Raw genomic sequence first — 115,343 nt, forward strand, 5'->3', positions numbered from 1 at the left:
ATCAGGTCGAGATTTCCCGGCTGCCCGCGCTGGTCGCCGACGTCGCCGAAGGCAAGACCGTCCTGCTGGTCACGGACGCGGGCATGCCGTCGGTCAGCGATCCCGGATATCGCCTTGTCGCCGCCTGCGTAGCCGAGAACCTCGCCGTCACGTGCTTGCCCGGTCCGTCGGCGGTGACGACGGCGCTGGCACTCTCCGGATTGCCCGTCGAGCGGTTCTGCTTCGACGGGTTCCCGCCGCGTAAGCAGGGGCAGCGCAAGACGTGGCTCTCTGCCTTGGCAACCGAGCAGCGAGCGTGTGTGTTCTTCGAAGCGCCTCATCGCCTTGCCGACTGCCTCGCAGATGCGGTGGAAGTGCTCGGGCCGAATCGCCGCGCGGCCGTGTGCCGGGAATTGACCAAGACCTACGAGGAAGTGAAGCGCGGCACTCTCGGGGAGTTAGCTGCTTGGGCCGCCGAGGGCGTTCGCGGTGAGATCACGGTGGTGCTCGAAGGCGCAGTGCTGGTGGCATCTGATCCTGCCGATCTGGTCGACGAGGTGGAAAGGCTGGTCGAGGGGGGAGCACGATTGAAGGACGCGTGTGCTCTGGTCGCAACGGCCGGAGTCTCCAAGCGTGAGTTGTACGAGACGGTCCTGGCCGCTCGAAAGGACTAGCGGGAGCGGTTCACGGCGGGTGCGCCGGGACGCAGGTTGGCGTCGTCGGCTGCAGCCTGGCCGGCGTGCCAGCCTTCGGCGTCCACGGACCGTCCGCGAGTCTTGCGGGTTGTCGGGAACAATCGATCGAATTCGGCGTCGACGGCCTCGGATGTGGTGGCGAGGATCGGCAGAAGATCCGCGACGTCCATCGATGCCGCGTCGGCCGCTTCGGCGGTGGCTTTGGTGCCGGCGTCACGCAGGCGGTGTCCGATGCGGCTGGCGAACCCGGCCAGGAATCCCTTGCGGAACGAGGTGGTGCGTGAGCCGCCACGATTGCTCGAGTCGGCGAATTGCATTGCACGGGTTGCCTGTACGAGCAGGGAAGTGAACAGCATGTCGACTTGCTGAAGGTCGACCGGAGTGCCGACGACGGTCGCGAGTGCAATGTCGCTGAACCAGACAGTCCTGACTCGATTCGATTCGCCGATCTCGGTCAGGAGGTGAACCTTTTCCTTCACGTACGGGTTCTCGATGTGAATGCGTCGGGCATTGACGGATGTGTCGGTGACCCCGGCGCGACTGTGGAGCAGTGCGGAGTCGATGGCGTACCGGGTCATCAACTCCTGGGCCTTCGCGGTGAAAATCTCGGCTTCTTCCGCGAAGTTGGTTGCTTCCGCTTTGGCGAGTAGTCCACGAATTCGCTTGAGTACCTTGGCGTCGACCTCGGTATCGCCGACGCCGGCATAGCTGGTATCGGTGCGTTGCGACGGCCAGGTGGATGGTGGCGCGAGCAACACCGTCCACTGAGGTAGGCGCATCCACGATCGCGCGACGTCGACGATCTGCGAAACGAGGAAGTAGGGATCCTGGAACAGAAGGCCGGCCGCGAGGGAGCGAAAAACGTCGTCGTCCACGGTGATTCGAGAAGCGATGTGCCGAGACTTCGGATACTGCTCGCCGATTGTCTGCAACTGCCCCACCCATTCGAGCGGAGCGCGATCGGAGGCGCGCGACGCCTTCGCGTCGAACAGGATGGTGGTGGCGGCGAGATCGGCGTCGGACGCTTCTTTGCTTCGACGCGCCAGATGAATCAGATCCGCCGGCTGCCATCCGCGGTCGTACGCCGCGGACAGTTCGGAAACGAGATCTCGCACCGCGGAAACGGATTGAGGGCTGACCTCCTGAGTGGACACCCGCGCTCCGTTCCATGGCAGTGTCTGCGCCGAAGCGCTGGTTCGAATGTATGTTCTATTCGTCGTCATGGCTGGAGTGTGCACGTGGGGTCCGACACATCCGCCTGTAACCGGATATCTCGGACCCCACGTGCGGCACTCTCGCTTAGCTCATTCCTCGACGAAGCGGGGGAAAACTGGCGCCGGAGCAGGCAGTTTCCGGTTCGCGTCGATGCGAACCGCAATGTCGGCGAACTGCCGGTTCTCTTCGCTCTGGCCAAGCAGATCGAGGATGCGTGACGCCGCGTCGGGCATCACCGGCTGAACGAGAAGCCCGACGATACGGACCACTTCGAGCGTCACGTACAGAACCGTCGCCATGCGTGCCGGATCCGTCTTGCGCAGAACCCACGGTTCCTGCTTGGAGAAGTACCGGTTGGTCTCGCCGAGAACGCCCCAGATGGCTTCCAGTGCGAGATGCAGCGCCTGCACGTCGAACTCGCTGCGGCACTTGGCAAGCAGGGCATCCGCCGACGCCAGCATCGCCAGGTCGTCCTCGGTGAACTCGCCGGGGGTCGGTACCTGGGCATCGCAGTTCTTCGCGACCATCGTCAGTGAACGCTGCGCGAGGTTGCCCAGTTCATTGGACAGGTCTGCATTCATACGCGTCACGATTGCTTCGTGGCTGTAGCTGCCGTCCTGGCCGTACGAGATCTCGCGGAGCAGGAAGAAACGGACCGCGTCGAGGCCGTACTGATCGACCATCGCGATGGGGTCGACGACGTTGCCGACCGACTTCGACATCTTCTCGCCCTTGTTGTACAAGAACCCGTGGACGAAGACCCGCTCCGGCAGTTCGATGCCGGCAGACATGAGGAACGCCGGCCAGTACACGGTATGGAAACGCGTGATGTCCTTGCCGATGATGTGCAGGCTCGCGGGCCAGAACTTCTCGAACTCCGCCGAGTCGACGTTCGGGTAACCCACGCCGGTCAGGTAGTTGGTGAGGGCGTCGACCCAGACGTACATGACGTGGTCGGGGTCTCCGGGAACCTCGACGCCCCAGTCGAACGTGGTGCGCGAGATCGACAGGTCCTTGAGGCCGCCCTTGACGAAGCTGACGATCTCGTTGCGACGAGTCGCGGGGGCAATGAACTCGGGATGCTCTTCGTACAGAGCAAGCAAACGGTCCTCGTAGGCCGAGAGACGGAAGGTGTAGTTGGACTCCTCGGTCCACTCCACCGGAGTGCCGGTCTCCGTCGACTGACGGGTGCCGTCGTCCAGAAGCGTGGTCTCGGCTTCGGTGTAGAAGGCCTCGTCACGAACCGAATACCACCCCGAGTACGTGTCGAGGTAGATGTCGCCCGATGCGGCCATCTTTTCCCAGATCGCCTTGCTGGCGACCTGATGATCGGCGTCGGTGGTGCGGATGAACCGGTCGTACGAGATGTTCAGGACCTTGTCGAGGTTCTGGAACACGTCGGAGTTCCGAGCCGCGAGTTCGCGGACGTCGATGCCCTCTTTGATCGCTGTCTGCTGCATCTTCAGACCGTGCTCGTCGGTGCCGGTCATGAAGAACACTTCATGACCGTCCAACCGCTTGAAGCGGGCGAGCGCGTCCGAGGAGATGTACTCGTACGCGTGGCCGATGTGCGGAGCGCCGTTGGGATACGCGATCGCTGTCGTGATGTAGAACGGCGATCGTTCCGCGCCTTCCGGGGCAGCGGAGTCCGGGCGCGGGGTCTGGGAGGGTGAGGCAGGCACAGTCATGGTGGGCTTACTCTATCGGGCGTGAGCAAAGACCGTCCCGCCCCCGATGCCCCTGAGCCCTTGTCGCCTCTGATCGACGCACATACGCACCTCGACGCCTGTGGTGCGCACGACGCTGCGACCGTGGCCGAAATTGTCGATCGGGCCGAGGCCGTCGGCGTCGGACGGGTCGTCACGGTGGCCGACGACCTTGATGCCGCATGCTTTGCCGTCGACGCTGCGAACTGGGATTCGAGGGTTTACGCAGCCGTCGCAATCCATCCGACCAGGGCGAACGTCCTCGATGTCGACACCAGAGCCGAGATCGAGCGTTTGGCGTCCGATCCGCGGGTCGTCGCGGTGGGGGAGACCGGGCTGGATCTCTACTGGCCAGGCAAGCTCGAAGGGTGCGCCACCATCGAGGAGCAGGTCGACGGTTTCCGGTGGCACATCGACCTCGCGAAGCGTCTCGGCAAGACGCTGATGATTCACAATCGCGAAGCCGATGAAGACCTGCTGCGGGTGCTGCACGAGGAAGGCGCGCCGGAGACTGTGGTGTTCCACTGCTTCTCCTCGGATTCGGAGATGGCCCGTGCGTGCATCGACGCGGGCTACGTGTTGAGTTTCTCGGGAACCGTGAGTTTCAAGAATGCGAAGGCGCTGCGTGAGGCCGCGCTGTTGGTGCCCTCGGATCAGCTGATCGTCGAGACGGATGCGCCGTTCTTGACGCCGCACCCGTTCCGCGGTGCGCCCAACGAGTCGTACTGCCTGCCGTACACAGTGCGCGCGCTCGCAGACATCCGCGGTGAGGATCCGCAGGCGCTGGCAGCAGCGTCCACGGCGACAGCGGAGCGCGTCTACAAGCTCTGACGCTATGGTGGTCTGACAGGTAACTCCGCGCCCGGGACCGTCGTGTCCTGGTCCGTCTACTGCGCGGAGTATTCAGATGAATGACCGCATCGATCCCTCCGACGTCTATCCCGACGACGTCGAACACATAGACGAACAGTCCTCTCGATCCGGCTCGAGCGCCGCGAATTTCTCGCATCCCGGGAGGGAATGAAGGCGCACAGCTTCACTGAGCCGACGCCGGTCGACTCTTCAGTCCAGATCGTCAGCGTTCATGTCGACGCGGTCGAAGTCGAGTGCTGCGGGCCGTTTCCGGTGGTCGGTGAACCATGCTCGTGGACATTGACACCGCGATCGCAGGACGACGATTTCGACGGTTGGGTTCACGGCGGGATGCCGGCGTCTGGAGTCGTGACCACCGGTGTGGTGCTCGGGATTCTCGTGGTCACGACGACGTACGAGGAAGTCGGAAGTCCACGCATGTGGTTGCCCGTCGAAGGTAGCGAGACCTATCGAAGGGTCGAGGCCAGTCCTCGGTGGTTCCGAAGGTTCGGCGACTTCGACTTCGAGCCGCAGAATCGGATCGAGACCGGGCTGGTCGTCGAATTGGCCACCACCCGTGCGCCTTTCCGGTAGTCCCCACTACCAAAAAGGCGCACAGGGGGCTTGCCCCTAGAGAACCTTCGCCAGGAAGTCCTGGGTGCGCTGCTGCTGGGGGTTGCCGAACAGACTCTCCGGCTTACCTTCTTCGACGATGTATCCGTCGGCCATGAAGATGACTCGGTCGGAAACCTCACGGGCGAAGCCCATCTCGTGGGTCACGACGACCATGGTCATGCCCTGCTTGGCGAGGTCGCGCAGCACCTGCAGAACCTCACCCACCATTTCGGGGTCGAGGGCGCTGGTGGCCTCGTCGAAGAGCATGATGTCCGGACTCATCGCGAGTGCGCGGGCGATGGCAACGCGCTGCTTCTGCCCACCGGACAGGCTGGCGGGCTTGGCATCTGCCTTCTCCGCGAGACCGACCTGGCCGAGCAGTTTGACGGCGATCTCGCGAGCCTGCTCCTTGGTCGATCGCCCGGTCTGCACCGGAGCGAGCATCACGTTTTCGACGACGCTCATGTGGGGGAACAGGTTGAAGTGCTGGAACACCATCCCGATGTGCTGGCGCACCTTGTCGATGTCGACATCCTTGTTCGTGAGGTCGAACTGGTCGACGCGCACGGATCCGGCGGTGATGTCTTCGAGGCGGTTGAGGCAACGCAGGAAGGTCGACTTGCCGGAACCTGAAGGCCCGATGACGCAGACCACTTCACCGCTCTTGATGTCGACGTCCAGGCCCTTGAGGACCTCGTTGTCGCCGAACGACTTCTTCAGTCCCTTGACCGAAATCTTGACCTCGGTGGCGGACTTGCCCATGTTGACGGCTGTTTCGGTCACTTGTTGATCCTCTTCTCGAGGCGGTTCGACAGCTTGGTGAGCGCCATGATGATGATGAAGTACATGACGCCGATGATCAGCCACATGTTGAACGACTGGAAGTTGCGCGCGATGATGATGCGCCCTGTCTGAGTGAGCTCGGCGAGTCCGATGACCGACAGGATCGACGTGTCCTTGAGGGTGATCACGAACTGGTTGATGTACGACGGGATCATCGTGCGAATTGCCTGCGGCATGATGACTTTTCGCATCGACTTCATGTAGCTGATGCCCAGGCTTCGTGACGCCTCCATCTGTCCCTTGTCGACGGACAGGATGCCGCCGCGGACGATTTCAGCCATGTACGCGCCGGCGTTGAGCGAGAGCGTGATGATGCCTGCGGTGAAGGCGGACATCTGGAAATGCAGGGCTGCCGGGATGCCGAAGTAGATGAAGAATGCCTGCACCAACAGCGGTGTGCCGCGGAAGATGTCGACGTAGGTTGTGCCTATACCTCGGACGAACATGTTGGTGGACACGCGGCAGAGACCGAAGATCGCGCCTAGGACCAGAGCGATCGCGATCGAGACGACGGAGAGAACGATCGTCAACCACAGGCCCTTGAGAAGCTGCGGGTAGGTGCTCTTGATCAAGCCGATGATGGAGTTGTCCGACGTCGACGCGCCCTGACCGAGGTAGGTCGAGACGATTTCGTCGTACTGGCCGTCGTCGCGCAGGTTCTGCAGTCCGGCGTTGAACATCTGGAGCAGTTCGGCGTTCTGGCCCTTGTTGACTGCGAAGCCGTAGCTCGCGCCCACCTCTTTTTCGGTGACCGTCTTGAGGCCGTTGCCCTGTGTGATGCCGTAGGCGAGGACGGGGTAGTCGTCGAAGACTGCGACGGAGTTCCCGGTGCGGACCTCGTCGTACATGCTGGCGGAGTCGGCGAAATAGACTGTGGTGAAGCCGTATTGGTCCTTGATGGACTCGGCGAAGCTGGCGCCCTCGGTGCCGTTCTTGACGGCGACGCGCTTGCCCCTCAGATCCTCGTACGACTTCACGTCGTTGTCGGTCTCGAGGACCGCCATCTGCACGCCCGACTCGAAGTACGGGTCGGAGAAGTCGAACACCTGCTTGCGGGCGTCGGTGATGGACATGCCCGCGATGACGCCGTCCGCCTGCCCGGCCTGCACGGCCTGAAGGGCCGCGTCGAAGCCGAGCTGCTTGATGTCGACCTTGAAGCCTTGGTCCTCGGCGATCGCATTGAGCAGGTCGATGTCGATGCCGACGAGTTTGCCGTCTTCGTTCTCGAATTCGAACGGGGCGAATGTCAGATCGGTGGCGATCGTGTAGGTGCGGCCGGGTTGCGCGCTCGCGATTCCGGGGGCGAACAGCGCTGCGATCAGCGCCAGCAGGATGGCCAGGATCGGCCACCTGGCATTACGTGGTCTGTCGAATCTTCTTCGCACTATCGCCCAGCTCTCTTCTGTCGCGCCCGGGATCGCCGGACTGCTTTGAACCAGACGAGAACATACTGCGCCCAGAGCTGAATCGATACACGGGTATCGGAGCCGGGAAGTGCAGAACACACGACACGCCGTTGCCGTTCCGTGACAAAAGTCGCATTTCGTTGTGATTTGGTTGCCGATACAACGCTCGGTCGTTACCGTATTGTGATCGAACGTCGTCTGCCTTGGGATTTCCTGTGTCGCCTTTTGCCAAGATCAACTCCACGAAGTCACCACTTCTCTATTCAGTGGTGGGTGCGTTGCTTCTGACGCTCATCGTCGGGGGTGCGCTCGCCGTGGTTCGGCACAAGACGATCACCCTCGATGTCGACGGCGACATGATTTCGCTGTCCACGATGTCGAGCAGCGTCGGTACCGCTCTCGAGGACGCCGGATACCCGGTCGATCCCAAGGACGCGCTCGCACCCAGTGCCGATTCCTCCCTGTCCGATGGCGATACCGTCGTACTGCGCCGTGCCCGTGAGTTGGCTCTGACCGTCGACGGTCAGCCGACCACCATCTGGACCACCGCATTGACGGTCGACGAGGCATTGAAGCAGGTAGATGTTTCCGACGACTTCGCAGTCTCGGCTTCGCGCTCGCATCGTCTGCCGCTCGAACGGACCGAGCTCGACGTCGTCAGCCCGAAGACCGTCAGCGTCAGCGACGGTGGCGCTCCCGCGGCGGAGGTCAAGCTCGCCGCCGTGACCGTCGGCGATCTTCTCGCGGCCAAGAATACGCCGCTCGAGCAGGCCGACTCGGTGGTTCCCACCGCCGACACACCCGTTACAAACGGCCTGACCATCCAGGTCACTCGCGACCGCACGGACACTCGCGTCGAGACGCAGCCGATCGCGCCGCCGGAGAACAAGGTCGAGGATCCCGAGCTAGAGAAGGACAAGACCGTCGTCGAGAACCCGGGTGTTCCGGGTGAGCGCACGGCCACCGTCGAGGTCAAGACCGTCAACGGCGTCGAGGCCGGACGAACCGAACTGTCCGCGACCGTGATCAAGGAACCGGTCGCAGCAGTGGTGAAGGTCGGTACCAAGCAGACTTCCGCTCCCGCTGTGTCCAACGCGTCGACGTGGGATGCCATTGCTCAGTGCGAGGCGACCGGAAACTGGGCCATCAACACCGGCAACGGTTTCTACGGAGGACTTCAGTTCACCCAGAGCACCTGGGAAGCATTCGGCGGCGGTCAGTACGCAGCTCGCGCCGACCTCGCATCACGTGAACAGCAGATCGCGATCGGCGAGAAAGTCCGCGCCGGTCAGGGCTGGGGTGCTTGGCCGTCCTGCACCAGCAAATTGGGCCTGCGCTGACGCGCTCACACCTCACAGAACACAGGAACCGATGTCACCGTTCGCCAAGATCAACTCGACCAGGTCGCCGTTGTTGTACTCGGCGATCGCCGCTCTTCTCCTGACGGTTCTCGTGGGTGGTGTTCTGGCGGTCGTCCGGCACAAGACCATCACCCTCGATGTCGACGGTGAGCAGATTCGCCTGAGCACCATGTCGACCAACGTCGACGGCGCTCTCGAGGACGCGGGTTACCCGATCGGTGACAAGGATGCAGTTGCTCCCGCGGCCGACGCTTCGCTGTCCGACGGCGACACCGTGGTGCTCCGTCGTGCCCGTGAGATCACGCTGACGGTCGACGGTCAGCCGCAGAAGCTCTGGACCACAGCCTTGACCGTCGACGACGCGTTGAAGCAGTTGGATGTCGCGGCGGATGTGCACGTGTCGGCTTCGCGCTCGCAGCGTCTTCCGCTGGACGGCGCCGCGCTCGACGTGCTGACACCGGTCGTCGCAAAACTGGTCGACGGCGCAAACGCGGCAGCAGACGTGCGTATCGCGGCGCCGACGGTCGGGGAGTTCCTTACCGCCAACGGCACTCCGCTCGAGCAGTCGGACACGGTGGTTCCCGCCGCCGACGCTCCACTGACCGAGGGCCTGGAGGTCACGGTGACGCGCAACCGCACCGAGAGCAAGGTCGAGACCTTGCCGCTCGATCCGCCGGATCAGCGCATCGAGGATCCGACGATGAACCAGAGCCGCACGATCGTCGAGAACCCGGGCGTGCCCGGCGTGCGTGACGTGACGTTCGCCGTGAATCTCGTCAACGGTGTCGAAGCCGGACGTACCCAGGTCGCGGAGACGATCACCACACCGGCGCAGCCGAAGGTCGTGCGTGTCGGAACGAAGCCGGGCACCGAGGTGCCGCCCGTGGAGAACGGTTCGACGTGGGATGCGCTCGCACAGTGCGAGGCCACCGGTAACTGGGCCATCAACACCGGCAACGGTTTCTACGGCGGCGTGCAGTTCGACCAGAACACCTGGGAACGACAGGGCGGGTTGAAGTATGCGCCCCGCGCCGACCTCGCCACCCGTGAAGAACAGATCGCGATTGCGACACAGACCCAGCGCACTCAGGGCTGGGGCGCATGGCCGTCGTGCTCGGGTCGCCTCGGACTGGGATAAGTTCTACTGGTGTCAGACGCCGAACAATCGAACGAACCCATCGCTACTCCGCGCGGGCAGGCAGCCCTGCTCGGTCCGGTCGAGGTGCGCGCTCTTGCCGAGGAATTCGGTGTCCGACCCACGAAACAGTTGGGGCAGAACTTCGTTCACGACGCCAATACCGTGAGGCGCATCGTCACCACGGCAGGCGTCACACGTGACGACGTCGTTCTCGAGGTAGGGCCTGGTCTCGGTTCGCTGACGATGGCGCTGATGGACGTGGTCGATCGGGTCATCGCGGTCGAGATCGATCCCAACCTCGCGGCTCGCCTGCCGAAGACGGTGGCCGAGCGAGCGCCGGAACTGGCCGATCGCCTGACCGTCGTCGAAGCCGACGCGATGCGTGTGCTGCCTTCGCAGATTCCCGGCGAGCCGACCGCGCTGGTCGCGAACCTGCCGTACAACGTCGCGGTGCCGGTGCTGTTGCACCTTTTCGCGTCGCTTCCGAGTCTGCGGACCGCACTCGTGATGGTGCAAGCCGAGGTTGCCGACCGCCTGGCGGCTGATCCGGGAAGCAAGATCTACGGCGTTCCCAGCGTCAAGGCCAACTTCTTCGGCGAGGTTCGCCGCGCCGGTGCCGTCGGACGCAACGTGTTCTGGCCGGTGCCGAAGGTCGAGTCAGGACTGGTTCGTATCGATCGGTACGCGGAGCCGCCGTGGCCGATGGACGAGAAGCACCGCAAGCAGGTTTTTGCGGCGATCGACGCCGCGTTCGCGCAGCGCCGCAAGACTTTGCGTGCCGCGCTCAGCGGTTGGGCAGGTTCGCCTGCCGAGGCCGAACGACGGCTCCTCGCTGCCGGCATCGAGCCACAGACGCGTGGTGAGATGCTCGACGCAGCAGCCTTTGTTCGGCTGGCTGGAGGCGAATAGCCCCGTGCGCGGTTAAGGAGTGCAGGGACTCCGTAACCGCGCACAGGGGCTTGCCCCCTTATTTGAACCGCCGCAACCTCAGGCTGTTGCTCACCACGAACACACTGCTGAATGCCATTGCGGCACCGGCGAGCATCGGGTTGAGCAGGCCGGCCGCAGCCAGCGGGATCGCAGCCGTGTTGTAGGCGAATGCCCAGAACAGGTTGCCCTTGATGGTCTTGAGCGTCTTGCGGGACAGTCGAATTGCATCGGCTGCCGACCGCAGGTCACCTCGCACCAGAGTGATGTCGCTGGCCTCGATCGCAACGTCGGTACCCGTGCCCATCGCCAGGCCGAGATCGGCCTGAGCCAGGGCTGCCGCGTCGTTCACGCCGTCGCCGACCATGGCCACGACGCGTCCTTCCGCTTGCAGTTTCTTGACGGCGTCGACCTTGTCCGCAGGCATGACCTCGGCGAAGACGGTGCTGATCCCGACCTGATCCGCGACAGTGCGAGCAACGGTGGCGTTGTCACCGGTCAGCAGAACCGGTTCGAGGCCGAGTGCTTTCAACTGCGCGATTGCTTCGGCGCTCGTGTCCTTGACCGCGTCGGCGATCACGAGGATGCCGTGCGCCTTGCCGTCCCAGCCCACCGCGATTGCGGTGCGCCCGGCCTTCTCTGCTGCAGCCTTCGCCTCGCGGAGATTTTCCGGCAACGGCATCGACCAGTCGGCGAGCAGCGCGTCTCGGCCCGCGACGACGGCGTGACCGTCGACCATTCCCTGCACGCCGCGCCCGGCGACGTTCACGAAATCCTCGACCGTAGGCAATTCGCCCACAGCTTCGGTCGCACCCTTCGCGATCGCTGCGGCGACGGGGTGCTCGGAGCGATGTTCGAGTGCGCCGGCCAGCCGAAGGACCTCGTCGACGGTTGTTCCTTCGCCCACCACGGTGTCCAGCAATGTCATCTGACCGGTGGTGACGGTTCCCGTCTTGTCGAGCACGACGGTGTCGACTGCGCGCGTCGATTCGAGCACCTCGGGTCCCTTGATGAGGATTCCCATCTGGGCTCCGCGGCCCGTGCCCACCAACAGAGCTGTGGGCGTTGCCAATCCGAGAGCACAGGGGCACGCGATGATCAGCACGGCGACCGCAGCGGTGAACGCCATCTCGATGGGGTTGCCGGTACCGAGCCAGTAGCCCAGTGTCGCAACGGCAATCGCGATGACGACCGGCACGAAGATACCGGCGATCCGATCGGCGAGGCGCTGAACTTCGGCCTTGCCGTTCTGTGCGTCTTCGACCAGTGCCGCCATCTGGGCGAGTTGGGTGTCGCTCCCGACCCGGGTGGCCTCGACGGTCAAGGTTCCACCGACGTTAACGGTGGCGCCGACGACAGTGTCCCCGACACCGACTTCCTCCGGCACGGATTCGCCGGTCAACATGCTCATGTCGACGGCTGAGCGGCCCTCGGTGATGATGCCGTCGGTGGCGATCTTCTCGCCGGGCCGGACGATGAAGGAGTCGCCCGCTGCCAGTTCTTCGGCGGGGATTCGTACTTCGACGCCGTTGCGCAATACCGCGACGTCTTTCGCACCGAGTTCCATGAGTGCGCGTAGTGCGGCGCCGGACGTGCGCTTGGACTTGTGCTCGAAGTAGCGTCCGGCCAGCACGAACGTGATGACGCCCGCGGCAACTTCGAGGTAGATGTTGGCGCTGCCGTCCATCCGGTCGACCGTCAGCCGGAAGGCGTGCTTCATACCGGCTTCGCCCGCAGTGCCGAAGAACAGTGCGTAGAGCGACCAGACGAAGGCCGAGATGGTGCCCAGCGAGATGAGCGTGTCCATCGTGGCCGCGCCGTGACGCAGGTTCACCCAGGCAGCCCGGTGGAAGGGGAGGGCCGCCCACACGATGACCGGTGCGGCCAGTGTGAGGGAGAGCCATTGCCAGTTGTCGAACTGCAGCGCAGGAATCATCGCCATAGCGATGACCGGCACGGAGAGAAGAGTCGAGATGATCAGGCGGGTACGGAGCTCGCGCAGATCACGATCCTGCGGGGTTTCCGCATCCGGGTCGACGGTGTCCGGCGCGCTGGGCGGCTTGGGGAGCGCGGCGGAATAACCGGCGTTCTCGACGGCAGTGACCAGATCTTCGACGGGTACCCCGTCCGGGAAGGTGACCTTGGCCTTCTCCGTCGCGTAGTTGACGGTGGCTGTGACGCCGTCGATCTTGTTGAGCTTCTTCTCGATTCGTGACGCGCAGGAGGCGCAGGTCATCCCGGTGATCGCGAGTTCGACGCTGCTCGAGTTGGCAGCATTGTCGACCGCAGTCGGTGACGTCATCAGTGCCCTCCCTCGTGATTGTCTGGAACTGAAGCTGTGGAAATGCCTGCATCAACAGTGAATTCGGCGGTCCGAACCACGCCCTCGTGCTGGAAGTCGAGGAACAGCCGGTATGTGCCTTCGCTCGGTGCCTGTGCGTGGAAGGAAATGTCCGGACCAGGAGCTGTGACGCCGTCGCCTGGCTCGCCTTCGGGGTGCACGTGCAGGTAGGCGAGGTCGCCGGTGCGCAGGGCAACGAGGTGACCGAAGGCACCGAGGTACGGATCGAGATCGGTGACCGGGGCTCCGTCGCGAGCAACGCTCAGCGTGATCGGGCCGCCGGCAGTGGTCAGATCACCGTCGAGAGTCACGGTGTATCCGTCGACGGTTGCGGTCGCGCTCTTCGCAGGTAGCGGCGCAGGAGTGAATTCGCCTGCCACGTCGAAGTTTCGGCCGAGTGTCAGTTGGGTGCCGTCGGTGGGATCGAAGTCCGCGAAGACTCGGTAGGTGCCGGCGGCGGGCCAGGCCCAGTCGATCGACCAGGTGCCGTCTGCAGCGAGGGACGGATGTACGTGGCGGAATTCGCTGGTGTCGTTTCGGACGACAATGAGGTGGAGTTTCTTCTCGTGCAGGAGGTCGAAATCGACGACGGGCGTGTTGGTGTCGTCGAGAATCCGGAAGGTCAAGGTTCCCGGCTCCCCAGCTCGACCGGGTGCGGTCACATCGGTGAGTGTGTATCCGCCGGAAGAGACTTCGAGTCCTGCAGGTGTTGCCGAATCCATGCCTGGCATCGATTCTGTGGTTGATTCGTGGGTGCTGTGCTGGGCGGTGGACATGTCTATCGGGCTTCCGATTGCGGCCCCCACGCCGAGGGCGGCGCCGAAGACGGCGACCAGCCCTACGGCGTAGGCGGCAAGTGTTGTCGAGGTGCGCACGGCTGACTCAGCTTGGTACGACTGCGTAGCCGGCTTCGTCGACTGCTGCGACGACGTCGGCTGCGGAGACGGGAGCATCGCTGGTGACGACGACACGTCCGCTCGCCAGTTCGACATCTACCGCGGTTACTCCCGCGATGTTGCCGATCTCTTCCTTGACGGATCCGACGCAGTGTCCGCAGGTCATTCCGGAAACGGTGTATTCGGCGGTGGTCATCGCAGGTCCCTTCGGTTGTGGAAAGCTTATTTTACGGATACCCGGTGTAGGTATCGCTCTGCAATCGAAGGTACCCCCAGGGGGTATGCCTGTCAACGGGCTGGGCAGTGATGAAGGCCTCAGGGAAGACAACACGGCGGATGTGTGGTCTACTTGTGGTGGTCGTAAGTGTTTGTGTTTGTGTTTCCACGCTCGCAAATGGTTAGGTTGCGAGCGTTTGGACATCCTCCACGGATTTGTCTCAGAACGGTCGTAGTAAGTGACCCGGGCGGTCGAAGCGACTGCCTGTTGACACTGTGTTAGAGGAGATTTACATGGCAGAGGGCATCGTGAAGTGGTTCAACTCCGAGAAGGGGTTCGGCTTCATCGCTCCCGAAGACGGCAGTGCTGACGTCTTCGTTCACTACTCCGAGATCCAGAGTGGCGGCTTCCGCACTCTCGAGGAGAACCAGCGCGTGGCGTTCGAGATCGGTCAGGGCAACAAGGGCCCGCAGGCCACCGGCGTTACCATCGTCTAAGACGTCCATGTGAGTCGGGCAACCGACGCATGACGTACTGACAAGACCCCAACTCTTCGGAGTTGGGGTCTTGTTGTATTTGGGTGAAAAACGCTGTCATGCATCGAGATACCGCTGAGTGGCGACTGCCGTTTCCGCCGCGATCGTGCGGCATTCCTCGCGGAGTTCAGGTGGATTCACAACGGTGAAATCGACGTCGAAAGCTCTGAGCCAGTGTGCGATCGATCGCAGAGAAGTGCCCGAAAGCACTATGACGCAACGCCCTTCGTCGGTGGACTCCACCGATCCCCACTGTTCGTTGACCATGGGTGCTATCTGCTCGATGGGTGCATGCAGTAGAACTGTTGCGCGCGTGGAGGAATAGGCCCGAGCGACACCGCGGGACACGAAGTCTGCTGCACCACCGGCGGGTAGTTCCCGCGGCACGAATCGTGGGCCGGTGGGGATCTTGGGTTCCATCCGGTCGACGCGGAACGACCGCCAGTCTTCGCGAGCGAGATCCCAGGCCACCAGATACCACCGAACACCCGACCGCACGAGCCTGTACGGTTCCACCTCGCGTCGGCTCTGGGTGCCGTCGTGAGTGCTGTAGTCGAATCTCAATCGCTCGTGGTTGTGGCATACGGATGCGATGGCGGACAGTACCGACGCATCGACTGCGCTCGCGGCGGGCTCGCGTGGCACGACATCGATCGACAGCGACTCCAGACGGTGTCGCAGCCTCGACGGCATGATCTGCCGCAGCTTCGCCAGCGCGCGCATCGAAGCCTCGCCGATGCCGACCACAGAGCCGGTCGCTCCGGACTGCAACGAGAGCGCCACCGCGAGCACTTCTTCGTCATCGAGCTGTAGCGGGGGCATCTCCGCGCCCGCTCCCAGGCGATATCCACCGCCGACGCCGACCGTCGCGTCGACCGGGTAGCCGAGATCGCGGAGGCGGTCCACGTCACGTCGAACCGTGCGCGGGGTGATCGCGAGTTTATCTGCGAGTTCGGCACCGGACCAGTCTCGACGCGTCTGGAGCAGTGACAGCAACCGCAGTAGGCGAGCCGATGTCTCCTTCATGGCCAGAAGTCTGCCAAATATTTAGGACCGTATGAGTCCTCAATTGAATTTAGGTTGGTCCGCATCCGACCAATCGAGAAGAAATTGGGGCCACGCCATGAGGCGCATCAACGACGGCAGACCGATGATCGAGACGAAGGCGCTTACCAAGCACTTCGCCCAGGGCAAGAAGCTCGTGGAAGCAGTCAAGGGAGTCACTCTCGACGTAGCGGAGGGCGAGTTGGTTGCCTTACTTGGGCCGAACGGTGCCGGAAAATCGACGACGTTGCGCATGCTGACCACCTTGCTCGAGCCCACTTCCGGTACTGCGCGGATCGCGGGATTCGACATCGCTGCGGCACGAAACGAGGTGCGCTCCAGCCTCGGATACGTCGGACAGGGGAACGGAGCCGGCCACAACCAGCGGGTTCGCGACGAGTTGGTGACGCAGGGGTTGTGCTACGGAATGCCCAAGGGCGACTCGCAGGTCCGGGCCGACGAATTGCTGCGTGATCTCGAACTCACCGAGTTGGGTACTCGAAAGGTCAGTACGCTGTCCGGCGGGCAGCGACGGCGGCTCGATATCGCTCTGGGCCTGGTCCATCGCCCACCGCTCCTGTTCCTCGACGAGCCGACCACGGGCATGGACCCGCAGAGTCGGGCCAACCTCTGGGACCACATCCTCCGGCTGCGGCGAGAGATGGGCACCACGATCGTGCTGACCACGCACTACCTCGAAGAAGCGGATTCGATGGCAGAGCGGGTCATCGTCATCGACGAGGGCACTGTTATCGCGGACAACACCGCTGCCGCACTCAAGGCTGATCTTGCCGGAGATCATTTGTTGCTCACGTTCGACAACGCCGAAGCGGCTGCCATCGCGGCGTCGGTGGCCGAGCGACTTGTCACTGTGCGTGGGGTCACCGTCGAGGCAAGTTCGGTGAGTATCCGTGCCGGCGAGGGTGATTCGACGCTACCGGTGTTGCTGCGTGAAGCCGATGCCCGCGGTGCCCTCGCACTCACTGCCGACATCACCAGGCCGACTCTCGACGACGTCTTCCTCACTCTCACCGGCCGCAGCCTGCGCGAGAGCGCCGCTGCGGTCGCTTCCTGAAACACGACAAAGAACTTCGACGAACAGGAATCCGCCATGACAATCACACTCGATACCCCACGTACCGTGCACGGCAACATCGTTCGAGACAGCGTAATCGTGATGGGCCGTGAGCTCCGACCGATGTTGCGCGACCCGGTCAGCGTCATGTTCAGCCTCATCCAGCCGCTGATCCTGTTGGCGTTGTTCGGGCCTCTGCTCAAAGGGGTTCCGGGTACCGGTGACGGCGTATGGAATTGGTTCATTCCCGGTGTGTTGGTGATGATCGCGATCTTCGGAACGACGATGACCGGGTCCAACCTCCTGATGGAGATGCAGCAGGGATCGCACGAGCGAATGTTGGTGACTCCGCTCCAACGCTCGTCCTTGTTGATCGGGCGAGCGTGCAAGGAGATGGTTCCGCTTGCCGCGCAGGCGATTCTGATCATTCTGGTCGCACTTCCGCTCGGATTGGACGTCAATGCAGCGGGAGCCGCGCTCGGGATAGTCCTGCTGGGAGTGTTCGGCGTCGGACTCGGTGCGCTCTCGTACGCTCTCGCTCTGGCTGTGCGGGAGCAGGATTGGATGTTCTGGGTCGTTCAGCAGACGCTGATGTTCCCGCTCCTGATCCTGTCGGGAACCATGCTTCCACTCGAGGACGCACCAGGTTGGATGAAGGTCCTCGTGAACATCAATCCGCTCGGCTACGTCGTAGACGCCGAGCGGGCACTCTTTGCCGGAGACTTCGCGTCGAGCAGCGTTCTGGCAGGAATCGTCGCCGCCGTGGGCGTGGCGGTGGTCGGTCTGGGCGTAGGTGTGCGCGCGGTGAAATAGCGTGGGTGTGCTGGCTGTCGGACGGGCTGCGGCGGTCGCAGGTTTTCGCCCAGGTGTTCGCAGCGCCTATTGTTGTTCCTTGTGCTCTCCGTCGTTCCACGCCCCGTAGTCGTCCGGGCCCCGTCCAAGGTGAATCTCCACCTTGCCGTCGGGGACCTGCGAGACGACGGCTATCACGAGCTGACGACGGTTTTTCAGGCATTGTCGCTGGCAGACACCCTCACGGTGGCGCCTGCGGACACCTTGACCGTGCGGGTGATCGGCGACGACGCCGCGGCCGTGCCGACCGATCGCACCAACCTCGTGTGGCGTGCCGCCGAGATGCTCGCCGTCGAGGGTGGCGTGGCCCCGAACGTCGAGATAGTCATCGAGAAAGGCATCCCCGTCGCAGGCGGAATGGCCGGCGGGAGTGCCGACGCAGCCGCCGCTTTGGTTGCGCTCAACGCTTTGTGGAAGCTCGACTTCTCGCGGCCTGATCTCGACGCTTTTGCGGCACGCCTCGGGAGTGACGTTCCGTTCTCGCTGCACGGTGGCACTGCCCTCGGAACCGGCCGCGGCGAACAACTTGTCCCCGTCTTGACCCGCCACACTTTTCACTGGGTGTTGGCGCTGGCCAAGGGCGGCTTGAGCACACCAGTCGTGTTCCGCGAGCTGGACAAGCTGCGGGCAGAAGGCTCCCCGAAACGGTTGGGGAGCGCCGATGCGTTGATCCAGGCACTGACCACGGGTGACGCTCATCTGCTTGCGTCGCTGCTCGGCAACGATCTGCAGGCTGCGGCACTCTCACTCAACCCGGATCTACGACGGACGCTTCGAGCGGGCGTCGAAGCCGGAGCTTTGGCCGGCATCGTCTCCGGCTCCGGACCGACATGCGCCTTTCTCTGCGCCGACGCACAGTCCGCGGTGGAAGTGAGCGCAGAACTTGCGGGAGCGGGGGTGTGCCGCACCGTTCGCGTGGCGAGCGGACCCGTTCCCGGAGCACGAATACTCGACAATGCGGCAAAGGGACAGCACTGATGGCGAATCTGATCAATCTGGAAAACGTGTCGAAGTCTTTCGGCGTCAAGCCGTTGCTCGACGGGGTCTCCCTGGGCGTCGAGGAGGGCGAGCGCATCGGCGTCGTCGGCCTCAACGGTGGCGGTAAGACGACCATGCTCGAAGTCCTCGCGGGTGTGGAGCAGCCGGATTCGGGACGCGTCAGCCGCGTCGGCGGATTGCGTATGGCCGTCGTGACGCAGCGCGGTGTACTGCCTCCCGGCTCCACCGTCGGTGAAGTGGTCCTGGGGCCGCTCGGAGTGGCGCAACACGAATGGGCCGGCGACGCGCGCATCCGTTCGGTGCTCTCGGGTATCGGCATCGACAACCTGGGCGCCGGCGGCGAGCGGTCCGCATTGGATGCCAAGGTCGACGGCCTGTCCGGCGGTGAGCGTCGCCGCGTGGCTCTCGCTGCGGCCCTGGTTCAGGACCTCGACCTGCTGGTGCTCGACGAGCCCACCAACCACCTCGACGTCGAAGGTGTTCAGTGGTTGGCCGAGCACCTCGTCTCGCGTCGCAGCGCGCTTGTCGTCGTGACCCACGATCGCTGGTTCCTCGACACCGTCGCCACCCGCACCTGGGAGGTTGTCGGCGGCGGCGTCGAAAGCTACGAGGGTGGCTACAACGACTGGGTGTTCGCTCGCGCCGAGCGTTCGCGTCAGGCTGACGCTTCCGAAGAGCGTCGACGCAACCTTGCACGCAAGGAACTCGCATGGCTGCGCCGCGGTGCGCCGGCCCGTACGTCCAAGCCGAAGTACCGCATCGAAGCCGCAGAGGCTCTGATCGCCGACGTTCCGGCACCTCGTGACGCGGTCGCTCTTGCGTCGTTCGCGCAGCGACGGCTCGGCAAGGTTGTCATCGAACTCGAAGACGCGCGTCTGGAGACCCCGGACGGCCGTGTACTCGTCGAGGATCTGACCTGGCGTCTCGCTCCAGGTGAGCGTGTCGGCCTGGTCGGTGTCAACGGCTCGGGCAAGACGACTCTGCTGCGGACTCTGGCCGGCGAACTCGAGCCTGCCGCCGGAAAGCGCATTCAGGGGCAGACCGTCCACATCGGTTGGCTCAAGCAGGAACTCGACGATCTACCGACCGACATGCGCGTACTCGACGCGGTCAAGGATGTAGCCGAGCGAATCACGCTGGGAGACAAGGAAGTATCGGCGGGTCAGCTGGCTGAGCGGTTGGGCTTCACGCCGGCGCGTCAGCGCACCCCAGTCGGTGATCTCTCCGGTGGTGAGCGCCGACGTCTGCAGTTGACGCGTGTCCTCATGGCCGAGCCCAACGTCCTGCTTCTCGACGAGCCGACCAACGATCTCGACATCGACACGCTTCAGCAACTCGAAGATCTGCTCGACGGCTGGGCGGGCACCATGGTGGTCATCTCGCACGACCGGTACCTGATCGAGCGCATCTGTGACACCACCTGGGCGCTCTTCGGAGACCGCAAGCTCACCAACCTGCCCGGCGGTATCGAGGACTACCTGCGTCGGCGCGCAGCAATGGGGGATGGCGACAACCCGTCGGTGGCCTCGACGGCGAGTGGTGCGTCGAAGAGCAAGCAGGTCCGCGACGGTGCCGCGGATCGCGCTGCACGCAAGGAACTTTCGAAGCTCGAGCGGTCCATTGCGAAGTTCGACGACCGAGAGAAGAAGCTGCACGCTTCCCTCGCCGACGCGGCCACCGACCCGGACAAGCTGCAGAAACTCGGCGCAGAACTCAAGCAGGTCATCGCCGACAAGGAAGCCGCCGAAGAGCAGTGGATGGAGCTCTTCGCCGAGCTGGACGGCTAGGGGAACTTCGCCCCGAACCTCTTGAAGATTCGCTCGGGATCCAGGGTTTCCGGAGCATGCCTGCGCAGCAGTGCGTCCAGAACGAGCCCGTCCAGTGCTGCGACCAACTCCGTTGCATCGGACGAGGTCATGCCGCGTTCGACCAAGATGTCGACAAACCGATCCCGACCACGCACCAGTTCCACTGCGAGGTCGGGATCGTGGAATGACGCGATGATCAGTTCGTAACGCGCCCGAGTGCGGCCGGATTCAGGCCCCAGCCACCGGGCCACCTGTTGCTTCGGCGTCTCGCCCGGGCGAGGAAGATCACCGTCCAGAAGGTGTCGCACCACCTCGACTATCAGTCCACGCTGGTTTGCGAAGTAGTGCCGTGCGCTGCCGTGTGGCACGCCCGCCTCGTCTTCGACGCCTCTCATCGACCAGGCTCGAAACCCAACCCGGCCCAGCAGGTCGAGCCCGGCGTCCAGAAGTGCTTCTCGAGTCGATTTCTCCACCCAGAGAAGATACCGTGATATCCTCTTCTCCGCTTGGAGAATTTCTCCGCACGGAGAAGTCGCCGGTGGGTCGAACTGATTGGGGTGAAGCGTGGTCATCTTTTTCGACATCCTGCTTGTGCTGTGCGTTGTTGCGATTGTGTGTTTCGCGGGATACGTCCTCTATCGCGTCGTCTTTGACGGCTAGCTGAATGGTGATGTACTTCAACAGGTCTCAAGTCTTCATGTTCCCGAAGTTGTCCGGTTTGTCTCTGGTTATCGAAAGTATGTTCGATTAAACTTTGAGCATGGACAGTCGGGAAGCGTGGCAGCTGGATGGCGAGGACCTCAAGAGTGAGGTTCTGGATCTGGTGCGCGCCCGACACGAATTGCAGTCGCGGATGGTGTTGCTGATCGTGGAGATGTTTTCCCGGGAGGTTCTCGGTGGGAAGGGTTTTCGGGCGATCGCGCAGTGGTTGCATGGTTCGACGAATCTGGAGATCGGTGAGTGCAGTCTGCTGGTCGGGTTGGCGCGGTTGTTGATGCTCGAACCTGTTGTCGCGGATGCGTTTCATCGCGGTGACGTGGATGCGTTGAAAGCCCGTCAGGTGGCGTCATTCTGTCAGCATCCGCCGAAGAACATGACGCCAGCGGATGTGGACAAGGCCCGCGGGATCCTGTTGGGGTTGGCATCGAAGAACATCGCGGATTGTGATGCGGTGCGGGCGGCGATCCGGCGGATCGAGAAGCAGTACGGCAAGCGTGAGGACGGCGTTCCGGTTGGTGAGGATTCGGAGCGTAACGAGTTCTACGCCTCGAAAGGTTTGTACGGGCGGGTCACTGTGAAGGGTGACTTGGATGCGATCAACGGGGCCCGTCTGATCACGTTGCTGTCGAGCCTGTCTGCGCCGACGCCGGAGAAGGACGGCGTGAAGGACACGCGTACGCCGGCGCTGCGGCGCGCGGACGGGTTCTGCGAACTACTGCGGCGGTACGAGCGGGCGGGGTTGGGTCCGATCGAGGGCGGGGTGAAACCGCACATCACGGTGACCGCGTCCGCGAAAGACATGACGGATCTGCAGGCTTTGAAAGACCTCCTGCCGTCGACGGAGGAACTCGGGTTTGCGTGGGCGGATTGGGTGGGCCCGATCAGTATCGATACCGCGCGGATGTTGGCGTGCGACTGCACCGTGACGCGGATCTTGTTGGATGCGAATGGTGTTCCGCTCGACTGCGGTAAGGAAGCGAGAACGGCGACGGTGCCGCAGAGGCGGGCGTTGGCGGTTCGTGATGGTGGGTGTGCGTTTCCGGGATGCGGGACACCGTCGGGGTGGTGCGATGCTCATCATATTGTTCACTGGAACGATGGTGGCCCAACGGATCTCGACAATCTGATCTTGTTGTGCGGTCATCATCATCGGACGATGCACCACACCGAATGGCGGGTGGAGATCGGGCCGGATCGCAAATCGGTGTTCTATCCGCCGATGTCTGTTGATCCGTATCAGCAGCCGATCGGCGGGAACAGCCCACCCACCGCGGCGTGAATCGCGACAACTGAAGACGTGAGCACCGGGGCACAACCATGCCCCGGTGCTGACGGCTGTCTACTGTCAGAACGCTACTGTCAGAACGTGAGCGTGAGTCGCCCGTTCTCGTCGCTGATGTGAACAGTTCGCCCGATCGACGGAGGGTTGTCACCGCGAAGCTGGGTCAGTTCGGCGGCATTCTCGGGACCGGTGTGACCGGCGACGCGGCCGCCGTCCGGCGTTGCCGCGATCACGAACCCGATCTCAGGCTCCCCGGTGCGGCCGTATTCGACAGAGGCCGTAACTATTTCCGCCGTGCCCGTGTAATCAGTGATCAGTTCCGGAACCTCCGCAGTTAGCGCGCGTGCGTCGGGATCACCGACGTACCCGCCAGCGTGAGCGGCGGACGACAGCAGTACGCAGTGCTGGTAGGTGAGGAATCCACCGTTGCCGTGGACGAGGGCAAGGTTCGCGCCGTCGCGAATTCGCCTGGTGACTTCAGCGACGGAATGCAGGGTGTAGCTGTTGAGCGGTCCGCCGAAGAACGAGTGTCCTCCGGTGACGCTTGGGATCGCGGTATCGGGAAGTCCGAGTTCGCGGATCAACAGCTTGGGCACGATCGGGAAGCAGCTGTAGGCATCGACGATGTCGAGTGCGTCGGCGCCGACTCCGGCACCGTCGAGTGTGCGATGTACGGCGTCATGCATCGCGGCCGAGCTGTCGAAGCTGTTGCGGCTGAGTATGTCCAACGGATCACTCGCACCTGCGCCGCCCCAGAGGTACACCAGCTTGTTTTCATCGATCCCGAACTCGCGGGCCGTCGACAACGAGCAGACGACAACGGCGGCAGCCTGATTGACGAAAGGCATGGCGTTGAGCATCAGCGGGTACGGCTCGGAGACCATCCGATTGCCGGGGCCGACGGTGCCGATCTCGTCTGCCGATCGGATCTCCGACGTCCAGGAGGCGGGATTCTTCGAAGCCAGTTCCGAGAACGCGGCGTACATCCGCGCGGACCAGTCGAGCGATTCACGGGCGTCGTGGCCCTCGGCAGCACTGAAACAGTTCTCGAAGAGCGGGTAGACACGAGTCGGCACGATGAAACCGGCGCGCTGCATTTCGGGGCTTCCCAGGTCGGTCGGATCGAATCCGGGAGGCCCACCGGGCGCGGCTGTCCACCCGATCGAGTCGGGGGCGACTCCGGACTTTCGCAGCGCGGTGCTGCTGGCGTGCGATTCGCCGCCCACGAGCAGAGCAGCCGAGGATTCACCGCGAGCGATGGCCGCGCCGATCCGATCGAGGAGCGCCGCGGGCCAGTGGCCACCGATCGGCGAGGTAGAGGTGACCGTGGGGGTCGCGCCTAATCGTGAGGCAAGCAGCCCGGGGAGATCGTCGTACGACCAGCTGACTGTCTTGATCGCGAACACGGAATCGATCTGTGTTCCCAGTTCAGCGTGTCCACTGTCGTTCAACGCGGCGACGGTGGTGTCGTGAATCAGATCGAGGGGTTCGCGGTTGCCCGTCGGCAGGATTCCGGCGCAGATCGCCGACGCCGACGATGACCGGGATTCGTGATGCGTCAACCATCATGTACCTCTCGTTGCCGACCCGTAGCCGGGAGTTGCAGTCACGATATCGGGGACCCTGGTATGTGTAACTCTGGGGTCACAGTCAACGATTTTCGGGTTCCTATTTAGGTATGCCTAACGAAAGTCCTATACTCGTCTTCATGACAGCTGTGGCAGAGAGAATTTCGGTGCCCGTGGGGCCGCGTTCCATCGATCACCCCTACTCGATGACAACGGTGACTCTGAAGCTCTCTCATCAGCGGCAGTGGGCCCCGCATCGTCATCCTGAACATGAGCTGATCTGGGGAAACTCCGGTGGAATGCTCACGGTTGTCGCTGACGGCATCACTTGGGAGGTGCCGCCTTCGGCCGGACTGTGGCTGCCTGCCGGGGCGTTGCATGCCGTGAAGGCCGGTCCGGGTACGGAGTTCTTCTGCACCTACTTCCGGCCCGAGGCTCACGAGGCGCCGTCGGGTGTTCCGGGCTTGTTCGGTGTCAGCGCTCTCCTGCGTGAGGTACTCCTGCACATGCATCGGCGGAACATGCCCGACGAGGCGCGCAGTCGCGCCGAGCGGGTGGCCTTCGACATGTTGCAGCCGCTCGAAGTCGCTGCGGTGGAGGTTCCGATGCCGACCGATCCGCGAGCGTTGTTCGTTGCCGAAGCGTTGGTCGCCAATCCGGCAGACCAGCGGTCGCTGTCCGAATGGGCGCTGACGGCTGGCGGTAGCGTCCGTACGCTGACGCGTGTGTTCGCGCAGGGCACGGGAATGACTTTTGCGCAGTGGCGAATTCAGGTACGTGTCCGCGCAGCATTGACGTATTTAGCTGCTGGAGTGCCGGTTTCGGTTGTCAGTAGGCGGGTCGGATACGAAACTCCGAGTGCCTTTGTCGCAGTGTTCCGCCGGGTCACCGGCCGCACACCCGGCAGCATGATGAACAAGGGGAGTGTGGCGCCCGAATCGGTGCCGTACCTTCTGCACGCATGAGTTGGGTTGCACCGGGCGGAAGTGCTCGGTGCAACCGTCGCGGTCAACTCCGCGGAGCGGACCACGCTTCCCACAGCTCCGCGTACCGACCCCCGAGGTTGACCAACTCGTCGTGAGAGCCGTGCTCGACGACGCGGCCGTCGTCCATCACCAGGATCTGATCGGCGTCGACGGCCTGTGAGAGTCGGTGTGCCACTGTGACAGCAGTGCGACCTCGGGTCAGGGCGAGCGCGGCGTCGTCGAGGACCCTGGCTCCGGCGCTGCCCGCTTCGGCGGTCGCCTCGTCGAGAATCAGCAGCGGCGGATCCAGTAATTCGATTCTTGCCAACGCAAGTTGTTGTGCCTGTGTTGCGGTCAGCCGGTGTCCACCGTCTCCGACCACGGTTTCGAGTCCGTCCGGGAGAGCCCGCAGCCAATCCGACGCGCCGACGGTATCGAGCGCCGCGGTGATGTCGTTGTCGGTTGCCGACGGGTCGGCCAGCCGCAGATCCTCGGCCAACGTGCCGGCGAAGACGTGGACCTCCTGCGTTACGACGGCCACCGCGCTCCGAGATGTCGACGGTGGCAGTTCGTTCCGGGGCACCGTCCCGATCTTCACGACGCCTTCGGTCGGTTCGTAGGTTCCCGCGATCAGCTTTGCGACTGTAGATTTTCCGGCTCCGGTAGCGCCCACCAGTGCGGTGACGGTTCCTGCCGGAATGGTGATGTCGATGTCTCGCAGAACAGGAGCGTCGCCGCTTCGGTACGAGAATGTGACGCGTTCCAAAGAAGCTGAGCTGTCGACAGGTTCCTGCGGATCGGTCGGTGCAGATGGCACGGGCGCAAGCGTGACTCCGACCAGGCGAGCCAACGCGATTGTGCCTTCCTGCAATTCGTCGAACACGCTGAGAACCGCGCCCACCGGATCGAAGAGGCGGTGGAAGAACAGGGCTGCGGCGGTGGCGGCACCGATGCTGATCTGACCGTCTTTCACCAGCCAGAAGCCGGTGATCAGCACAGCGGACAGGCCGATGAACTCCGCGATGTTGAGCCGGCCGAAGAACCTGGTGCGTAGACGCGTGGTCAACAAGCTCAGCCGGACGGCCGTCATCGATCGAGATTCGATCTGTTCGAGATGCGGCTGGGCCAGGCGAAGCGATCCGACGGTGTCGGAGTTGCTCAGCGAGTCCAGGAGCTGTTGCGCACGTGCACCTTCTGCCTCCCGCTCCTCGCGGTAGACCGGTGCCGACCTCGAGAGGTACCAGCGCAGCGCCTGGATCTGGATGGGTGCCGCGATCACCGCGGCGACGGCGAATCTCCAATCGAGGCTACCCAATCCGATCAGCGTCAACACGATGGTCAGTGCCGCGGTGGCAAAAACCGGAAGTGCTTCGGATACGGCCCGGGTCACCAACCGCACGTCGCCGGTGATGCGGGAGACGAGATCTCCGCGCCCGGCCCGTTCGACGTCGCTCTGCGGAAGGTCGAGAACCCGGACGACAACTTCTTCGCGAAGGTCGGCGACAACGCGCTCGCCGACGCCGGCGAGTAGGTAGTTGCTCATTCCGACGAGAAGTGACGAGGCAACCGCGATGCCGACCAACGCGAGAGTCAGTGTGCCGATGCGAGAGACAGCGTCGCCGTCTGCGTCGGTCACGGCGTCGACCATGGCGCCGAGGACCAGCGGTGTGAGCAGACCGATCGCGGTCGCGGCGGTCAGGGTGACGACTGCTGCGATCGCGGAAATCAGGTGGGGTCCCATCAACCGAAGTGCCGCGCGCCGCGCCTGTTTCGGTGTTGCGGTGGGGAGTAGTTCGTTCACAGCTCGATCACCCGATCGCAGATATCGAGCAGCACTGGGCTGCTGGTCAGAAGTATTGTGGCGTGCGCCCCGCGTACCTCGGCGATCCCGCGAGCAATGCGTGCTTCGGTGACGGAGTCGACGGCAGTGGTGGGATCGTGCAGGACCAGGACGGGAGCTTCGCTCGCCAGTGCCCTCGCCAACGCGATGCGCTGACGTTGACCGCCGGACAAAGAATTCCCTTGCTCGGTGACTCGGGTTGCGAGGCCGAGCGGCAGTGCCGAGATCACTTGATCTGCCGCAGCAGCGGCGATGGCCTCGTCGTTGCGGCTGCCGATCGGTGCGAGGGCGTCGATGTTGTCGCCGACTGTGCCGATGAACAGTGCCGCGTCGTGCGGTGCTGCCAGAACGTGAGTGCGAAGTTCGTCGATGTGCAGCTCGTGAATGGCGTTGTCGCCGAGATGAATTGTTCCGCTCGAAGGCTCGATTCGACGCGCCAGTGCGTCGACCAACGCATCCGCCCAGGCGGCATTCTCGGTGACGATGCCGATGATCTCGCCGCGTTTGACGTCGAGATCGACTGGTGACGCTCCAGCCAACACGACGTCGCGCAGCGTCAGGAACTCGGAGTGATTCAGGGACACAGGTTCACCCGCGGGAGTGACAGCCTCGCCGGTCCCGAGAAGTGCTGCGACGCGGTTGGCCGAGGCGCGTGCCCGTGCCAGGCCGGCGCCGAAGTAGATGATGTCGATCAACGGACCGCGAAGGAACTGTGCCAGACCAACCACGGCAACGAATTCACCGACCGAGATGCTCCCGGACGCTGCCATCCGTCCGCCCACGTACGCGATGACGGCGAGGAAAGCGCCGGCGATCGCAACGTTGGCGGCGGAGTACATCGCTTGGTATCTCTGTGCGCGAAGGGTTGCTTCCAACGAAGTCCGGCTGGCTGCCCGATACCGCTGCGCTGCAGCATCTCCGGCGCCGATTCCGGAGAGGATTCGGAGTCCGGAGAGTAGATCTGCGGCTAGCGCGCCGGCCTTGGCGCCCTGCCACTGATCGGTTTCGGCTCGGCGTTCGAGCGGCCGACTGACCACCTGCATGAGAGCCAGCACCGGGGGAGTGCCGAGGATGACGAGCAGGCCAAGTGGCACCGAGATCACCAGTAGCGAAATCGCGGCGGTCAGCACTCCGCAGGCGGCCGCAAGTTTGGTGCTCAGCGTGTGCGTGAATCCGGCCACCGAACCCGCGTCGGATGTTGCAATCGAGTAGACCTCGCCCGGCATACGCCGCGGCGACATGCCGTGCGGATCGAGGCCTCGGCGCGCGATGTCCATCCGCAAGCGATGTGCTCCGTGCTCGGTGACGGAATCGGAGATGCGCGCCGCGAAGCGCCAACTGAGCAACAAGCCGGTGAAGAGAATTCCGAGAACGAGGATCCACTTTCCGAGTGCGGCGGCATCGTTGGTCGCCACAGCACGGTCGATGACCGCACCGATCACCACCGGCACCAACGCTTCCGCGACCTGGTGGCCGGTGAAGCCGACGGACGCGGCCGCCAGCTTGGCTCCGCGACCTTCGGAAGCGATCGCGCGTGTGATTACCTGACGCGGCGTGATCGCCGGGCTGGTTGGGGGACCGTTTGTCTCGGCCGAAAGAAGTGGTGTCGAAGGCACTGGGTCCACGCTAGGGATCGTGGGCGGTAGTCAGAAGTCACACCGGTGCCAATACTTGTCGTGAACAGGCCATACGTATTGCGTTGGCCGAATTGCGATAGTAGTTGGCCCCGTTGCAGCGGAGAAGGCATCGACTCATCGACGACACTGCAATAAATTAAGGTCTACCTTACTTAGCACGGGTTAACTATGTCCGGAAGTCGGATGGATCCTCGTGTTCGGGTCCGGTTCATGTTCCATCGATGTTGGAGATTGTTGTGAGTCTTGTGTTCGGCGAGGTACTTCACAAGGAGTACGTGACCCCGGGAATGGTTCGTATCGTGTTCGGTGGGGAGGAGCTGACCGCCTTCGAAACCACCGGTACCGGTGACGAATACCTGCGCCTCCACTTCCCGGTCCCGGCTACAGGCAAGTTCGTTCTTCCGGCGGAAGATCCGGATGCACCGCGCGGTTGGCGATACCCGGAGGGAGAGGAACCGTCCCCGTGCCAGCCGTACACCGTGCGACGGTTCGATTCCGAAACCAGCCGCATGACGATCGACTTCGTCGTTCACGAGGGTGGTATCGCCAGCGACTGGGCACAGAAGGCCGAGATCGGTGACAAGTTGGCGATCGGCGAGTCTCGTGGCCTCTACGAGCCCCCGGCCGACGCACGCTGGCAGGTGTTCGTCGCCGACGCGACTGGACTCCCCGCACTCGGGCGCTTGATCGAACAGTTGCCCGCCGGGATGTCGGCCAAGGCGATCGTCGAGGTGGTGGACGAGTCTCACAAGCAGCAGATCACCTCGGACGCCGACGTCGAGTTCATCTGGCTGGTCGGCAGTGGCAACGGTGTTGCACCGTCGAAGTTGCCGGACGCGGTTCGCGCGATGAACTTGCCCACCGAACTCGGATACGTGTGGGTTGCAGGCGAGAGCACGATGCTCCGTGACATCCGCAAGTACCTTCGCCACGAACTGAAGTTGCCGGGTGAGCAGTACAAGGTCATCGGCTACTGGACGTACAAAGCCGAGGTGTGGAACGCGAAGTACGAGGCCCTCGACGAAAGTGTCCGCGCGGCACTCGATGCGGCTTGGGAATCGGACCGCGACGAGGAAGAGATCCGCGACGAGGTCGAGAAGACTCTAGAGAGCGCCGGCTTGTGACCGTTGGATTCGACAAGAGTGCTGTCGACAGCGGTGCGGCGGACAAGAGTGCAGTCGACAAACACACCGAAGAACTGATCGACGAGTCGCTGCAAGAGAAGCAGAAGCAACCGGACGGCCTGGTATCGACCAACTCTCGTCGTATGGCGGGTCTTCTGGTGTGCCTGGTGGTGCTCGCCGCCGTGCTCCTTCTGAGTATCGCGGTGGGATCGAAGACCATTCCGTTCGGGACCGTGATCGACGCGCTGGTGAACTACGACGACTCGAACGATCACGTGATCATCCGTGACCTGCGACTACCGCGTACTCTGCTCGGTCTGATAGTCGGTATGGCACTGGGTGTGGCCGGTGGCCTCATCCAGGCGATGACACGAAATCCCTTGGCTGATCCAGGAATTCTCGGTGTCAATGCCGGCGCGGGCTTCGCGATGGTCGTTGCCGTCGCGGTCTTCGGCTTGACCAGCATCTGGTCGTACATATGGTTCGCTTTCCTCGGAGCGGTGATAGCCACGGCGATCGTCTACACGCTGGGCTCGATCGGTCGAGGTGGTGCGACGCCCATTCGGCTGACGCTTGCCGGTGTTGCCATCGGCTCCGTGCTCGGCGGCATCTCGTCCGGGATCACCTTGCTCAACCCGACCGCCTTCGACCAGATGCGCCAGTGGAATGCCGGCTCACTCAGCGGGCGTTCGTTGGAAATCGTTCTCGCCGTCGCACCGTTCATTCTCATCGGGCTCTTCCTGGCGCTCGCGTTGGCGCGCCAACTCAACGCGGTGGCCCTGGGTGACGATCTGGCACGTTCGCTCGGTGCCAACATCACTCGTACTCGCATCCTCGGTGTCATCGCGGTGACATTGCTGTGCGGCGCGGCGACAGCTGCGGCCGGGCCGATCGGATTCGTCGGTTTGATGGTTCCGCACGTCGCGAGATGGTTCGTCGGACCGGATCAGCGATGGATTCTCCCGTACACGTTGGTGTGCTCGCCGATTCTTCTTCTCTTCTCCGACGTCGTCGGCCGAATCGTGCTGCGCCCGGGTGAACTTCAGGTCGGCATCGTCACGGCCTTCATCGGCGCTCCGGTGCTGATCATGCTGGTGCGTCGAAGCAAGGTGAGCGGTCTGTGAGCATCGATTTCGGGCGCGCCACCACGGTGGTGCGCTCACCCAAAGAAGGCTGGTCCGCGCGGATCGACGTCCGCACGGTCACAGTCTGCCTCGTCCTCGTTGCGCTTGCATTGGCCATCGGTGTCATCGCGCTCGGTAGTGGTGACTACCAAGTGCCGATCGGGGACGTCCTCGGTGCACTGTTCGGCGAAGCCCCCGCGCGTATCCACATGGTCGTCGTGGAATGGCGTCTGCCCCGAGTTCTGTTGGCGCTGATGCTCGGTGCGGCGCTCGGTATGAGCGGTGCGATCTTCCAATCGCTGACCAGGAACCCGTTGGGTAGCCCGGACATCATCGGCTTCAACTCCGGTGCGTACACGGGCGCTCTGGTGGTCATCCTCCTCATCGGTGGTACTTACTACGAGATCGCAGTCGGTGCTCTGGTGGGCGGAATCGCCACCGCAGCAGTTGTTTATCTCCTTGCGTACAAGCGAGGTGTGCAGGGATTCCGGTTGATCATCGTCGGTATCGCCATCAGCGCGATGTTGGGCTCGGTCAACACCTGGATGATCCTCAAGGCGAAACTTGACGACGCCATGGCTGCCGCAGTGTGGGGTGCCGGTTCGTTGAACGGCCTCGGCTGGACTCAGGTGTGGCCGGTGGTCGTCGTGCTGGCCATCCTCGTTCCGCTGATCCTGGTGTTGGGCAGGCGGATGCAGATGCTCGAGATGGGCGACGACGCCGCCAAGGCGCTCGGCGTCCGGGCCGAACCCACGCGGCTTTCCCTGGTTGTTCTCGGCGTCGCCCTGACGGCCATGGTGACAGCAGCGGCCGGTCCCATCGGGTTCGTCTCTCTTGCGGCTCCGCAGTTGGTGAGGCGATTGACCGGTAGTGCCGGAGTGACCCTGCTGCCGTCGGCAGCAATGGGTGGCGCGTTGCTGATGGTCAGCGACTGGGTGGCGCAGCGAGCTTTCGCGCCGACACAGTTGCCGGTCGGCGTCGTCACCGTCTCCATCGGTGGCATCTATTTCGTATGGCTTCTCGCGCGAGAGGCACGTAAGCAGTGATCGGTGAAGGAACGAGGAACAGCGTGAACGAGACAAGTACGGCCGCCGTCGTGGTCGAAAGGACGAATCGGCTTCGCGCCGAGGACGTCACGATCGGTTACGACAAGCGCGTCATCTCGGAACACCTCGACGTCGAAATCCCCGACGGTGGCTTCACCGTCATCGTCGGTCCCAATGCCTGCGGCAAGTCGACGCTTCTGCGTGCGCTGTCCCGGTTGCTCAAGCCGACCACCGGCAAGGTCCTTCTCGACGGTAAGGCGATCACGTCGTACCCGGCAAAGGAAGTTGCGAGGCGACTCGGGCTTCTGCCGCAGACGTCGATCGCGCCGGATGGAATCAAAGTCGCCGATCTGGTTGCGCGAGGGCGTTATCCGCACCAGAAGCTGATCCGCCAGTGGTCCCGAGAGGACGAGGCCGCCGTCATCAAGGCGATGGAAGCAACCAAGGTCACGGATCTGTCGGCCAGGCCGGTCGACGAACTGTCCGGTGGTCAGCGCCAACGTGTCTGGGTAGCTATGGTTCTCGCGCAGCAGACTCCGTTGGTGCTACTGGACGAGCCGACGACGTTCCTCGACATCGCGCACCAGATCGAGCTGCTGGAACTCTGCCGCGATCTGAACGAGAACGACGGACACACGCTGGTGGCGGTGCTTCACGATCTCAATCACGCGTGCCGCTACGGAACTCACATCATCGCGATGAAGGACGGCGCGGTGGTCGCCGAGGGCCCGCCCGCGGAGATCATCACCGAAGAACTGGTGCAGGAGGTGTTCGGCATGGCGTGCCGCATCATCGACGATCCGGTTTCCCACACACCGCTGGTCATTCCGCTGGGACGCGAGCGTCAGCGAAACATCGAAGGAGCAAAGGTATGACACTCGTCCTGGATGCGCAGGTTACCGACACGGAGTGGGCTCAGATCGTCGACCGCATTTCGCGACGCCGATTCTTCGGTGGCGCAGCTGGTGTGGCTGCAGCATTGGCGCTGAGCGCCTGCGGAAGCTCCGATGGCGAATCCGACTCTGCCAGTGACACTCTCCCGTACACGTGGGCCGAGTTCAGCGGCGACGTTCCGCGCGACCCGAAGCGTGTGGTGGTGCTCGACGGCCGCGTCGACCTCGAATTCGCGATGATGATGGACTACCCGATCGTCGGTTCGGGCAACTTCTGGTTCCCCGACGCCAAGGCAGGATTCCAGTTTCCCGGCCGCACCATCGAGGACGCGAGCTTCGTCAACGTCGCCGGCGACTTCTCCACCAACTTCGAGGCTCTGCTCGCTCTCGAGCCCGATCTGATCGTCATCACTGCGATCGGATACACCAGTGACTGGTACGGCACCGAGCGCTTGTCTTCCATCGCGCCGCTGTTGGTCGTCGGCGACGACGTCGAACCGATTGCCGGGCACCCGGTCGACTGGCGAGGTGCTCTGATGGCGCAGGCGAGCCAGCTCGACCGGGTGACGATCGCCGAGGCTTCCATTGCGGAGTACGACGACAAGCTCGCGAGACTGCGACCGATGTTGCAGGAGAAGCTGGGCGGAAAGAAGATCGTGTTCGGCGTTCAGACGCCGACGGGCTTCCTTGTGCATCAGCGGAATCTGCGAATCAGTGTTGCACTCGATGCCGGCCTGGACGTGCTTTTCCGTGACGACGACAATGCAGAGAACTCGTTCGAGTTGTCGTTCGAGCAACTCGACACCTTGGCTCCGGCGGATGTGATCATCGCCCAAGCACGCGATCAGGAAGCGCTCGACGCGATCAAGTCGCAGCCGACGTGGCAGCGGTTGCCTGCAGTTCAAGCGGGCAACGTGTTGACCAGCGACGCGCGATACAACCAAGGATTTGCGCTCACCGCGGCCATCTTCCTCGACGTTCTCGAGGAAGCGGCCGGGCGAATCACTGCTGGGCAGTAAATTCAGGCGACGTTGCGGGCCTGGTCGAGTAGTTGTGCAACCTGCTCGAACCAGGCGCCGTAATTGGCGTAGGTGTTGGGACGCTTGTCGTCGAAGTCGATCACCTGGTTCGCGGTCACCGCGGGCAGCTTGACGAACACGGGTGATGCCGCGAATGCCTCTGCCGACTTCGCGAACTGGAACACGATGTCCGCCGGATAGTCCGGTACCTGTTCCCAGCTGAGATCGGCCCAGCCCTTGTCGCCTCCCGGACCGGTGAACTTCACGCCCAGTTCCTTCAGGTAACCGAACTGAGCGAGCGCCGTTGTGCCTGCGTACAACTCGGAGCTGTCATCGTTCAGGGCGAGGACTTCGATGTCGTCGACCTTGGCCGCAGCAGTTCGGATGCGCTCTGCACCGGATTCGAATGCTTCCTTGCCCTCGCGTGCTGCGGCTGTGTCGGTGTTCCCGCCGAGTGCTTCGGCGAGTGAGGCGTACTCGTTCAACACGTCCGGTGTCGAGGCTCCGGAGAACTTGACGCCGACAAACGGTGCAACATTGTTGACGGTCTTGCCCATCGGCTCGTCCCACCAAGTCCATCGTGTCGGGTCGTCGCTGTTGCCGTACCCGATGACCAGGTCTGGGTCCAGCGCCGCAAGAGCTTCCGCGCTGAGTTCACCTTCACGGCCGACGACGGTCATCGTCGACTCGTCAGCGCGATCGGTGACGTCTGGATTGCCGACGCCGTAACCGAAGATGCCGACCGGCCGAATGCCGTAGTCCCACAGAGCCGCAGCGGAGTACGCGTCGACGACGATCCGCTCCGGGGCGTGGTCGAGGGTGATCGTGTTTCCGTATCCCGTTGTGTAACTCCAGGACTGGTCGGCAGACCTGGTCTCGGTAGAGGGCGCTGCGTCGCTACTTCCGCAACCGGCGAGTAGGAGTGTGGCGACGACGGGCAGTGCGGCAGAGCCGGCGAGCCGGCGATTGATTTTCATGAGAACCTTCCGAACATGGCGAACTAAGCTAGGTAAGCCTAACCTGACATGTCATTCGGGTGTTCTCGGGGTCAGTTGCCCTGCCACATCTGAAGCCATTCGCTCCAGGACGGGGGAGTGATCGTTGGTCGAGGTGTTCCGCCACGAAGTCCGTCGAGCATGAAGTCGAGATAGCGCGTGTGTATTTCGGTGGCTCGATCACCCTCGATCGGCAGAGTGGGCCGCAGATGCACTGTCATGAGCATGACGTCTGCAGCCGTGAAGTCGGGCGGGACTTCGCGAGCGTCGATGCAGACGTCGACCATCGATTGCAGTGCGGCCTCCAATTCTTCGGCGGCACGAGTGACTTCGGCGTGTTCAGGTAACTTGCCGCCGAGGACCGGAATGAGCGGTCCCACTGATTCGGTGAGATATCGCGAGAAGAACGTCTTCAATACGGCTTCATCGGTTTTCGCGGTGCTCATGCACTCTCGGGCGAGGGTGGCGAGGTGGTCGATCGCCCAGACGCGCAGGGATTGCGCCAGTTCCTCCTTGCCTCGGTATCGGCGATAGATGCTGCCTACTCCCACTCCGGCCCGGGTGGCAATTGCCGATACCGGTGCATTCCAACCCTGTTCGGCAAAAATCTCGCGCGCTGCTCGCAGTACGGTGACGTCGTTGTCTGCGGCTTCTCGGGCGCGTCCGGGGAGGCTCGCATTCTCTTTCGCCATTCCCACAGGCTAGCAATGCATGGTTTACTCAATCGGAACGGAGTGTTCCGTTCCGATTCGATTCATGATTGGAGGAAGGTGTCGATGACAACCTTGGCGGAGGCGCCCACGCGATCCGGGAGCCGGGTGATCGCCGCGCTTGCGGGGGCGGTACTCGTCTACTCGCTCATGCAGACCATGCTGGTACCGGCGTTGCCGGTGTTGGGTGAGCATTTCGACACGTCCGTGGCGGTGACCGGCTGGATCCTGACGGCGTACCTGTTGGCGGCCGCGGTGATGGCTCCGATAGTCGGCGCGATGGGTGACCGATTCGGCGACAAGCGAGTCCTGGTGATCGTCCTGATCATCTTCGCTCTCGCGACATTTGCCGCGGCGGCCACCCCGAATATCGGGGTGCTGCTTGTCGTTCGAGCTGTCCAGGGAGTGAGTATGGCGAGCTTCCCGCTCGCGATGGCAGTACTGCGGAGAACGGTAGTAGGTCCCGAGTTGTCTTCAGGGATAGGTTGGCTCGCTGGGACTTTGGGAATCGGCGCCGGAAGTGCACTGGTGATCGGCGGTGTCATCCTCGAGTATCTCAGTTGGCAGTGGTTGTTCGTGATCACCGGGATCTTGATCGTGCTCGCATTGGTCGCAGTGGTGGCCGTGGTTCCGGGCTCGCATCGCCGCCCGGGTATGCCGACGGACTGGGCCGGTGCAGGCGCTCTGGCGTTCGGATTGGTGAGCCTGCTCTTGGCGATCACGAAAGCCTCCGACTGGGGAGTTTTGTCGCTCGGATTCTGGGGTCTGGTGGTAGTCGCGTTCGTTTCGTTCGCGACACTGATTGCCGTCGATTCCCGCCACGACGCGCCGATCGTCGACATGCGAGTCTTTCGGGACAAACCGATGATGATCACCAGCGCACTCACTCTGGTGTTCGGATTCGTGCCGTATATCTTCTACCTCTGCCTGCCGCGGATCCTCCAGGCGCCGGACACGTCCACGTACGGAAGCGGATTCACTGTCGTGCAGACCGGCTTGGCCCTCTTGCCCGCCGCTGTCCTCGTCTTTCTCGGCGGCCGCTTGACGCCGGCTCTAGCGCGGCGATTCGGGCCGCGAGTACCTGCCGTCATAGCCCTGGCCCTCATGGCGGCGGGCGCAATCGGACTCGCGATCTGGCCGAGTTCGGTGGTTGCGATCGTAGCGTTCTTTTCCCTCGTCGGATTGGGGAACGGCGTGGGGTTCGCGGTCTGTGCTCTGTTGGTTGCCTCGATCGTCCCGCCATCGGAAATGGCAGCAGCCAGTGGAGTCAACAGTGTGATCAGAACCGTCGGTTCGGCGGTGGGCGCCCCGGTGACCACAGCGGTCCTGGCGATCGGCATTTCCGGCGACTCGTTCGCGCTGGCGTTCGTGATGGGTGCCGTCATCAGTGTTGTCGCCTGTCTGCCGGCGATTGCACTTCCAGCGACGAGGACTGCACAAAAGTCATGACTTATTGTAGGCTCCCCTAATCGAGACAGCGTGTAACTAAAGCGGGGAGAGAAGGATGTGGCAGCAGTGGGGCCTGCGAGCAACGGCACTCGCAGCGACAGCAACGGCGCTTGTCGGTTGCTCCGTGGGCGGCGATGACGCAGACGCATCGGAAACAGGCGAGTCGTCGGCCGTACCTGCACCTCAGAATCTGCTCGCACTGGACGAGTTCGCAGCGCTCAACGCACTCACGCTCGGGGTCAAGCCCGATACGGTCTTCGCCACGCTGCAGTCGCAGGCGGCGAAGGAGATCTTGCAGAGTGAGGGGATCGAGGTCGTCGACAAACCGACGTTCTTCCAATCACCAGATGTGGAGCAGATCGCGGCCGTTCATCCTGACCGAATCCTGCTCAGTGATGTCGGCTCGTTGACGTCGATCACCGCGCAGGCCAACGAGATTGCCCCGACGACGGTGCTCGCCTATGCGGCGCCGTGGCGCGAAGTTCTGAATACCGCGGCGACTGCACTGGGTCGAGAGTCCGAAGCTCGCGAAATCGTGTCGAGGCTCGAGACCAAATTTGCCGAAGTATCCGGAACGGTCGAGGCGCAACCGCAGACGCTGTCAGTGCTGGTGGGATTCTCCGGCGGCATGTACACCGTCATCCCGGAGTCGCCGATGTCCTCGATCATCGAGGAAGCCGGTTTCGGGCGCCCGCAAGCCGAACTCGACGCGAAGATCGGCCCCAACACAGGTGTTGCCACGTCTTCGGTGTCAGACGAGGAGGTCGGACAGCACGCGGCGGACGCGATGGTCGTGACCTCGGGCAACATCTACGACGGCGCTCTAGTTCACGCAAATCCACTGTTCAACGAGATCTCCGCAGTGAAGGCCGGACGCACGGCGGACGTGAGCGGTGAACTTTGGTTCGGCAGTTATCCTTTCGCGGTCTACTGGATCCTCGAAGACCTCGAGGCTCTTGCCGATCGCACTCTCACCGGCGCGGAACTCCAAGGCCGCATCGCATCCGACGCCGACGCAGTAACCCGATGGAAGGCGTTCTCGAAATGACGACGACACAGGCTACGAAAGCAGACATTTCATCTGAAGAGGCCGACGCATCACAAGGAGCGACGGCCGAAGCCTCGCAAGCCAAAGCTGAAGCGGCGGCGCACAAGAGCGCGCTTCGCGAACTCCTTGCGCCAGTTCGTACACGGACCACCATCGCGATGGTGATGCAGGTGATCGCCGCGGTCGCGGCCATCGTGCCGTACGTGGCCATCGCCGAGTTGGGTAAGACGCTGATCGTGGGCGGCGACATCGACTCGTCTCGCGTCTGGACGATCGTGTGGGTGGTCGTCTTCGGTCTGGGTATGCGCGCGTTCTTCGGAGGCGGTGCATTGATCGTGACGCACTTCGCCGATGTCAATCTTCAAGCTGTGCTTCGGCGTCGAATCGCAGCGACACTCGGTCGACTTCCACTGGGCTGGTTCACCTCCCACTCGTCCGGAACCGTGCGAAAAGCCGCGCAGAACGACATCTCCGATCTCCACTACCTGGTTGCGCACAGCGCCGTCGAGACCACCGGCGCCATTGCGGTGCCGCTCGTCGGGCTCGGCTACGTGATCTCGATCGACTGGCGTCTGGGACTGGTCGCGATTGCCACCCTCCCGATCTACATGATCGCCTACGCGATCATGACCAAGGACATGGCCGTCAAGTTGAGCCGGATGAATGAGGGCATCGCGGCCATCAGCAACACCATCGTCGAGTTCGTCACCGGCATCGCAGTGGTCAAGACCTTCGGTCAGGACAAGCAGTCACATTCTCGATACCGCGACGCTGCCAAGGCGTTTGCCGTCTCGTACGAGGGCTGGGTTCGCCCGATGCTCCGGACCGAGGCGCTGGCCTCGATTGCGTTGAGCGCACCGGTTGTGCTGGTGGTCAACCTTGGCCTCGGCTCGTGGTTCGTTCACTCCGGATGGGTGTCACCCATCGATGTGCTGACCAGTTCTCTTGTCGCGATGGTGATTCCGGTGTCGGTGACGACCATCGGTTTCGGTATGCAGGCACGCCGTGAGGCAGCCGCCGCTGCGGCGCGACTGATCGCGCTGTTCGCAACCGACGCTCTGCCGGAAACCGATCATCCGAAAAAGCCTGTGGGGAACGAAGTTCGATTCTCCGGAGTTTCCTTTGCATACGACGACGGCGCCGACGTTCTGACCGGCATCGATCTGACGCTGCCGGAGGGCACGGTGACGGCGTTGGTCGGACCTTCGGGTTCGGGTAAGTCGACGCTGGCAACGCTGGTTCCGAGGTTCCACGACGTGCGTGCCGGATCCGTGGCCATCGGTGGTGTCGACGTCAGGGAAGTCGCTACCGACGAGCTGTACCGCCACGTCGGATTTGTTCTGCAGGACGTGCAGCTGGTCGAAGCGACCGTGCTCGACAACATTCGGCTTGCCCGACCGCAGGCGACTTCGGCCGAGGTGAAGGCCGCTGCCGCAGCCGCGCAGATCGACACCCGAATCGAAGCGCTCCCGAGGGGGTACGACTCGGTGGTCGGGGTCGACGCCAGATTCTCGGGTGGTGAAGCCCAAAGAGTCTCCATCGCGCGTGCGATTCTCGCGGACACTCCTGTTCTCGTGCTCGACGAGGCAACCGCGTTCGCCGACCCGGAGTCCGAAGCCGATATCCAAGAAGCGCTGTCGCGTTTGACGGTGGGGCGCACCGTGCTGGTGATCGCGCACCGGTTGGCTTCGATCGTGAGTGCCGATCAGATCGTGGTCCTCGACGCCGGACGGATCGTGGAGAAGGGCACGCACGATCAGCTTGTGGCGAGTGGTTCAACCTATGCCCGGATGTGGGCGAGTCACAGTCGGGCCGACTCGATTGAGCACAGTCGGGCCGACAGCATCGCAGGTACGTCTGACGCAGCAGGAAAGGCCAACTCATGATTCGCGACCTCTTCCGGATACTCGGCCCGCAGAATCAGGGCCGTTATCGCGAGTTCCTGGTGTGGGCAGTGTTGTACGGCGTGATGCAGGGTTTGGCAGTGGCGCTTCTGGTCCCTGCGGTGCAGGCACTGTTCGATCAGAACTGGGGCAGTTTCGTTCGGTGGCTCGCCGCCATGGCCGTATGCGCTGTGATCAGTTCGATTGCGCACTACCTGCAGGCGATGAAGGGCTTCGAGTCGGCCCTCACTCTGCTGCGGACGATGCATCTGCGCCTGGGAGATCATCTCGTCACTCTGCCGCTCGGCTGGTTCGGCGCCGGCCGACTCGGGCAGGTATCGCAGGTTGCCAGCAAGGGCACCATCTCGGTGATGGGGGCGGCTGCGCACCTGATGACACCGATCATCTCCGGAATTGCCAGCCCGGCAACCATTGTCGTGTGCATGTTGTTCTTCGACTGGCGGCTCGGGTTGGCGCTGGTGGTCAGCGTTCCGATTCTGTTCGCGGCAGCCAGATTTGCCTCGACGATGACTGCCAAGGCCGACGATCGGGCACATGCCGCAGCCGTCGAATCGAACAATCGAGTGCTCGAATACGCGCGTTGCCAACCGGTCCTGCGTGCTTTCGGACGCACCCACGGGGTGTACGAACCGCTCGACGACGCGATCGAAGCGCAACACACTGCGGGTCGTTCACAACTGTGGTTCGTGGTGATCGGGTCCGTGGTCAACGGGATCGCCCTGCAATTCGTGTTCTCTGCCGTGATCATCTTGGGCGCGTTCCTCGCGCTCGGCGGCGACATCGATCCGGTCACGTTGATCGCGCTACTCGGACTGACCGCACGGTTCATCCAGCCGCTGGGTGAGATCGGCGAGTTCGGCGGTGCAATCAGAATGGCACGCAATGAAATCCGGCGAATGTCCGAGATCCTCGAAGTTGAACCAATGGTCGAACCCGATACCAGCGGGACGGCGACGGGGGAGACGGCAGTGCAGTTCGACGCCGTCGACTTCGGATACGCGGACGGTGGGCAGGTTCTGCGAAACATCTCCTTCGACGTGCCACGGAAGTCGTTGACGGCGTTGGTCGGTCCGTCAGGGTCCGGCAAAACCACCGTCACCCGGTTGATCTCGCGCTTCTACGACGTCGACTCCGGTGTGGTGCGTGTCGGCGGCGTCGACGTGCGGGACCTCACGAGTGCCGACCTGATGTCGCAGCTGTCTCTGGTCTTCCAGGACGTGTACCTCTTCGACGACACGTTGATCGCGAACATCCGCCTCGGCCGCCCCGAAGCCACGGACGAAGAAGTCTTCGACGTGGCTCGGATCGCGGGCGTCGCGGAAATCGTCGAGCGGCTTCCTCGGGGTTGGGACACCCGTGTCGGTGAGGGCGGGACGGCACTGTCCGGTGGAGAGCGGCAGCGGGTCTCCATTGCACGCGCACTCCTCAAACGCGCACCTGTCGTTCTGCTCGACGAGGCGACTGCCGCGCTCGATCCCGAGAACGAGGCACACGTTCAACGTGCGATGCAAGAACTCGCCAGGGAAAGCACACTGCTCGTGATCGCTCACAAACTGTCGACCGTCGTGGCCGCAGATCAGATCATCGTGCTCGGTGACGACGGTTCGATCGTCGAAGTGGGCACCCACGAAGTCCTGCTCGCAGCCGGTGGGAACTACGCCGCGTTCTGGAATCAGCGCCACCGTGCGTCGGGATGGCGGTTGGTGGCAAGCTGAGCAGAATGCAGACCGGAAAGAAGACGGGGCGGCCGCCGACGTTGTCGACAGTGGACATCGTCGAGGCCGCCCTCGCCGGTGATCTGAGTGAACTGACCATGCCGAGCGTGGCAAAGCGGCTGGGCGTCAGTCATTCTGCACTTTATCGCTACTTCGCAGACCGCGAAGCGCTGCTGCGTGCCTGCTCGGATCATGTTGTGCGTCAGACTGTATGGCCCGATACGAATCGTCCGTGGCGCGAATTCCTGAAGGATTTCTGCGACGTTCTGTGGTCCTCGTTCGAGCGCTATCCAGGTCTGGCCCAGGTCGGTCTCGCAGTTCCGGGCACGCCGCCGGCGATAATCGAGATCGTGGAGAAACTGGTCGGTTCGTTGACTGCGCAAGGCTTCACACCCCACGATGCGATATTGGCGGTGGACTTCATCTCCGAGGTGACGATGACGCAGTTCGCAATGATGGCGGCGATGGACAAGACCGTCAGCTCCGCCGATTCACGTTCCGCGCGACAGGCGTATCAGGAAAGTTGGAATGCATCGGAGTCGTTGATCGAGGGAATCGGCGACGAATCGACGTGGCACGGGCGAGGTTGGTTGGACGAGAAGATCACGATCATGCTCGACGGCCTGGAAAAGCGTGTTATCGGCTGACATTTCTACTAGCTTTGAGAGTAATGCCCGTTTCGGCGTGATACAGGCTAATGTGCACACATAGGACGGGTGGTTGCTGCACCGGGAGGCGGGGATCATGGATCTCGAAGCGATTGTTCTCATCCAAAGACTCAAGTACCGATACGCACGCGCCTTGGACACCAAATCGTGGGTCGAATTCGCCGACACTCTGACCGTCGACGCCACCGCGATCTACGGAGAACAACTCAGTTTCGATTCCCGAGATTCGTTCGTCTCCTTCCTCGAGAACACTCTCGGATCACACATCATCACCGAACATCAGTGCGGGCAACCCGAGATCGACGTCGACGGAGACACCGCAACCGGGATCTGGTGCCTCGCGGACACAGTGGTAATCCCCGAAGACGGCATGCTGCTTCGCGGATCGGCCTTCTATCACGACAGATACACCCGCTGCAGCGACGGTGAATGGCGAATCTCCCACACGAGCTACGAGCGGACCTGGGAATCGGTGGTGGCGCTCGCCGACATGCCGAGTTTCCGATTGACGTCCAACAAGTGGGCGCTGCTGCAGCAACCGTCGTTCGGCGACTCGGTCGTTCGCAACGTCTCCTGAGGTCGCCCGCGATTAGAGTCGGCTCATGGTTGATGCAGATTTTTCGCTGCCTGACGTACGGACGTGGATTCGCGGTATCCCCGCGCTGACCGGAACTCCGCCGCCCGCGCCCGAGTGTTTTCCGGAAAAGCCGGGGGAGTTGTTCCTCGACTGGCTCCGTGCGGCCGTGGCCTTCGGCGTCGTCGAGCCACACGTGTGTGCGCTCTCGACCGTGGACGGCGACGGTATGCCTGATTCTCGCTTCCTCATCCTCAAGGACGTGACCGAGGGTGGGTTCTGGTTCTCTGGTTCAGCTGCTTCGCCGAAAGGTGTTGAGCTGAAAGAAAATCCGCGAGCATCGCTCGCCTTCTACTGGCGCGAAACAGGCCAACAGGTCCGGATTCGCGGAACGGTTCGCGAGGGCGACGACGCACTTCGACGCCGAGACTTCGTCGAACGCTCCGTCACCGCGCGAGCGGTGGCGACGGCAAGTAAGCAGAGCGAGGTGCTCGAAGACTTAGGGGCGTACGACGCGTCGGTGGCCGCTGCGGAAGCAAGAATCAGCGACGACCCAGGGTTCGTGTCGAAGGACTGGCGTGCGTGGTGCCTCGAGCCGGAGTCTGTCGAGTTCTGGCAGGCAGACTCCGGGCGTCGGCATCAGCGGTGGTTGTACCGGCGCGGCTCGGACCGAGCATGGACACGAGCAGTGCTGTGGCCCTAAGGGGCAGCTGGGCCCAGATCAGCTCGCGCTGATCTCCGGCGATACGAGGTTGACGACGATCGACTGTCCGCCCAGCTTGGCGTGGATTTCGGGATGTTCGAACCCCGAGGACAACAGGTAGCTGCCGAGCATCGTGAGCAACTCGTCCAGATCCGTCGTGGGATCGGAGGAATGTGCGCTCGAGGGTGAGGCCTGATTTGCGATGAGTTCGGTGTGGGTGAGTCGACCGGCCACTCGAACGGCGGCTACGCCCATCGCGTCGCGACGTACGACGGTACGACTCCGAGTTTCGAGCGTCCTCGATGATTCGCGTGTTGAAGCTGGCACTGAAAGGTCCTCTCCGCTGCTGTGTGCGGCCGTGGTTCGGGCAGGAAGCGGAAACGTGAATGCATCGGATTGCTTGGGTGCGGTCGACAGAAAATCCGCTGTGGCGGTGGCACTGCTGGAACCGTTACCCGTGGAAAGGTTGCTCCCAGAACCATTGCTTGCAGAACCATTGCTTGCAGAACCATTACTTGCGGAACTATTGGCTCTCGATCCGTTGCCGGCACCGTTGGGGCCCGCTATTCCGTGAGAATTCTTGTCTTCCATTGTTTCGCTCCTGATGCCCGTAAACAGACCGCCGGTTTGCTTAATCGACGCAAACATACCAGGAGTTGGTTTACGGTCACACCCCTTGTGGAGTTCGGCGTTGAATGCGCAGCCACATTGCGAAGCCCCACAGGACGAAGAATGCATAGACCAGATAGAGGATCGCCGAAGGGTAATAGCCGGCTCGGAAAAGAAGGGGAACACCAACGGCGTCGACGCCGATCCAGATGAGCCAGAATTCGGTCCAGCCGCGCGCCATGCCGTATGTCGCGAGGATGGAGCCGGTGAAGATCCAGGCCTCCGCCCACGCTCCGTACGAGCCGAGGAGGTCGAAGATCCAGGCGAAAGCGATTGTGCCGCTGGTCATGACGGCGATCATGGCGACGCGCTCGCGAGTTGTCGCCCAATGGGGCAGGACTGCGCGACCGGAGTCGCGTGCCCCGCGTCGCCACTGAGTCCACCCGTAGACGCTGACGGTGATGAACAACAACTGACGGCCGGCCTGGCCGTAGAGATTGAGCTCTTGCGGCGTGTGGAAAAGTGCGCCCATGAACACCGTGAACAACAAGGCATTTCCGGCTATACCGACGGGCCACGCCCATACCGAGCGTCGCGCGCCCGCGATCGCGGAGCCGATGCCGAACGCGTTTCCGATGATCTCTCGCCAGAGAATCGTGGCGCTGCCGATGTGCAGTTCGGCGTCGAACAGCGCCTCGATCAGGCTCATCAGTCCGCAGCAGCGACGAGGGGTTCGAGCGTCAGATCCGGGAGTTCCTTCTGGATGTACTGCAGGCGCCACTTGTCACTGACCAGGGCGAGCAGAACACCGTCGGATCGGGTGAAGACCTCCACACCGCGCTGACGGTTCAGTTCGACCTCGGACGCGGCGTCGGTACGGCGAGCCAATGCGTAGCCGAGCGGTTCCATCTTGGCCTCGACGTTGAACTCGGCCTTCATGCGCGCTGCGACGACCTCGAACTGCATCGGGCCGACAGCCGCCATGACGGGGGAGGCGTCGCCGCGGATGTCGTTGCGGAGAATCTGGACGACGCCCTCGGAATCGAGTTGGTCGACAGCACGGCGGAACTGCTTGTACTTGCCGGCGCTTTCGGCGCGCAGGATCGAGAAGTGTTCCGGCGCGAACGACGGAATCGGCGGGAACTCCACCTTCTTCTCGGTGTACAGCGTGTGGCCGGGTGCGAGTGCGGTGGCGTTGACGAGGCCGACGACGTCGCCGGGGAACGCGGATTCGACGGTGGAACGTTCACGTCCGAATACCGTCTGGGCGTACTTGGTCGTGAAGGGCTTGCCGGTTTGGGCGTGTGTGACAACCATGCCGCGCTCGAACACGCCGGAGACGATGCGCATGAACGCCAGACGGTCGCGGTGCGCGGTGTCCATACCGGCCTGCACCTTGAAGACGACCGCACTGAACGGATCGGTGACCTCGCGCGGCTTGCCGCTGAGGTCTTCGCGCCCACGCGGCGGCGGCGCCAATTCGACGAGGGTGTCGAGGATCTGGCGGACGCCGAAGTTGAGCATCGCGGACGCGAAGATCACCGGGGAAGTCTGACCGGCGAGGAACATCTCCTGATCGTGGTCCTGGCCGGTAGCGGAGAGCAGTTCACTCTCCTCGGCCGCGGTCTCCCACTCGGAGCCTTCCTTGGCGAACGCCGCGTCGGCGTCCATGACCTCTTCGGGGGCGATCTTCGCGCCGCCTGCGGTACGGGTGAAGCGGACGTACTCGCGAGCCTCACCGTCTTCACCGCGCCGCAGCAGTCCGCGGAAGTCGCCGGCGATGCCGACCGGCCAGTACAGGGGGGTGGGTGTGAGGCCGATCCGTTCGCTGATCTCGTCGAGCAGTTCGAGAGGAGTCTGACCGGGACGGTCCCACTTGTTGATGACGGTGATGACCGGAATGCCGCGGTGACGACACACCTGAAACAGCTTGAGCGTCTGCGGTTCGAGGCCCTTGGCAGCGTCGATGAGCATGACCGCCGCGTCGACGGCGGTCAGGACGCGGTACGTGTCCTCGGAGAAGTCGGAGTGACCGGGGGTGTCGACGAGGTTGATGACGTTGATCTGCTCGTCCGGGGTCTCGGACGAGTGGTAGTTGAACTGCAGTGCGGTGGAACTGACGGAAATGCCGCGGGCCTTCTCCATCTCCATCCAGTCCGAGACCGTCGACTTGCGGCCTGCCTTGCCGTGGACGGCTCCTGCCTCCGAGATCTTCTTCGCGTGCAGTGCCAGCGCTTCGGTCAGCGTCGACTTTCCGGCGTCGGGATGCGAGATGACGGCGAAGGTGCGGCGACGCTCTGCCTCGGCGGACAGGCCCTTGGTCGTCGTCGTGACCGCGACCGACCCGCTCTCGGTTGAATCGGGGCCTTCGGTGTCGGACTGGACAGTCGAGTCGGAAGGGACGGTCGAGTCGGACGGGGTAGTCAACGAAGAACCTCTCGAAGTGGGCGTCGGTGCCGGCGACGTGCCGGTGCGCGGACAGGTGGAGAGTGCGGCAGCACAACAGAGAAAGGATACTCGCAGACCACGATGCAATAGCCACTGCGGCGTAACACTCGGCGAACGATCGCTGATTATCCATGTATGTGTGTGTTCGAACACACAGCCATTTGTGTCCTGCGAAGAGTTGCACTGATCGAAGAGTGACACTGACCGAGGAGTTGCGTTGAGCAAGTTCACCGAAGAGATGTATGCGACCGCCGCAGTCACCGACCGCGGCCTGGTGACGGGAGAGCCGGACAACGCTTTCCGTCAGACCTGGGGCGACATCCACCAGGAGGCTCGGCGCATGGCCGGCGGCCTGGCCGAGGTCGGTATCGATCGCGGCGTCGCGATCGGCATTCTCGCCGGACAGCCCGTCGACATCGCACCTGCCTGCCAGGCGACGTGGATGCGCGGTGCGTCGGTGACGATGCTGCATCAGCCGACCCCCCGAACGGATCTGGGCGTCTGGGCTCAGGACACCGAGACTGTGATCGACATGATCTCCGCGAAAGCCGTCATTCTGGGTGCGCCCTTCGACGCGGCCAAGCCGCTCCTCGAAGAGCGTGGCATCACCGTCGTGACGGTGGACGAGCTTCGCAGCGGAACGTCGATCGATCCCGTGGAGACGGCCGAATCGGATATCGCACTCCAGCAGTTGACGTCCGGTTCCACCGGTTCGCCCAAGGCCGTGCAGATCACGCACGAGAACTTCTACACAAATGCCTACGCCATGATCAACCGCATCAAGTTCTCCATCGAAGACGACGTGATGGTGAGCTGGCTTCCGCTCTTCCACGACATGGGCATGGTCGGTTTTCTCACGGTTCCGATGCAGGTGGGCGCAGAGGTCATCAGCATCACGCCGATGGATTTCCTGCGCACCCCGGTGCTGTGGGCCGAACTGATGGGCAAGTACGGCGGAACCGTCACCGCCGCACCGAACTTCGCGTACTCGCTCTTGGCTCGCCGACTCGCACAGGCGGAAGACGGGGCAGTCGACCTGTCCAGCGTCCGATACATGTGGAACGGCGCCGAGCCGGTGGATCCCGACACGATGGATGCACTCGCCGAGGCAGGTGCGCGTTTCGGTTTGAACCCGACTGCGCTGGCGCCCGTGTACGGAATGGCGGAAACCACGCTCGCCGTGTCGATTCCGGATCCCGATCAAGGTCAGGTCCTCGACTACGTCGATCCAGACTTTCTCGAATCGATGTCTCGAGCGGTGCCGTCCAATCGCCCCAACGCTCGTGCCCTCGCCACACTCGGCAAGATGGTGCCTGACCTCGAGGGACGCATCGTCGACCGTGACGGTCAGGTGCTTCCGGCCCGCGGTGTCGGAATCATCGAGGTTCGCGGCAAGGCAGTCACCCCCGGGTACGTCACGGTCGACGGACACAAGCCGGCCCAGGACGCCGACGGTTGGCTCGACACCGGTGACGTCGGGTACTTCACCGAGGAAGGACTGGTCGTGGTGTGCGGGCGAGTCAAGGACGTCATCATCATGGGCGGCCGGAACGTGTACCCCACAGACATCGAACGGGCGGCCGGAACCGTTGCCGGTGTGCGTCCCGGAAACGCCGTCGCGATTCGTCTCGACGCCGGCCAGAAGCGTGAGAGCTTTGCAGTCGCCGTCGAGACCAACGCGTTCGAAGATCCGGAAGAGGTCAAGCGTATCGAACGCGAAGTGGTCCACGCCGTGGTTGCCGACGTCGGTGTCCGACCTCGCGCCGTTGCGGTCCTGGGTCCCGGCAGTATCCCGAAGACGTCGTCGGGGAAGCTCCGCCGCGCGAATTCGGCTGCACTGCTGGGTAACTGACCGTCAGTGCAGGCGGTTCTGTGCGGCTTCCAACCCGAGTTCGAGCAGTAGCTCCACTGCATCCGCAGCCTCTTCGCATACGAGATCGAGTTCTTTTCGCTCCGTGGACGAGAACGGCTTGAGAACGTAGTCCGCCGGGTCCATGCGGCCCGGCGGACGACCGATCCCGACGCGCGTGCGCAGGTAGTCCTTGGTGGTCAACGAACTCGAAATGGACCGCAGGCCGTTGTGGCCGCCTTCGCCGCCGCCGAGTTTGAGTCTGATCGTCCCGAAATCGAGATCCAGTTCGTCGTGGACGACGATGATGTTCGCGGCGTCGACCGAGAAGAACCGCGCGAGACCGGCGACAGCGCCACCCGAGAGATTCATGTACGAGCGTGGTTTTCCGAGAATCACGCGCCGGCCGGCGAGGCGACCTTCGACGATTTCGGCACCACTCTTCTTGTGTACGTTGAACTTTCCGCCCATGCGCCCGGCAAGGGTGCCGGTGACCATGAAGCCGACGTTGTGCCGGGTCTTCTCGTACTGGGGGCCGGGATTACCCAGGCCGATGACGAGGGCGGTATCTGTGCTCAACGGACGCTACTTTCTGGCTTGATTTTTCCTGCTACGCACGAACGGCGCGTCACTCCGAATCGGAATGACGCGCCGCGCGCAGTGAGTTCTGTTGGAACCGAGAGGATCAGGCCTCTTCTGCAGCCTCGTCGGCGGCGGGAGCTTCTGCGCCCTCTTCGAGGTCTGCCTCGGTGGGTGCAGCAACGACGTTGACGATCAGGGTGTCGGCGTCAGCCTGCAGGGTCGAGCCCTTGGGCAGTTCGAGCTGGCTGGCCAGGATCTGGGTGCCGATCTCGAGACCCTCGACCGAAACCTCGATCTGCTCGGGGATGTGAAGCGCGTCGGCCTCGATGGAGATCGTGGATGCGTCCTGCGCGACCATCGTGCCTGCAGCAGCATCTCCGACGACGATGACGTTCACGTCGATCGTGACCTTCTCGCCCTTCTTGATGACGAGGAGGTCGGCGTGCTCGATGTAGTTGCGGATGGGGTGCACGACGACCGACTTGGTCAGTGCAACCTGCTCCGTGCCCTCGATGTCGAGGGTGAGGATGGCGTTGGTGCCGTGTGCACGGAGGATGGCGGCGAAGTCGCGAGCCGGCACATTGAGGTGGCGGGGATCTTCACCGTGGCCGTACAGAACCGTGGGGACCTGGCCGTCACGACGTGCGCGGCGAGCTGCGCCCTTGCCGAATTCGGTGCGGACGACGGCGACGAGGTTGTTTTCTTCAGACATGATGAAACGGCTCCTACAACTCACGGGGTTCGTGCTCGGTTTACTGACGTGTGGTTTTGCCTGCGGCAAGGCGGACAGGCGCGCACACGGCCAGGAGCGAAACGCTCGAGCTGAGCCGTAGCCGCGTCGATCACGGTAAACCTGCAACGTGTGGAACTGCTGCGATTCACCCTCGCCGAGACAACTTTGGATACGTTACCGGAGTTTGCTCCCGGCCGCTAATCGCAGGTGGTGGGGACCTGGCCGTGTGGACGTGGTTCGCGTCACATCGAAAGCGGTAGCCTGACGGAGTGACCACCGTGGGGAACGCTCCCGAAGGCAGTCGGCTCGGTGCCGTCGTGCCGGGTACCGACCTGTCGCAGCATGCTCGCCTACTCAGTCGGGTGCACGACGCAGTTCTCTCCGGGCAGGAACCACCGGCGCAGCCGCGGACCGTCGTGGCGCGGTCGTGGTCGAGGGTGGCCGCCGGCGGGCTCACGCCGGATCACTGCGGTGCGTCTACTGTTGCCGATTTCTCCGAGTTGGAGGCGAGGCGTTCGCGTACCGCGCTGCGAAGCGTTCTGCCCGAACTGCGAACCACGCTCACCGAGGTCGCCGAGGACGCGGGCTTCATCGTGGTCGTTGCCGACGCCGACGGTGTCCTGCTCTGGCGCGAAGGGGCGAAGACCGTCAAACGTGCGGCGGACGCTCTCGGGTTCGCGGAAGGCGCACGCTGGTCGGAGCAGTCGGTGGGGACCAACGCGATAGGTACCGCGCTGATCGAAGACTCTGCGGTGCAACTCTTCTCGGCCGAGCACTATGCGCCCACGCATCACAATTGGTCGTGTACCGGCTCGCCCGTGCACGACCCACGGACGGGCGAGATCCTGGGCGTGGTGGACATCAGTGGATCCGCAGCTTCGGTTCATCCCACCACCGTCGCGCTGGTGCGCACCGCGGTTCGCCTCGCGGAGGCGACGCTGTGGCGCGAGCACGCAGCTTCGCTCGAGCGCCTGCGCTCGCGCGCGGCGCCGTTGTTCGCGGCAGGCACAGGTCCGGCATTGGTGGTCGACGAGTTCGGCTGGGTAGCCGGCGCCAGCGGGATTGCCGCGCCCGACCGTGTGGCAGCACCCAGTGCGGGAAAGCCCGTCATCGTGCCAGGTCTGGGGATGTGTCTGCCTGAGCCGCTCGGAGACGGCTGGCTGTTGCGCACCGGCGTCGGCGGGCCGTTGATCGAGCTGGAGCTGGCCCTCGGAGCATCGCCGCAGGTGACGGTGCGTGGTGACGCCAACTGGACGCGCGCGCTTTCGCCGCGTCACGCTCAGATCTTGCGGGCACTGGCAGCCGTCGGTTCGGCAGGTGTGGATGCCGCAGGCCTGAGCGAAGTGCTCTTCGGTGATCGCGAGCATGTCGTGGCAGTGCGCGCCGAGGTGTCCAGACTGAGGAAACACCTCGGCGCAGTCCTGCAGACTCAGCCGTACCGCTTTGCCGAGGGCGTGCGAGTTGTGGTGATCTAGCGCGCCGCGCTGATTCCGGCACGACGTCCGAAGAAGCTGCCGTCGCCGAGACTTGTCCCGCTGGCGTAACCGCCCGCACAGACACCGGACGTGCAGCGACCCGCTGCGAAAAGTCCGGGGATCGGCGCACCCGAGACGTGCAGAACCTCGGAATCGACGGTGGTCTTCAATCCTCCCAGCGTGAATCCGCCTGTGCGGCCACGGAGATCGATTGCCGCGAACGGGCCGACGATCGGCTTCACCCACTCGGACTTCTTGCCGAGCACCGGATCCGAACCTTCAGCCGCGTGCCGGTTGTAGAGGTCGACGGTGGATTGCAGCGATCCGGCGGGCAATCCCATCTCGCCTTCGAGTTCCTCGACGGTCTCCGCCACCCAGCTCGGCTGCGCCCGCAACTGTGCACTGGACGATTCGGCATTCATGCCTTCCTCGTACGCAGCTTCGTCGATCACGAGGAATGCCTGGTTGTCCTGCTGGAACAGCGTTGCCTGGCCGATGCGGCCGGGGTAGGTGTCCTCGGGGATGTATCGCTGACCGCGGCCGTTGACAAGAATGCCGCGCACCATCAACTGTGGGTCGCAGAAGAACGCGACCTCGGTGGCGTCCATGTGTGCGGTGTCGGCGCCGAGTGCCTGACCGATCTGGATTGCGCGGCCGTCGTGCGCCTCGATGGAGGCCGCCGGGTGGCCGAAGATACGCGGTGCGTTCGAGCGCACCATCTCGTTGTTGTACGCGAAGCTGCCCATCGCCAGCACGACGCCCTTGCGTGCGCGAATCGCGACGTCCTTGCCGTAACGCTTGGCGACGACGCCGACAACCCGATCGCCGTCTACCACCAGAGTTTGGACGCGCAGATCGTATTCTGCTCGGACACCGAGCTTCTCGGCCGTCTCGACGAGTGGCTTCATCAGCATGTAGCCGCCGCCCTTCTCGCCGGTGTTCTTCTCGGACATCTGCGGAACGTGTCCGCGGGGCGCGGGATCGACGAGGGTGTTGAACGGCGCGGCGTTCTCGCCTCCCGAGTACATGAGGCCGTCGTCGTACGGCGGTTCCCAGCCGGGCTGACCCCAGAACGATTCCTTGAACGGGACCCCGGCGTCGACGAGCCAGTTGTAGTGATCGACGCTGCCCTCGCAGTACGCGTCGATCTTCGTATCGTCGGTTCCGGGGCCGAGCGCTGCCTTCATGAACGTCTTCATGTTCTCGACCGAGTCCTCGAACCCGCACGCCTTCTGCAACGGCGTTCCACCGCCCAGGTAGATGAATCCACCAGCCAGTGACGCGGCTCCGCCCCAACCGCCCGTCCGCTCCAGGACGAGCACCTCGGCGCCGGCACGAGCTGCTTCGATCGCAGCGGTGACGCCGGCGATGCCGTATCCCGCGACGACGACGTCGGCCTCGTAGTCCCAGGTGGTGATGTCGGCAGCGGAGATCGGTCTGACGGTGGGGTCGGCCATGCGAATAGTCCTCTCGGAAGGCGAAACTGCTGATCACCCCACAGTTGCAGTTTCGACTTCCGCAGATCAGGCATGGTCCCGGTCAACGGGAGGTTTGCAATCCCCTGACCGCGCCCAGAAATGTGTCCAGGTCGGCTTCGTCGACGAAGTAGTGCGGCGATGCGCGAACCACGGCATCGAGCCCGCGGGCATCCATGTCGAGGAGGGTGGACCCGCGACCACTGACGGTGACGGTGATGTTCTGTGCTGCAAGCTGATCCCGAACCAGGTGCTCGGAAATACCGTCGACGGTGAAGGAAACGATGCCGCTCAGATGGGTTCCTCGATCGCGGACTTCGACTCCGGAAATCGCTGCCAGACCTTCCCTCAGCGTGACTGCTCGGGATTCGATCTGCTCCCACGCCGTGTCGGTGCCGATCGAGAGCAGATAGTCGGCGGCGACGCCGAGACCCAGGCGCGCCGCGACACTCGTTTCCCAGAGCTCGAATCGTGTTGCGTCCGGTGCGGGTACGAAGCTGTTCTCGCCGGTCCATTCCGCTCCGTGCAGGTCCATCGCAGCGGGTTCGAGTGCGTCGACGAGTCCGGGGCGGACGTACAGGAATCCGGTTCCGCGTGGCCCGCGGAGCCACTTGCGGCCGGTTGCGCTGAGGGCGTCGACGCCGAGTTCGGTGACGTCGATGGGCAATTGGCCGACGGACTGGCATGCGTCGAGCAGAACGAGCGAGCCGTGGGCCCTCGCGAGTTCGACGACCTCGCGGACGGGGTTGATCAGGCCGCCGTTGGTGGGGACGTGGACGACGGAGACGACGCGAACCCGATCGTCGAGCATGTTCTCGAGTGCGTCGAGGTCGATGCGTCCGTACTGATCGCTCGGGATGATCTCGACGTGGGCACCGGTCGAACGCGCCCGCCCCAGTGCCGCGATGGCGTTGCTCGCGTATTCGACTCCGCTGATGAGGATTCGATCACCAGGTCCGAGCGGAACGGCAGCGAGGAAGTCGTTCCACGCACGGGTCGCGCTGTCCGTCAAAGCGATATCGGTTGCCTGAGCACCGATGACCCGGGCCAGCGAATGGGGAACAGCATCGAGGGCGCCGCTCTGACGAGCAGCTGCGACGTATCCGCCGACGTCGGCTTCACGTCGCAGGTGCTCGATCATCGTGGCCGGCACCGGCTCGGGCGGGAGCGAGGATCCCGCGCTGTCGAGGAACACCTTGTCAAGGCATCCGGGGGTGTCGCGGCGGATCGTGTCGAGATCGAACATGGCACCTTCCGTTCATGTCGGTGTGGTTCAAACTACCTGTGAACGAAGCTGTCCCGATGGAGCGAAGACTGGGCACCGCCGATGCCGTGGTGATCGGCCTCGGCGCGATGATCGGCGCCGGAGTCTTCGTGGTGTTCGCGCCTGCTGCCGCAGTAGCCGGTACCGGGTTGCTTGTGGGCCTGGCGATTGCAGCGTTCATCGCATTCTGCAACGCGACGTCGTCGGCGCAGCTTGCGGCCAGATACCCCACTTCAGGTGGGACCTACGTCTACGGACGTGAGCAGCTCGGACCCTGGTGGGGGTTTGCCGCCGGCTGGTCGTTCGTGATCGGGAAGACCGCGAGCTGCGCGGCAATGGCTCTGACTTTCGCGACGTATGTTGCGCCTACGGCCTGGCGTGTCCCCGTCGCGGTATTGGTGGTGGCAGCGCTGGTTGCAGTCAACTACCGCGGAGTCACGCGGACGGCGCACATGGCCAGGGTGATCGTCGCCGTGTCGACGACGGCGCTGTGTGTAGCGCTGGTGGTTGCCGTCGTCGGTCCTGGTGCGGTGCGCGAGTTCCCGGATCTCGCATTCGGGTCGTGGTACGGAATTCTGCAATCGGCGGGACTGCTGTTCTTTGCCTTCGCCGGGTACGCCAGGATCGCGACGCTGGGGGAGGAAGTGCGTGATCCGCGTCGAACGATTCCGCGGGCGATCCTGATCGCACTCACCGTCGCCGTCATCCTCTATGCGCTGGTAGCGGTGGTGCTGTTGGTGACGCTGGGACCTGATCGGCTGGCGAATTCGGCGCGACCACTGGCAGATGCGGTGGGCGCAGTCGGGTGGAGTTGGGCCGTTCCCGTAGTGGTGATCGGTGCCGCGGCGGCGTCGGCGGGGGCGCTGCTGGCTCTGATCGCCGGCGTGAGTCGTACGGCGATGGCGATGGCCCGCGAGCGCGATCTGCCAGTGGCCCTCGCTGCAGTCCATCCACGGTTCGGGGTCCCTCACCATGCGGAACTTGTGGTCGGTGCCGTTGTGATCGCCTTGGTCTCGACAACCGATCTTCGTGGGGTGATCGGCTTTTCGTCGTTCGGAGTGCTGCTCTACTACTTCGTCGCGAACGTGAGTGCGTACAGCCAACGCGGTGTGGACCGGATGTATCCGAAGTGGCTGCAAGCGGTCGGCGCGGCTGGTTGTGTCGTTCTGGTGGTCACACTTCCGTGGATCGCGGTTGTTTCCGGCGCAGGTGTGGTTCTGGCCGGTTGTGGGTACCGGTGGATACGACTGAAGAAATTCAACGACACGTAACACCACAAAGGGTGCATCTCGGACGTTGGCGTTCTATCGTCGGTAGCGACCGCGAAGACCGCCCGAAGGGGAAGTCGAATGGTGACAGCAGCGTTGACAGCAGCACAGACCACGCAGGTGGATTCACGTCCTGCGGCCGAGGCCTACGTCGGTGGTGTGTGCTTCAAACAGGGGCCACCCCGTTTGGTCGGAGCTGAGCTCGAGTGGCTGACCAGCCAGGTTCCCGGTGGGGAGCGGCCGTCAGCAGCGACTCTGGCAAAGGCACTCGGGCGATACGCGCCCACCAGTATCGACCCGGATTCACCAGCGGTTCCGCTTCCTCGTGGCAGCCTCGTCACCGTAGAACCTGGCGGACAGATCGAACTCTCGTCAGCGCCGCGGACGTCCGCCCGAGAACTGTGTGACTGTCTCGACGAAGACCGTCGTACTCTCGAAACACTCCTCGCGTCGTACTCCATCGAAATCAGTTCTGCCGCGGCCGACGTCGCCCGCCCACCTTCCCGGATTCTCCGGTTGCCACGTTATTGCGCAATGGAATCCCGCTTCGCCGGGATAGGACCGTATGGCACCTTGATGATGTGCAATACAGCAGCAGTGCAGGTCAGTGTCGATGCCGGCGGCAGCCCGGAGTCCATTGCCCAGCGTTGGCGGCTCCTCGGGGACATGGGGCCGGCGCTCATCGCTGCGTTTGCGTGTTCTCCACGCTTGCAAGGGGTTCCGAGAGGGGATTGGGCGTCCCAACGCATGCGGACGTGGCTCGAACTCGATTCCTGGCGAACGGTCGCAGTCCCGGAAGTGCAGGACTACGCCGGCTGGGCGCTCGATGTTCCGCTGATGTGTGTGCGAAACGAGGGCGACGATTGGACGGCTCCGCGGGGTGCCACTTTCGGGGACTGGATAGACGGCGCTTTGGATGCCGAGATCGGACGCCGACCCGTCTGGGCGGACTTGGACTATCACCTGTCCACGCTGTTCCCGCCGGTTCGCGCTGTCGGCCATCTGGAGGTTCGCTACATCGATGCGCAGCCGGGAGATCTGTGGCGAGTACCGGTAGCAGCGATCGACGCGTTGCTGTCCGGGCCTGCCGTGATGCGTGAGGCGAGTGATGCCGCAGCGTCGACGGCCGGGAGATGGCGGGATGCGGCAGAGTACGGTTTGGGCGACGTCGAACTGCGTTCGGCGGCAACCTCTCTGATGTCGCTTGCCGCGTCGTACGCGCCGGAGCCGCAGTTTGTCCGTCTTCTCGATGCCGCAGCCGAACGGTGTTGTCGCGCAATTGTGCCCGGTGAGAGCGACACATGACGGGGGAGATCACCAAGGAAGCGGTCGAGGCCGTACTTCTGCGAGCGCGTGAACGGTCGACGCTGCTCACCGACTGCGTCGACGATACCGAATTGGTCGCTCAGCATTCTCCGTTGATGAGTCCACTCGTGTGGGACCTGGCGCATATCGGCAATCAAGAGGAACTCTGGCTGGTGCGAGATGTCGGTGGCCGCGATCCGGTGCGTAGCGACATAGACGAGCTGTACGACGCGTTCAAGCATTCGAGATCGTCGAGACCCACACTTCCCCTGCTCAACCCGGCCGAGGCGCGCGAATACGTACGTACGGTTCGCGGGAAGGTCTGGGATGTGCTCGAAGCCAGCACCTTCGGACGCACAGAACTCGACATGGACGGTTTTGCCTTCGGGATGATCGCGCAGCACGAGCAGCAACACGCCGAAACCATGCTCGCAACACACCAATTGCGTTCGGGACCCACGGCACTCGTTGCCACACCCCCTCCGCAAGCGGCCCGCATGCCGGAACTCGACGAGGTCACGATCCCCGCCGGCCCCTTCGTCATGGGGACCGACGACGAACCGTGGGCACTCGACAACGAGCGCACTGCGCATCAGGTCTATCTCACCGACTTCGCGATCGACAGATTCCCGGTCACCAATGGGCAGTTCGTCGAATTCATCGAGGACGGCGGCTATTCCCGACCGGAACTGTGGTCTCGAGACGGTTGGCGGCATCGCGTCGACGCGAAGCTCCGTGCACCACTGTTCTGGGAACGCGACAGTTCGGGTTGGTGGCACGAGACTTTCGGCGTCGAGGCTCCGGTCCCACCGGACAAGCCCGTCGTGCATGTGAGCTTCTACGAAGCCGAGGCCTACGCGTGCTGGGCAGGCAAACGGCTTCCCACCGAGGCGGAATGGGAAAAGGCCGCGCGGTGGGATCCGGAATCCGGAAGATCGCGACGATTCCCGTGGGGGGACGTGTCCGCAGACGAGAAACTTGCCAATCTCGGTCAGCGCCATCTCGGTCCCGCCGGCGTCGGCTCGTATCCGGCGGGTGCATCGGCAGCAGGTGTCGAGCAGTTGATCGGTGACGTGTGGGAGTGGACGTCTTCGGGTTTCCATCCGTATCCGGGTTTCCGGGCCTTCCCCTACCGGGAGTACTCGGAGGTGTTCTTCGGCGGCGACTACAAAGTGTTGCGAGGGGGATCGTTCGGGACCGACAGCGTTGCCTGCCGGGGGACGTTCCGCAACTGGGACCACCCGATCAGGCGCCAGATCTTCTCGGGTTTTCGCTGCGCCAGAACGATTTCGGGTAGATCCTGACATGTGTCGGCACCTCGGGTATCTCGGGCCGCCGCGTTCGGTTCGTGAACTCCTCCACGACGGCGAGAACTCACTGATGCGACAGTCGTGGGCACCTCGCGAGATGCGTGGCGGCGGGACCATCAATGCCGACGGATTCGGCGCGGTGTGGTGGAACGGTGGAAGGCAGGGACGGTACCGCAGTATCTCGCCGATCTGGTCGGACCCGACAGTCGACGAGACGTTGTCCCACATCGTTTCCGGATCCGTTCTCGCCGCCGTACGTTCCGCGACGGAGGGGATGGCCGTCGAGATCGGTGCCTGCGCACCGTTCGTCGACGGAACCTACGCTTTCAGCCACAACGGAGCGGTATCCGGTTGGCCTGGCTCACTCGCCGACTTGGCAGCAGAAGTTCCGGCCGTCGAATTGCTGAAGATGCCCGCGCCGACGGATGCTGCCTTGTTGTGGACAGTGCTTCGGCATCGGTTGAAGTCGAAGCCCGCGGAAGCCGCCGTGACGAGCCTGGTTCACGATGTGGCTGCGGCGGCACCGGATTCACGATTGAACCTCCTGTTCGGCGACGGGCAGGAACTGTGGGCCACGGCGTGGGGCCACACGTTGTACACGCGGGTCGACGAGTCGCGGGCACTGATCGTTTCCGAACCGTCCGATCGTTCGCCGGACTGGGAGCAGGTGCCGGACCGGCACATCGTCTGCGCGCGTCCCGGCCATTTGATCGTCACCCCGATACCGATGGGAGAACAATGAAAACCCCTACGCTCGAGGTTTATCTGACACCGGCCGAATCGGTCGACGCATTGCGAGCCGAGGCCAGGGAGGGCTTGACCGCTACGCCGAAGTGGCTCTCGCCCAAATGGTTCTACGACGCGCGTGGAAGTGAACTGTTCGAGGAGATCACGGCCTTACCCGAGTATTACCCCACCCGTACCGAACGCGGCCTGCTCGCTCGGTACGCCGACGAGATCGCGGCGTTGACCGAACCCGAGATCCTGATCGAACTGGGTTCAGGTTCCTCTGAGAAGACGCGGTTACTCCTCGACGCGATGACGGCTCGCGGAACTCTGCGAACGTATGTACCACAGGATGTTTCGGTGACGGCCCTCGAAGGTGCGGCGCAGCAAGTCGGTGCCGAGTTTCCCGGAATCGACGTGGTAGGGGTGGTCAGTGACTTCACCGGTTCGCTGCATCATCTACCCGGGGGTGGACGGCGCGCGGTCGCTTTTCTCGGTGGAACTCTCGGCAATCTCGTTCCGGCAGAACGCGCCGAGTTCCTCTCGGGCATTGCAGCGGTGCTCGATCCCGGTGAGAACCTGATCCTGGGCGTGGGATTGGTGATCGATCCCGCAGTCCTCGTGCCCGCCTACGACGACGCTGCCGGTGTGACTGCTCAGTTCAATCTCAATGTTCTCTCGGTCCTGAACAAGCAACTGGGAGCGAACTTTCCCTTGGAGGACTTCCGTCACGTCGCGCTCTGGGATGCCGAGAACGAGTGGATCGAGATGCGCCTGGAAGCACTTCGTGAAGTCTCGGTGCACATCGACGACCTGGATCTGGAGATCACCTTCGCAGCGGGCGAGCAGCTGCGCACCGAGATCTCGGCGAAGTTCACCGAGGAGGGGATTGCCGCGGAACTCGCGTCCGCGGGCTTCGGGGTACGGAAGGTGTGGACGGATCAGGATCAGCGCTTCGCGTTGTTGTGCGCGCAGCGGGCGTGAAGTGGGCGCTTGTCAGGGGATGCTGTCTCCTCCTAGAAGTGTCTCAAAAGTTCTGTAGGCGGCAATATTTGAGAAGTGTCGAGAGTAGAGATCTGCGGTGCCAGTATGGACAGCGTCCGACACCGGCGCAAGATCCACGAGATGCGCGAGTTTTACATAGGACTGGTCATCGCTCGCGCCGAGCGGATACTCCTGCTCGCCGGCCTTGCGCTCGAATTTTGACTGCGCCTCAGCGGGGTCGCCAGCCCAGATGAGATAACAGTCCTCTCGGTAGAAGCACCCGACCCCGTCATTCTTCCCCAACTCGAATATCGCTATGCCGAAGTACGGTTGATCTCGTGTCGGATGCTGAGTCATGCGATTGAACGTAGTGACATCGGAGCGCAAAAGGTATCGGTGAATACCCCGGGATTTCGCAAAAACTTGTCGGTGGGCGCCCGTAGAATCGCTCATATGTTCGAATCGAAGACTTCCGCGGACGCGCTGTTTCGGCAGCATGCGGAAATCGCGCGCGCCCACTTCCTCGAGATCGACGCGGTCACTGCGCTGTACTTGGACCGTTGTGAGGAGGATGCCGCGGTTGGAGTCAATGAGGCTTTTCGGGGTCAATTCGCGCACGTGGAGATCGCGTCGATACTGAGCATTACGGAGTACGCCGCGCAGAAAATGATTGCACTGGGATGTGACCTGCGCTGGCGACTTCCGCGGGTGGCGGCCGCTTTTGCTTGCGGTGACATCGATCTGGCCAAAGCGATGGCACTGTCCGAAGCTCTCGCCAACGTCTCCGAGCACGCGCTCGATGACATCGAGCGACTCCTCGTGGACGGTGCCTGCCGTGTAACCGGTAACAAGTTGAAGGCGCGCGCACGAGGTCTCATTGCTCGGCACGACCCTGATGGGGTGCGTGCCAGGCGAGTTCGTGCGGAGGCGGATCAGGACGTTCGGACGTGCGCGTCGCACGACGGTATGTCGACTCTGGACGGAATGCTTCCAGCGGTCGGCGCTCAGACTTTGGCCACGAGGCTCCGTGCGATGTCGATGCAGGTCTGTGGTTCCGATCCGAGAACTTTCGGGCAACGGCGTGCCGATGCACTGATCGCATTGGCGGAAGGAAAGACGTCGTTGGATTGTCAGTGCGACGGCGATTGCACCCGTAGGGATGATACGAAGACCTCCGCGCTCCCGATTGCGACAATTCTTGTGGGTGTCAACGCTTCCACCCTGCTCGGATTCGACGACCTGCCAGGCTATTTGCAGGGGTACGGCCACATCGATGCCGACCTTGCGCGCGCGATCGCCGCGGACGCCACGTGGCAGAGAGTCCTCACCCTTGCACCGTCCGAGGTGCAACATTGTTCGACTGCGGGGGCAGCCGGACCGGTGCTCGGCGTGGGTCGGTCGATGCGCTCACCGGAGATATTGCCCGCTGCGGCAAGGGATAATCGCTCGCGAAGGAACAGTGGTTCGCGGCGCGGTGAATCCACGTACCAGCCGTCCGCGGCGTTGGTGACGATTGTAAGGACGCGAGACGGTACGTGCCGCTTTCCGAATTGTGTTGTGCGTTCTGATAGTTGCGATATCGATCACACGGTGCCGTTCGATCACGGCAACCCCGCTCAGGGAGGGCCTACTGCAGAACGGAACTTGGCCTGTCTGTGTCGAAAACATCACCGACTGAAGACGTTTGGCAGGTGGACAGTGAAGCAAATCGGAGGTGGTCTTCTGGAGTGGAAAGATCCGTCAGGACGACGAACGGTTACCGCGCCCGTAGGCCCATTCTGTGACCCCGAACTGAGAGTGCCCGACGCGGCGAGACTGCATTTGACGGACGGCGATGCGCTGGAACGACGTTTCGGACTTCGGGACAGGGGAGTGGAAGCGGATCTCGAATACCTCCTGGACTGGAGTGTGCCCGGCTGGCGGAAGGCACGATCTGCATCAAGACGTAACGCATCCCCACTGGCGAACGCTTTGCCGGAGTTTGCCGACTTCTGAAGGGGTTTCGTTTCTCCTGTGGCCTGCGGGTATAGCGAGAGGGCCCGAAAAATGGTGTTTGTCTGTTTATAGTGAGGCGCAGAACGGTTTCCGACCCGAGGAGAACGCGTGCGTCATCCGAAGCTCGCCGCATTGACCGTGGCCCTGACTGCAGTACTGGTGATGCCGGTAACGCAGAGCGTGGCTCAACCATTCCCCTTCGACCCCGGCAGTTTCGGCAACGGAAGCACCGGATCGTTGGGGAGCGACGACCCGGACATACCCATCGAGGACACCCTCCCGCAGTTGTCGGTCACCACACTGGTCGACGGACTCGACCACCCTTGGGACGTGGTGGCGGCCCCGGACGGTGCAATCCTGACCGGACAACGATCCGGCGGATTCTTCGTTCGCCGAGGCGACAACACGACAGGTCCAGTCGCTGCTGACCTTTCGGATCTCTACGCGCAGTCCGAAACCGGTCTCATGGGTATCGCGCTTGCCCGCGACTTCGCTCAGTCGCGCACCCTCTACACCTGCCAGGGATTCAGCGCTGGGGGAGTCACGGACGTTCGAGTGATCTCGTGGACCGTCGACGCCGGATGGACCGCACTCACGCGAACCGGAACTGTACTGCCAGGAATCCCGGTCTCGTCCGGGCGTCACGGGGGTTGCCGAATTCTTGCGGCGCAGGACGGAACGCTGTTCGTCGGGACGGGTGACACCGCGACGCCGAGCGTCCCCCAGGATCCGAATTCGCTGGGCGGCAAGGTCTTGCACATCAACGCCGACGGAACTCCGGCGGCGGGGAATCCGAATGCTTCCAGCCCGGTCTACACGCTCGGGCACCGCAACGTCCAAGGCTTGGCCGTGCAACCCGGAACCGGCCGGGTGTACTCGGTTGAACAGGGCACAAGCGTCGACGACGAAGTCAACCTGCTTACCCCCGGCGGAAATTACGGCTACCGCCCGGATCGGCTTCCCGGAACGTACGACGAATCCGTGCCGATGACCGATCCCGTGCGAGTGCCGGGAGCGATTGCGGCGGTGTGGCGTTCGGGTAGCTCGACGTTGGCTACCGCCAGCGCTGCCTTCACCGGTGGAGCTGCATGGGGTGCCTGGGACGGTGCGCTCGTAATGGGTGGCCTCAAGAGCAAGGAACTGATCTTCCTCCGCCTGAGTGCCGACGGACGCTCGGTCGACGCGCAGACCTTCGGGTTGGAGAACCAGTTCGGTCGCTTGCGGTCGGTGACCCCGACGCCCGACGGCTCGCTCCTGGTGACCACCGACAACGGCGCCGGCGACAAGGTGCTGCGGGTGACGCCTACGCCCTGATCTTCAGTACCAGGCGATGACCCGGCACGGACCACCCGAACCACCCGCATGCGTCGGCGCTCCCACCATCACCGTGGCGCCGACGGCCGGAAGTGCGGACAGATTTGCGAGGGCTTCGACTGCGTACTTTCCTGAGCCCAAAGCGCTTCGGTGAGCCCCGTGGGTGGTGCTTCGGCCCGCGTCGATGCTGAGGGTGTCCGAGCCCACGGCGACGATGTTGCGCTCGCGGACGAGAAAGTCGATCGCCTCGGGGTTGAATCCCGGTGTGTGTTGCACGCCGAGTGCATCTCGATTCGTGAAGGCGCCACCGGCACCGGCCCGGGTATCCCAACCCGAGTTCATCGCAACCAGGCTGCGGGGAGCGATGGTCCCGTGGAGGGACTCCCAATCGAGGATGTCCTGGCGGGTGAGCAGTGTGTCGGGGTCGACGGAGGCTCGGGCACTGATGTCGACGACCGCAATCGGCACGACGAGGTCGGCGACGGGAATCTTCTCGACGGTGATTCCGTCCGCACTGGCGTGTGCGGGAGCGTCGATGTGAGTACCAGTGTGTTCTTCGAGGCGGAGTTCGTTGAGGTAGAAGTTTCCACCTGACCCGGCGGAGCCGAGCGAGCCCAGAGATCCGGCGGCGTCGGCGATCTTCGCCAGGTTCCTCATCTCGAACGAGCGCGCGCCCGGCCACACCGGGAACTCCGGCGTCAGTACGTGGGTCAGATCGACGATGGTCTGACCTGTTGGTGCTGCCGACGCAGTGGGCTGTACAGCGCCGGCCATGACGGTCGCGCCGAGGGCACCGGTGCCCAGCGCCGCGAACATCGATCGACGGCTGATCTTCCTGCCTTCGCGTCCTATCGATTCGTAGACCTCCGACAAGACCTTCGGTGAGCACATCAGAAACTCCAGATCACTGGGATCAACACCGTTGCAACTATCAGGAACCACAACAACATCGGGAGTCCGAGCTTCCAGTAGTCGCCGAACTTGTAACCACCAGGGCCCATCACCATCATGTTCGCGGGAGTGGCTACGGGCGTCAGGAAGGAGGCCGCGGCAGCGACGGTGACCGTCATCAGAAGGGGCAGCACCGAGATGTCGAGTTCGATGGCGACCGAGATCGCGATCGGCGTGATGATCAACGCGGTTGCAGTGTTGCTGATCAGCTGGCCCAGAGTCGCCGTCACGACGAAGAGTCCAGCGACGACGACATACGGGCTTGCCCCACCGACGACGTCGACAAACGCATGCGCGAGCTTTTCGGCCGCGCCGGTCTGCTGGATTGCGGTCGACAGCGGGATCATTCCGCCGACGAGAATCAACGTGGTCCACGAGATGGACCGATGCGCCTGCTCGACGCTGATGACTCGTAGCAGCACCATCGCACATGCCGCGAGGAGTCCGGCTATCGCGGACGGCACCAATCCGAACGTCAGCATCACTACCATCGCCGCAACGACGACGAGAGCGATGACCGCGCGGGTTCCCAACGGGGCTGCCTGCTTACGGATCTGGGCAGGTGCGTCGACCACGAGGACGTTCGGATCGACGGCGGTGTGGGTGTCGAGATCGTCCCAGCTTCCTTGCAGGAGAAGCGTGTCACCGGCCGCCAACTTGACGCCCTTGGGGCCGCAGTCCTCACCGGCGCGCTGGACTGCGAGTATCACCAGATCTCCACTGTCGGTCACCATGCCCGGAAAAGCCCTGTCGCCGATCATTTCCGAGCGCGGCGGGATGATCACTTCGACCACGCCGTCGTGCTTGGTGATCAAGGGCTCTGCGGACGGCGCATCCTTTCCCATGAGCTGATACTGCTTCGCGAGGGTCTTGGCATGCCGGCTCAGGTCAGGCGACATCGACGTCCCCGCACGATGGGGGAGGACGTGAGGACCGAGAAGTACGGCGATCGCAATCGTTCCCAATACGAGCGGCGCACCGACCAAGGTGAAACTGAAGAACCCGAAAGCACCGGCCCCGGATTCCTCGGCGGCTTCGGAAACGATGATGTTGACCGGTGTTCCGGTCAAGGTGAGCATCGATCCGGCATGGGCGGCAAATGCCAACGGCAGAAGCAGTTGTGACGTCGATTTACCGAGACGTACCGCCAAGACGACCACCATCGGTACCAACGCGGCTACGGCCCCGTTGACGCTGATCAATGCGGTCAACGCGGCAACCAGCAACATGATCGCACTCACGAGACGGACTCGGGATTCGCCGACTTTCGCCAGCAGTTTCTCGCCCGCCCATGTGGTGACACCGGTGGCGTCGAGGGCTTCGCTGACGACAAAAAGCGCGGCGATGAACACCACCGTGGGATCGCCGAATCCGGCGAGCGCCTGCTCCATCGTGATCACACCGGTGGCGTACAGCGCCAGGGCAGTGCCGATCGCGATGATGCCGACCGGGATTCGGCCGATCACGAACAGCGCCACGACCAGTGCAAGCACGACGAAAGTGATGGTGATGTCATTCACGATTCGTAAAGGTACCTGCTCATACAGAACGGCCCCGTCTCGCAAGTGAGACGGGGCCGTGGGACGGACGCGAGGGGAATTAGTTGGAGGCGGCGATGCGGGCCTTCTCGAGAGCGGCCAGCGTGCGAAGAACCGTGGCCTTCTGCTTGTTCAGATCGCTCAGTCGTGCGCGAGCCGGCAACCCTTGTGCGAGTTCGGCGACCTTGATCTGCTCGTCGATCGAACCGAGCTGATCGAGAAGCCCTAGGACGCGCGTCTGGAGCGTGTCGATGTCCACGGTGTCGGTCTTGACCGGAGCGGCAACACGCGTCGCTGTGCCCGTGCTGGCGGGGCGGGAAGCGCGTGCGGGTGACGTGTCGGCGACAACCGTTGCGGCGCGGGGCCGAATTGCCTTGCGAACAGCGGCCGCATCAGGAAGGACGTCCATACGGATCTCGTTCAGGACTCGGCGTGCCTCGCGTGCGTTGACGCGGTACTCGCGCTCTTCGTCGTCGTCGGACTGCAGCGTGCCGCCGAGCGGGCGCAGACCGTACATGCCGAGGAAGCGCTTGGCGTCGTCGATGATGCCTTCGTTTTCACGGCATTTTCCGCAGCGGGGTTCGTTGCGGAACATGTCCACGGAGTTGTCGTCTCCGCACCAGACACAAGATCCTGGGCGCCACCGCCGGATCGTCGGAACTGATGAATTCAGGGAATGAGATTCGGGCCGGGATTCCAGGGTTTGCGCGTCGATCACGACGAGCCACACTAGGCGAAGATTGCGGCGCGGTGAACACCGCCCCAACATCGACCTGGGTTTCTCGACGGGAGCGTGATCAAGATCATGTCAATCGCCGCATTCGGCGGTATTCGTGTGTCCCACAGGTGGTTTCATGATGACCGGGTGGTCTGTTTCTGAGACCTTCACGAAGACGACGACGGGCGCGTACCGGTGACCGTGAAGTCACAGGTACGCGCCCGTAGTGCGGCGCGAGACTAGGCGCTGCCGTTGAACAGCGAAGTCACAGAACCGTTCTCGAAAACTTCCTTGATGGTGCGAGCGAGCAGCGGTGCGATGGACAGCACCGTCAGCGTCGGGAACTTCTTCGACTCGTCGATCGGAAGTGTGTTGGTGACAACAACTTCCTTCGCGCCACACGTCGACAGACGCTCGGCCGCAGGGTCGGAGAGGACGCCGTGGGTTGCAGCGATGACGACGTCACCTGCACCGGCCTCCTTGAGCACCTTGACCGCGCCGGCGATGGTTCCGCCGGTGTCGATCATGTCGTCGATCAGGATGCAGGTGCGACCTTCGACCTCACCGACGACGCGGTTGGACTTGACCTGGTTGGGTACCAACGGGTCGCGCGTCTTGTGAATGAATGCCAGCGGTGCTCCGCCGAGCGAGTCGGCCCACTTCTCGGCGACACGAACGCGCCCCGAGTCGGGGGACACCACCGTGATGTTCTCGAGGTTGTAGCCCGCGCGAATGTGGTTGGCCAACTGGCTGTGTGCGTGCATGTGATCGACGGGGCCGTCGAAAAAGCCCTGGATCTGATCGGTATGCAGGTCGACCGTGATGATGCGATCGGCGCCGGCGGTCTTGAGCAGGTCGGCAATCAGGCGAGCGGAGATCGGCTCGCGTCCGCGATGCTTCTTGTCCTGGCGGGCGTACGGGTAGAACGGAAGAACGGCGGTGATGCGCTTTGCCGATCCACGCTTGAGAGCGTCGATCATGATGAGCTGCTCCATCACCCACGTGTTCAGCGGTGCCGGATGACTCTGCAGGACGAACGCATCGGAGCCGCGAACCGACTCTTCGAATCGAACGAAGATCTCACCGTTCGCGAAGTCGCGCGCGGTCTGCGGGGTGACGCGGATGTCGAGTTCCTTCGCCACCTGCTCCGCCAACTCGGGATGTGCGCGACCCGAGAACAACATCAGGTTCTTCTGGTTGTCGATCCAATTCGCAGTCACTGGTTCATGCCGTCCTTTTGTACTTGCCGGTCGATCTGGTGGTGATCTGTGCTGTCTGTTGTGCAGGGCTGTCAGGTTGTTGCAGGGCCGTCAGGTTGTGCAGCTGCTGCAGCGGCATCGGCCGCGGGTGTGCCGGGACGATTCTTCTGGACCCAGCCCTCGATGTTGCGCTGCACCCCACCCGAGACGGCGAGCGCCCCAGGCGGTACGTCGTTCTTCAAGACCGTGCCCGCACCCGTGTATGCGCCGTCTCCCACGACGAGAGGGGCGACGAACATGGTGTCGGAGCCTGTTCGGACATGCGACCCCACCACAGTACGGCTCTTGTTCACCCCGTCGTAATTGACGAAGACGCTCGAAGCTCCGATATTGCTGTGATGGCCGATGATGGCGTCGCCGACGTAGGTAAGATGCGGAATCTTCGAATGCTCGCCGATATCCGCGTTCTTGGTTTCCACGTAGGCGCCGATCTTGCCGTGTGCCCCGAGGCGGGTACCAGGCCGGAGATAGGCGAAGGGGCCGACAGTCGCGTCCGCGCCGACAACGGAGTCGGTCCCGTGCGAGCGGACGACGACTGCGCGCTCGCCGACTCTCACGTTGTCCAAGGTGGTATCCGGGCCGATCACGGCGTCTTCGCCCACCGAGGTCGTGCCGGTCAACTGAACTCCGGGCAGGAGCGTCACGTCCTGTGCGACGTGCACGTCGCAATCTATCCATGTGCTCGCAGGATCGACGACGGTGACGCCGGCACGCATCCACTTCTCGAGGATCCGACGGTTCATCTCGCGGGCGAGAGTCGAGAGCTGCACGCGATCGTTGGCGCCCGCGACGAGAACCGAATCCGCGATGTGCTGAGCACGAACACGCTTGCCCGCGCGACGGGCGATCATGATCACATCGGTGAGATAGAACTCGTGTTGTGCGTTGTTGGAGTCGAGGGACGCCAGCGCGTCGCGCAGAGTTTCGAAGTCGAAGGCGTAGACCCCTGAATTGACCTCGGTGATCGAGCGCTGCGAATCGGTGGCTTCCTTCTCCTCGACTATGGCGTTCACCTCGCCGTCCGTCGTACGAAGGATTCGCCCGTAGCCGGTGGGGTCGACGGCCGTCGACGTCAACACCGTCACCGCGGCCGCGGGAGCAGCCGTGTGCTGGGCGAGGAGGTCTGCGATGGTCTTGCCGTCGAGCAGAGGCACGTCGGCGGCTGTGACGAGTACGGTCCCGGAGAAGTCGGCCGGCAACCCCTCGAGCCCACAACTGACAGCGTGCCCGGTGCCCTTCTGCTCGTCCTGAACAGCGACGGTGACGGAACGGTCCAGTTCCCCGGCGACTGCGTTCACGGCTTCGGTGACACGCTCACGATCGTGACCGACGACGGTCACCAGGTGCGTGGGATTCAGTGAGGTTGCCGCGTGAAGCGAATGTGCCAGCATGCTGCGTCCGGCGAGAGTGTGGAGGACCTTGGGAGTCTTCGACTTCATTCGTGTACCGGCACCCGCTGCGAGAACGATCACGGCGGTCTGCACTGGTTTGAGCTCCCTCTGTCGATCAAACTGTCGATCAAACTGTCGATCAAGACATACATTCCGCTCGGGAAAGCATGTTGTTCACCAGCTCCGCCGCCAGGACTCGAACCTGAACTATCTGAACCAAAATCAGAGGTGCTGCCATTACACCACGGCGGATTGCCACGCATTGCCGAGCCTTGCGGCCGAACGCGCGAAAGAATAATCGCATGCCGACCCGCCGTAGGTCGAACCGCTCCTCCGATCGGGCCCCCGAAGTCCCGATAGGCTGAGCGTCCACAGCAGTGATTTGTGTGTCGGCGAGAGGAAGACAATGGCGACGGTGTCCGGTTCGGGTGGCGGGGATCCAGTTCCCGAACGAGTGACACGGATCCGGATGACCGGTACCCAACGTCGGCAACAGCTGATCGAGATCGGGCGGGCATTGTTCGCCGAACGGGGATACGAAGCGACCTCGATCGAGGAGATCGCCCAGCGCGCGAACGTGTCCAAGCCTGTCGTGTACGAGCACTTCGGCGGCAAGGAGGGGCTGTACGCCGTCGTAGTGGACCGGGAGATGTCGCGACTCCTCGAGATGATCACGTCTTCGCTCTCACAAAATCGCTCGAGAGTTCGAGTCGAGCGGGTTGCGTTGGCTTTGCTCACCTACGTGGAAGAGCACACCGACGGATTTCGGATACTCGTGCGCGATTCGTCCGTTGTCGCGCCCAGTGGGACATATTCGAGCCTCCTCAACGACGCGATCAGTCAGGTGGGCTACCTGTTGGCGGGGGACTTCTCCAGACGCGGTTTCGACCCCGGACTAGCAACGATGTACGCACAGGCGCTTGTCGGCATGGTGTCCACTACGGCTACTTGGTGGCTCGACGAACGGACTCCGTCGAAGGAAGTTGTCGCCGCTCACCTCGTGAATTTGTGTTGGAATGGGCTGACGAATCTGGAAGCCGATCCACAATTGGAGGGTTAACCAGGCGCGCCTGCCGCGCAGAGATGGATCGCGGTCTAAGCTGTGTTCGCTGTATCACGATCGTTTGATGGGCAAATGTCTCATTTGTTTGCAGGGTGGGTTGAATGCCGAACCGTGCCATCCATTTTGACGCTGTGAACGGGTAAGACCAAGAATTCGTTCGATGTGTGGTGATTGGAGGCCGGATCGATGGTGAGGCAAGAGCGGGCAGAAGCCACCCGTGATTCGGTGCTGCGCGGAGCAGCGGGTGTGTTCTTGCGCCTGGGCTATGCCAATGCCAGCTTGAGCGAGATCATCGCCGAGTCGCAGGTGACCAAAGGCGCCCTGTACTTCCATTTCGGGTCCAAGGAAGAACTCGCGCGGGCAGTGATCGACGAGGGTTCGGCACGTTTCGACGCAAAATGTGAGCTCTGGTTGGACCGTCGAACTCCCGCGCTCGAGTCACTGATCGGTATTTCGTCGGTCATCGTCGACATCGGTGCGCATGACGCCATGGTTAGAGCTACGTTCCGCTTGTTGGTCGAGATCGGGGACTATCGGGGCTCCGGGCCGGCGACTCTGGACGTGTGGCTCGACATTTACCGTGAACTTGCCAGCCGTGCCGCCGACGAAGGTGATCTGCGTTCGGACGCGGATTCTGCTGACATTGCTCGTTTCCTGTTGGAAGTTGCGTCGGGAGTTCGGCTGATGGCAGCCGCGACCGGGACCGTTCGTGAGCTTTCGGACTCCATGAAGGCATCGTGGAATCTGATACTTCCGATCGTGGTCCCGGAATCGAAAGTGGAGTACTTCAGGCAATTCGCGGCCCGTCGCCTTGCCAGTGATCACTGAAATCACTGGCTCTCCGCACTGCTCCTTTGGTCAATTTGCTGCAAATGTCCTGGTAGGGACATTGTTCTCTTTGTTCTGCATTCGAAACAAACTAAGAGTATGTTTATAGTGTTGATGGGAATCTGGAAGTCCGATCTTGCCGTCAATCTTCGGATTACGGTATGTTCTATCGGTAGCTGAAGAATTGCTGAGAATGAAGGTTTGTCAGGGCAGGGTGACGGCGTCGGCGCACCGGGCAGCATAGGGGGCTGCCCGGCGTGTACGACCCCAGATGGGGAGTCAACAGATGGGTGACACTGCGCCGACGCCGATGCTCGACATCGGCCCGCGGATCGGCTGTGACGTAGTGAACGTCGTGGATGTCACTCGAAGTATCGAACTCTTCGGGCGGAGGTATCTCGATCGGACCTTCACCCCGCACGAATTGCAGACGTGCGCCGGGCCGGCGCGGGATCAACGATTGGCTGCACGTTTCGCCGCCAAAGAGGCTGTGGTGAAGGTACTGCGGCCTGGTGACGTTCCCGTTCCGTGGAGTTCCATCGAAATCACTCGGGCCGAGTGGGGTGGCTGTGGGGTGACACTGTCCGGTAATGCCGCGGAACTCGCGCGGGCCCAGGATCTGCACGATTTTCAAGTATCTATCTCGCACGAAGCGGACGTGGCCATCGCAATGGTGATCGCAACACGCTCGGGCGCTCGCATCGAAAAGAAGGACGACATCGCTGATGATTGATCAGGCAATTCGGAAAGTGCTCGTCGAGCACGGTCGGCTGGCAGTCGACGTGAGCACGATCGACGGAGAGGCCGATCTTTACGAGTTGGGTTTGACGTCGCACGCGAGCGTGAATGTCATGTTGGCGCTGGAGGATTCGTTCGACATCGAGTTCCCTGACGAGTTGTTGCGGAAGAGTACTTTCGCAAGCGTCAAGGCGATCGAGGGTGCGTTGACGGAGTTGGGTGCTGCATGAACGCTCCGCAATCGCAGTGCTCCACCGGAACGGCCCTCGAGCGGGCCGCACGGTTGGCCGACGAAGTTGCAGCGGTGTGGGCCGACGAAGTCGATGCAGAAGCAAGGTTTCCGCGTGAAGCTGTCGACGCCATGCGAAGCGAACGGCTGCTGTCCGTAGCTGTGCCGAGGGAACTAGGCGGCGAAGGGCTCTCGCTGCAGGAAGTGTCGCAGATCGCCCGTGTGATCGGAACACGCTGTGCAGCAAGCGGAATGATTTTCGCGATGCATCAGACGCAGATATACTCGTTGGTCAAGCACGGCAACACCGAAGCACTACGCGAGTTTGTCGAAGAAACGGTCGACAAGCAATTGCTGTTGGCATCGGCAACCACTGAGCTGGGAATCGGTGGTGACGTCAGCCGGAGTTACTGCGCGGTGGAAGACTTGGGCGGTCACCTGCTGTTGATCAAGAACGCGCCTGTCATTTCGTACGGTGAACACTCCGACGCGATAGTCGTGACGGCTCGGCGAACACCGGAGAGTCAGCCGAACGATCAGGTTCTCGTGGTGTGTCGTACCCCAGACCTGACGCTCGAACGCACCACCGAGTGGAACACGCTGGGGCTGAGGGGTACTTGCAGTCTCGGTTACATCCTTCGGGCCACCTCGACGCCGGAGATGGTCGCCGGCGTACCGTATTCCGATATCTCCACCCACACCATGCTTCCGGTCTCGCACGTCGTCTGGAGTTCGGTGTGGTTGGGAATTGCCGACGCTGCAGTCGAGAAGGCGCGCAAGTACGTGCGTGCCGCCGCCCGCAAGCAGCCCGGGGTCACTTCCCCCGGAGCGCTGCGGCTCGCCGAAGTTGCCGCTTCGGCACAACAATTCGCCGATCTCGTCGGCGCCTCTGCGCGCAGGTACGACCGCGCAGTCCACGCGGAGGAAGGCGTTGCCGATTTCGAGGCGACGGGAGCGGTGGGATTTTCGCTCGCGATGAACAACCTGAAAGTCACAGCGTCGACAGCGGTGGTGGAAATCGTGGGGCAGACAATGTTGATCTGTGGAATCTCGGGATATCGCGAGGACACCGAATTTTCGCTCGGTCGGCACCTTCGTGACGCGCACGGCGCAGCGGTGATGGTGAACAACGATCGAATCATGGCAGGTTCAGCGCACATGGCCATCGGATACCGGGGAACGCTATGACGAACGAGACTGTGACGACCGAGACTGTGACAGGCGAGACCGATCTGGATCGGGCCCGGGCTGCATTTCAACGTGAACTGCTCGTCGAAGGACTTCTCGTCGAGACGGAGGTGCCGGGACTCTACGGGCGTTCCGGAGTGTTCGAGGACATCGTCGACGGTATCGACCGAGTGGTGATTGCAGCGGGGCCAGGCGACGCCGCGACTCGGCTGCGGTTCCCGCCGGTGTTCCCGCGGAGCAGTTTCGAGCGCACCGACTACATCGCTTCGTTTCCCAACCTCACCGGCGCCATCAACACCTTCGCCGGTTCCAATCGCGATCACGCGCGACTGCTGGCCGATCGCGCCGACGGACAATCGTGGGACCGCCACCTCGAGCCGACCGAGACCATGCTCGTGTCCGCAGCGTGCCATCCTGCCTATGCGCGGTACACCGGAGTTCTGCCCGAAGGCGGAGTGCTGCTGGACATCTACGGTTTTTGCTTCCGGCACGAACCGGCCATCGATCCGGCTCGCATGCAAGCGTTTCGGATGCACGAGTTCGTGACGATCGGTGACGCCGCGGCAGCGCGAGCGCATCGCGAGCACTGGATCGAGCGGGGGCTCGAGGTGCTCGGCCGGCTCGAACTCGACGCTACCCCGGTGATCGCCAATGATCCTTTCTTCGGGCGCGCCGGAAAGATGCTTGCAGCCAACCAGCGTGAAGAGAATCTCAAGACGGAACTGACGGTTCGGCTCTACGGAGATCTCGACGAGGGCACGGCGATCGTGTCCTCGAACAACCATCTCGACCATTTCGGTGTCAACTTCGACATCCGAACGGCGGAGGGGGAGGTGGCACACAGCTCGTGCGTCGGCTTCGGGATGGAGCGAATCGCGTTGTCCTTGTTGCGGACTCATGGTCTTGACGTGGCTGCATGGCCAACCTCCGTTCGTGAACGAATGGGCATCTGATGTCACGGCTCATCGACATTTCACCTGATCGCTACAGGCCCCATTCGTTGCATCAGGACGACCGCGTGTGGGCGCAGACCAACTGCTACACGGATCTGTGGATCGAAGTGTTGCATTCGCTGGGATTGGACCCCGTCCCGGCATTGGCATGTGCCTTCTCATCGCGGTTCGACGGGACTCAGTGGACGTTCCTCAAGCTCAAGGCCGAGGACATCTACGCGCTGTACGGAATCGAAGTCGCCGAGATGAACGTCTGGCGGGCACCGCTGATCCATGTCGAGGACAACCTCGCGGTTGGGATGCTGTCGACGGTTGAAGTGGACGGATACTGGCTTCCCGATACTCTTGGAACGAGCTATCACGAGGGGCACACCAAGACCACGATCGTGCCCAATCGGATCGATCGCGTTGCCGGCGAGCTCGAGTACTTTCACAACAGCGGGTACTACTTGCTGCGAGGCGACGATTTCTCCGGCGTCTTCGATCTCGATCGTTCCTCACTTCCTTCGTTCGTGCCCTACGTCGAACAGATCAGGTTGAATCCGGTTCACGCGACCAACGCCGGAAACATCGCCGAAGTGGCTCGGCGGAATGTAGCGGTTCGAGCGGTGGGTAATCCCGTGCGAGAGCTGGGACGCAAGGTGATCGACGACCTCGAATGGGTGCAGGGGGCGGGTATGGATGCCTTTCACCTCTGGTCCTTCGGGCTACTTCGTCAGTGCGGGGCCAGCGCGGAGCTGGCTGCCGACGCCAGCGAGTTCTTGGACACTGCAGGTTTCTCCGGGACAGGCGAAGCTGCGCCAGATTTCCGCAAAGTGGCATCCGGTGCCAAGAGCGTGCAGTTTCAGATGGCGCGTGCCTCCAGGGGCCGCGCGGTGGACCCGCGTGAGCAACTCGACGAGATGGCCGTGTCGTGGAAGAGGGCGATGGAAATCGTTGCCGACACAGTCGGCGTCGACTCGCATCGACACTTGAGGTTGGTCTAACAGTGCCTCGTTCGTCAGCAGACCTGCTGGCCGGCGCGATATGGCGATGCGCTGCAACCGAACCCGGATCCATATCCGACCCGGATGCCCTCGAAGCCGTGACCGAGTGGGTCGCAGCGTCCGTGCCTGGAACAGTCGTCGGTGCGTTACGTGCGGAGCAGACGGACGCCGGACGCACGAAGTCCGTTTCGTCGTCGTCTGTTTCATCATCGGACTGGTGGTTCGTGACTACCGTGGCCACGACCGGTGAGGGGTCGTGGCTGCTCCAGTTCGACGGTATGACGGCGTTTGCGGATGTCTGGATCGGCGGTGTCCGTGTCGCGTCCACTGAATCCATGTTCGCACCTGGGGAAGTGAGCATTCCGGCCGGAGTCGGCGCTGGTAAACGTGTCCAGGTGGCTGTTCATTTTCATTCTCTCTCCGCGATTTTGAGATCGAGGCGTCCTCGAGGACGTTGGCGCTCGTCGATGGTCCGTGAACAGGGCCTTCGGTGGATCCGAACCACGATGCTCGGTATGGCTCCCGTGTTCAGTGGTGTACCGGTACCGGTGGGTCCGTGGCGGGGTATCCGCTTGTTGGACAAGGGGATTGCCGCCGTAGTCTCTGCTGTCAAGCATGCGAGTGTTGACGGCACAACCGGTCGCGTTGCCGTCAGTGCTCGGCTCACCGGATTGCCGGCCTCGCTGGAGTACGTGACCGTGCGCGTCGGCGAACACTCGCGGCAATTGGCTGTATCCGCCGGACCGGATGGATTTCTCGAGGTGTCCGGCGTCGTCGAAGTGCCGGAAGCGCAGTTGTGGTGGCCGCACACTCATGGCACCCCGCGCACTTATCCGGTGACGATGGAAGCGGTCGGAGTCTCCGAGCATCTCGGTTCAGTTGGCTTCCGGACGGTGGAGGTCGACAGATCCGATGGTGGATTCCGTTTGTATGTCAACGGCATCCGGGTGTACTGCCGTGGTTCGGTGTGGGTGCCGACCGACCCGATCTCGCTTCAAGGCGACGCCGGCACCACTCGCGTCTTGGAACGCCTGGCAGAGGCCGGCCTGAACATGATTCGAATCCCGGGGACGATGGTCTACGAGAGCGACCACTTCTGGGAGGAATGCGCGCGACTGGGCATTCTCGTGTGGCAGGACATGATGTTGGCGACGCTCGATCCGCCCGACACCGACGAATTCTTCGAACTCGTTGCCTCCGAGGTCACCGAGTTCTTGCACAGAGTGCGCGGAAATCCCGCTTTGGCAGTCTTCTGCGGCGGCAGCGAGACCGAACAGCAGCCGACCATGCTGGGCTTGGTCGATCAACACATCCCGCTCATTCATTCGAGACTGCCGGAGTTGATCTCGACGGTGGCACCCGAACTCGAGTACGTGACGTCGTCCCCCTCGGCGCCTCGCGGGGGCGAGCAATTGGCAACGCATGTCGGAAGCGGGGTCGCTCACTACTTCGGGGTGGGTGCCTATCGTCGTCCACTGGCCGACGTGCTCAGCGCGCGAGTACGTTTTGCGACCGAATCATTGGCATTTTCGATTCCACCGTCGAATGCCGTGATCGAGAACGAATTCGGTTCACTCGCCGTCGCGGGGCACCACCCGGCATGGAAAGCCGCGGTGCCTAGGGACAACGGATCGTCGTGGGATTTCGAGGATGTTCGGGACCACTACGTCTACGCGCTTTTCGGCGAAGACGCTCGTGAAGTCCGGTGGTCCGACCCGGAACGCTATCTCGACCTGGGGCGAGCAGCTGTATGTGAGGCGTTCGCATCGACGCTCGGATACTGGCGTCGCCCGGACTCTCGGTGCGACGGCGCCTTGACACTCGCACTGCGAGACATGGAGCCCGGACCGGGATGGGGGGTCCTCGATTGGAGCGGCAGCCCCAAAGCTCCGTGGTTCGTGCTCCGTAGGAGCGCCAAACCGATCGCGCTCCTCGTCACGGACGACGGTATGGACGGATTGAGGCTCGACGCGATCAACGAGACCGCCGAACCTGTCGTCGGCGAGATCAGGTTTCGAGCGCACAGTCGGTCAGGCGTCGTCCCGGTCGACGTCGCGCTACCGGTCAAGGTGGAAGCGCATTCAAGTCTGACCTGGTCCGTGGACAGCCTTGTCGGCCGTTTCACCGACCTCACTCACGTGTTTCGGTTCGGGGCGCGGACATACGACGCCGTCACCGTCACACTCGAAGACGAAGACGGCGAGATGGTGGACGAAGTGGTCCACCTCCTGGGTGGCTCGGCGCGGCCTCGCGAGCGATCGGTCGGACTTGTTGCCGCAGCGCGCAACGTCGGTGACGAAGAGTGGGTAGTCGACGTCTCGACGGATGCTTCCGCCCAATACGTTGCCCTCGAACTGCAGGGCTTCGAGCCCGAAGACTCCTGGTTCCACCTCGCGCCGAACGGTCGCAGGACTGTACGCCTACGGAGAACCGGTCAGGCGACGAAGGTGATCGGTCGCGTTCGGGCGCTCAACTCGCACGTGAGTGTGGCCGTGGCGCCGCCGATCACTCCGGTCACACAATCCTCGCCGTCCAAGCGGACGTCGAAGAAGACGAGTGCTACGGGAAACTGAACGGATCGGACTGCGCTGCGAGATCGCACACCGATAGAATCGAACCGGCGCACAACTCTGCCTCGGTGGGGATATTGCGCTCGGGCTGTGCGTCCGCAACCCGTCATCACTGTTCAGGAGCGCGTTCGTTGACTTCCTTGTCCTCTGCCCAGACTGCGCTCGCTGGACTCGCCGAGGTCGCCCTCGCAGATGCCGCGTTCACTCCGGTGATCGAATCCATCGGATCGGCCGCCTTGGACATCGTGGCTCCGAAGCCGGCTCGGCCGTTCATCGCCGCTGCACTCGCCGCTCGCACGCCGGTGCTGCTGGTGACAGCCACCGGTCGTGAAGCCGACGATCTGACTTCGGAACTCACCGAGATGCTCGGTGGAGGAGTGGCGCAGTTTCCGTCGTGGGAAACATTGCCGCACGAGCGACTGTCGCCGAGCGCGGATACCGTTGGGCGACGGGTGGAGGTACTGCGCAGACTCGCCAGGCCAGACGACGCCTCGTACGGATCGCCTCTTCGGGTGATCGTCACCACGGTGCGTTCCCTCGTTCAGCCGATGGCGCCAGGCCTGGGCGAGATAGAACCGATCACGTTGCGCGTCGGCACCGAGATCGATTTCGATTCCGTTCTGGTTCGTCTGGTGGAGATGGCGTACAGCCGCGTCGACATGGTGGGAAAGCGTGGTGAGTTCGCGGTCCGTGGTGGCATTCTCGACTTGTTCTCGCCCACGGCGGATCATCCGGTCCGTATCGAATTCTGGGGTGACGAGGTATCCGAGCTTCGGTACTTCTCAGTTGCCGATCAGCGTTCGCTAGCGGACGTCGACGTCGATTCCGTGATCGCGCCGCCGTGTCGTGAACTGATTCTGACAGCTGATGTTCGTGATCGAGCTGCCGCACTCGCTGCTGAGAACCAGGCTGACGCGTCGTTGGTCGAGATGCTGGACAAGATCTCGGCAGGTATCCCCGTCGAGGGGATGGAAGCTCTGCTCCCGGTTCTCAAACCCGGTGAACTGCAGCTACTTTCCGATGTACTTCCTGAAGGGGCGCACATTCTTCTGTGTGATCCGGAAAAGGTGCGCACCCGCGCCACCGACCTGGTGCGCACCGGCCAGGAATTCTTGGAAGCATCGTGGACGGCGGCGTCGATCGGCGGCGCTGCACCGCTCGACACGTCGATCCTCAACGGCGGAGGAGTCGATCTCGGTGCCTCCGCGTACCGGTCGCTTCGTCATGTTCGCGAATCTGCCGAAGCTGCCGGCAGACCCTGGTGGACAGTCAGCCCGCTGGCGTCGGGAAACGGTGAAGAACTCGAACTCCCGGTGCATGCGGCACCGCAGGTGCGCGGTTCCGACGACCTGTTGGCCGAGCTGTTCGTCAGCCTTCGGGCGCACGTGAGCACGGGCGGTCGCGCGGCGATCGTGGTGGCAGGTGCCGGAACCGCAAGCCGCGTCGTGGAGCGACTCGGTGAAGCCGAAGTGCCCGCCAAGATGCTCGATGCCGGCGCTACCCCCGCCCGTGGACAGGTCGCGGTGCTCCGCGGATCACTGCACGACGGACTGGTACTCGCCGGCGACGACTCGACGCCTGGGATGGTGATCGTCACCGAGTCCGATCTGACCGGCAACCGCGTTGCCGCGGTCGGCGACGGAAAGCGCTTGCCGGCCAAGCGCCGCAATCAGGTTGATCCCCTCGCGCTGTCGGCAGGGGACATGGTCGTGCATGATCAGCACGGTATCGGCCGGTTCGTCGAAATGGTCGAACGCACCATCGGTGGGGCGCGTCGTGAATACCTGGTCATCGAATACGCGCCGAGCAAGCGCGGTCATCCGGGCGATCGTCTGTTCGTCCCGATGGAATCGCTCGATCAACTCTCCCGATACGTCGGTGGGGAGTTGCCGGCGCTGAGCAAGCTCGGTGGATCCGACTGGGCAAACACAAAGCGTAAGGCCCGCAAGGCAGTTCGTGAGATCGCGGGCGAGCTGGTTCAGCTCTACGCAGCGCGTCAGGCTGCTCCCGGGCATGCGTTCGGCCCGGACACACCGTGGCAGAAGGAACTCGAAGACGCATTCGCGTTCACCGAGACGATCGACCAGTTGACCGTTATCAGTGAGGTCAAGGCCGACATGGAGAAGCCGGTTCCGATGGACCGGGTGGTCATCGGTGACGTCGGGTACGGCAAGACGGAGATCGCCGTCCGCGCCGCGTTCAAGGCAGTGCAGGACGGCAAGCAAGTGGCGGTGCTGGTGCCGACGACTCTGCTTGCACAGCAACATCTTCAGACCTTCACCGAACGAATGTCGTCGTTCCCGGTGAAGGTGCGAGGGCTGTCCCGGTTCACCGACGCCAAGGACTCGAAGGAAATCATCGCCGGCATGGCGGAAGGTGAGATCGACATCGTCGTCGGTACTCACAGGTTGCTGCAGACCGGTATTCGCTGGAAGGACCTCGGGCTTGTGATCGTCGACGAGGAACAGCGATTCGGAGTCGAGCACAAGGAACACATCAAGGCGTTACGCACCCACGTCGACGTCCTGACGATGTCGGCTACCCCGATTCCTCGTACTCTCGAGATGAGCATGGCCGGGATCCGCGAGATGTCCACGATCCTCACACCGCCGGAAGAACGTCATCCGATCCTCACGTACGTCGGCGCGTATGCGGACAAGCAGGTTGCCGCGGCCATCCGGCGTGAACTTCTGCGCGACGGCCAGGTCTTCTACGTACACAACCGTGTCAGCTCGATCGACAAGGCAGCCAAGAAGATCCGTGAACTCGTCCCGGAGGCTCGCGTCGTCGTCGCGCACGGTCAGATGAACGAGGACACTCTCGAAAAGACCGTGCAAGGATTCTGGGAACGCGACTTCGACGTGTTGGTCTGTACCACGATCATCGAAACCGGTCTGGACATCTCGAACGCGAACACACTGATCGTCGAACGTGCGGATTCGCTGGGCCTCTCGCAGTTGCATCAGCTTCGCGGACGCGTCGGGCGTAGTCGTGAACGTGGATACGCCTATTTCCTGTACCCGGCCGAAAAGCCTTTGACGGAAACGGCATACGACCGACTGGCAACGATTTCGCAGAATTCGGACCTCGGCGCGGGTATGGCCGTCGCGATGAAGGACCTCGAAATCCGTGGAGCCGGAAACGTTCTGGGCGCAGAGCAGTCCGGCCACGTCGCGGGGGTCGGGTTCGATCTGTACGTCAGGCTGGTCGGTGAGGCGGTCGAAGCCTTCCGGGCTGCAGCCGACGGCAAACCGATCACAATGGACGAGGGCACGAAGGAAGTCCGGATCGACCTACCGGTGGACGCGCACATCCCGCCCGACTACGTCACCAGTGACAGGCTCAGGTTGGAGGGGTACCGCAAGCTCGCTGCGGCAACTGATTCCGACGGCATCGCTGCCGTAGTCGAAGAACTGGTCGATCGCTACGGCCCACTGCCCGAAGAGGTTCGACGGCTGATCTCGGTGGCCAAGCTTCGACTGCTCTGCCGCGAGTATCAACTGGAGGAAGTCGCCGTCACCGGAACTCAGCTCAAGATCTCGCCTATGTCACTGCCCGATTCCAAACAGATCAGGCTCAAGAGGATCTATCCGAGCGCGCAGTACCGGGCAACGACCGGGCTCGTGCAACTCCCGCTGCCTCGCACCGGCGGAGTCGGCTCGGATCGCCTGCGGGACGTCGAATTGCTCCAGTACATCGCGGACTTCATCCTGGCGATTGACGGGCGCGCCGCCGGTGCCGTCCTGGTCGAGGCGTGAGCACACGGTGAACGAATCGCCCGTCGTCGTACTGCTCGATCCTTTGCGGCCGCATGTCTTTCCGCTGGAGGCGCTCCCGTTCCTGTCCGGCGCGATCGATATCGACCCGGACGTCCCCGACTCGGTACGCGGCGCACTGCCGGCCACGACACCCGGCGCCGCGGTGACTGTGATGATGGACACCGCCGAGCCGAAGATCGCGGCGTTGTCTGCCGCTGGGGTAAAGATGATTCGCGCCGAACCCATTCACGGCGATCGACTGGTGGAAGCGGCGTCGATCATGGACCGGTTGTGGAATCGCGGCGGTTGGGAGTCGACCCAGACGCACGAGAGCCTCTCCGTTTACCTCGTCGAGGAGACCTACGAGGTACTCGACGCGATTCGAAGCGACGACGAGAGCGATCTTCGGGAGGAACTCGGAGACCTGTTGCTTCAGGTGTTGTTCCACTCGCGGATCGCTCAAGCACACGGTGTTTTCGAATTGGACGACGTGGCCGGTGCATTGATCGCGAAACTCGTGCACCGCAGCCCGCACCTGGTCAGTTCCGGGGCGGTCGACATCGCTGAGCAAGAGCGGGCGTGGGACGCTTTGAAGGCTGCCGAGAAGGCTCGCGCGTCATCCATGGACGGCATCGCTCGGTCGCAGCCGCCGTTGCTCCTCGCCGAAAAAGTACTGAGCAGGGCCGCCAAAGCTGGTGTGATCGAAAGCGCCGATGAAGCTGATCTGGAAGCTCTGATCGAGCAGTGCCGACACGCCGACACTGCACTCCTGGGCGCCCTGGACATGCTGATCGCCGACATTCGGATTCGTGAGGGAAGACGTCTCGAAGACGTGGAGGATTAGCCCACTTTGACGTAATTGCCCGGTAATCACCTGGCAATCGGAAAATAGCTTGGGCTTGGTGAGTGCAGTTGAAACAAACCTAAGGTATGTTTACGTACGAAATGAGCAACACTGGGTCGTTTTCTTGCATGAATTGGCCTTTGATCGGCGGTTATGTAGGGGGGTCCGATGACGGTTCATTTCTGCACTGCGAGCAGCGAGGTACGGCAACCGGCGGGGTGTTGCCGTACCTGGACGCTCGCGGTGGCTACCGATCAGCGATCCCCCAAGCCGTTCGATCCGCTGACGCCGTTCGTATGACAAGAAAGACTGATGGCAAATGAGCGTTCATGCTGAGGTGGAGAGCCGGTCGGCGGTATCGCAGGATTCCGCTCATGTCGGAACAGACTGGCGCCGGGCATACCGGAAGCGGATCGCAGTGAGCGATTCGATCACGGTCCTGTTCGTGATCGCACTCGCTCAGATCGGCAGTATGTGGCCGCATCCCATCGAGTGGCTGACACCACTTAAAGTGATCGCGTCTGCAGCGTTGGGCGGACTGTGGATGATCGCCCTCGCACGGGGGCGTAGCCGTCATCAGGCGATGCTGGGCGAGGGCAGTGACGAGTACGAGAAGGTACTGCTCGCTACCGGCCAGGTCTTCGGAGTAGGCGCATTGGCCGGGATTATTCTGGGCGTGGGAATTGCGCGAAGCTACCTCATGATCGCACTGCCCGTCGGACTCGCTGCGCTGCTTCTCGGACGCTACCTCTGGCGACGCGACATTCGAAAGAAGCGTGCGATCGGGGATTGCCGTAACTCGGTGCTGTTGGTCGGTGGACATGCGTCCGTCGTTGCTACTACGCGTGCCTTCGTGCGGGAATCCTCGGCAGGCTACGACGTTGTGGGAGCGTGCATTCCGCGTCGGGCGACCGCGTTGGACGATCACATCGTTGTCGACGGAGCAGCAGTCCCGGTAATGGGCAACGAGTTCGAGGTAGTCGAGGCGATGCGCGCAAGTGGCGCAGACACCGTCATCGTAACCGGGACCGAAGACCTCGGACAGGTGGGCATTCGCAAACTGATGTGGGACCTCGAAGCCGAGGGCGTCGACATGGTGGTTTCACCGGTCGTGGCCGATGTGTCGAAGGCTCGCTTGATGTTTCGCCCTGCGGCGGGTCTCCCGTTGATTCACGTTGCGCGGCCGCGCTACCAGGGCGCGAACCGGCTTGCGCCCGCTGTTTTCGACGCGGTGTTCTCGATGCTGATGATCCTCCTCGTGGCGCCGGTCATGCTCGCCGCTGCCGCTGCAGTCAAGTTCACGTCGAAAGGCCCGGTGTTCTACAAGGCGGAACGCATCGGCCTCAACGGGAAACCGTTCCCCATGTTCAAGTTTCGTACCATGGTGGAAGGCGCCGATCAGCAGGTTGTCGATCTGATGGGGGACAACGAAGGCGCCGGAGGTGTGTTGTTCAAGATGCGTGAGGATCCACGAATCACGTCCGTCGGCAAGATCCTTCGTCGATTGAGTATCGACGAGCTACCGCAGTTCTTCAACGTCATTCGCGGAGAGATGAGCGTTGTCGGCCCGCGGCCGCCATTGCGTCGCGAGGTCGAGATGTACGACGACGAGGTTGCCCGGCGCCTGCTGGTCAAGCCTGGCATCACCGGTCTCTGGCAGGTAAGTGGTCGCAGTGATCTCTCCTGGGAAGAATCTGTTCGTCTCGACTCTTCCTACGTGGAGAATTGGTCTGCGGCGCAGAATATCTCGATCATCACCAGGACCGTATCCGCAGTGCTCAGGAGCGACGGAGCGTACTGACCGGACAGAGGCAGTCAGCATTCCTGGAACTGGGCGCGAACATACCCGGCGGTTTGCCACACATAGTTCGCGGCCCAGACCCAGACCGGAAGTGGTCGGGGGTCCGCGACTACGTCGATGTCACCGTCCCAGCAACGGTTGATGATGTAGCGACTGCGAGAGACATGGGGAACGAAGGTCACAACGATGACACGCTTCCATCCCTGTGCCTCGGCGCGACGCCGAATCTCCTGTCCTTCACCACGCGTGGTCGACGGATCTGGCTTGAAACAGCTGACCTCGAAGTCGTAGGTGCCCTCGCATATTGCGGTGATCCTCGGATCATTGCTTCGATACGGATTCGAAAAGATGATCTGGGGCGCGTAGCCCTGCTCGGCCAAGGACAGTCCGTATTCTTCTCTGCCGTCGTGATCACCGCCGAGAACAACTATCGCGTCGGCCATTTCGGGTGTGTCGATCACCGGATCGACGTAGACCGGCCAGCCGGCGGCAGTGATTGCAGTAAGTCCGCCGACAATCCCGCTGAGAACGAGTACGCGTCGACGGACCTTGGGGCGAGTGGATTTCACAATTACTTCCTGTAGTGCAGATGTGGGAGCCGCTCAGAGCCCGTACTGGGTTTCGAGCACCGCACGAACGGCAGGCATTCCTAGTCGTTCGCGAGCAACATTTCGCGCGCGGGCGCCCATCTCTGCAGCGGCGACGGGATCCTTCAAGAGCGACGAGATCGCCGCGGTCACTGATTCGGTGGCGTCATCGGTCACGAGGCCACACCGACCATCCCGGATCAGTGGTGCGAGGCCGCACGTGTCGGTGACGACTACGGGCAGTCCAGCGGCCATCGCCTCGAGTACAGACATCGGGAACGGTTCGTTCACGGAGGGCAAGACATATACAGCGGCTTGACGAAATCGTTCGGGAGACTTGTCGAACGGTAGTGGGCCTTCGTACTGGATGCAATTGCTATGTCCGGAGCGTTCGATCAGTCGGTTGACGGCTTCTGCTTCACCCTCATCCGGTCCGACTATCGAAAAGCGCGCCGTGTGTCCGCTGTCCAACAACTCTTTTGCGGCTTCGACGAAGACCTGGGGTCGCTTTCTTGCCTGTAGTCGTGCGAGGTAGAGGACCTCGGGCGGGTCGCAACTGTTGACTGGCCGTGACTCGAGGTCTTCGGCCTCGGGGATCCCGTTGTTGAGTTCCACCAAGTTGACGCGACTGTCTCCGACAACAGACTGCAGGTCTGTGTGCTCTCGTTCGGTCAGATAGAACACTGTCCGTGCTCGTTTGAGGACCGGGATCGTGAAAGCAGCGTCCAACGGCCTTGCCAGCAATTTGTCTGTCTCGTCGATCATCCCGTGAGTTTGTGCGAAAACTGGAATACCGTATGCAAGAGCCAATTTCGCGGCAGGAAGGGTCACCAGGTCACGCGCGAGATGAATGTGCACGACGTCGAATTCTCGGACGTGCTTGCGAAGCCACACAAGCATCGACGGCGCGCCGATTCCCGCGTACCCGATTTTGGGGATCACGGTTCGCGCCGGAAACAATTGCAGAGCGATGCCCTGCTCGCGTGTCGGTGGCACCGCGTATCCACGCTCACCCGCGGCGATAGTTACGTCATGCCCATTGTCCTGCAATGCTTTCGACTGATTTAGGGCGACCCTGATAGGCCCTCCGTAGGCGGCGTCCGGTGAGAAGAGAGTGACGATCTGCAGTATCTTCATCGTGCAGCGCCGGCCCGTGGCGCCAACATCGTGGCTCCGGCGGAAACATCGGACGTCACCAAAGCCGTCGCGCCGACGATTGCGTTGTCCCCGATCGTTACACCGCGGAGTATCGTCGCACGGGCGGCGATCCATGCTTGGTCACCGATGGCGATGGGAGCATTGTCGAACTCGAATGTGGGACTTCGGTGATCATGACTGCCCGTACACAGGAGGACATCCTGCGAGATAGCCGTATTCGCCCCTATCGTGACGGGTTCGAGATTGAGTATCCATGTTCCCTCGCCGATCCACGAGTCTGCTCCGACCGTCAGTTTCCACGGCCAGTGGATACGGACGCGGTGTCGAATCAGGACCCCGTCGGCGATGTCGGCACCGAACCGCCGGAGAACTGCAACGCGTACTCCATTGGGGCACCACCAATGAGAAAGCAGCACACCGGAAATCGCGAGCCAGGAGATTTGAACCAGCGGGCCGCGTCCCTTGTCGTATCCTGCACCGGTGAACCCGGACAGAGTGCGGTTTGTGCTCACAGTCGGACCGCTGCAGACGAATCCCGTACGTGCTCGCGATACCAGGCTACGGTCGACTCGATGCCCTCGCGGGTTGAGATCTGTGGTTTCCAACCGGTGGCCATCAATGTGGACACGTCGAGTAGTTTGCGCGGTGCACCATCGGGCTTGCTTGTGTCCCAGTCCATTCGGCCTTCATATCCCACTGCTTCGGCCACAATATTTGCGAGCTCTTTAATGGTTTCGTCGTGACCGGTACCGACGTTGACATGCCCGGACTCGTCGAAGGTGTCAAGTAGGTGAAGGAGTGCATCGGCCAAGTCGTCCACATGGAGGAATTCTCGACGTGGGCTCCCCGAACCCCAGTTTGTGACTGATTCAATTCCCTCGTTCTTGGCTTGGTCGAGACGGCGGATCATCGCAGGAAGTACGTGCGAAACATTCTCCGAGAAGTTGTCGCCGGGTCCGTACAGGCTTGTCGGCATCGCCGAGATCCAGGGCAACCCGAACTGCCTACGAACAGCCTGGACCTGGATGATTCCCGCAATCTTGGCGATCGCATATGCGTCGTTGGTCGGTTCGAGATGGCCGTTCAGTAATTGATCTTCTCTGATCGGCTGTGGCGCCAGGCGCGGGTAGATGCACGAGGACCCGAGGAACAGCAATCGGCGCACGCCGTGCCGCAGCGCTGCGTCGAGCACATTGGTCTGGATCTGAAGGTTGTCGGAGATGAAATCGACCGGATACGTGTTGTTCGCGACGATTCCTCCGACCTTCGCGGCAGCCAAGACGACGCACGACGGTTTGGCGGCTTCGAAGAAGGCGAATACGTCTGCTCGGTTTCGCAGATCGAGTTCGGCAGATGTGCGGCCGATCAGGTCGGTGAAGCCACTCTGTTCGAGCTTGCGCCAGAGGGCGGATCCCACCAGTCCCTTGTGTCCGGCGATGTAAGTCGGGGCGCTGCGATCAAGAGGTGCAATCGATTTCGTTGTGATCATGAGAGCGAGATCTTCCAATCAGGGAGATGCGGCGTGTCGATCCACGGTGTGCCGGCATGCGCCAATGCTGCGATGTCGGCGTCCATCATGATTCGAGCCAATTCTGGGGTCTGTACTGTCGCTTTCCAGCCCAGTTTGTCCTCGGCCTTGCCTGCATCGCCGACCAGAGCGTCCACCTCTGTGGGGCGAAGGTAACGAGGATCGAATTTGACGTACTTCTGCCAGTCGAGACCCACATGTTCGAATGAGGCCACGACAAAATCTTGGACCGTGAAGTTTCCTCCAGTGGCCAACACGTAGTCATCTGGTTCGTCGACTTGAAGCATCCGCCACATACCCTCGACGTACTCGGGTGCGTAGCCCCAGTCCCTGACCGCGTCCAAATTGCCCAGGTACAGGGAATCTTCGATCCCGGCCTGGATTCGCGCGACTGCACGCGTGATCTTTCTCGTGACGAATGTTTCACCGCGGCGGGGTGACTCGTGATTGAAGAGGATCCCGTTCACCGCGTGAATTCCGTAGGCCTCGCGATAGTTCCTGGTGACCCAGTACGAGTACACCTTTGCAGCGCCGTACGGCGACCGCGGATAGAACGGGGTGTCCTCGTTCTGTGGAGGCGGACTGGCTCCGAACATTTCTGAACTCGAAGCTTGGTAGAAGCGGCACTGCAATCCCGTCATGCGGACTGCTTCGAGCAAACGAATAGACCCGATTCCGGTTGTGTTGCCTGTGTGTTCGGGCTCGTCGAAGCTGACCCGCACGTGCGACTGCGCAGCGAGGTTGTATACCTCGTCTGGTGCGATCTTCGACAGGAGCGTGACGAGTCGTGCGCCGTCGGACAGGTCACCGTAGTGCAAAAACAGCCGTGCGCCCAGTTCGTGAGGGTCCTGATAGAGGTGATCGATGCGTGACGTGTTGAAAGTTGATGCGCGTCTGATCAATCCGTGAACTTCGTAACCTTTGGCCAACAACAGTTCTGCCAGGTAGGAACCGTCCTGTCCGGTGATCCCTGTGATGAGTGCGCGTTTGGTCATCGAGCGTCAGCTGCCTTGTCTATGTTCGTCGTCTTCAGATCCGAGTCGAGATGTGTGAGGTTTTGTTCCGAGCGGCTCGCGTACTAACTGCGGCCGGCCACCAGCTCGCGGATCCACTTTTCGCATTTGTCGATGGACGCGGTTTTGCCAACCGAGGTGGCGCAGTAATGGACCCCGGCGGCACCAAGTCTGGCGGAAGTCTCCGCGTCGCCCGCGAGTTGTAGGGCTGCAGAGAGCAGGCCTGCGGGATCACCGTTCTGAGTGACGACCCCAGCACCGGAGGCACGGATCTCGTCGGCAGTCGTAGATGCCACATCGGTTGCGGCGACAATCGGGGTACCGCTGCTGAAATACGACGTCAGCTTGCTCGGCACTGCCATCCCGACGATCCCGGGTGCCTCGTTGACCAGTAAAACGTCGGCGGCGGCCATGGCAGTGCGGAAATCCTGGTCGTCGAGTGGGCGGACGAAGTCGATTCGATCGACTCCGACTGCCGCGGCTTCGAGGTTCGGTCGCTGATTGCCGTCACCGACCAGAACGAATCGGATTGGCAGACTCTGCTCGTCGGCGAGTCGAGCGGCCTCGACGACATTTTCCAGACCTTGTTTCACGCCCATGTTTCCGGTGTGCAGAACAATGGTTTCGTCAGGCGACCAACCGAATTTGGTGCGTGCGGCGGTGAGATCGTCCACATCGATCGGCGTCACGTGCGTCCAGTTCCGAACCACTGTGACTCGTTCGCGTGGGACGTGAAGTTCGTTGACGACATGGTCGACGAAACGGTCATGGACGACGGCGATTCCGTCGGCGGACTTCACGACAGCCGCCTCGAGCCTGGACGTTGCGCGGGCACTGCGGCCTGTCATCGCACCGGTCTCCACGACGCCTTGACCGTACAAGTCGTGTACCCAGACCCCGATGGCCGGACGTTTGGGTGTCAGCCGAGCACGTCCGAGGACCATCGCAGTGGCCAGCAATGCCGGACTGGTGCACACGATTACGTCAGGTGTGTTCCATCCGGAACTGGCGGCACGTGCGCCGAAACTCAGCTCCATCTTGATTCGTCCCAAGGCATTCGGTGGGCTGGGCACGAAGTGGCGGCGTCGGTGAACGTGAACGCCGTTCACGACCTCGTCGATCGACCGTCCCTGGTAGGAAGCGTCGATTTCCCACGCCGGATAGTGCGGGTACCCGGTGACGACGTGCACCTTGTGCCCGCGCTCGCCGAGGGACTCGGCAAGGTCCGTCATGTACGGGGCTATCCCCGTGGTTTCCGGCGCGTAGTTGATGCCGAGAATCGTGATGTTCAGCGATTCGACGGGACCACGATTGGATAACTCGAAAGTCGCGGAGACGTCACCAGGTTTGTCGTGCATCTGGTCGATCTGGGTGCTGATGACGAACCTCCAGTTGGTAAACTGCGCTTCAAACAGTCAAATGGTTTGGTTTACGCTATTTAAGCCCTATTTCCACGGTTTATCAACTGGTCTCATGTCGTGCTTCGATCGCCGGGAGCGATGTTGCTGCATCAGATGGAGGCGAGCCTGTGCGCGCGTAGTGTTAACCAGCAGGTTGCAACAGGGTGATGGATTGGACTGGCCTCGTTGGGCAATTTCGAATGTGGCGGAGCGCACTGGCGGAAGGCGGAGATTTCGATCCGGCCGCGGGTTCCCTCGGAGGTTCTGCAAACTCGCTGAAACCGGCGCACGGTTGTTTTGCCGCGAACGAAGGGAAATTGGTCGGTGAGGATTGAATTTCGGGCACACGTGATCGTGGAGGGATGAAGTGAAGGTCGATCCGCTGGCAAGCACGTACTGCTGTCACGCGCAGGAGTCCTTCGGCCCAGTTGATAGAGCTGGTGTCGTAGCCGTTGTCAACGAGTGGATCTCGGAGACTTTCGAAGCGGGTATCGGGGTCTTCCCCCTGATTTTCGAGATGCGTACCGCTGGTGAGGGTTCGCCTACTGCCTCGTTACACGGACTGGGTGCCGTCGAAGGAATGCGCGTGGCCGACGTGTCTTCGGCGATAGGCGTCGAGGTATTCGACCGGACATTGTTCAAGTATTTCAATGCGCGACGATTCAGTGACCCTCGCGAGATCACTGTCGTCGTTGCGCGCAACATGATCGGCCTGATCTATTCACACATGTTTGGTGACGAGACGGTCTTCATGCCGAAATCAGAACGACTCTTTCTTGCGTTGTCGGGTCTGGATCCGGCGCTTGGTCCGCGCTCTCCCGCTGTGCGCAGATTGTCGAAGCGTCGGATCGTTGCTGCCGGGCTTTTGATGGCGTCGACCAATCCCTTGATTGCCGCGACGTCCCTGAGGCGAATCCTCAGTGGTACAAGTATGTTCCAGCGTGAGGTGGTGAGTCGGCGGGCATCGGGAAACGCAATCTCGTCCTCGGCCGTATCCACGGAACCTGTTCGCGGGTGGTGGCTCTCCGTTCGTTTGGTTGCAGCACCTGGAACCCGTGTGCCTTCCGTGTATTTCTATTGCGCAGTGCTCGCGGCTCTGGAGTGCGGCCCCGACGTCACTCATCACGTGGTTGTCGACCTGCGATCGGCATCGCCCCTACTGGCGAGGACAGGGGGGAATGCGTTCAGTCACATTCCTTTCCGGGCAGATTGGACAGCTAGTAGTCCCCTCGAAGTGGCTTCGCAGGTTCGGTCGAGGATTCGCTCCGGCGAGGCGCTCGTCCGGCGTGCTGCTGGGGAGTTGGTCGGACGGCGCAATAGTCGGTCCCGGGCCGACCCTGATGGCGTGGCGTCCCCGATGGTGCTTGCAACTACAATGTCGTGTTTTCGGGTGCCCGGTGATCGAGATCATGCGTTCAGTGGTGGTGATCTGGCGTTCGCGAGGGGAATGCAGACACTCGAGCCGGCAGTTCTCGCGTCCAACATGCGCACGACGGGCCGCTACGCCGACTGTACATACAGCCATTCGGGCAATTTCGTCGATCTCGAGAAGATGCGTTCGGCCGTCAACGCTGCGGCCGCCTACCTCGGGCTTCGAATCGCGGTCAACACTGGCTCGCACTTCGACTAGAGAAGGTTCGTCTGGAGGAGGTTCTCTCTCTGGAGGAATGCACGAAGGCAACCCCGGCTACTTCGCAGTAAACAATCCTATAGACTGTTTCAGGTGGACTGAGCCGACCGACGGTTTCAATTTGATCTCAGTCTGGAGACACCACGTGTGCAAGGGAGGTGGGGTCGTGGCAGGTCTGAAGCTGCGAGTGCTGTTCAGTGCGGGTGACCAAGTGCTGTCCAGCGTAAGTAACGCGTTGATTCTGTTCGCGATGGCCGGACCGTCCTCCGTCAGTGAGTTCGGTCTGGCGATCCTTGCTTTCTCCATCCTCACGGCTGCGCTCGGATTCGTTCGAGGTGCAGTTGGCACACCCCTGCTGTTGATGAGTGCCCACAGTCGCAACAGGATTCGCGCGGAGAGCAGACATGCGATCTCGGGTGCTGCCACCTTCGGAGTCCTGGTTGGGATCGTTGCCCTCGGAGTCTCGGTTTTCCTTCACGAACCGCAGGTGGGGATTGCATACGCCGTTGCCGCGCCGGTTGTTCTCGCGCAGGATGCCTTGCGGTTCACCGCGATGTCGATGGGAGAACCGGAACACGCGTTCTTCAGCGACGCGTTGTGGGCGAGTGCGGCGTTCGGTGTGCTTGTCGTGACTTGGATTCGACCAGAGGCACTTTCGATCGCAGAGATGATTTGGTTGTGGTCCGTCGCCGGAGAACTCGCACTCGTTTACCTGATGATTCGCGTACAGACGCTACCGCGACTGACTGGTCTGTATCGCTGGTGGGCGTCGTTCTGGACTCATCGAATCCGGTTCGGATTCGAGAGTGGCATCGACCAACTGGCTGCAATCGTGATCGTCGCGGTGTCCACGGCCTTCATCGGAACGGTGGCTGCCGCGTCTTTACGCGGAGCCGTGACCGTCCTGGGGCCGTTCGCCGTGCTGATCAGTTCTCTTCCACTGATCGTCATTCCCGAATCGGTGCGGGCCGGCCATACCGCGCGCCAGGTGTGGAGCACACTGCGTTATGCAGCGTGGCTCACATCTGCGATGGCGGCAACGATCGGATTCGCCGCTCCCTTCCTTCCAGATGCACTCGGCCGAGTCGTTCTAGGTGAGTCCTGGGCCGAGGCTCGCCATGTTCTGCCGTTTCTCGGACTCGAGTACGCGGCGATCTGTTGGATAGCGGGTGTTTACAATCTCTACCGCACTCAAGGAGCCAGCGGACGACTGCTCAAGCTGCGAATTGTCCAGAGTCTCACGGCAATCGTCATCTGCAGCGCGGCCGCGGCCCTCACGGGAACCGCGGTCGGAGTCGCGATCGGGCTGGCGGTCTCGTCCGTCCTCGTTGCGGTGTGCCTGGTGGTCGCTGCCCAACGGAAGCACTCCGGCCGTGAAGACCCCGCGAGCGTGCCGTCCACTGCTGATCGTGCCGAACCAGGCGATCTGCGCCGAACACGAACAGGCGCACTGGCCGGGACGACCACGTGAAAACAATTTCCAGCGGGCGGACAAAGCCTCACGAGTTCGCGGAATTCGACGTCGGGCGGCAGGACTCGTTGATGCCACCGCTGATTGCGATCTGGACCGCGGTGATCATGGTGATCATCGTGCCTTTCGCAGTCGTCGAGTTCACTCCGACACCGCCAGGGCGTGTATGGATGGCGGTACTTGCCGTCACCACGATTTCGGGACTGCGCTATGCGTGGATTGTGGGCGAGGGCTTTCGTCGGCTCGTCGAGATGTCGTTCTGGGTTTTCACCTATGTCTTCATGGGTCTTGCCCCACTTGCCCAGCTCCGCCTGCGAGAGATTCCTCCTACGACGCCCCGAGTGGATCCGTCCCTCAACTCGACAGCGGTGGCTATCGTCCTTCTGGGAATCGGCGGCTTCCTGGTGGGATTAGTGTTCTCCGGAGCGGTGTGGCGTCGAATCAAAGACACGCGATGGGGAAACGCCACAAGCGTGCGTGTGGATCCCGTTCGGGTTTTGATTCTTGCCGGTTGCGCCCTGGTCGCCAACGCGTACTACATCAAGAAACTTGGTGTAGGGACGCTTCTGTCGAGCCGAAGTGCCGTGGTGGAGCAGGCGAGTGCGTCGCTGGGGCAATCCACGGTCGCCAGCATCATCGGCGCCGTCGCGATGATGTCTTTGCTTGTCGCATTCATCGCGGTGGTCAAATACCGTGATCAGAATCCGGGAGCCGATCGTTTGTTTCTTCTCTGCGCCATCGTGCTCGGAGCCGTGCTGTTGTTGACTTTCAATCCGATCTCGAGTGCGAGGTATCTGTTCGGTACTGCAGCACTAGCCGTGGCGGCACTTTTCGGACTCTTCGCGACCCGTGGTCGTTTCCGTGTGGTTGCCCTGCTTGCCGTGGCTGCACTTGTCCTGGTCTTTCCGCTCGCCGATGCGTTCAGGTACAGCACGTCGGCACAGTTCAAGACAAGCTCGCCTCTCGAATCGCTCACGTCTCCGGACTACGACGCATTTGCGCAGGTCAACAACACCGTCAACTTTGTGAATACGCACGGGGTTACCGATGGCAAGCAGGCACTCGGAGTTGTTCTTTTCTGGATTCCGCGGACCATCTGGCCCGGCAAAGCTACGGACACGGGCATCCTGCTCGCGGAGAGCCGCAACTACACGGTCAAGAACCTTTCTGCTCCGTTGTGGTCCGAGCTGTTCGTCAACGGTGGGTGGATCGCGCTGATTGTCGGAATGGTTGCTCTAGGCTTGATCGCAGGGATTCAGGACAGGCGAATCGAACTGTCGCTGCGCCAGTCCAGGGCGCCGACGATCCTTGCCTGCATCCTGCCCTTCTACCTGATCATTCTGCTCAGAGGATCACTGCTGCAAGCGATGTCGTACTTCCTCGTCATCATCGGTTGTGCATTCTTCGTCTCACGGCGGGAGGTGACTCGATGACTCGGACGAACCGATTCTCGTCGAGAATCTCTGCCCGTCGCCCGCTGGAACTCGTGGGCCTTGCTCTGCTGGTGGTACTGGTCGTTTGTGCGACGGCGCTGGCGGTGCGTCAGAATTCGGCTGCCGGAAACGGCCGGTCCGCGCCCTCACAGCAGAGACAACGGTTCCTCAGTTGCCGCCGGACACAGCGCCGGCATCGATGTGGTTCGGCGACAGCTTCACTGCGGGCATCAACGGAATCGGGCTCGGGGCATACCCGAGAATCATCTGCGTCCGGATGGGGTGGGACTGCAATGTCGATGCTCAGGGAAGCACCGGTTTCACCAACGACGGCGCACCCGAGTATCAGGGAACTACAACACGATTCGAGAATCGACTACAGGTGTCGATCGAGCGGTATCGAGCGGACATCATTTTCGTGGACGGTGGGCGAAACGATCTGCACATGAGTCCGATGGATTTGTTTCCCGTCATGACGTCGTACATCGATACCGTCCGGGATGCATGGCCGGATGCGCGTCTGGTGATCATCGTGCCGACATACGTCACACCTGTGCCGTACGACGGATACGACCAATTCGTATCAGCACTGCGAAGTTACGGGGAATCGGTTGCCGCGACCGTGATCGATCCTGTTGCCGACGGTTGGTACGCCGACGTGGACCTCACGACACTGAAATTCGAGGACGGTGTGCACCCGAATGCAGTGGGGAACGCAGTGATTGCTCAGAAACTGGTGGAATCGCTGACCGCCTCCGGTGTGATTCGCGAGGGCGCGCCGAATGGGGGGATTCTGCGATGAACCCGTCCCGCTTCTTCGGAGTCCTTCGTGACAAGTGGGTTGTCGTCGGCATCTCGACATTGCTCGGCCTGCTGGTAGGCGTTCTGCTGACATTGCTCACGCCGACCACTTTCAAGTCCTCGACCCAGCTCTTTCTCACCACGCCAGGGTGGGGTACACCGACCACTCTGGGCAATGCCGATTCGAGCCCTTTCCAAGGTGACGAATTCTCGCAGCAACGAGCGGGTACGTACACGCGTCTGGCGGAGGGTGCCGACTTCTCGGCCCGCGTCGCAAGTCGTCTGGGCGAGAGTGGTCTGCGTGACGTCGAAAGCATTTCGGTTCGCGTTGTGCCCGACACCGTGTTGCTCGAAATCTCTGGCACCACCGACAGCGCAGACCGGGCGTTGCAACTGACGAACGCGGCTTCGGATGAGATGAACGAGACGATCCGGCGACTCGAGACGCCGAGTGGGACTTTGATCCCGACGGTTCAGCCGCTGACTGTCGTCACGGCGTCAGCACCGACGAGCCCGGCTGGTCCGCAGACGATTCCGAACGTTCTTCTGGGGTTGGTCGTCGGATCGCTGGTTGGAGTGACTGGTGTGATCTTGGCTGCTGCGAGGTCGAGAGCAGTTCAGGGTGTCGACGAATTAGCGGCCTGGACGGGTCTACCTGTGCTCGAGTCGATCCCGTACCTCGGTGACAGGGGATTGTCCGCCGAGGAAGGTGCTCAGTCGGCATCGAGAAGTTATTTTGAGAGACTGCAGTTCAACCGAGATCTCATCGGGTCAGGTACGCCCGCGTCACCCGTGCTCGTGACCGCTGCCGACGAGGGGAAGATCAGCAGGTTCGCAGCTGGCGGCATCGCCGATGCTGCTTGCGCTCTGGGGTATTCGGTGGTTCTCGTCGACTGCAACTTCCGATCCTCGCGTGCACATATCGAGTTCGGGGTCACCGACATCGTCATGTCGGACAGCGTCCTCGATGATGTTCTGATCTCGACACCGCTGCATCCGACTCTCCTCCGGAGCGGTTCGCCGACCGAAACTCCGGAGCGAGTCTTCGAGTCTGAGTCGTTCAGGCGCATGCTGCGAGATCTGAGTGCCAGGTTCGACGTAGTGGTTGTTTTCGACTCCGGCGGGACGCAGTACGCCGACTCGGGCCGACTGGCCAAGGTATGCCGTTCGATAATCCTTGTCGTTCAGTCTCATTCGACAAACATGCAGACGGTGATGACGAAGATTCACGATCTGGAAATCGCAGGAGCGAAAATCGAAGGTTCGGTCCTCTTGACGACCACGCGCCGAACGCAGCGAGGGGCAGTGTTGCCCGTGAATCGGCCAGACACAACTGACTCGGTGGCAAGTTACACGCCACGGCGCGACGGAGACACACGCACACAGCGATCTCCAAGAAAGGCGAACACATGAATGCACTCAGCACTGCCGCGCGAATTCTGAGGCGGGGGTGGGCACTACCTGTCTTCGCGGTGCTCGGCTTGATCCTCGGTGCTTTCATGGCCATCTCAAGTCCGTCGTCCTACACGTCGACAACTGTGCTGTTCATCGGCTCGCCGATCAGTGCTGACTCGGCTGGCGCCTACCAGGGCGATCTGTTTTCTCAGCAACGAGCGGCGACCTATGCCCAACTGTTTTCGAGCGACGATCTGGCGGTCAAGGTGATCGACGACCTGGGTCTTCCAATGAGCGGACATGAGTTGGCCTCGCAGGTTTCGGCGGCAGCAGTTGAGAAAACTGTGCTCTTGCAGGTCTCGGTCACGGATTCGACGGCCGAAGGATCGGCCGGTATCGCCAATGCGTATGCGAAGAATTTTGCACAATATGTGGGGCAGTTGGAGACCCCTAACGGTGGTGGCCGTCCGAATACCTCCGTCCAGGTGGTCACCGAGGCCAACGCTGAAGATGCCAGTGGGGGTTCGAATCTCGTGATGACGTCCCTGTTCGGCCTCATCGGTGGCCTGGTCGTCGGCATCGGCGTCCGGGTGCTCCTTGGGCGACTCGACCGGTCCGTTCGAAGCGCTTCCATGCTCTCGGCCGTTGCAGGTGTACCGATTTTGGCGACAGTTCCGGAATCGGCCTCGCGGGGATTTCGCGCGTTGACGTTCCCCGCCGACGGCGCGACCGCCTATGCCGAGTCGATACGCAAGCTCAGGACAGGTATCGAGTTCGCCGGCCCGAGTGCCGACGCGATCCGTTCGGTCCTCATCGCCTCGCCTCGGTACTCGGAGCCTGCGGGGTGCATCGCAGCCGATCTCGCGGTTGTCCTGTCCGAAGCGGGACGTCGAGTGCTGTTGGTGGACGGTGACTTGAGGTCGCCGAGCTTGGATTCATACCTCGGTATCAAGCCGGCAGTCGGCTTTTCCGACGTGCTGGCCGGTGCGATTCCGCTCGTGGACGTGCTCGTTCAGGTACCCGGTCGCTCATTGACTCTGCTGCCCGCCGGCTCGATACGATCCGATTCCGGTGATGCCATCGCATCGGTCTCGGCACGCGAGATGCTTTCGGAAGCCTCCGAGAAATTCGAATACACGATCGTCGTGGGTCCACCGTTGTCGCTCTATTCCGATTCGGCTGTGATCGGCTCAGTCGTCGACGGCGTGGTTCTTGTTTCAACACAGAGTATTTCGTCGGTCGACGAGGTGGAAGGCGCAGCGACCACGCTGCGCGCTGCCGGCGCGAACCTGTTGGGCGCGGTGCTGTCGGGTGTCGGACGGGGTGGCTTGGTCAAGGTCCGCAGCCGTGTGAGTGTGGTGGACGAGCCTGCGGCGAACGAGCCTCCGGTGAATGATGCATCGAATGAACCAGTCGGCGCGTGGCCTCCCGTTGAACGAGGAGCCGGCGCGCAGGTAGTACACGCAGAACCAGGTGTGGGATCGACGGGGAAGAATGAAGTGGACAAGCATGATTCGGGGGATTCGGCCGAATCTCCGGCCGAAGATATGCGCATCGATTTCGACGAATGGGAGCCGGCGGAGACTGAGGGGCGCTACACGCGCAGTGATCTGGACAGTCCGACAGTGGCGATCCCTCGCTCGATGCTCCGCACAAAGGTCGCGCATAAGGCGAACCTCTCGAGTGACGAGTTGCCGACCGATAAGCGGCAGGTAAGATCACTCGGTGGGAACGGCGATTCCGATTCCAGGTCGAATCACCCGCCGCAAGCTTCGGATTCTGTGCAGCAGAATTGAATTGGAATTCGATTTCCAGGTTCGGGATGTCAACGTCACCGGACATTGCGGCGTAAGGCCGTGTGTGAGAAGGGGTGGCTGATTCGGTGAACGCCGATGCTCGAAAACGGAAACGGGTGAGTATCGAAGGTTCGCGGGACAGGAAATTTCGTGCAGTTGCCATCGGCATTGCGCTGGTGTCGTCAGTGCTTCTCGTAGTGGCCGGCCTCAGGCTCTCTGATGGAGTGGACCCAAACGCGAGGGTTGACGCGGCGGTGTCATCACACCCCGCCGTCGAGCTTCCGGACAACGGACAGTCGACCGGCAAAATGGTCTTTGCGCACTACTTCCCGCCGTATCCCCTTTCGATCGACAACCTACCGTCGGGCGAAGACTATTACGCCACGCAGTATCTCAATCCGAACGGTGAACGAGGTTCATACGCCGCATTCGGAGGGTTTCTTCGAGACCGACCGCAACCACGGCCTGTTTCAGCTGACCCACAGTGGAGGCAGCGAGATCTCGAAGATGAAGTGCGGCAGGCAATCGACGCGGGAATCAGTGGGTTCTCGGTTGACATTCTGACGAAGTCGTCGAACCCGTTGTGGTCCTCGTCCGTTCCGTCCCAACTTCTCGCCGCTTCGGCTGCGGTTGATCCTGCGTTCGAGATAATGCTGATGCCGGATATGAACGGCGAACTCGGCACATTGGACCCCGCGAATCTGGCAGGCGAGTTGTCGCAGTACGCGTCATCGCCGTCGGTTTTTCGATTGACGGACAACCGGGTGGTGATTTCGCCCTTTCTTGCCGAGAAACACGACCCGGCGTGGTGGTCGCAGTTTCTCGAAATCATGAAGGCCCGCTACGGGATCGAGGTGGCCTTTGTTCCACTCTTCCTGAACTCCACCACGAATATGGATTCATTCGCGTCGATAAGCTATGGAATGTCGACGTGGGGTGGACGTAACCCTTCCTTCAATCCAGTGACGGACACCGGGATCGGCTCGCCACTGGATCAGGTGAACCGAGCGCACGCTCTCGGCAAGATATGGATGCAGTCGGTCTCGTTCCAGGATGCGCGTCCCAGCCAATCGGTTTTCGACGAAGCGCAGAACACTGGGAATCTCCGAAACACCTGGCAGATTGCGCGCGAATCGGATAGCGAATGGGTGCAACTAATTTCGTGGAACGACTACAGCGAAGGTACGGCGTTTGCACCGAGCGAGGGGCACGGTCGTGCGCTGCTCGATTTGAACGCATATTTTGTCGACTGGTTCAAGACCGGAACGGCACCGGCGATTGCACGTGATATCGCGTACGTCACCTATCGGAACCAGCTGTCGTCCGCGCAACCCGCACTACCCTCGGTATCACCGATGATTCTGCGTGCGGGGTCGTCCCCGGTTCGCGACACGATCGAGGTTTTGACCTTCTTGGTCGAAGGTGCCGAAGTGAAAGTTACGGTCGGCGGTACGACGACCACGTGCAGTGCCGATACAGGGATGGACATCTGCACGGTTCCATCGGCGGTCGGCGCCGTCTCGGTCAGCGTGGTTCGAAACGGGGCGGAAGTGGCTTCGGCGAAGGCACATTCAGACGTCGTGTCCACTCCTGCGGTTCAGAACATGGAGTACCTGGTCGATTCGAGTTTTGGACGATAATCAGCAGTCCGACGGCGGTGACTCGCCTCTGAAGCGCGCTTGGAGCCAGACTGCGGTCTCGGACCCCGGATCCAGATTATTGTGAGTTTGGCCTGCCCTGACGATGTGCTGCACCGAATCGCCGAACGCACAGGCATTGTCGACGGCCTCTTGCACCCACTGCGGGCGGATCGTCTGATCAGCGTCGCCGTTGATGACCAAGAGTGGTCCTCCGGCCGGACGCTGCGGAAGGGCGATCGATATGAGCCAGTCGCGCAAGACTGCTCCGGCCTCGTCGGAGTTCGGCAGGGTATCGGCGGGATTCAGTCGTGATGCTTGTTCGCCGCGTTCTTTCAACACCGGACCCGCACATGCCAGCCACATCGCAGAGTTGCTCGCCAGCGCGCCGTGTAGGTAGTTGCCTGGATCGGTGCCGGGTCGAGCGATGGTCAGCCCAGATACTACGTACGACATCATGATCTGCTGTTCATGCGTCAGCCACTGCGACTGGGCCAAGTCGGCGAGCTTGGAAAGATCTGCCGCCGGAGCCAGCGCTACCGATCCGACAAAATTCAATTCGGGCGCGTAGAAACCGGACAACTCTGCCGCCGCCCATGTCGCCTGCCCGCCGATCGACACGCCGAGTCCTGCCCATTTCCCGGACGTGTCCGGGACCATTTCTCGCGCCGCGCGAACTCCGTCGATCAGGTTGAATGCGCTGGTGTTCGGATCGAGGTACGGGTTGATGCCGCCTGCCGGACCCAATCCTTGGTAGTCGGTCATGACTGCGACGAACCCAAGTTTCATCAAAGGGACGATCGTGCTCGCGTAACCCAGGAGATTGGGGTACATCGAAGGTCCGCACTCCGCAGTCACTCCCGTTGTGCCGTGACCGACGGTGACAACAGACCGCCCGCCGGGTGGTGGATCGCCTTCCGGAACGAAGACGACTCCAGACACGACCGTTGAGCTTCCGTCCATACCTGAAGTTGATCGGTACGTGATCTGGTGGGCAGTCGCGCCCACGTCGGCGATCAGTGGATCGATTTCGTCGAACGCGGACGCACTTTCCAGTTTGCCTCTGGCCGCGACGGCGTCGGCGCTGATCGAGGGAAGAGGCACGGACGTAGGAGTCGGTTTTGAGGGCCCTGTGTGGGCAGTGCAACCGGTCAGAAGCGCCACGGTTGTCGCTGCAACGACTACAAATACTTGGGACGACGTTGTAATTCCGTCCCGGGTAGACGTGCGCATCATGCTCCGAGTCGCTCCTGATCGCGCTTCGACACGGCGAGTTTTCGGTCTCCGAACGCATCGAGTGCAGAGGCAACTATCAACCGGCGGACGCGTTCTCGCGAACTGCGATGGAACAGGTTGTGATCGCCGGAGCCTGAGAACAAGACCTGTGGAGGATTCCTCGATCTCGAAAGACGCGCTATACCTCGTCGGCCTCTGTTCGCCTCGAACCACGCTTCGTCTTCCGGCGAGAGTGACACTGCAGTTTTTGTCCCGCGGCGGGTCAAGGTCCGAAGCATCGACTCGGGGGCATTGACCAATCCGAGGAAACCGAGACCGAGCCACACCGGGTAGGGAACGTACCGCTGAGCTCGTCGTCCGGAATTGCGAATTGTTCTGGCCACGAGGAAAATTCGGTTTGCAACGTCAGACTCCATTGCATCGACGTGTGCTTTCTTCACTGGTGGTCGGCGATTGTTGATCGACCAGTTCACTATGTTGAGAAGCACCACGGACCTTGCGCCGCGCTGGCTTGCTGCAAAGGCGCCCATCCATGCGCCGGAACACATTCCGACGTGCATCCGGCGGGACGGCGGCACGTCGAGAGTGTCGACGAGATCCAACACATTGCGGCGCGCTTCCGGAGACACGATGGGCGTGCTCTCGTCGGTGCAGACCGTGCCGCTGTCTCCTGTGCCCATCCTGTCGAAGCGAATCGAGCGAATACCGTGCGAGGCGAGAGTTCGAGCGGACTCGACCCACAGTCTCGCCGGCCCGATCCGGTGCTCGTTCGCGGTGCTGTGAAAGATCGCTGTGGCAGCGTGGCTCGCGGTCGTGCGGGATGCGGTGGAGATTGCAAATAGTGATCCGGTGGACCGTCGTTCCAATATTTCCCAGACTTCTTCGCCGTCGTCAGCCGTCGCGACATGCGCCGCCGACGTGATCTCTGGATCGACGGAAGTCTTGTCCTCGCCGAATTGTCGCGACACCCAACTCGAAATCCGCTGTATGTCGTGCGTAGGCACCGAGAGTACGAAACTGCTGGGGGAAACGAACTGATTCTGGCGTTCGACGAATATGCGTTCAGCACCGGATCGCTCGAGCATCCGTACCACGCGGGGCGAATCAGCGAATTCAGGGCGAATCGCGGCGAGGACTTTCGTCGACGAACTCGGATCGAACGTGCTGAGGTCAAGTCCGGAAAGGTCATTCACCGCTGCGGAAGCCAGCAGGCCGCCGACGATCGATGTGCAATCGTCGTGGTGGGGGTCGTCGTCGACCGAAACGCGGTACAGCGACGTCAGTTCTCGAACATAGGCCCTACCGGATATGACCGGATCCCACAAGACCATCGCACGTAGGTCGCCAAGTGTATCTACGGTGGACGCGGCCAGTAGGGCCCCTGCACGCAAACCTGCGACGGCAACGGACTCGATACCTGTGCGCCGCACGTACGAAACGGCTGCTGTCACGCTGGCCTGCCAGTGCGCAACTGCTAGCGGGTCATCCTGCCGACCGGATGAATCTCCTTGTCCCTCATAGTCGAAACGAAGAGCGAGGAATCCGTGCTCGGCAAGTTCTTGGGCGAGTTGGCGCAGTCCCCGATAAGCGCTGATGTGTTCCTTCGCGAGGGGTGGACATATGACCACGGCACCACGCACGGCAGCATCCGACGGCAGGTGAACCGAGGCGAACAGTGCCCCATCACCAGGGCCCGGAATCCACGTGTCGATCGTGCGAATCCCGGTCGGTGTCTGGCGGTCGCGGAGGCGCCGGGTGGTGATCGCCAGCAGGGTGGGGTTGGGTGCGTGTAGTGCGGACATCACGGTTGTCATGTTGGCCATCGATTTGTTCAAGGACCTCTCCACACATTGATTCGGCCTGCCAGTTTCGCGTAGTTCTCCGGTTTCCAGAGGATCCGGTAAACTTCCCGCTACAGATAACATACCGCAAGTATGTTTTGCGGCGGATGAACAGTGCAAGAGTTGGATATGGGGGTGCGTACAGCGATGGATCCAGTGTTCGGTGCGTCGTTGGGCGCTGCCTCGGTTCGTATTGTTCGGGCCGACCCCCAGCCGGAAACCGGATCCACGAGCGGTCGATTCCTGACTCGGACTGTAGATGCATACGACGCCTCTCCGGTCCGGACAGCCGCGATTCACCTAGTTGCTGCGGTTCGCGGGGACACGTCACGGATGGTCATTTCGGTTCCCGACGAGCGGCAGAACGTAGCGCTCGAATCAGAACTGCGTGCCCGAGGTATCGAGGGCGTTGTCACGGTGCCGGAAGCGGTTGCCGTTGTCGCGTTGGTACGGACTTCGGGTGCGGCCGAAGGTTTTCGGTTACTTACAGTTCTCGATATCGGTCGAACCGGAGTGACTGTCTCGATGATCGAGATCGGGACCGCGACAACCATCGCGTCCACGCGGTCGACGGCACTCGCCGGTGACAGGCTAGACGGGGTTGTCGCGGAGTTACTTCCCGCAACCACTGTTGATGCAGCCCTCGACGCTGATTCAGCGTTCGACGCCCGCGAAGTCAAGGAGTATCTCGCCAGTGGCTCCCGTCGTGCGCAGGTGATGCCCGTTCCCGAATCCATGTGCATCCGTTTCGATTCGGTTGTCAAGCGTGAAGTCGAAGACACGCTGATGGTGATTCGAGAAGTTGCGGCACGCGCTCGGTGTGTCCCTGACGCATTGGTTCTCGTCGGAGGAGGCGCCCGAATTTCACTGGTGGAGAAGATACTCGCGCGGGAGTTTTCGGTACCGGTGATCAGGCCGGCCGAGCCCGAGCTCGCCTCGGCCAAGGGCGCAGCATTGATAGCCGAGGTCTTACATCAGGAGCACCCCAGCTCGGAAGTCGCGGTTTCGGCAGTCTCCGACTCGGAAATCGCAACGGATACTGTAGAAATGTCTTCCGATCAGGCCGTGGTGCACAGCGTCGGTGAAACCGAAGAAGACACCGAATCGGATTCGCTACCTGCTGGTGGGCTTGGGAGGATGCAAATCCTTGTGGGCGTCGGGTTCTCGATGGTTGCGCTGACCAGCTTCCTCGCGTGGGCGGTGCTGCGCCCGTTTTCGGATCCTGCACAGGCGGAACCGCCGCAGGCGCAAACAACGGCAATTGTCGCGCCGGTACCTACCTCCGACTTGCTGCCGCCGACCACGACCAGAGCAATCGATCCACTGACCGAGCGGAATCGGGCACCGGTCAATTTGGTGCGTTCGTGGAGGTACTGAACACAGAGACTCGCGTCAGGTGAACAGTTGGGAACTCCAGTCCTTGCCGTCGGCGAGACCGCCGGGGCAAGCGAAGACCGCAGAACCGACGTGCTGGATGTATTCGTTCAGCGCATCGTGTCGTGAAAGGTTTTGCTGCATCGGAACAAACTGCTCGACCGGATTCCGGCAGTACGCAACGAAAAACAGTCCCGCGTCCAGGTGGCCGAAGCCATCGGAGCCGTCCGTGAAGTTGTATCCGCGGCGCAAGATCTGAATCCCACCGAGTTCCTCGGCAGAGGCCAGGCGCACGTGTGAATCCTCCGGGATGACGAAGTCGTGTCCCATTTTGGAATCGAGATCGAGCTCGTCGAACTCGTCCTTGCCACCGAGCGGCGCTCCGCTCCGTTTGGAGCGGCCGATGACAGCTTCCTGTTCCTTGAGTACTGCGCGATCCCACTGCTCGATCAGCATGCGGATTCGTCTGGCGACGAGGAATGATCCGCCTGCCATCCAGGCCTGATCGTCAGTGGGATCAACCCAGACGTGCTGGGCGAGTGCGTTTGGATCTTCCGCCTTGATGTTGGCTGTTCCGTCCTTGAACCCGAACAGATTTCGTGGTGTCGCCTGCGTCGTCGAGGTCGAGGATGTTCGTCCGAACCCGAGTTGTGACCATTTGACCGACGCGGTCCCGAACGCGACTCGCGCGAGGTTGCGGATCGCATGGACGGCAACCTGGGGGTCGTTGGCGCACGCTTGGATGGCGATGTCGCCCCCGCTGCGATTCGGATCGAGGTTGTCCGCACGGAAGTGGGGGAGATCGAGCAGGGCAGCAGGTTTCTTGTCTGCGAGACCGAACCGGTCGTCGAAAAGTGACGGTCCGAATCCGATGGTCAGGGTGAGTTGCGACGGCGCGAGATCGAGTGCCTCACCCGTGTCGCTCGGTGGTGCATACGGACCGTCGCCGGTCGCTCCGTCCTCGGTTGCTTCCTGACCCGCCGTCATTCGTTCGGCCATCGCCGTCCACGTCTGCAGCAGCGTGATCAGTTCGTCGCGCGACTTCGTCGTCACATCGAAAGCGACGAAGTGCATACGATCCTGGGCCGGCGTCGTGATGCCTGCCTGATGCTCGCCGCGAAAGGCGACCACGTCTGCGTGATCGGCGCCGGAACTCTCGTCGGCGGTCACCCGCCCGATGACGGCACCGGCACCGGCCAGGACGGCGCCGGCCCCCACCGCGCCGAACAGTCGGCGTCGTGAGACTGCGTGCGGTGCTGCGTTTTCCGCAGCGGGTGTGCCTTCTGGTGAATCAGTCATCTACTGTCCCGCGACTACTTCCTGGACCTGGCTGACCTCGGCGGACAGTGCATCGATTTTACGCGAGAGTTCCTGACGCTGCGCCTCGGTGACGGTGTCGTAGTACACGAATCCGTCGCCGACCCGGAACTGCGCCAGCGCAGCGTCGAGGTCGGCGAATCGGTCAGCGATGCGCTGGGCGAGCTCGGGATTACGTTCCTGCAGAATCGGGTTCAGTGCCGCGATCGCCGCTTGCGAGCCGTCGACGTTGGCCTGGAAATCCCACAGGTCGGTGTGCGAGAAGATGTCTTCCTCGCCGGTGATCTTGGAAGTCGAGATCTCGTCGAGCAGTCCTTGGGCGTCGCCGGCGATCTTGGTTGGATCGATCGTGTAATCCTCGGCATTCAGCTGGTCGGCAAGATACTGAATGTCTTCGAGCAGTTGATCGGCGACCGCGTTGGTATCCGGCTGAAGCCCGGTCACCCACAAATCCTTCTCGAGGCGGTGGAATCCCGTCCAGACCTGACCGGGCTCCAGATCCGCTTCGCGCAGGTCCAGCTTGGGATCGAGTTCGCCGAAGCTCTCGGCTTCGGGTTCGATGCGCTCGTAGTAGGTACGTGCGATCGGGAAGAGTGCCTTCGCCTGGTCGACGTTGCCGGATTGGACGGCGGCGACGAACTGAGCAGCGGTGTCCTGCAGCGCGACGATCTGGCTGCGGATGTACCTCCGGTAGCCGTCGGCAGCTTCGGCGAGTTGGCCGCTCTCGTCGGTGGCCGCCTGCGAATCGCCCGTGACGACGAAGTCCTGACGGATGCCGGTTCCGACCATGCCCGGCTTGCACGCGAGTTGATAGGTCGCAGCCTCGGGGAGGGAGACGATCAGCTGCCGGGTAAGGCCGGGGCCGATGTTCTCGACTTCGCCCATCGCTCGATCGCCCTCGGCGAAGACGTAGAACTCGGTGACCTTCGAGCCGTTGTTCGTCACCTGGAACGTCGCACTGCCAGTGGTTCCAGTGGTGGCACTGACGTCACACGAATCGTCGGTGGCCGTGACGACGATGTCGCCGTCGCTCGCGGTCGTCTTCTCGGTGCATGCGGCGAGGGAGAAGGGAAGTACCGCGGCCGTGGCCAGTACGAGGGTGGATTTACGCATGTCGGCAATGCCTCTCAGGATTTTTCGGGAACGTGTGTGTCGTGCGCAGGCGGGGTTGTCGGTTCCGATGGGCTCGACGGAAGGGGACGCAGGAAGAGCGCGAGGACGACTACGAGGTAGACGAGCCATGCGACGGCTTGCAGGACGGTCGGGTCCGGGCGGAAGTTGAAGATTCCGGCGAGGACGGTGCCGTACCAGGTCGACGGGTCGTAGCCGGGTGTCAGGTTGAACGCGAGATTCGAACCGCCCGGCAGGACGTTTCCGGTCTGCAGAGCGCGAACACCGTACGAGAGGATTCCGGCGGCTACGACGATGAGGAAGATCGCCGTGTACCGGAAGAACGTCGTCAGGTTGAGACGGAGGGCGCCGAAGTACATGGCGACGGTCAAGACGGCGGCCAGGAGAATTCCGAGGAGCAGTCCGACCAACGGCCAGGAGCTGCCTGCGGTGTTCTCGGCGTAACCGACCATGAGCAATGCAGTCTCGACGCCTTCACGACCGACCGCGAAGAACGACAGCGACAAGATGGCGACGGGTCCGGCGATCAACGCCTTCTCCATCCCCGCTTTCAGATCTCCGGAAATGTTTTTGGCGGCCGTGCGCATCCACAGGACCATGATCGTGACGATGACGACGGCGATCAGGGAGGCAACGCCCGCGATGATCTCTGCGGTCAGGCCGTCGACCGTCGACGTTCCGTAGTGGATCGCGAAGAAGATGATCGCCACCATCGCGACGGCGATCGCGACGCCGAGCCACACCCATTTCAGTGCGTCCTTGCGCTGCGCCTTTACGAGGTAGGCGGCGAGAATCATCACCACGATGCCCGCTTCGAGGCCTTCGCGCAGACCGATCAGGCCACTGCCGAATAGCTGGGTGGCAACTGATGGTGTGCTCGCGGCAGCGAGTACCGACACGGGCACAGGCGACTCCTGACTGAGTGAGTGCAACAGCTTCTGACGAACGCATGAGGCTAGGCCAGCCTTAACTCAGAAGAAGATACTCCATCATCGACGGCGAACCATGCTCTCACCTGTACTTTTGCTGTTCTTTACCAATGGATTCGGGAGTAGTTCACTCGCATGTGGATGATGGAGGGGTGTACCGAACTCCCGCAGCCCGCAGAAGTCCCCGGCGTCTCTCGCGAGCCGTAGCAGCAGTAGCTGCCGGAACAGCTTTGCTGGGCGCAGGCGTCGTGGCTTGCGGATCGAACGAACCGAAGGTTGCTATTCCCGAGGGCATACCCCCAGGTACCGGCTCTCCGACGCCGCCGATCGACATCAATGCTCCCGGCCGCAGTGCTGATCAACTCGCCGACTGGGCAGCGGGATTGTCGGACGACATCGGGATCGGGACGACGGCACTCGAGGCCTACGGGTACGCCGCCGCGGTGATGGCCGAGACGCTTCCCGGCTGCGGAATCGGGTGGACAACTTTGGCCGGTATCGGCAGCGTCGAGAGCCGCCACGGGACCTACGACGGCTCGTCGGTCGACGCGTTCGGCCAGGTTGCTCCGATCATTCGGGGAATCCCTCTCGACGGTGGCCCGGGAGTTGCCGAGATCCCCGACACCGACGGCGGGGCGATGGACGGCGATCCAGTGCACGACCGTGCGATGGGGCCCATGCAGTTCATCCCCGAGACGTGGCTCAAATGGGGAGTCGACGCCAACGGCGACGGCCGGGTGGACCCCGACAACATCGACGACGCTGCCCTCACGGCCGCCCGCTACCTGTGTGCACGCGGGGGAGACCTCACTTCCGCTGCCGGATGGCAGCAGGCACTGATGGCGTACAACCTCTCGGGCGACTATCTCGCGCTCGTTCGTGATCGTGCGTCGGCGTATTCAGTCGGGGTACGGCCGGACTGACGGTGATCGATCCGCAGGTCGGACCCGTGACCGCGCGTCGATAAAGAAGCCTTCGGCCCGTGCGGTTAGGCTGTGTGCTGGCACTACAGAGGTGCTGGCACTGCAGAGGCCCAGCCGCGATCGTGGTCCTCTTTCGACCGGAGGGGTCGGAGCCCAAGTGTCAAGCACGCAGAGCGTGCCCCAATGCGAAGCCCATTCGAAGGAGAACCACACAGTGGCCAGTATTGAGCAGGTCGGAGCTCGCGAGATCCTTGATTCCCGTGGTAACCCCACGGTTGAGGTCGAGGTTCTGCTCGAAGACGGAAGTTTCGCCAGGGCTGCGGTGCCGTCCGGCGCTTCGACGGGTGAGCACGAAGCCGTCGAACTGCGCGACGGTGGCGCACGCTACGGCGGAAAGGGCGTCGAGAAGGCCGTGGAGGCTGTGCTCGGCGAGATCGCTCCTGCCATCATCGGCATCGACGCAACCGAGCAGCGCACGGTCGACCAGGCGCTGCTCGACGCGGACGGCACCCCGGACAAGTCGCGTCTCGGCGCAAACGCTCTGCTCGGTGCCTCGCTTGCCGTGGCTCGCGCCGCCGCCGAGTCCTCGGGCCTCGAGCTGTTCCGCTACGTCGGTGGCCCCAACGCTCACGTTCTCCCTGTCCCGATGATGAACATCCTCAACGGTGGCGCGCACGCAGACACCGGTGTCGACGTCCAGGAGTTCATGGTTGCTCCCATCGGCGCACCGAGCTTCAAGGAATCGCTGCGCTGGGGCGCCGAGGTCTACCACTCTCTGAAGTCGGTTCTCAAGGAGAAGGGCCTCTCCACCGGTCTCGGCGACGAAGGCGGATTCGCGCCCGACGTCGCAGGCACCAAGGAAGCACTCGACCTCATCACGATCGCCGTGAACAAGACCGGCCTCAAGCTGGGTACCGACGTCGCGCTCGCTCTCGACGTCGCTGCCACCGAGTTCTACACCGACGGCACCGGCTACAAGTTCGAGGGCAAGAACCGCACCGCGGCCGAGATGGCGGCGTTCTACGCCGAGCTCATCGACGCCTACCCGCTCGTTTCCATCGAGGATCCGCTCGACGAAGACGACTGGGACGGCTGGGTCGCACTCACCGATCAGATCGGCAACAAGATCCAGCTCGTCGGCGACGACCTCTTCGTCACCAACCCCGAGCGCCTCGAAGAAGGCATCGTCAAGGGTGCGGCCAACGCACTCCTGGTGAAGGTCAACCAGATCGGCACCCTGACCGAGACCCTCGACGCCGTCGATCTCGCTCACCGCAACGGCTACAAGACGATGATGAGCCACCGTTCCGGCGAGACCGAGGACACCACCATCGCCGACCTCGCGGTTGCCGTCGGCAGCGGCCAGATCAAGACCGGTGCTCCGGCACGCAGCGAGCGCGTTGCCAAGTACAACCAGCTGCTGCGCATCGAGGAAAACCTCGGCGACGCAGCACGTTACGCCGGCGAGGTTGCGTTCCCGCGCTTCGCTTTCGAGGCCTGACGGAAATCTAAGATTCAGTAGTGTCTGCACAGCGCGGTAAGCCACGATCCCCCGGCGGAAGTCCGGGGGGTCGTGGTTCCCGTCGTGGGGACACACCGTCGCGTGCGCGTCGGGACAGTGCCCGACGCCCACGCGTGTCGGAACCTTCGGTAGATCCGGAAGCAGTCGATTCCGCTGTGACAGGCCCCGCGCAACCGGGGGTCTCCGCTGAGAAAGCGTCGGCGCGAGGGTCGAAGTCGGCCCGGGGGAAGAGCGGAACCAACAAGTTCTGGTCTCGGCTTCCGAAGTCGGACAACACCATTTTCGGCTTGTCCACCAGTCGGGCAGTTGTGCTCGCGATGGTTGTGCTCATGCTGGCGCTGACACTGGCAGTGCCGCTCCGTACTTACATCAGCCAGCGTTCGGATGCCGCGCAGGTGGCGGCGGAACGTCAGGTACTCGAGGAAGAACTGCGAAAGCTGCAAGGGCAGAACGCGCGCTTCGACGACCCTGCGTACATCGAAGCTCTTGCACGAGAACGCCTTCGGTACGTCAAACCGGGCGAGACCCCGTTCCAGGTTCAGCTTCCCGGTGACTACAAGGAACCCGAGAAGAAGCAGGAAAAGGAAACACCGCTCACAGGTCCGTGGTATCGCGATCTGTGGCAAACGATTTCGGAACCGCCAGTGGTTCCCGAGACGACGACACCGGCCCCGATGCCGTTGGCGCCGATAGAGCCAGAAGAACAAGGAGTACCCACCGGGTGAGCAACACGTCCGAAAATTCCCCACAGGTTTCACAAGCGGATCTCGACGCCGTTGCCGCTCAATTGGGCCGTGAGCCACGCGGAGTGATCGAGATCGCGTACCGCAGCCCGGACGGTCAGCCGGGCGTGGTCAAGACCGCCCCCAAACTTCCGGACGGAACACCGTTCCCGACGTTGTACTACCTCACGGACCCGCGACTGACTGCCGAAGCGAGCCGTCAGGAATCCGCCGGCGTCATGCGTGAAATGACCGAACGCCTGACCCAGGATCCGAAACTTGCCGCGGCCTACCGACGGGCATACGAGTCGTACCTTGCCGAGCGGGACGCGATCGAATCTCTGGGAACCGACTTTGCCGGCGGTGGGATGCCGGATCGTGTCAAGTGCCTGCACGTGCTGATGGCACATTCGCTTGCCAAGGGACCCGGCGTCAATCCGCTCGGTGACGAGTCCGTCGCGTTGGCCGGTCACGGAAAGCTGCGCGGCACTGCAATTCCCGCGGACTGGCCTGGCATCGACGATGCCGACAACACCGACCGGTGACTCGCCGTGTCGCCGCAGTCGATTGCGGTACCAACTCCATTCGACTGCTGATCGCCGACGTCGGCGCCGACGGTCGTCTGGTGGATGTCCGGCGCGAGATGCGCGTCGTGCGACTCGGTCAAGGTGTTGATGCGACAGGGACATTCGCGCCCGAGGCCATCGAACGCACCCGGGTCGCGCTGGTCGAGTACGCGTCGATGATCGCCGATGCCGGAGCAACCGCCGTTCGCATGGTCGCCACCTCGGCTACTCGCGACGCTGCGAATCGGGAAGACTTCTTCACGATGACGCGGGACGTGCTCGGCGCGGTGATTCCCGGATCCGGAGCAGAGGTCATCACCGGCGACGAAGAGGCGCGCCTCTCGTTCAGCGGTGCTGTGGGAGAACTTGATCCGTCCGAGGGCCCGTTCGTGGTCGTCGATCTTGGCGGCGGATCCACCGAAGTTGTCCTCGGCGACGCGTCCGGCGTCCAGGCTGCGTACTCCACCGACATCGGCTGTGTGCGCGTCACGGAGCGGTGCTTACCGTCGGATCCGCCTACAGCAGAGCAGGTTTCCGAGGCGACGGCTTTCGCGACCGCGAAACTTGCCGAGGCGTTCGAGGCCGTACCTGTCGAGAAGGCGCACACGTGGGTGGGTGTCGCTGGAACCATGACGACGCTGGCCGCGATTGCTCAGGAACTTCCGGAGTACGACGTCGAGAAGGTGCACCTGTCGAGGATTCCGTTCAATCAACTGTTCGACGTGTGCGAGCGTCTCATTGCTATGCCTCGGGTTGATCGTGCTGCCTTCGGCCCGATGCATCCGGGGCGGGTGGACGTCATCGGCGGCGGAGCGATCATCACCACGGTGCTGGCTCAAGCGTTCGAAGCCAAAGCCGGGATCACCGAACTGGTTGTCAGCGAACACGACATACTCGACGGCATCGCGATGTCGGTAGCTCAGACCGACCCGATAGTCTGATCCCTGCCGCATCCGACCCGTCGGGTGCGGCAAGGCCCCCATAGCCCAATTGGCAGAGGCAACGGACTTAAAATCCGTCAAGTGTCGGTTCGAGTCCGACTGGGGGCACCACGTAGATCCTCCTGCACATTGAATCGAAAAACCCCGCTCGTCCTCTTCGGGCGGGGCTTTCCGTGGAGCAGCGACTGACCACCAAGTGGCTACTGAGCCCAGACGGTCGTCCCTGCAGGAGCATTCAGCGTGTTGACGAGATCGATGCCGGCTACGACAGCCGCGCCGCCGCCGCCGAGGATCGTTCCGGCGACACCGCCGATTCCGGCGCCTGTTGCGAGGCCACCCAGGCACAGTGCCGCGGCGACGGGGAGTCCGACGATGGTCAAGCCCAGCGGAGCGCCGACAGCGCAACCGATTCCGGCGCCGACGATGGTGCCGAGCAGGCTGCCGACCTGAGTGCCGAGTCCGAGTTGGCTCTGGAAGTGCGCAATCGCCCGATCATTCTCCTCGGGCGAGGCGACGGGCGTCCATTCCTTTGCCGCAGGCGCACTCTCGGGTCGAGGTGTTGCCTTCGCAGAATCGGTGATCGGTGTCAGTGTGAGGGTCTTACCGTCTTCACTGATCGTGCGATCGAAGGGGAACTGTAGATCCCCGAGGTTGTATGCGAGAGGCAGGGAAACAAGGTCGGCTCCCTTGCTGTCCTGCAAGACGACGGACTTGCCGTCGCCGGACACCTTGAACAACCCGGCGTCGATGGTGGTGACGATCGACTTGTCGACGACCTTCGCTTCGTAATTCACGTCGGTCGACGGATCAGCTGATGCGATCCCTGTTGATGCTCCGACTGCAGCGACCGCTAGAGCAGTCACAGCCGCCTTCTTGAAGAAACCCATAGTTCAACCCCGTGTTCGCCTGCGTGTGCTCGCAGAAACTCGACAACTTCGGACATTGGTAAACCCCCGACAAAGCCTTCGTATTAAAGCAGACCGAAGTGACGGAAGGGATAGTTGCGCTCGGGCCGACCGGAAGCGGCCGGTGCAATCGAATGTGCAGCGTGCAGTACCAAGTTGTCGAACATGTGTGCGAAAATGTGGAGATGCGGTTGACCGAGCAATCCCCGGACTGCTGCCCCAACGGACACCGGCTCACGGCGAACACATGCCTTGTCGGTTGGGAGGTCTGCGGGTGTGCCTCGACGGAGAATGGCGGACACAGGACCCATTACTGCAGGCGATGTGGTGAAACTGTCCGGACGCCGGAGTGCGTCGGCGTGGATCCGCAGAAAAGTCGGTGGAGTTGAAGTGCTGTTACGTTGTGTTTCAAGGAGATTCGCGAGAGCCTCACCCGGCGGATCGGTGCCGGGTGAGGCTTGTGGATCAGGTAGGCGGGGCGACGGGTGCGTCGCTGCTTCCTCCCGAGCTCCCACTCGACGAGCCGGTGCCGAACAGTAGACCGAAGAAGCCGGAGATTGCGCCGAAGAAATCGAACATGGGCGAGCCTTTCGCGAGGACGAATGCGGTCACGACAAGTGGCCGACTTGTGGTGGTGTTCAGAGAAGTTCCGTCGACATTGACGGCAAAGGCGTCGGACGAAGGCCGACTGCCGGATGAAATGTACGATTCGTCCCGGTTTGATACAAGTCTTTCCCGAGTAACAGTTACTTGAGACTTAAATTATCGGGGGTGCCTGCCTGATCTGGGGTGCCCTGCCTGCTTGGGTGGGGCAACCAGGCAGGGCAGTGGTTGGCCGTCCCTCTCAATACCGACCTACGGCGAACCATCGGCGTTGAAACTACCCACAGTTCGTGACGTGCGCCACTTACGTACCGGTACCTTCGTTAGCCGGGGTCGGACGTTGCGGCGAAGGCGGTCGTCGACGTCCCCGCGGGGACGTGGTTCATCGAGAAATCGCGGTCCCGATCAGGGTTGACGACGCTTGCCAACAGGAGCATGGCGGCGACAAAGAGAACTCCTGCGGCGAGGTAGGCGATTCTCACGGGCAGGCGCGGGCGTCGATCTGAATTCGTGGACATTCACGTTCTCCATCGGTGCATGTTGGACGAACGCCTAGTTTAACGATCAACTAATGAAAGGGTGCGAACAGTGACGCAAGATACGAAAAGGCCCTCGATCTCGGGGGAAATCGAGGGCCTTTCCGGTCGAACGTCGGCGCCGCCAAGCACATAGCGTCACCGACCCACTATCGGTGTCGAGCGTGACCCCTCATGTCCGACCCCACTTCTCGACACTATCCAGTAACTTGCGACATTGTGGATGATTCGGACATTGTCATTCGGATGGGGGAGATCCCGTCCGCAGCCCCTACTTTCGTCCGGCAGCCCATTTCATTCCCCAGTTGTAGGCCCGATCGAGATCTGACTGACTGCCGTTGATGTACTGAACTTCGCGCGTCACCGTCACGCCTTGACCTGAACTCTGGATGAGAGCGATCGCGCACAGTCGCTCCTGGTTGCTGGTGGAGTCGAGTCGCACTTCCACCTCCGGTCCGTTGGTGGGATACAAGGTGACGACGCCGTCCACCGCCGCCCAGTTGGGAGCGCCGTCGTAGATCATCGCGAAGATCAGGATTCGCCGGAAGGCGCTTGGGTCACCAAGATTGACGTGCATGTTCTCGCCGCCGGTGTTCGCACCACTGCGGTCGTCGCCGTCGAGGGAGATGTAGGGCGGAGAAGTCAGTGAACCGAAACTGTTACCCAAGGCCTGAACTACTCCCTTGGACCCGTCGGGAAGTTCGTAGAGGCATCCGAGGTCCAGGTCGACCGCACCAGAGCCTGCGCCGGCGAGCTTGGCGAGAAAACCGGTCTTCTTCGGTGGTGCCCCCTGTGACCAGTTGAGGTTCACGCGCATATTGCCTTGTCGTTCACCCGCCTTCGCGAGGTTGACCGTCGGCGCCGATTTTGTGAGCGTGATCTTGCTCAAGCTGACCGGCGCTTGCGACGGAGTGGACTCGCCGGAACGTCGGGTGTAGTCGATTGCCATCGTGATAGTCCTTGTCTGAACTCGAATGAGTCCGATCGTGTTACCCGTCGAGGAATCTCCACCGACGTGATCGGCGATCTCCGGCCATTGTCCCTCATGTCTGATTTCAACCCATGGGCATCAAACTTGCGGCGCCAACTTGCGGCAGACCAGCAGTTTGCTGATTACTGTGTCTGTGGGCAGACGCGACTCCGAAATAGGGTGGACGCACTGGTTGACACGGCAACGTCCAATTACGGAAGAATTGCTGAGTCGGACGTCCGATTCAATTGCGTCGTGGGAGCGGGAGGTAAGTGATGCCAGTCCTGTCGCTTCTGCAACCCCGCCAGAGAGAAAGACTGACGCCCGCCCAACGTGA

General features: G+C 62.4%; 99 protein-coding genes, 2 tRNA genes and 1 pseudogene (2 of these 102 only partly in view). 60 read left to right on the forward strand and 42 right to left on the reverse strand.

The features are described from left to right. On the forward strand, positions 1-653 hold the 3' portion of the coding sequence (gene rsmI / locus ABIE52_RS30375; RefSeq protein WP_003946264.1) for a 16S rRNA (cytidine(1402)-2'-O)-methyltransferase. The gene continues 178 nt to the left of window position 1, outside the view; 653 of the gene's 831 nt are visible here — the last part of the coding sequence; its start codon lies off the left edge, out of view; the stop codon is at positions 651-653. On the opposite strand, the gene ABIE52_RS30380 is transcribed toward rsmI, so the two are convergent. After that, on the reverse strand, positions 650-1,897 hold the full coding sequence (locus ABIE52_RS30380) for a DUF2786 domain-containing protein (RefSeq protein ID WP_202425863.1): 1,248 nt from the start codon (positions 1,895-1,897) through the stop codon (positions 650-652). The genes rsmI and ABIE52_RS30380 overlap by 4 nt on opposite strands. 81 nt (positions 1,898-1,978) lie before the next feature. Next, positions 1,979-3,577, reverse strand: coding sequence for a methionine--tRNA ligase (gene metG / locus ABIE52_RS30385; protein WP_003946248.1), 1,599 nt, complete (start codon positions 3,575-3,577; stop codon positions 1,979-1,981). A 21-nt stretch (positions 3,578-3,598) separates the two neighbouring features. On the opposite strand from metG, the gene ABIE52_RS30390 reads away from it, so the two are divergent. Together ABIE52_RS30390 and ABIE52_RS30395 are read left to right on the forward strand one after the other, a co-directional pair. Further along, complete coding sequence (locus ABIE52_RS30390; protein WP_064443911.1) at positions 3,599-4,426, forward strand: TatD family hydrolase; 828 nt, start codon at positions 3,599-3,601, stop codon at positions 4,424-4,426. Positions 4,427-4,615: 189 nt separating this feature from the next. Beyond that, the gene (locus ABIE52_RS30395; RefSeq protein WP_192712301.1) at positions 4,616-5,041 is read left to right on the forward strand and encodes a DUF6578 domain-containing protein; all 426 of its coding nucleotides are present in this window, start codon (positions 4,616-4,618) and stop codon (positions 5,039-5,041) included. A 36-nt stretch (positions 5,042-5,077) separates the two neighbouring features. Here the strand turns inward: ABIE52_RS30395 and ABIE52_RS30400 are convergent, their stop codons facing one another. Then, a complete protein-coding gene (locus ABIE52_RS30400; protein ID WP_003946239.1) occupies positions 5,078-5,845 on the reverse strand; it encodes an amino acid ABC transporter ATP-binding protein in 768 nt (255 codons plus the stop codon). Next, positions 5,842-7,290, reverse strand: coding sequence for an amino acid ABC transporter substrate-binding protein/permease (locus ABIE52_RS30405; RefSeq protein ID WP_003946214.1), 1,449 nt, complete (start codon positions 7,288-7,290; stop codon positions 5,842-5,844). Before ABIE52_RS30405 ends, ABIE52_RS30400 begins: the two co-directional genes overlap by 4 nt. Positions 7,291-7,526: 236 nt before the next feature. On the opposite strand from ABIE52_RS30405, the gene ABIE52_RS30410 reads away from it, so the two are divergent. From ABIE52_RS30410 to rsmA, 3 genes are read left to right on the forward strand one after another with little or no spacing between them, the layout of a single operon-like run. Beyond that, a complete protein-coding gene (locus ABIE52_RS30410) occupies positions 7,527-8,651 on the forward strand; it encodes a resuscitation-promoting factor (RefSeq protein WP_192712302.1) in 1,125 nt (374 codons plus the stop codon). A 31-nt stretch (positions 8,652-8,682) separates the two neighbouring features. Further along, entirely contained in the window at positions 8,683-9,810 is a 1,128-nt protein-coding gene (locus ABIE52_RS30415; protein WP_064074037.1) for a resuscitation-promoting factor, read from the forward strand. Positions 9,811-9,819: 9 nt separating this feature from the next. Further along, positions 9,820-10,719, forward strand: coding sequence for a 16S rRNA (adenine(1518)-N(6)/adenine(1519)-N(6))-dimethyltransferase RsmA (gene rsmA / locus ABIE52_RS30420; protein ID WP_003946263.1), 900 nt, complete (start codon positions 9,820-9,822; stop codon positions 10,717-10,719). Between the two features lie 58 nt (positions 10,720-10,777). Here the strand turns inward: rsmA and ABIE52_RS30425 are convergent, their stop codons facing one another. The 3 genes from ABIE52_RS30425 to ABIE52_RS30435 are packed head-to-tail and all read right to left on the reverse strand — an operon-like array spanning position 10,778 to position 14,170. After that, the gene (locus ABIE52_RS30425) at positions 10,778-13,039 is read right to left on the reverse strand and encodes a heavy metal translocating P-type ATPase (protein WP_192712303.1); all 2,262 of its coding nucleotides are present in this window, start codon (positions 13,037-13,039) and stop codon (positions 10,778-10,780) included. Next, positions 13,039-13,953 (reverse strand): DUF8832 domain-containing protein, encoded by a 915-nt coding sequence (locus ABIE52_RS30430; RefSeq protein WP_042921281.1) that lies wholly within the window; start codon positions 13,951-13,953, stop codon positions 13,039-13,041. The genes ABIE52_RS30425 and ABIE52_RS30430 overlap by 1 nt, the downstream gene beginning before the upstream one ends. A gap of 7 nt (positions 13,954-13,960) precedes the next feature. Further along, a complete protein-coding gene (locus ABIE52_RS30435) occupies positions 13,961-14,170 on the reverse strand; it encodes a heavy-metal-associated domain-containing protein (protein WP_003946267.1) in 210 nt (69 codons plus the stop codon). A gap of 314 nt (positions 14,171-14,484) precedes the next feature. Here ABIE52_RS30435 and ABIE52_RS30440 point away from each other — a divergent pair, with 314 nt between their 5' ends. Further along, on the forward strand, positions 14,485-14,688 hold the full coding sequence (locus tag ABIE52_RS30440; RefSeq protein WP_003946232.1) for a cold-shock protein: 204 nt from the start codon (positions 14,485-14,487) through the stop codon (positions 14,686-14,688). A gap of 96 nt (positions 14,689-14,784) precedes the next feature. Here ABIE52_RS30440 and ABIE52_RS30445 read toward each other — a convergent pair whose 3' ends face one another. After that, positions 14,785-15,753: a helix-turn-helix transcriptional regulator gene (locus ABIE52_RS30445; RefSeq protein ID WP_042449230.1), complete on the reverse strand. Its 969-nt coding sequence runs from the start codon at positions 15,751-15,753 to the stop codon at positions 14,785-14,787. Positions 15,754-15,850: 97 nt separating this feature from the next. On the opposite strand from ABIE52_RS30445, the gene ABIE52_RS30450 reads away from it, so the two are divergent. From ABIE52_RS30450 to ABIE52_RS30465, 4 genes are all read left to right on the forward strand, one after another. Continuing rightward, complete coding sequence (locus ABIE52_RS30450; protein ID WP_192712304.1) at positions 15,851-16,846, forward strand: ABC transporter ATP-binding protein; 996 nt, start codon at positions 15,851-15,853, stop codon at positions 16,844-16,846. Between the two features lie 36 nt (positions 16,847-16,882). Next, entirely contained in the window at positions 16,883-17,659 is a 777-nt protein-coding gene (locus tag ABIE52_RS30455; protein WP_192712305.1) for an ABC transporter permease, read from the forward strand. Between the two features lie 81 nt (positions 17,660-17,740). Then, positions 17,741-18,676, forward strand: coding sequence for a 4-(cytidine 5'-diphospho)-2-C-methyl-D-erythritol kinase (locus ABIE52_RS30460; protein ID WP_030536307.1), 936 nt, complete (start codon positions 17,741-17,743; stop codon positions 18,674-18,676). Beyond that, complete coding sequence (locus ABIE52_RS30465; RefSeq protein ID WP_003946255.1) at positions 18,676-20,484, forward strand: ABC-F family ATP-binding cassette domain-containing protein; 1,809 nt, start codon at positions 18,676-18,678, stop codon at positions 20,482-20,484. Before ABIE52_RS30460 ends, ABIE52_RS30465 begins: the two co-directional genes overlap by 1 nt. Here ABIE52_RS30465 and ABIE52_RS30470 read toward each other — a convergent pair. Further along, complete coding sequence (locus ABIE52_RS30470) at positions 20,481-20,978, reverse strand: TetR/AcrR family transcriptional regulator (RefSeq protein WP_064444236.1); 498 nt, start codon at positions 20,976-20,978, stop codon at positions 20,481-20,483. The two genes, ABIE52_RS30465 and ABIE52_RS30470, sit on opposite strands and share 4 nt — an antisense overlap. Positions 20,979-21,265: 287 nt before the next feature. On the opposite strand from ABIE52_RS30470, the gene ABIE52_RS30475 reads away from it, so the two are divergent. Further along, positions 21,266-22,504 (forward strand): HNH endonuclease signature motif containing protein, encoded by a 1,239-nt coding sequence (locus tag ABIE52_RS30475; protein ID WP_192712306.1) that lies wholly within the window; start codon positions 21,266-21,268, stop codon positions 22,502-22,504. Between the two features lie 80 nt (positions 22,505-22,584). Here the strand turns inward: ABIE52_RS30475 and ABIE52_RS30480 are convergent. Then, positions 22,585-24,073 (reverse strand): annotated as a pseudogene (locus ABIE52_RS30480) (acetyl-CoA acetyltransferase). A gap of 142 nt (positions 24,074-24,215) precedes the next feature. Here ABIE52_RS30480 and ABIE52_RS30485 point away from each other — a divergent pair. After that, positions 24,216-25,040, forward strand: a complete 825-nt coding sequence (locus ABIE52_RS30485) for a helix-turn-helix domain-containing protein (protein WP_042920975.1) — start codon at positions 24,216-24,218, stop codon at positions 25,038-25,040. Positions 25,041-25,083: 43 nt separating this feature from the next. Here the strand turns inward: ABIE52_RS30485 and ABIE52_RS30490 are convergent, their stop codons facing one another. Both ABIE52_RS30490 and ABIE52_RS30495 read right to left on the reverse strand, forming a co-directional pair. After that, a complete protein-coding gene (locus tag ABIE52_RS30490) occupies positions 25,084-26,841 on the reverse strand; it encodes an ABC transporter ATP-binding protein (RefSeq protein WP_192712307.1) in 1,758 nt (585 codons plus the stop codon). Continuing rightward, positions 26,838-28,505 (reverse strand): ABC transporter ATP-binding protein, encoded by a 1,668-nt coding sequence (locus ABIE52_RS30495; RefSeq protein WP_064074044.1) that lies wholly within the window; start codon positions 28,503-28,505, stop codon positions 26,838-26,840. Before ABIE52_RS30495 ends, ABIE52_RS30490 begins: the two co-directional genes overlap by 4 nt. Positions 28,506-28,753: 248 nt before the next feature. Here ABIE52_RS30495 and ABIE52_RS30500 point away from each other — a divergent pair, with 248 nt between their 5' ends. The 5 genes from ABIE52_RS30500 to ABIE52_RS30520 are packed head-to-tail and all read left to right on the forward strand — an operon-like array spanning position 28,754 to position 33,723. Next, on the forward strand, positions 28,754-29,641 hold the full coding sequence (locus tag ABIE52_RS30500) for a siderophore-interacting protein (RefSeq protein ID WP_223304402.1): 888 nt from the start codon (positions 28,754-28,756) through the stop codon (positions 29,639-29,641). After that, entirely contained in the window at positions 29,638-30,765 is a 1,128-nt protein-coding gene (locus tag ABIE52_RS30505; protein WP_020908594.1) for a Fe(3+)-siderophore ABC transporter permease, read from the forward strand. Before ABIE52_RS30500 ends, ABIE52_RS30505 begins: the two co-directional genes overlap by 4 nt. Continuing rightward, positions 30,762-31,811, forward strand: a complete 1,050-nt coding sequence (gene fepG, locus ABIE52_RS30510; RefSeq protein ID WP_003946259.1) for an iron-enterobactin ABC transporter permease — start codon at positions 30,762-30,764, stop codon at positions 31,809-31,811. The genes ABIE52_RS30505 and fepG overlap by 4 nt, the downstream gene beginning before the upstream one ends. Before the next feature lie 23 nt (positions 31,812-31,834). Continuing rightward, the gene (locus ABIE52_RS30515) at positions 31,835-32,686 is read left to right on the forward strand and encodes an ABC transporter ATP-binding protein (RefSeq protein ID WP_050794099.1); all 852 of its coding nucleotides are present in this window, start codon (positions 31,835-31,837) and stop codon (positions 32,684-32,686) included. Then, positions 32,683-33,723, forward strand: a complete 1,041-nt coding sequence (locus ABIE52_RS30520; RefSeq protein WP_054827505.1) for an ABC transporter substrate-binding protein — start codon at positions 32,683-32,685, stop codon at positions 33,721-33,723. The genes ABIE52_RS30515 and ABIE52_RS30520 overlap by 4 nt, the downstream gene beginning before the upstream one ends. 2 nt (positions 33,724-33,725) lie before the next feature. On the opposite strand, the gene ABIE52_RS30525 is transcribed toward ABIE52_RS30520, so the two are convergent. Both ABIE52_RS30525 and ABIE52_RS30530 read right to left on the reverse strand, forming a co-directional pair. Beyond that, complete coding sequence (locus tag ABIE52_RS30525) at positions 33,726-34,700, reverse strand: ABC transporter substrate-binding protein (RefSeq protein ID WP_192712308.1); 975 nt, start codon at positions 34,698-34,700, stop codon at positions 33,726-33,728. A 71-nt stretch (positions 34,701-34,771) separates the two neighbouring features. After that, a complete protein-coding gene (locus ABIE52_RS30530) occupies positions 34,772-35,410 on the reverse strand; it encodes a TetR/AcrR family transcriptional regulator (RefSeq protein ID WP_030536301.1) in 639 nt (212 codons plus the stop codon). Between the two features lie 84 nt (positions 35,411-35,494). Between ABIE52_RS30530 and ABIE52_RS30535 the strand changes: the two genes are divergently transcribed. From ABIE52_RS30535 to ABIE52_RS30565, 7 genes are all read left to right on the forward strand, one after another. Next, complete coding sequence (locus ABIE52_RS30535) at positions 35,495-36,877, forward strand: MFS transporter (protein WP_065352746.1); 1,383 nt, start codon at positions 35,495-35,497, stop codon at positions 36,875-36,877. Between the two features lie 55 nt (positions 36,878-36,932). Beyond that, a complete protein-coding gene (locus tag ABIE52_RS30540; RefSeq protein ID WP_065351233.1) occupies positions 36,933-37,925 on the forward strand; it encodes an ABC transporter substrate-binding protein in 993 nt (330 codons plus the stop codon). Next, the gene (locus tag ABIE52_RS30545) at positions 37,922-39,811 is read left to right on the forward strand and encodes an ABC transporter ATP-binding protein (RefSeq protein WP_231917383.1); all 1,890 of its coding nucleotides are present in this window, start codon (positions 37,922-37,924) and stop codon (positions 39,809-39,811) included. Before ABIE52_RS30540 ends, ABIE52_RS30545 begins: the two co-directional genes overlap by 4 nt. Beyond that, on the forward strand, positions 39,808-41,544 hold the full coding sequence (locus tag ABIE52_RS30550; RefSeq protein ID WP_065351231.1) for an ABC transporter ATP-binding protein: 1,737 nt from the start codon (positions 39,808-39,810) through the stop codon (positions 41,542-41,544). The genes ABIE52_RS30545 and ABIE52_RS30550 overlap by 4 nt, the downstream gene beginning before the upstream one ends. 5 nt (positions 41,545-41,549) lie before the next feature. After that, the gene (locus ABIE52_RS30555) at positions 41,550-42,191 is read left to right on the forward strand and encodes a TetR/AcrR family transcriptional regulator (RefSeq protein WP_054780876.1); all 642 of its coding nucleotides are present in this window, start codon (positions 41,550-41,552) and stop codon (positions 42,189-42,191) included. Positions 42,192-42,288: 97 nt separating this feature from the next. Then, entirely contained in the window at positions 42,289-42,789 is a 501-nt protein-coding gene (locus ABIE52_RS30560; protein WP_003946235.1) for a nuclear transport factor 2 family protein, read from the forward strand. A gap of 25 nt (positions 42,790-42,814) precedes the next feature. Continuing rightward, complete coding sequence (locus ABIE52_RS30565) at positions 42,815-43,489, forward strand: pyridoxine/pyridoxamine 5'-phosphate oxidase (protein WP_064687522.1); 675 nt, start codon at positions 42,815-42,817, stop codon at positions 43,487-43,489. Between the two features lie 18 nt (positions 43,490-43,507). Here ABIE52_RS30565 and ABIE52_RS34055 read toward each other — a convergent pair whose 3' ends face one another. The 3 genes from ABIE52_RS34055 to ABIE52_RS30580 form a co-directional block, all read right to left on the reverse strand. Then, positions 43,508-43,816, reverse strand: a complete 309-nt coding sequence (locus ABIE52_RS34055) for a hypothetical protein (protein WP_306669658.1) — start codon at positions 43,814-43,816, stop codon at positions 43,508-43,510. A gap of 340 nt (positions 43,817-44,156) precedes the next feature. Continuing rightward, a complete protein-coding gene (pnuC, locus tag ABIE52_RS30575) occupies positions 44,157-44,807 on the reverse strand; it encodes a nicotinamide riboside transporter PnuC (protein ID WP_050654516.1) in 651 nt (216 codons plus the stop codon). Further along, positions 44,807-46,411: a peptide chain release factor 3 gene (locus ABIE52_RS30580; RefSeq protein ID WP_372447529.1), complete on the reverse strand. Its 1,605-nt coding sequence runs from the start codon at positions 46,409-46,411 to the stop codon at positions 44,807-44,809. Before ABIE52_RS30580 ends, pnuC begins: the two co-directional genes overlap by 1 nt. 352 nt (positions 46,412-46,763) lie before the next feature. On the opposite strand from ABIE52_RS30580, the gene ABIE52_RS30585 reads away from it, so the two are divergent. Continuing rightward, entirely contained in the window at positions 46,764-48,398 is a 1,635-nt protein-coding gene (locus ABIE52_RS30585; protein ID WP_007728923.1) for a fatty acyl-AMP ligase, read from the forward strand. Positions 48,399-48,401: 3 nt separating this feature from the next. On the opposite strand, the gene pth is transcribed toward ABIE52_RS30585, so the two are convergent. Both pth and ABIE52_RS30595 read right to left on the reverse strand, forming a co-directional pair. After that, positions 48,402-48,974 (reverse strand): aminoacyl-tRNA hydrolase, encoded by a 573-nt coding sequence (gene pth, locus ABIE52_RS30590; protein ID WP_065351230.1) that lies wholly within the window; start codon positions 48,972-48,974, stop codon positions 48,402-48,404. A 106-nt stretch (positions 48,975-49,080) separates the two neighbouring features. Next, complete coding sequence (locus tag ABIE52_RS30595) at positions 49,081-49,689, reverse strand: 50S ribosomal protein L25/general stress protein Ctc (protein WP_003946242.1); 609 nt, start codon at positions 49,687-49,689, stop codon at positions 49,081-49,083. A gap of 290 nt (positions 49,690-49,979) precedes the next feature. On the opposite strand from ABIE52_RS30595, the gene ABIE52_RS30600 reads away from it, so the two are divergent. Next, positions 49,980-51,185: a GAF domain-containing protein gene (locus tag ABIE52_RS30600; RefSeq protein WP_042448934.1), complete on the forward strand. Its 1,206-nt coding sequence runs from the start codon at positions 49,980-49,982 to the stop codon at positions 51,183-51,185. Here the strand turns inward: ABIE52_RS30600 and ABIE52_RS30605 are convergent. Both ABIE52_RS30605 and ABIE52_RS30610 read right to left on the reverse strand, forming a co-directional pair. Further along, on the reverse strand, positions 51,182-52,642 hold the full coding sequence (locus ABIE52_RS30605) for an FAD-dependent oxidoreductase (protein ID WP_063316788.1): 1,461 nt from the start codon (positions 52,640-52,642) through the stop codon (positions 51,182-51,184). The genes ABIE52_RS30600 and ABIE52_RS30605 overlap by 4 nt on opposite strands. 82 nt (positions 52,643-52,724) lie before the next feature. After that, positions 52,725-53,906, reverse strand: a complete 1,182-nt coding sequence (locus tag ABIE52_RS30610) for an aminotransferase class V-fold PLP-dependent enzyme (protein ID WP_065351229.1) — start codon at positions 53,904-53,906, stop codon at positions 52,725-52,727. Between the two features lie 14 nt (positions 53,907-53,920). On the opposite strand from ABIE52_RS30610, the gene ABIE52_RS30615 reads away from it, so the two are divergent. The 5 genes from ABIE52_RS30615 (at position 53,921) to egtD (ending at position 59,517) form a co-directional block, all read left to right on the forward strand. Then, the gene (locus ABIE52_RS30615; RefSeq protein WP_042448927.1) at positions 53,921-55,195 is read left to right on the forward strand and encodes an APC family permease; all 1,275 of its coding nucleotides are present in this window, start codon (positions 53,921-53,923) and stop codon (positions 55,193-55,195) included. Positions 55,196-55,273: 78 nt separating this feature from the next. Continuing rightward, complete coding sequence (gene egtA, locus ABIE52_RS30620; protein ID WP_065351228.1) at positions 55,274-56,497, forward strand: ergothioneine biosynthesis glutamate--cysteine ligase EgtA; 1,224 nt, start codon at positions 55,274-55,276, stop codon at positions 56,495-56,497. Then, entirely contained in the window at positions 56,494-57,801 is a 1,308-nt protein-coding gene (gene egtB, locus ABIE52_RS30625) for an ergothioneine biosynthesis protein EgtB (RefSeq protein WP_065351227.1), read from the forward strand. The genes egtA and egtB overlap by 4 nt, the downstream gene beginning before the upstream one ends. Position 57,802: 1 nt before the next feature. Next, entirely contained in the window at positions 57,803-58,549 is a 747-nt protein-coding gene (gene egtC / locus ABIE52_RS30630) for an ergothioneine biosynthesis protein EgtC (RefSeq protein ID WP_065351226.1), read from the forward strand. Beyond that, positions 58,546-59,517: an L-histidine N(alpha)-methyltransferase gene (gene egtD, locus ABIE52_RS30635; RefSeq protein ID WP_030536289.1), complete on the forward strand. Its 972-nt coding sequence runs from the start codon at positions 58,546-58,548 to the stop codon at positions 59,515-59,517. The genes egtC and egtD overlap by 4 nt, the downstream gene beginning before the upstream one ends. A 12-nt stretch (positions 59,518-59,529) precedes the next feature. Here egtD and ABIE52_RS30640 read toward each other — a convergent pair whose 3' ends face one another. Then, positions 59,530-59,874 carry a DUF4288 domain-containing protein gene (locus ABIE52_RS30640; RefSeq protein WP_065352745.1) on the reverse strand — a complete coding sequence of 115 codons (345 nt, stop codon included), beginning with the start codon at positions 59,872-59,874 and terminating at the stop codon, positions 59,530-59,532. A 96-nt stretch (positions 59,875-59,970) separates the two neighbouring features. On the opposite strand from ABIE52_RS30640, the gene ABIE52_RS30645 reads away from it, so the two are divergent. Together ABIE52_RS30645 and ABIE52_RS30650 are read left to right on the forward strand one after the other, a co-directional pair. Continuing rightward, positions 59,971-61,512 (forward strand): HNH endonuclease signature motif containing protein, encoded by a 1,542-nt coding sequence (locus ABIE52_RS30645; RefSeq protein ID WP_065351225.1) that lies wholly within the window; start codon positions 59,971-59,973, stop codon positions 61,510-61,512. Positions 61,513-61,620: 108 nt separating this feature from the next. Next, positions 61,621-62,826, forward strand: a complete 1,206-nt coding sequence (locus ABIE52_RS30650; protein ID WP_058037014.1) for a PQQ-dependent sugar dehydrogenase — start codon at positions 61,621-61,623, stop codon at positions 62,824-62,826. 3 nt (positions 62,827-62,829) lie between these two features. Here ABIE52_RS30650 and ABIE52_RS30655 read toward each other — a convergent pair whose 3' ends face one another. The 6 genes from ABIE52_RS30655 to ABIE52_RS30680 form a co-directional block, all read right to left on the reverse strand. Continuing rightward, positions 62,830-63,717 carry a cyclase family protein gene (locus tag ABIE52_RS30655; protein ID WP_030536286.1) on the reverse strand — a complete coding sequence of 296 codons (888 nt, stop codon included), beginning with the start codon at positions 63,715-63,717 and terminating at the stop codon, positions 62,830-62,832. After that, on the reverse strand, positions 63,717-65,297 hold the full coding sequence (locus tag ABIE52_RS30660; RefSeq protein WP_007728891.1) for an SLC13 family permease: 1,581 nt from the start codon (positions 65,295-65,297) through the stop codon (positions 63,717-63,719). The genes ABIE52_RS30655 and ABIE52_RS30660 overlap by 1 nt, the downstream gene beginning before the upstream one ends. A gap of 79 nt (positions 65,298-65,376) precedes the next feature. Next, a complete protein-coding gene (locus tag ABIE52_RS30665; RefSeq protein ID WP_030536285.1) occupies positions 65,377-66,033 on the reverse strand; it encodes a hypothetical protein in 657 nt (218 codons plus the stop codon). A 239-nt stretch (positions 66,034-66,272) separates the two neighbouring features. Then, positions 66,273-67,253, reverse strand: a complete 981-nt coding sequence (locus ABIE52_RS30670) for a ribose-phosphate diphosphokinase (RefSeq protein ID WP_003946284.1) — start codon at positions 67,251-67,253, stop codon at positions 66,273-66,275. Between the two features lie 71 nt (positions 67,254-67,324). Further along, the gene (glmU, locus tag ABIE52_RS30675; RefSeq protein WP_192712309.1) at positions 67,325-68,776 is read right to left on the reverse strand and encodes a bifunctional UDP-N-acetylglucosamine diphosphorylase/glucosamine-1-phosphate N-acetyltransferase GlmU; all 1,452 of its coding nucleotides are present in this window, start codon (positions 68,774-68,776) and stop codon (positions 67,325-67,327) included. An 88-nt stretch (positions 68,777-68,864) separates the two neighbouring features. Beyond that, positions 68,865-68,935, reverse strand: a tRNA-Gln gene (locus ABIE52_RS30680). A gap of 154 nt (positions 68,936-69,089) precedes the next feature. Between ABIE52_RS30680 and ABIE52_RS30685 the strand changes: the two genes are divergently transcribed. From ABIE52_RS30685 to ABIE52_RS30735, 11 genes are all read left to right on the forward strand, one after another. Further along, positions 69,090-69,743 carry a TetR/AcrR family transcriptional regulator gene (locus ABIE52_RS30685; RefSeq protein ID WP_003946303.1) on the forward strand — a complete coding sequence of 218 codons (654 nt, stop codon included), beginning with the start codon at positions 69,090-69,092 and terminating at the stop codon, positions 69,741-69,743. A 189-nt stretch (positions 69,744-69,932) separates the two neighbouring features. After that, on the forward strand, positions 69,933-70,574 hold the full coding sequence (locus tag ABIE52_RS30690) for a ScbR family autoregulator-binding transcription factor (RefSeq protein ID WP_003946317.1): 642 nt from the start codon (positions 69,933-69,935) through the stop codon (positions 70,572-70,574). 286 nt (positions 70,575-70,860) lie between these two features. Then, positions 70,861-71,307 carry a holo-ACP synthase gene (locus ABIE52_RS30695; protein ID WP_003946314.1) on the forward strand — a complete coding sequence of 149 codons (447 nt, stop codon included), beginning with the start codon at positions 70,861-70,863 and terminating at the stop codon, positions 71,305-71,307. Continuing rightward, positions 71,300-71,542 carry an acyl carrier protein gene (locus ABIE52_RS30700; protein WP_003946296.1) on the forward strand — a complete coding sequence of 81 codons (243 nt, stop codon included), beginning with the start codon at positions 71,300-71,302 and terminating at the stop codon, positions 71,540-71,542. Before ABIE52_RS30695 ends, ABIE52_RS30700 begins: the two co-directional genes overlap by 8 nt. Beyond that, positions 71,539-72,729: an acyl-CoA dehydrogenase family protein gene (locus ABIE52_RS30705; RefSeq protein ID WP_003946288.1), complete on the forward strand. Its 1,191-nt coding sequence runs from the start codon at positions 71,539-71,541 to the stop codon at positions 72,727-72,729. Before ABIE52_RS30700 ends, ABIE52_RS30705 begins: the two co-directional genes overlap by 4 nt. After that, positions 72,726-73,682, forward strand: a complete 957-nt coding sequence (locus tag ABIE52_RS30710; protein WP_054781160.1) for an amino acid--[acyl-carrier-protein] ligase — start codon at positions 72,726-72,728, stop codon at positions 73,680-73,682. Before ABIE52_RS30705 ends, ABIE52_RS30710 begins: the two co-directional genes overlap by 4 nt. Beyond that, positions 73,682-74,668, forward strand: a complete 987-nt coding sequence (locus ABIE52_RS30715; RefSeq protein WP_003946304.1) for a DUF1839 family protein — start codon at positions 73,682-73,684, stop codon at positions 74,666-74,668. The genes ABIE52_RS30710 and ABIE52_RS30715 overlap by 1 nt, the downstream gene beginning before the upstream one ends. Positions 74,669-74,670: 2 nt before the next feature. Beyond that, positions 74,671-77,241 (forward strand): glycosyl hydrolase 2 galactose-binding domain-containing protein, encoded by a 2,571-nt coding sequence (locus ABIE52_RS30720; protein WP_192712310.1) that lies wholly within the window; start codon positions 74,671-74,673, stop codon positions 77,239-77,241. Between the two features lie 128 nt (positions 77,242-77,369). Continuing rightward, entirely contained in the window at positions 77,370-80,996 is a 3,627-nt protein-coding gene (mfd, locus tag ABIE52_RS30725) for a transcription-repair coupling factor (protein WP_030536282.1), read from the forward strand. 7 nt (positions 80,997-81,003) lie between these two features. After that, positions 81,004-81,840, forward strand: a complete 837-nt coding sequence (locus tag ABIE52_RS30730) for a nucleoside triphosphate pyrophosphohydrolase (protein ID WP_192712311.1) — start codon at positions 81,004-81,006, stop codon at positions 81,838-81,840. Positions 81,841-82,159: 319 nt separating this feature from the next. Then, the gene (locus ABIE52_RS30735; RefSeq protein ID WP_042920929.1) at positions 82,160-83,641 is read left to right on the forward strand and encodes a sugar transferase; all 1,482 of its coding nucleotides are present in this window, start codon (positions 82,160-82,162) and stop codon (positions 83,639-83,641) included. Between the two features lie 14 nt (positions 83,642-83,655). On the opposite strand, the gene ABIE52_RS30740 is transcribed toward ABIE52_RS30735, so the two are convergent. From ABIE52_RS30740 to ABIE52_RS30765, 6 genes are all read right to left on the reverse strand, one after another. Then, positions 83,656-84,210 carry a YdcF family protein gene (locus ABIE52_RS30740; protein ID WP_007728868.1) on the reverse strand — a complete coding sequence of 185 codons (555 nt, stop codon included), beginning with the start codon at positions 84,208-84,210 and terminating at the stop codon, positions 83,656-83,658. Between the two features lie 33 nt (positions 84,211-84,243). After that, a complete protein-coding gene (locus ABIE52_RS30745; RefSeq protein WP_030536278.1) occupies positions 84,244-85,365 on the reverse strand; it encodes a glycosyltransferase in 1,122 nt (373 codons plus the stop codon). Continuing rightward, positions 85,362-85,898, reverse strand: coding sequence for a DapH/DapD/GlmU-related protein (locus ABIE52_RS30750; protein WP_030536277.1), 537 nt, complete (start codon positions 85,896-85,898; stop codon positions 85,362-85,364). Before ABIE52_RS30750 ends, ABIE52_RS30745 begins: the two co-directional genes overlap by 4 nt. Next, complete coding sequence (locus tag ABIE52_RS30755; protein WP_007728859.1) at positions 85,895-86,875, reverse strand: GDP-L-fucose synthase family protein; 981 nt, start codon at positions 86,873-86,875, stop codon at positions 85,895-85,897. Before ABIE52_RS30755 ends, ABIE52_RS30750 begins: the two co-directional genes overlap by 4 nt. Beyond that, positions 86,872-87,909, reverse strand: a complete 1,038-nt coding sequence (gene gmd / locus ABIE52_RS30760) for a GDP-mannose 4,6-dehydratase (protein WP_007728857.1) — start codon at positions 87,907-87,909, stop codon at positions 86,872-86,874. Before gmd ends, ABIE52_RS30755 begins: the two co-directional genes overlap by 4 nt. An 83-nt stretch (positions 87,910-87,992) precedes the next feature. Beyond that, complete coding sequence (locus ABIE52_RS30765) at positions 87,993-89,285, reverse strand: glycosyltransferase family 4 protein (RefSeq protein WP_081305353.1); 1,293 nt, start codon at positions 89,283-89,285, stop codon at positions 87,993-87,995. Positions 89,286-89,694: 409 nt separating this feature from the next. Here ABIE52_RS30765 and ABIE52_RS30770 point away from each other — a divergent pair, with 409 nt between their 5' ends. The 7 genes from ABIE52_RS30770 to ABIE52_RS30800 all read left to right on the forward strand — a co-directional run bounded on the left by ABIE52_RS30770 (position 89,695) and on the right by ABIE52_RS30800 (position 99,493). Then, complete coding sequence (locus ABIE52_RS30770) at positions 89,695-90,957, forward strand: hypothetical protein (RefSeq protein ID WP_007728853.1); 1,263 nt, start codon at positions 89,695-89,697, stop codon at positions 90,955-90,957. A gap of 166 nt (positions 90,958-91,123) precedes the next feature. Continuing rightward, positions 91,124-92,428, forward strand: coding sequence for an MATE family efflux transporter (locus ABIE52_RS30775; protein WP_192712312.1), 1,305 nt, complete (start codon positions 91,124-91,126; stop codon positions 92,426-92,428). After that, positions 92,425-93,861 carry an oligosaccharide repeat unit polymerase gene (locus tag ABIE52_RS30780; protein ID WP_007728850.1) on the forward strand — a complete coding sequence of 479 codons (1,437 nt, stop codon included), beginning with the start codon at positions 92,425-92,427 and terminating at the stop codon, positions 93,859-93,861. Before ABIE52_RS30775 ends, ABIE52_RS30780 begins: the two co-directional genes overlap by 4 nt. Positions 93,862-94,033: 172 nt before the next feature. Continuing rightward, positions 94,034-94,663 carry an SGNH/GDSL hydrolase family protein gene (locus ABIE52_RS30785; protein ID WP_354541568.1) on the forward strand — a complete coding sequence of 210 codons (630 nt, stop codon included), beginning with the start codon at positions 94,034-94,036 and terminating at the stop codon, positions 94,661-94,663. Further along, positions 94,660-96,075, forward strand: coding sequence for a capsular exopolysaccharide biosynthesis protein (locus tag ABIE52_RS30790; RefSeq protein WP_007728846.1), 1,416 nt, complete (start codon positions 94,660-94,662; stop codon positions 96,073-96,075). The genes ABIE52_RS30785 and ABIE52_RS30790 overlap by 4 nt, the downstream gene beginning before the upstream one ends. Further along, positions 96,072-97,853, forward strand: coding sequence for a tyrosine-protein kinase domain-containing protein (locus ABIE52_RS30795; RefSeq protein ID WP_192712313.1), 1,782 nt, complete (start codon positions 96,072-96,074; stop codon positions 97,851-97,853). Before ABIE52_RS30790 ends, ABIE52_RS30795 begins: the two co-directional genes overlap by 4 nt. Before the next feature lie 254 nt (positions 97,854-98,107). Continuing rightward, entirely contained in the window at positions 98,108-99,493 is a 1,386-nt protein-coding gene (locus tag ABIE52_RS30800) for a glycoside hydrolase family 71 protein (RefSeq protein WP_230587543.1), read from the forward strand. On the opposite strand, the gene ABIE52_RS30805 is transcribed toward ABIE52_RS30800, so the two are convergent. Both ABIE52_RS30805 and ABIE52_RS30810 read right to left on the reverse strand, forming a co-directional pair. Next, positions 99,494-100,594, reverse strand: a complete 1,101-nt coding sequence (locus ABIE52_RS30805; RefSeq protein ID WP_192712314.1) for a lipase family protein — start codon at positions 100,592-100,594, stop codon at positions 99,494-99,496. Positions 100,595-100,722: 128 nt separating this feature from the next. Then, positions 100,723-102,561 (reverse strand): serine aminopeptidase domain-containing protein, encoded by a 1,839-nt coding sequence (locus ABIE52_RS30810; protein WP_178377323.1) that lies wholly within the window; start codon positions 102,559-102,561, stop codon positions 100,723-100,725. A 135-nt stretch (positions 102,562-102,696) separates the two neighbouring features. On the opposite strand from ABIE52_RS30810, the gene ABIE52_RS30815 reads away from it, so the two are divergent. Continuing rightward, the gene (locus ABIE52_RS30815; protein WP_151098091.1) at positions 102,697-103,944 is read left to right on the forward strand and encodes a DUF7159 family protein; all 1,248 of its coding nucleotides are present in this window, start codon (positions 102,697-102,699) and stop codon (positions 103,942-103,944) included. Between the two features lie 15 nt (positions 103,945-103,959). On the opposite strand, the gene efeB is transcribed toward ABIE52_RS30815, so the two are convergent. From efeB to efeU, 3 genes are read right to left on the reverse strand one after another with little or no spacing between them, the layout of a single operon-like run. After that, positions 103,960-105,240: an iron uptake transporter deferrochelatase/peroxidase subunit gene (gene efeB, locus ABIE52_RS30820; RefSeq protein ID WP_064075739.1), complete on the reverse strand. Its 1,281-nt coding sequence runs from the start codon at positions 105,238-105,240 to the stop codon at positions 103,960-103,962. Next, positions 105,241-106,371: an iron uptake system protein EfeO gene (gene efeO / locus ABIE52_RS30825; RefSeq protein WP_054827655.1), complete on the reverse strand. Its 1,131-nt coding sequence runs from the start codon at positions 106,369-106,371 to the stop codon at positions 105,241-105,243. Positions 106,372-106,385: 14 nt separating this feature from the next. Continuing rightward, positions 106,386-107,288, reverse strand: coding sequence for an iron uptake transporter permease EfeU (efeU, locus tag ABIE52_RS30830; RefSeq protein WP_116058292.1), 903 nt, complete (start codon positions 107,286-107,288; stop codon positions 106,386-106,388). A 140-nt stretch (positions 107,289-107,428) separates the two neighbouring features. Here efeU and ABIE52_RS30835 point away from each other — a divergent pair, with 140 nt between their 5' ends. The 6 genes from ABIE52_RS30835 to ABIE52_RS30860 all read left to right on the forward strand — a co-directional run bounded on the left by ABIE52_RS30835 (position 107,429) and on the right by ABIE52_RS30860 (position 112,103). Next, positions 107,429-108,241, forward strand: coding sequence for a lytic transglycosylase domain-containing protein (locus tag ABIE52_RS30835; protein WP_116058051.1), 813 nt, complete (start codon positions 107,429-107,431; stop codon positions 108,239-108,241). 214 nt (positions 108,242-108,455) lie between these two features. Then, entirely contained in the window at positions 108,456-109,742 is a 1,287-nt protein-coding gene (gene eno / locus ABIE52_RS30840; protein ID WP_003946309.1) for a phosphopyruvate hydratase, read from the forward strand. 20 nt (positions 109,743-109,762) lie between these two features. Continuing rightward, positions 109,763-110,488 (forward strand): FtsB family cell division protein, encoded by a 726-nt coding sequence (locus tag ABIE52_RS30845; protein WP_075833969.1) that lies wholly within the window; start codon positions 109,763-109,765, stop codon positions 110,486-110,488. Continuing rightward, entirely contained in the window at positions 110,485-111,030 is a 546-nt protein-coding gene (locus ABIE52_RS30850; RefSeq protein ID WP_054827653.1) for a DUF501 domain-containing protein, read from the forward strand. Before ABIE52_RS30845 ends, ABIE52_RS30850 begins: the two co-directional genes overlap by 4 nt. Continuing rightward, the gene (locus tag ABIE52_RS30855; protein WP_192712315.1) at positions 111,027-111,992 is read left to right on the forward strand and encodes a Ppx/GppA phosphatase family protein; all 966 of its coding nucleotides are present in this window, start codon (positions 111,027-111,029) and stop codon (positions 111,990-111,992) included. The genes ABIE52_RS30850 and ABIE52_RS30855 overlap by 4 nt, the downstream gene beginning before the upstream one ends. Positions 111,993-112,026: 34 nt before the next feature. Further along, positions 112,027-112,103 (forward strand) — tRNA-Leu (locus ABIE52_RS30860). An 89-nt stretch (positions 112,104-112,192) separates the two neighbouring features. On the opposite strand, the gene ABIE52_RS30865 is transcribed toward ABIE52_RS30860, so the two are convergent. The 3 genes from ABIE52_RS30865 to ABIE52_RS30875 form a co-directional block, all read right to left on the reverse strand. Further along, positions 112,193-112,879, reverse strand: coding sequence for a DUF8020 domain-containing protein (locus ABIE52_RS30865; protein ID WP_007728826.1), 687 nt, complete (start codon positions 112,877-112,879; stop codon positions 112,193-112,195). A 944-nt stretch (positions 112,880-113,823) separates the two neighbouring features. Continuing rightward, positions 113,824-114,018: a hypothetical protein gene (locus ABIE52_RS30870; protein ID WP_192712316.1), complete on the reverse strand. Its 195-nt coding sequence runs from the start codon at positions 114,016-114,018 to the stop codon at positions 113,824-113,826. A gap of 289 nt (positions 114,019-114,307) precedes the next feature. Further along, on the reverse strand, positions 114,308-114,985 hold the full coding sequence (locus tag ABIE52_RS30875) for a TerD family protein (protein ID WP_192712317.1): 678 nt from the start codon (positions 114,983-114,985) through the stop codon (positions 114,308-114,310). Positions 114,986-115,281: 296 nt separating this feature from the next. On the opposite strand from ABIE52_RS30875, the gene ABIE52_RS30880 reads away from it, so the two are divergent. Beyond that, positions 115,282-115,343, forward strand: partial view of a putative bifunctional diguanylate cyclase/phosphodiesterase gene (locus tag ABIE52_RS30880; RefSeq protein WP_354541569.1) — the 5' end (the start) only. Its footprint extends 2,242 nt past the window's final position; 62 of the gene's 2,304 nt are visible here — the first part of the coding sequence; its start codon is at positions 115,282-115,284; its stop codon lies beyond the right edge, outside the window.

The organism is Rhodococcus sp. OAS809, from assembly GCF_040546695.1.
Lineage (GTDB): Bacteria > Actinomycetota > Actinomycetes > Mycobacteriales > Mycobacteriaceae > Rhodococcus_F > Rhodococcus_F qingshengii.

What these genes read in the sequence shown, in the direction of transcription:
- ABIE52_RS30380 (WP_202425863.1), bottom strand. Translation starts at nt 1,897, where the DNA reads ATGACGACGAATAGAACATACATTCGAACCAGCGCTTCGGCGCAGACA.
- metG (WP_003946248.1), bottom strand. Translation starts at nt 3,577, where the DNA reads ATGACTGTGCCTGCCTCACCCTCCCAGACCCCGCGCCCGGACTCCGCT.
- ABIE52_RS30395 (WP_192712301.1), top strand. Translation starts at nt 4,616, where the DNA reads ATGAAGGCGCACAGCTTCACTGAGCCGACGCCGGTCGACTCTTCAGTC.
- ABIE52_RS30415 (WP_064074037.1), top strand. Translation starts at nt 8,683, where the DNA reads ATGTCACCGTTCGCCAAGATCAACTCGACCAGGTCGCCGTTGTTGTAC.
- ABIE52_RS30425 (WP_192712303.1), bottom strand. Translation starts at nt 13,039, where the DNA reads ATGACGTCACCGACTGCGGTCGACAATGCTGCCAACTCGAGCAGCGTC.
- ABIE52_RS30435 (WP_003946267.1), bottom strand. Translation starts at nt 14,170, where the DNA reads ATGACCACCGCCGAATACACCGTTTCCGGAATGACCTGCGGACACTGC.
- ABIE52_RS30440 (WP_003946232.1), top strand. Translation starts at nt 14,485, where the DNA reads ATGGCAGAGGGCATCGTGAAGTGGTTCAACTCCGAGAAGGGGTTCGGC.
- ABIE52_RS30445 (WP_042449230.1), bottom strand. Translation starts at nt 15,753, where the DNA reads ATGAAGGAGACATCGGCTCGCCTACTGCGGTTGCTGTCACTGCTCCAG.
- ABIE52_RS30450 (WP_192712304.1), top strand. Translation starts at nt 15,851, where the DNA reads ATGAGGCGCATCAACGACGGCAGACCGATGATCGAGACGAAGGCGCTT.
- ABIE52_RS30455 (WP_192712305.1), top strand. Translation starts at nt 16,883, where the DNA reads ATGACAATCACACTCGATACCCCACGTACCGTGCACGGCAACATCGTT.
- ABIE52_RS30465 (WP_003946255.1), top strand. Translation starts at nt 18,676, where the DNA reads ATGGCGAATCTGATCAATCTGGAAAACGTGTCGAAGTCTTTCGGCGTC.
- ABIE52_RS30475 (WP_192712306.1), top strand. Translation starts at nt 21,266, where the DNA reads ATGGACAGTCGGGAAGCGTGGCAGCTGGATGGCGAGGACCTCAAGAGT.
- ABIE52_RS30485 (WP_042920975.1), top strand. Translation starts at nt 24,216, where the DNA reads ATGACAGCTGTGGCAGAGAGAATTTCGGTGCCCGTGGGGCCGCGTTCC.
- ABIE52_RS30520 (WP_054827505.1), top strand. Translation starts at nt 32,683, where the DNA reads ATGACACTCGTCCTGGATGCGCAGGTTACCGACACGGAGTGGGCTCAG.
- ABIE52_RS30525 (WP_192712308.1), bottom strand. Translation starts at nt 34,700, where the DNA reads ATGAAAATCAATCGCCGGCTCGCCGGCTCTGCCGCACTGCCCGTCGTC.
- ABIE52_RS30530 (WP_030536301.1), bottom strand. Translation starts at nt 35,410, where the DNA reads ATGGCGAAAGAGAATGCGAGCCTCCCCGGACGCGCCCGAGAAGCCGCA.
- ABIE52_RS30535 (WP_065352746.1), top strand. Translation starts at nt 35,495, where the DNA reads ATGACAACCTTGGCGGAGGCGCCCACGCGATCCGGGAGCCGGGTGATC.
- ABIE52_RS30540 (WP_065351233.1), top strand. Translation starts at nt 36,933, where the DNA reads ATGTGGCAGCAGTGGGGCCTGCGAGCAACGGCACTCGCAGCGACAGCA.
- ABIE52_RS30545 (WP_231917383.1), top strand. Translation starts at nt 37,922, where the DNA reads ATGACGACGACACAGGCTACGAAAGCAGACATTTCATCTGAAGAGGCC.
- ABIE52_RS30550 (WP_065351231.1), top strand. Translation starts at nt 39,808, where the DNA reads ATGATTCGCGACCTCTTCCGGATACTCGGCCCGCAGAATCAGGGCCGT.
- ABIE52_RS30555 (WP_054780876.1), top strand. Translation starts at nt 41,550, where the DNA reads ATGCAGACCGGAAAGAAGACGGGGCGGCCGCCGACGTTGTCGACAGTG.
- ABIE52_RS30560 (WP_003946235.1), top strand. Translation starts at nt 42,289, where the DNA reads ATGGATCTCGAAGCGATTGTTCTCATCCAAAGACTCAAGTACCGATAC.
- ABIE52_RS30565 (WP_064687522.1), top strand. Translation starts at nt 42,815, where the DNA reads ATGGTTGATGCAGATTTTTCGCTGCCTGACGTACGGACGTGGATTCGC.
- pnuC (WP_050654516.1), bottom strand. Translation starts at nt 44,807, where the DNA reads ATGAGCCTGATCGAGGCGCTGTTCGACGCCGAACTGCACATCGGCAGC.
- ABIE52_RS30595 (WP_003946242.1), bottom strand. Translation starts at nt 49,689, where the DNA reads ATGTCTGAAGAAAACAACCTCGTCGCCGTCGTCCGCACCGAATTCGGC.
- ABIE52_RS30605 (WP_063316788.1), bottom strand. Translation starts at nt 52,642, where the DNA reads ATGGCCGACCCCACCGTCAGACCGATCTCCGCTGCCGACATCACCACC.
- ABIE52_RS30610 (WP_065351229.1), bottom strand. Translation starts at nt 53,906, where the DNA reads ATGTTCGATCTCGACACGATCCGCCGCGACACCCCCGGATGCCTTGAC.
- ABIE52_RS30615 (WP_042448927.1), top strand. Translation starts at nt 53,921, where the DNA reads ATGTCGGTGTGGTTCAAACTACCTGTGAACGAAGCTGTCCCGATGGAG.
- egtA (WP_065351228.1), top strand. Translation starts at nt 55,274, where the DNA reads ATGGTGACAGCAGCGTTGACAGCAGCACAGACCACGCAGGTGGATTCA.
- egtB (WP_065351227.1), top strand. Translation starts at nt 56,494, where the DNA reads ATGACGGGGGAGATCACCAAGGAAGCGGTCGAGGCCGTACTTCTGCGA.
- egtC (WP_065351226.1), top strand. Translation starts at nt 57,803, where the DNA reads ATGTGTCGGCACCTCGGGTATCTCGGGCCGCCGCGTTCGGTTCGTGAA.
- egtD (WP_030536289.1), top strand. Translation starts at nt 58,546, where the DNA reads ATGAAAACCCCTACGCTCGAGGTTTATCTGACACCGGCCGAATCGGTC.
- ABIE52_RS30640 (WP_065352745.1), bottom strand. Translation starts at nt 59,874, where the DNA reads ATGACTCAGCATCCGACACGAGATCAACCGTACTTCGGCATAGCGATA.
- ABIE52_RS30645 (WP_065351225.1), top strand. Translation starts at nt 59,971, where the DNA reads ATGTTCGAATCGAAGACTTCCGCGGACGCGCTGTTTCGGCAGCATGCG.
- ABIE52_RS30655 (WP_030536286.1), bottom strand. Translation starts at nt 63,717, where the DNA reads ATGTGCTCACCGAAGGTCTTGTCGGAGGTCTACGAATCGATAGGACGC.
- ABIE52_RS30685 (WP_003946303.1), top strand. Translation starts at nt 69,090, where the DNA reads ATGGCGACGGTGTCCGGTTCGGGTGGCGGGGATCCAGTTCCCGAACGA.
- ABIE52_RS30690 (WP_003946317.1), top strand. Translation starts at nt 69,933, where the DNA reads ATGGTGAGGCAAGAGCGGGCAGAAGCCACCCGTGATTCGGTGCTGCGC.
- ABIE52_RS30695 (WP_003946314.1), top strand. Translation starts at nt 70,861, where the DNA reads ATGGGTGACACTGCGCCGACGCCGATGCTCGACATCGGCCCGCGGATC.
- ABIE52_RS30700 (WP_003946296.1), top strand. Translation starts at nt 71,300, where the DNA reads ATGATTGATCAGGCAATTCGGAAAGTGCTCGTCGAGCACGGTCGGCTG.
- ABIE52_RS30705 (WP_003946288.1), top strand. Translation starts at nt 71,539, where the DNA reads ATGAACGCTCCGCAATCGCAGTGCTCCACCGGAACGGCCCTCGAGCGG.
- ABIE52_RS30710 (WP_054781160.1), top strand. Translation starts at nt 72,726, where the DNA reads ATGACGAACGAGACTGTGACGACCGAGACTGTGACAGGCGAGACCGAT.
- ABIE52_RS30715 (WP_003946304.1), top strand. Translation starts at nt 73,682, where the DNA reads ATGTCACGGCTCATCGACATTTCACCTGATCGCTACAGGCCCCATTCG.
- ABIE52_RS30735 (WP_042920929.1), top strand. Translation starts at nt 82,160, where the DNA reads ATGAGCGTTCATGCTGAGGTGGAGAGCCGGTCGGCGGTATCGCAGGAT.
- ABIE52_RS30745 (WP_030536278.1), bottom strand. Translation starts at nt 85,365, where the DNA reads ATGAAGATACTGCAGATCGTCACTCTCTTCTCACCGGACGCCGCCTAC.
- ABIE52_RS30755 (WP_007728859.1), bottom strand. Translation starts at nt 86,875, where the DNA reads ATGATCACAACGAAATCGATTGCACCTCTTGATCGCAGCGCCCCGACT.
- gmd (WP_007728857.1), bottom strand. Translation starts at nt 87,909, where the DNA reads ATGACCAAACGCGCACTCATCACAGGGATCACCGGACAGGACGGTTCC.
- ABIE52_RS30765 (WP_081305353.1), bottom strand. Translation starts at nt 89,285, where the DNA reads ATGCACGACAAACCTGGTGACGTCTCCGCGACTTTCGAGTTATCCAAT.
- ABIE52_RS30790 (WP_007728846.1), top strand. Translation starts at nt 94,660, where the DNA reads ATGAACCCGTCCCGCTTCTTCGGAGTCCTTCGTGACAAGTGGGTTGTC.
- ABIE52_RS30795 (WP_192712313.1), top strand. Translation starts at nt 96,072, where the DNA reads ATGAATGCACTCAGCACTGCCGCGCGAATTCTGAGGCGGGGGTGGGCA.
- ABIE52_RS30815 (WP_151098091.1), top strand. Translation starts at nt 102,697, where the DNA reads ATGGGGGTGCGTACAGCGATGGATCCAGTGTTCGGTGCGTCGTTGGGC.
- efeB (WP_064075739.1), bottom strand. Translation starts at nt 105,240, where the DNA reads ATGACTGATTCACCAGAAGGCACACCCGCTGCGGAAAACGCAGCACCG.
- efeO (WP_054827655.1), bottom strand. Translation starts at nt 106,371, where the DNA reads ATGCGTAAATCCACCCTCGTACTGGCCACGGCCGCGGTACTTCCCTTC.
- ABIE52_RS30835 (WP_116058051.1), top strand. Translation starts at nt 107,429, where the DNA reads ATGGATTCGGGAGTAGTTCACTCGCATGTGGATGATGGAGGGGTGTAC.
- ABIE52_RS30865 (WP_007728826.1), bottom strand. Translation starts at nt 112,879, where the DNA reads ATGGGTTTCTTCAAGAAGGCGGCTGTGACTGCTCTAGCGGTCGCTGCA.
- ABIE52_RS30870 (WP_192712316.1), bottom strand. Translation starts at nt 114,018, where the DNA reads ATGTCCACGAATTCAGATCGACGCCCGCGCCTGCCCGTGAGAATCGCC.
- ABIE52_RS30875 (WP_192712317.1), bottom strand. Translation starts at nt 114,985, where the DNA reads ATGGCAATCGACTACACCCGACGTTCCGGCGAGTCCACTCCGTCGCAA.